Source organism: Tenacibaculum piscium, assembly GCF_021390715.1.
GTDB lineage: Bacteria > Bacteroidota > Bacteroidia > Flavobacteriales > Flavobacteriaceae > Polaribacter > Polaribacter piscius.
On record NZ_JAJGWT010000003.1, the window covers coordinates 173,014 to 288,356 of the forward strand.

Consider the following 115,343-nt stretch of genomic DNA (forward strand, 5'->3'; position numbering starts at 1 on the left):
ATTAACTTGTGCCGAACTAATATTTCGTTGTAATTTGTGTAAATTTTCCAGCACCCAAATACACGAACTACAATGTATGTGTGGTATGTACAGATTCACAACGTGTATATTGCCGTCGTTAAATTCTAGTAGTTTATCTACAATAGGTTGATTGTCTAAAAAGTCGTATTTTCCTTGAATTTCTGTTGGAATTGCTCCAGGATTGTTTTGAAAATCGTAGTAACACGTTAAGTCGTTTTCTGAAAAAATCTCATAAACAGTTTTACAACCATTACAACAAAAAGATTTATCTTCTATTTTAATGGTTTCGGTATCGCATTGGTTACCACAATGAAAACATTTTTCGTTTTCCATATTTACTCTTTTGCCTAGTGCAAAGGTCTTATAAGAATCGCAATTAAAATATGATATATATCAGCTTTTGATTATATTTGAACTAGCCTAACCAAAGACTATTATGAGCAAATGTGAACAATGCATTATTCGTCAATTTAACTCTTTAAAATCACTCACAAAAAATGAATTGATAAGAATTGCTAGTTGTAAAACTTCCAAAGTAATAAAAAAAGGAAGTGTGTTATTTGAAGAAGGAGAACATATAAACGGCGTTTTTTGTATTAAAAGTGGTATTAGTAAGGTTTCTAAAATGAGTGATAACGGAAGAGATCAAATAGTAAATATTGTTCAAAAAGGAGATTTACTTGGTGAACGTAGTTTGATAACTGATGAAGCATCTAACTTAAAAGCCATCGCTATTAACGATATGGAGGTTTGCTTTATCCCTAAGGAAGAGATACTTAACAATTTAGAAACGAATCCTAAATTTACGATGGATGTTCTTAAAAACATGGCATCTTCACTTAAACTTGCCGATAATTTTATTGTTGATATGGCTCAAAAAACCGTAAAACAACGTTTAGCAACGACCTTGTTAAATCTTGAAAATAAGTTTGAAAAAAACAAAAATGGAGCGTTAGATATTCTTTTATCTCGTGAAGATATTGCCAATATTATTGGTACAGCAACAGAATCTGCTATTCGATTATTATCTGAATTTAAAAAGAAAAAATTAATCGATTTAAAAGGAAAAGAAGTTTTTATTTTAAATATTAGCGAATTAGAAAAAATATCAAAAGGATTATAAAAACTATTTTTATTGATTATTTTTAGCAATCATAATTATCTTTCATAAAAAAAACTCAAAAGTATTAACTTTTGAGTTTTTCATTTTTTGATTATCTTTTTAACCAAAAAATATTTTTTTCACCTTGTGTATATAAAATATCGTACAGCGTATTTTCTTCTAACATTACTTTTAAACGTTCTCTAATTTCGATAAATTTTGTATGTAAAGGACACGGTGAAGTATGGTCACATTGCTTTAATCCTAAAGCACATCCTGTATAAATACTATCTCCATCTAACACCGATACGATGTTACTTAACTTTATTTTCTTCAGATTTACTTCTTCTATAAAAAAACCTCCGTGTGGTCCTTTTAAGGAATTTGCAATATTATTTTTTGTTAAAATTTGTAATATTTTACCTGTAAATGGTTCTGGAGAATTGATTGCATTTGCAATTTCTTTAAGCCCTACTTTTTTCTTTAAACTAGACTGTTCTGCTATATAAATAGCGGCTCTTAAACCATATTCACAAGATTTTGAAAACATATATAATTTTTACAATTTTTTTTTTAAAAAAAATATTCTGATATATTTGAAAGTAAAGATAATTATTTATTTAATAAAAGATAATATTATCTTTTATTAAAATTTAAAAAACAAAGATATTTCTAAAGTATAGAAATATTTTTGTTTTTTTTTTAAGCTTCACCTGTTGTTCCTCCAAAGTTCATTGGAATTGGTACTTGTTCATAATCTTTAATTTCACCATTTGCTTGTTCAAATTTTTGAACATTTTCAGCTAATGCTTTTGCAAGTCTTTTAGCATGTTGTGGTGTTAAAATAATTCTTGATTTTACCTTTGCCTTTGGTACACCAGGCATAATATTGATAAAATCAACAATAAATTCTGATACTGAATGATTAATAATTGCTAAGTTACTGTAGGTACCTTCAGCAATATCTTGATCTAATTCAATATTTAATTGTGGTTCTTTCTTGTCTTCCATAATATTAATATAAAAAAAGGCCTCTAAAATTTAGAGGCCTTTGGTATTAAAAATTATAAATTTTTCTCCATTTCTTCCATTGGACCTACAATTTGTCGGTCATACGATCTCATTCCTGTACCTGCTGGTATACGTTTACCTACAATTACATTTTCTTTTAATCCTTCTAAGGTATCAATTTTACCGTTTACTGCGGCTTCGTTTAATACTTTAGTTGTTTCCTGGAATGATGCTGCTGATATAAATGATTTCGTTTGTAACGAAGCTCTAGTAATTCCTTGTAAAACTTGTTCAGCTGTTGCTGGTTTCGCTTCACGAGCGGCTACTAAATTTTTATCAGCTCTACGTAAAATAGAATTTTCATCTCTTAATTGACGCGCAGAAACGATTTGTCCTGCGGTTAAATTTTCAGAATCTCCTGCATCTTCAACAACTTTCATTCCGTAGATAGCGTCGTTATCTTTGATAAAGTCATTCTTATGAATTAGTTGATTCTCTAGTAATAAAGTATCTCCAGAATCAATAATTCTAACTTTACGCATCATTTGACGTACTACTACTTCGAAATGCTTGTCATTAATTTTTACACCCTGTAAACGATATACTTCTTGAATTTCGTTTACTAAGTATTCTTGTACCGCTGAAGGTCCTTGAATATTTAAAATATCGATAGGCGTTGTAGCTCCATCAGATAAAGGCATACCTGCTTTAATAAAATCGTTTTCTTGAACTAAAATTTGGTTCGATAATTTTACTAAATACTTCGTAATATCACCAGTTTTAGATTCAATAATAATTTCACGATTACCTCGCTTAATTTTACCGAAAGATACAACTCCATCAATTTGAGCAATTACTGCTGGATTCGATGGGTTACGTGCTTCAAATAATTCTGTTACACGTGGTAAACCTCCTGTAATATCGCCTGCTTTACCAGACTTACGTGGAATTTTCACTAACGTATGACCTGTTGGAACTTTATCACCATCGCTAACCATTAAGTGAGCACCTACTGGTAAACTATACGAACGTAACGCATTACCATCGGCATCTTCAATAATTAATGAAGCAATGATTTTTTTGTTTTTAGAATCAATCATAACTTTCTCTTGGAAACCAGTTTGTTCATCAACTTCAACAGAGTAATTAATACCTTGCTCTAAGTTATCAAACTTCACTTTACCTCCAAATTCTGATACAATAACTCCGTTAAACGGATCCCATTGACATACAGCATCTCCTTTTTTGATGGTTTTAATATCTTTATTAAAGATAATAGAACCGTAAGGAATAATATTTGCACTTAATACGATATCGGTTTTCTTGTCAATAATTTTGATTTCTGCCGTACGAGAAATAACGATTTCAATTTCTTTACCTTCGCTATCTTTTCCTTTTACAGTACGTAAATCTTCAATTTTAACGTTACCGTCATATTTTGCAATTAACTTATTTTCTTCGGATATATTTCCTGCTACCCCTCCAACGTGGAAGGTACGTAATGTTAACTGTGTACCAGGTTCTCCAATAGATTGCGCTGCAATTACTCCAACTGCTTCTCCTCTTTGAACTTTATTTCCTGTTGATAACGATTGTCCATAACATTTCTCACAAATTCCTCTTTCAGATTCACAAGTTAAAGCGGAACGTACTTCTACTTTATCGATTCCTGATTCTTGAATTATATTGGCTATTTTTGAGGTAATTAATTCCCCAGAAGCAACTAATAAATCATCAGAATTAGGTGCATATACATCTTGTAAAGAAGTACGCCCTGTAATTCTATCAGATAAAGATTCCACGATTTCATCATTTTTCTTTAATGGCGCTACTTCTAACCCTCTTAAAGTTCCACAATCAACTTCGTTTACAATAACATCCTGAGATACATCTACTAAACGACGTGTTAAGTAACCAGCATCGGCTGTTTTAAGAGCCGTATCCGCTAAACCTTTACGAGCACCGTGTGTTGAGATAAAGTATTCTAAAATCGATAACCCTTCCTTAAAGTTAGAAAGAATTGGATTTTCAATAATTTCTCCACCACCAGCGGTCGATTTTTTAGGTTTTGCCATTAATCCACGCATACCTGTAAGCTGACGAATTTGTTCTTTCGAACCACGCGCTCCAGAGTCAAGCATCATAAATACCGAGTTAAATCCTTGCTGATCTTCACGCAAACGTTTCATCGATAACTCTGTTAATCTATTATTGGTAGATCCCCAAATATCAATTACCTGATTGTAACGTTCTTTGTTAGTTAACATTCCCATGTTATAGTTAGATACAATAATATCTACCTCTTTATTTGCTTCGGCAATCATTCCTGTTTTTTCTTCAGGAATAATAATATCTCCTAATGAGAATGATAAACCACCTTCAAAGGCGTATTTATATCCCATATTTTTAATTTCATCTAAGAAATCACCAACAGCAGGAATATTGGTTACTTTTAAAATATCACCAATAATTCCTCTTAATGATTTTTTAGTTAAAACATCATTAATATACCCAGCTTCTTTAGGCACTACCTGATTAAATAAAACTCTACCAACGGTTGTTGCTATAATTCTAGTTACATCTTGTCCGTCTACAACATCGTGTGTACGAACTTTGATACCTGCATTTAAGTCTACTTTTTCTTCATTTAAGGCGATAATTACCTCTTCTGGAGAATAAAAAATTAATCCTTCTCCTTGAATAGGTACTTCAGGAGTTGATTTTCTTTCTTTGGTCATATAATACAGACCCAATACCATATCCTGAGATGGTACCGTTACTGGTGCTCCATTTGCAGGGTTTAAAATATTGTGAGATCCTAACATTAAAATCTGCGCTTCTAAAATAGCTTCAGGTCCTAATGGTAAGTGAACTGCCATTTGATCCCCATCAAAATCCGCATTAAATGCCGAACATGCTAATGGATGTAAACGAATCGCTTTTCCTTCAATTAATTTTGGTTGGAAAGACTGAATACCTAAACGGTGTAATGTAGGTGCACGGTTTAATAAAACTGGATGTCCTTTAATTACATTCTCTAAGATATCCCAAACAACTGGTTCTTTTCTATCTATAATTTTCTTTGCAGATTTTACAGTTTTTACAATTCCTCTTTCAATTAACTTACGAATAACGAAAGGTTTGTATAATTCTGCTGCCATATCTTTTGGCAATCCACATTCAAATAATCTTAATTCTGGTCCAACAACAATTACCGAACGTGCAGAATAATCAACACGCTTACCTAGTAAGTTTTGACGGAAACGACCTTGTTTCCCTTTCAAACTATCAGATAACGATTTTAACGGTCTGTTAGATTCTGTTTTTACTGCTGATGATTTACGTGTGTTATCAAATAAAGAATCTACTGATTCTTGTAACATACGTTTTTCATTACGTAAAATAACCTCAGGTGCTTTAATTTCCATTAATCGTTTTAAACGATTGTTACGGATAATTACACGACGGTATAAATCGTTTAAATCTGAAGTAGCAAAACGACCTCCATCTAATGGCACTAAAGGACGTAATTCTGGCGGTATAACTGGTACAGCCTTCATAATCATCCACTCAGGATTGTTTTCTCTATTTTTTTGCGAATCTCTAAAAGCTTCCACAACATTTAAACGCTTTAATGCTTCGTTTTTACGCTGTTTAGAAGTTTCCGTATTTGCTTTATGACGTAATTCAAATGATAAAGCGTCTAAATCAATTCTTTCTAATAAATCGATTAAACATTCAGCTCCCATTTTAGCGATAAACTTAGTAGGATCTGTATCATCTAAATACATGTTTTCTTGTGGAAGTGTATCTAAAATATCTAAATACTCTTCTTCTGTTAAGAAGTCCATTTTATGTAATGGCTCTCCTTCAGCAGTTTTAGCATCACCTGCTTGAATTACTACATAACGTTCGTAGTAAATAATCATGTCTAACTTCTTAGATGGTAACCCTAAAAGGTACCCCATTTTGTTAGGCAATGATCTAAAATACCAAATATGTGCTACTGGTACTACTAAATTAATGTGACCTACTCTATCTCTACGTACCTTTTTCTCGGTAACTTCAACTCCACATCGATCACAAATGATTCCTTTATAACGGATTCTTTTGTATTTACCACAGGCACACTCATAATCCTTTATAGGACCGAATATACGCTCACAAAACAACCCATCTCTTTCTGGTTTATGTGTACGGTAATTTATAGTTTCTGGTTTTAAAACCTCACCTCTAGATGCCTCTAAAATAGACTCTGGAGATGCTAAACCAATTGAAATTTTGTTAAACTTTTTAACAGTGTATTTTTCGTTCTTTCTTGCCATAATAAGTAATGGATTCGAATTAAAAATTTGCCTCTAATGAGACGGATATTTAAAATGATTTATCATTAGGCAATCCATCAAAGTTGACGATTACCTAATGATATTTCACTGTTTGTTATTCCTCTAATTTAACATCTAATCCTAAACCTTTCAGTTCGTGCATTAATACATTAAATGATTCTGGTAAACCTGGTTCTGGCATCGTTTCACCTTTTACGATTGCTTCGTAAGTTTTGGCTCTACCTAATACATCATCAGATTTAACGGTTAAGATTTCTCTTAATATACTTGATGCACCATATGCTTCTAATGCCCAAACTTCCATCTCTCCAAAACGCTGCCCTCCAAATTGCGCTTTACCTCCAAGAGGTTGCTGCGTAATTAATGAGTACGGTCCAATAGAACGTGCATGCATTTTATCTTCAATCATGTGCCCTAGTTTAATCATATAAATGATTCCTACGGTTGCTGGTTGATCGAAACGTTTTCCAGTACCTCCATCATATAAGTAGGTATGTCCATAACGTGGAATTCCTGCTTGATCAGTTAAGGCATTTATCTGGTCGATGTTTGCTCCATCAAAAATTGGTGTTGCATATTTTTGATCTAATTTTTGACCTGCCCATCCAAGAACAGTTTCATAAATCTGACCAATGTTCATACGCGATGGTACCCCTAATGGATTTAATACGATATCAACAGGTGTTCCGTCCTCTAAGAAAGGCATGTCTTCTGCTCTAACAATACGAGCAACAATACCTTTATTTCCGTGACGTCCTGCCATTTTATCCCCTACTTTTAATTTACGTTTTTTAGCTACATAAATTTTAGCAAGTTTTAAAATTCCTGCTGGTAACTCATCACCTACAGAAATCGTAAATTTCTCACGACGCAACGCTCCTTGTAAATCGTTTACTTTAATTTTATAGTTGTGAACTAATTCCACCACTAATCTATTTAAAGTTTTATCAGTAGTCCAAGTTCCGTGTAAGTGTGTAAAATCACCTACAGAGTTTAACATTTTTTGAGTGAATTTTTTACCTTTTGGTAATACTTCCTCTCCTAAATCATTAAATACTCCTTGAGAAGTTTTTCCAGTAATTAAATTGAATAATTTTTCAATTAAAATATCTTTTAAACCTTCAAACTTATGAACATACGATGCTTCTAAAGTTGCAATTGCTTCTTTATCACGAGCACGTTTTGTTTTATCTTTTACAGCACGTTGGAATAATTTTTTATTAATTACTACTCCTCTTAATGATGGCGAAGCTTTTAATGATGCATCTTTTACATCACCTGCTTTATCACCAAAGATAGCTCTTAATAATTTTTCTTCAGGTGTTGGGTCAGATTCTCCTTTTGGTGTAATTTTACCAATTAAGATATCACCAGGATTTACCTCTGCTCCAACACGAATCATTCCGTTTTCATCTAAGTCTTTCGTAGCCTCTTCTGAAACGTTTGGAATATCGTTTGTTAATTCTTCAGCTCCTAATTTTGTATCACGAACATCTAATGAATATTCGTCAATATGTATAGAAGTAAAGATATCTTCACGAACCACTTTTTCTGAAATTACAATCGCATCCTCAAAGTTATACCCTTTCCAAGGCATAAAGGCTACTTTCATATTTCTTCCTAAAGCTAATTCTCCTTTTTGTGTTGCATATCCTTCACAAAGTACTTGACCTTCTTGAACTCTATCTCCAACTTTAACAATTGGTTTTAGGTTGATATTTGTACCTTGGTTTGTTTTCCTAAACTTAATTAAGTTATATGAAATATCATCAGATTCAAAGCTTACTAAGCGTTCTTCATCAGATCTATCATACTTAATTTTAATTTTATTAGCATCAACATACTCAACAACTCCAGGACCTTCGGCATTGATTAAAATACGAGAATCTTTTGCAACTCTACGTTCTAATCCTGTACCTACAATTGGTGATTCTGGGCGTAATAATGGAACTGCTTGACGCATCATGTTCGATCCCATTAATGCACGGTTGGCGTCATCATGCTCTAAGAAGGGAATTAATGATGCTGAAATAGATGCAATCTGATTAGGAGCAACATCCATATAATCAATTTCAGTAGGTGTTACTACAGGAAAATCACCCCCTTCTCTTGAAATTAATTTATCTCCAACAAAATCTCCAGCTGCATTCACCTCTAAATTAGATTGTGCAAACTTCATTCCTTCTTCCTCTTCAGCACTTAAATATATATGCTCTTGATTAACATCTACATTTCCTTCGATAACCTTCTTATAAGGAGTTTCGATAAAACCTAAATTATTAACCTTTGCAAATACTGCTAAAGATGAAATTAATCCAATATTCGGTCCCTCAGGAGTTTCAATTGGACATAAACGTCCGTAGTGTGTATAGTGAACATCACGAACCTCGAATCCTGCTCTTTCTCTAGATAATCCTCCAGGTCCTAGTGCTGATAAACGACGTTTGTGTGTAATCTCAGCTAATGGATTGGTTTGATCCATAAATTGAGATAACTGGTTCGTTCCAAAAAACGAATTAATAACAGAAGACAACGTCTTTGCATTAATTAAATCAATAGGAGTAAATACCTCGTTATCACGTACATTCATTCTTTCACGAATCGTACGCGCCATACGCGCTAAACCTACACCAAACTGACCTGCTAATTGTTCACCAACAGTTCTTACACGACGGTTAGATAAATGGTCAATATCATCTACTTCTGCTTTTGAGTTAATTAACTCAATTAAGTATTTGATAATGGTAATAATGTCATTCTTAGTTAATACCTTCTGATCAATCGGCTCATTTAACTGTAACTTGGTGTTCATTCTAAAACGCCCAACTTCACCTAAACTATAACGTTGCTCAGAGAAGAATAATTTTTCAATAATTCCTCTTGCTGTCTCCTCATCTGGCGGCTCAGCATTACGTAATTGTCTGTAGACATGTTCTACTGCTTCTTTTTCAGAATTCGTAGGATCTTTTTGTAATGTATTGTGAATGATGGCATAATCAGCCATGTCATTATCTACCTTATGTAATAAGATAGTTTTAGCACCTGCTTCAATTATTTCATCAATATGTTCTTTCTCTATGATGGTATCACGATCGAAAACAATTTCGTTACGTTCAATAGATACTACTTCTCCAGTATCTTCATCTACGAAATCTTCATGCCAAGTTTTTAAAACTCTAGCTGCTAGTTTACGTCCTAATACTTTTTTTAATCCAGCTTTAGAAACTTTAATTTCTTCTGCTAAATCAAAGATTTCTAATATATCTTTATCTCTTTCAAAACCGATGGCTCTGAATAATGTGGTTACTGGTAATTTTTTCTTTCTATCAATATAAGCATACATTACTTGATTGATATCAGTTGCAAATTCTATCCAAGATCCTTTAAAAGGAATTACTCTTGCTGAATACAACTTAGTTCCATTTGCGTGGAATGATTGTCCAAAAAACACACCAGGCGAACGGTGTAATTGCGATACAACAACTCTTTCTGCTCCATTAATAATGAAAGTTCCAGAATTAGTCATGTAAGGAATTGTTCCTAAATATACGTCTTGAACAATTGTTTCAAAATCTTCATGTTCAGGATCTGTACAGTAAAGCTTTAATCTTGCTTTTAAAGGTACACTGTGTGTTAATCCTCTTTCAATACATTCTTGAATACTATATCTTGGTGGATCTACAAAGTAGTCTAAAAATTCTAATACAAATTGATTACGGGTATCTGTAATCGGAAAGTTATCCATAAAGGTTTTATACAAACCTTCTTCACCTCGCTCATCAGCTTTGGTTTGCAATTGGAAAAAATCTTGGAAAGATTTCACCTGAATATCCAAAAAATCTGGATAATCGGTACCTAATTGCGATGATGCGAAGTTAATTCTTTCAGTAGTTTTTATCGTTGCCAAAAGAGATGCTATTTTTAAATTAAAAATATTATTTTTTGAAACTATCTTGTTTCAATAATGCAATTTTAATTGCTTTGCTGATTTTAAAATCAGCTCTTTATAGTCGTGTTATTGCAATTATATAATTGTAATAAAATAAAGAACGAATATATACACAAAATGGTTTAGGACTAGAAACGAGTGTTTCTAGTGCCTAAACCTTAATTGTTTTATCCCGTATTATAAAATCGGGAGTATAGCTTACTTAAGCTCTACTTCAGCTCCTGCTTCTTCTAAAGATTTTTGAAGACCTTCTGCTTCATCTTTAGTTACTCCTTCTTTGATTGGTGCTGGTGCACTATCAACGATTGCTTTAGCATCTTTTAAACCTAAACCAGTTAATTCTTTAACTAATTTCACAACTGCTAATTTAGAAGCTCCTGCTGCTTTTAAGATAACGTCAAATTCAGTTTTCTCTTCTGCTGCATCACCTCCTGCTGCTGGACCTGCTACTGCTACTGCTGCTGCTGCTGGCTCAATACCGTACTCATCTTTTAAAATATCAGCTAATTCATTAACTTCTTTTACTGTTAAGTTAACTAATTGCTCTGCGAAATCTTTTAAATCTGCCATTTTAATTGTTTTTAAATTTTATTATTTAGTTTATTAGTGCGCGTAATTATTTCTCTGATAATGTCTTTAAGATACCAGATAATTTGTTACCTCCTGATTGTAATGCTGAAACAACATTCTTAGCAGGCGATTGTAATAATGAGATAATATCTCCAATAAGTTCTTCTTTAGACTTAATGTTAACAAGAGCATCTAATTGGTCATCTCCAACATAAACTGACTCTTCAACAAAAGCTCCTTTTAATAAAGGCTTGTCTGATTTCTTTCTGAACTCTTTGATAACTTTTGCAGGGGCGTTAGACACCTCTGAAATCATCATTGAAGTATTTCCTTTTAAAACATCTGGTAAGTCTCCGAAATCTTTATCAGAAGCTTCCATTGCTTTTGAAAGCAATGTGTTTTTAACAACAGCCAATTCTACATTTGCTTTAAAACAAGCTCTACGTAGGTTAGATGTAGTAGCAGCATCTAAACCAGAAATATCTGCTAAATAGATGGTACTTGTGTCTGCTAATCTCGCTGTTAAATCTTCTATTACTTGTAATTTGTCTTCTCTTGTCATAATTAAAAGTTTAAGTGCCTATAATGATATAGATTTTTCATCTACAGCAACACTAGGACTCATAGTTGATGACATAAAAATACTCTTTATATAATCTCCTTTAGCCGCTGTTGGCTTTAATTTAATTAACGTTTGTATTAACTCGTTTGCATTTTCTTGAATCTTCTGAGCATCAAATGATACTTTTCCGATAGCTGCATGTACAATACCAGTTTTATCAACTTTAAAGTCAATTTTACCAGCTTTAACTTCTTGTACTGCTTTTGCAACATTCATAGTTACTGTACCTGTTTTTGGGTTAGGCATCAAACCTCTTGGTCCTAAAACACGACCTAAAGGACCTAACTTACCCATAACACTAGGCATAGTTATAATCACATCAACATCAGTCCAACCACCTTTAATTTTCTGAAGGTATTCATCTAATCCAACATAATCAGCACCTGCTGCAACAGCTTCGGCTTCTTTATCTGGAGTAACTAACGCTAATACTTTTACGTCTTTTCCTGTTCCGTGAGGTAATGTTACAACACCACGTACCATTTGATTTGCTTTACGAGGATCTACTCCTAAGCGAACTGCTAAATCAACTGATGCGTCAAATTTTACAGTTGTAATTTCTTTAACCAAGGCTGATGCATCTTTTAAGCTGTAAACTTTAGAGCTATCTACCTTAGAACGAGCTTCTTTTTGCTTTCTAGTAATTGCCATTTCTAATGTATTTTAAAGTTTAAGCAGGTGCATTACCTGTTACGGTTAATCCCATAGAACGAGCAGTTCCAGCTATCATTTTCATTGCAGATTCAACTTCAAAGGCATTCATATCTACCATTTTGTCTTCTGCAATTCCTCGAATTTGATCCCAAGAAACACTTGCTACTTTTTTTCTATTTGGTTCTCCCGAACCTTTCTTAATTTTGGCCGCTTCTAACAATTGTACTGCAGCTGGTGGTGTTTTTACAACAAACTCGAAAGATTTGTCTTTATAAACAGTAATCACAACAGGTAAAACTTTACCTTGTTTGTCCTGTGTACGCGCATTAAATTGCTTACAGAACTCCATGATATTAACACCGGCAGCACCTAAAGCGGGTCCAACTGGTGGCGACGGATTCGCAGCACCTCCCCTAACTTGTAGTTTAACTAATTTACTTATTTCTTTTGCCATTGTTTAAGATTTAAACGACATGTTTAAAATGGAAGCTTTAAACACATCAAAATATAGGTGTAACGATTATATTTTTTCTACTTGCATATAGTTTAGTTCTAATGGAGTTTTTCTTCCGAAAATTTTAACCATTACTTCTAACTTGCGTTTTTCCTCATTAACTTTTTCAACAGTACCGTCGAATCCATTAAAAGGACCGTCAATTACTTTTACTGTTTCACCAGCATTAAAAGGAATTGCGATATTTTCATCTTTAACAGAAAGTTCATCAACTTTACCTAACATTCTATTTACTTCTGATTTACGCATTGGTACAGGTTCACCACCTTTTGTTTCACCTAAAAAACCAATAACACCTGTTACTGATTTTATTACGTGAGGTACTTCACCAGCTAAATTAGCTTCTACCATTACATAACCAGGAAAGTAAACTCTCTCTCGATTAACTTTTTTTCCGTTTCTTACTTGAATAACTTTTTCTGTAGGAACGATTACTTTACTTACGAAGTCAGATAATCCAAAACGAGCGATTTCCGTCTCAATATAAGCTTTAACCTTATTCTCTTGACCACCAACAGCTCTTACCACATACCACTTCATTACTGAGTCAGTCATCATTAAAACATTTTAAAGAAATTATCTAATCCTGTTTGAAAAACCTTATCTACTCCCGCTACTACTAAAGCAAAAACAATTGTAAATGCCGCAACAATTACAGTAGACTTTTGAGCTTCTTCACGAGATGCCCAAGTCATGTTTGTATTTAATTCCTCAAAAGAACCTTTGATGTACTCTATAAAGTTATTCATTTTATTATCCTTTTAGCGAGTTACAATTTATCATCGTAACTCGCTTTGGTTATGCACGGACGGAGAGATTCGAACTCCCGACAGCTGGTTTTGGAGACCAGTGCTCTACCGCTGAACTACGTCCGTATTTTTATTTTAAAAAGAAGTCTCTCATTTAAGAGACTTCTTTTTTTTATAGTATAAACTAATAAATTAGTCTAAAATTTCAGTAACCTGACCTGCACCTACTGTTCTACCACCTTCACGGATAGCAAACTGTAAACCTAAGTTTAATGCAATTGGTTGGATTAATTCAACTGTAATAGTTAAGTTATCACCAGGCATAACCATTTCTACACCTTCAGGTAAGAAAATGTTTCCTGTTACATCAGTAGTACGTACGTAAAACTGAGGGCGATAGTTATTATGGAATGGAGTGTGACGTCCACCTTCTTCTTTTTTCAATACATACACTTCAGCCTTAAACTTAGCGTGTGGAGTTACAGAACCTGGCTTACAGATTACCATTCCTCTTTTAATATCTTCTTTAGCAATACCTCTTAATAAGATACCTGCATTATCTCCAGCCTCACCTCTATCTAAGATTTGACGGAACATTTCAATACCAGTAACTGTAGAAGTTAACTTCTCAGTCCCCATACCAATAATATCTACAGATTCACCAGAATTGATGATCCCTGTTTCAATACGACCAGTTGCAACAGTACCACGACCAGTAATAGAGAATACATCTTCAATAGGCATTAAGAAAGGCTTTTCAGTTTCTCTTAAAGGCTCTTCAATCCAAGCATCAACAGCAGCCATTAATTCTAAAACAGTATTAACCCATTTCTCTTCACCATTTAAAGCTCCTAAAGCTGAACCTGAAACTACAGGACCATTATCTCCATCGTACTCATAGAAAGATAATAATTCTCTTACTTCCATTTCTACTAACTCAAGTAACTCCTCATCATCAACCATGTCAACTTTATTCAAGAAAACAACCATACGAGGAATACCTACTTGACGACCTAATAAAATGTGCTCACGTGTTTGTGGCATAGGACCATCAGTTGCAGCTACTACTAAAATAGCTCCATCCATTTGAGCAGCACCAGTTACCATGTTCTTTACGTAATCCGCGTGACCTGGACAGTCTACGTGAGCGTAATGACGGTTTTCTGTTGCATATTCAACGTGAGAAGAGTTAATTGTAATACCTCTTTCTTTTTCTTCTGGTGCGTTATCGATTTGATCAAAATCTCTAGCTTCAGAGAATCCTGCATCAGCTAATACTTTTGTGATAGCAGCAGTTAATGTAGTTTTACCGTGATCTACGTGACCAATAGTACCAACGTTTAAGTGGGGCTTCGAACGATCGTAAGTTTCTTTTGCCATGATTATTAATTTTAATTCTTAGTTAAATATATTTAGTGTTACTTTAATTTTAAAAAAACCCTAAAAAAGAGCCAATGATCGGATTTGAACCGATGACCTCATCCCTACCAAGGATGCGCTCTACCAACTGAGCTACACCGGCGTGGATAATTTTAGAGCGAAAGACCAGGTTCGAACTGGCGACATTCAGCTTGGAAGGCTGACGCTCTACCAACTGAGCTACTTTCGCATATTTTTAAAACCTTTCATCAACAATCAAAAGTTGAAGCTTAATGCATTGATTAATCAGTTTTAAAAAAGTGGGGAGAGCAGGATTCGAACCTGCGAAGTCGTAAGACAACGGAGTTACAGTCCGTCCCAGTTGGCCGCTTTGGTATCTCCCCTTGGTATTTGATAAATTAATGAACTTTTATTTTATTGAGCCGATGGAGGGACTCGAACCCACGACCTGCTGATTACAAATCAGCTGCTCTAGCCAGCTGAGCTACATCGGCTTTTTAATTGCCAATAAAACAATCCGCTATTTCTAACGGATTGCAAATGTATAAAGTAATTTTTGTATTTTAAAACTTTTTTGAATAAATTTTTAATTTTTTATTCAATTTTTATTCAACTAACGAACTTCTTTGCTTCTCTTTTGCTTTTTTCAAACTTCTTTTTAAAGAGTCTATCGCAATGTTTACGCCTTCTTCGAAGGTTTTATTTTGTTTTTTAACTACAATTTCGCTTCCAGGTATATTTATTTTTATTTCAGTAATTTTATTTTCTTTCTCGCTTGTATTTTGCACTTTTAAAAACACTTCTGCATCAACTATTTTATCATGAAACTTCTCTAAACCTGCTATTTTCTTTTCTACGTAATCGATCAAACTTTTATCTGCTGTAAAGTTTACTGACTGTGTGAATACTTTCATAATTTTCGAATGTTTATTTTAGGGCTCTAGGATGCGCCTTGTTATACACTTTTTTTATCTGCTCCAAGCTATTATGCGTATATACTTGGGTGGAGGCTAAACTTGAATGTCCTAGTAATTCTTTAACCGAATTTAACGACGCACCGTTATTTAATAAATCCGTAGCAAAAGCGTGCCTTAATATATGCGGGCTTTTTTTTGCTTTTGTTGAGACCCTACTAAAGTACATATTTATTATTCGATACACAAGAGTTTCGTAAACTTTACGTCCTTTTTTTGTTATCAAAAGAGCATCAACACCTTCTAATTGATATTCTTTTTTTACATCTAAATAAAGATATAATGTCTTAATTACTGATGGTAAAAGCATTACATAGCGTTCTTTATTTCTTTTCCCGAGTACTTTTATGGCTTTTTTACTAAAATCAATATCTTTTTCGTTGATATTAATTAATTCTATTCTTCTCATTCCTGTTGAATAGAGTAATTCCACGATTAATTTATTTCTAACTGCTTCAAAATCATCAGCATTATTTAAAAGAGCAATAACAGCTTCTATTTCATTAGTATCAAAAGGAGTTTGTATTTTTTTTTGAACTTTTAAAGCTTTGTGTTTTGCTAAAGGATTTGTTTCAATTTCTGCTATCTTTTGTAAGAAAGTATAAAAAGTTTTCAGGGAACTTATTTTTCTATTGATACTTCTATTTGAAATTTCTTGATTAACAAGTTGCACGATCCAGGTTCTTATTTGATTGTAATGAACTTCATTTAATTCCTCTTGATTAAATTCGGTAACACAAAAATCTCTAAACGCAATAATATCTACATGATACGCTTTGATGGTATTTTTCGAGTATTTTTTTTCGTATTCTAAGTAGTTAAAGAAAGCAGTTATCAGCATTAATTATGTTGTTTTTTTAAAAATAAAGATACAAAAAAAACCTGTATTGAAATGAATCAACACAGGTTTAGTATTTTTGAATAGTAAGTTATTTCTAGCTTACTTCTTCTTTCGTTCTTAATCCTTGAACGTAAGACGCTTTCTTCATTTGAGCACGTTTAACAACAGACGGTTTATTGAACTGTTTTTTATCACGTAGTTGTCTTAAGATTTTTACATCTCTAAACTTTCGCTTGTAACGTTTTAACGCTCTATCGATATTCTCTCCCTCTTTAATTGGAATAATTAACATATATTAGCACCTCCCTTCATTGTAGTCTCTAAATTTTTATTTTTAGGACTGCAAATGTACTGAGTCTTATTTTAATTAACAATTAATTTAAAGTTATTTTTGATTTAATTTAAAATACTATTATTAACTTACGGGTTTATATTCTTTTTTATCGATAATCATTTTAGCGATAATTTCTTTTAAAATCTCTGAAGTTCCGCCACCAATAGGTCCTAAACGACTATCACGCAACAAACGTGCTAATGGATATTCCTCCATATATCCGTAACCACCTAATAATTGTAAGGCATCATAAATAACTTCATCTGCTATTTTTGTTGATAGCATTTTACTCATACTTGCTTCTTTCACAACATACGCACCATCATCGAGTCTTTTAGTGATTGAATAATTATATTCTCTACACATATCAACTTTTGATGCCATTTCAGCTACTTTATGACGCAATGCTTGAAACTGGTCTAATGTTTTACCAAACGCTTCTCTTTCGCTCATATATTTCAATACATAATCGACTGCATATTCGGCTCTTGCATGCGCATTAATTGCCATAATTAAACGTTCTAAAGCAAAATGTTGCATGATATACGGGAATCCTTTTCCTTCTTCTCCCATTAAATTTTCAGCAGGAATTACGACATTATCGAATGCAATTTCTGCGGTATCAGAAGCTCTCCAACCTAATTTATCTAATTTTGTAGATGAAATTCCTGGTGTATTTCTATCAACTATAAAAATACTCATTCCTTTGTGTTTTTCTTCAAGATTTGTTTTGGCGGCAACTACCAAATAATCAGAATAGACACCGTTTGTAATAAATGTTTTAGAACCATTAATTACATAAGTATCGTCTTTTTTTACAGCATTGGTTCGCATTCCTGCTACGTCACTTCCTCCAAAAGGTTCAGAAATACAAAGGCAACCTATTTTTTCTCCGTTGATACTTGGCGTTAAATATGCTTTTTTGATACGGGCATCTCCTTCTTTATTTAAGTGCGTCATTGCTAAATACGCGTGTGCCCACATTGCGGCAGCGAATCCACCTGAATTTATTTTTTGTAATTCTTCTAAAAATATTACGGTATAAAAAAGGTCTAATCCTAAACCGCCATCTTCTTCTGGTTGATTTATTCCAAAATAGCCCATTTCGCCAAATTTCGTCCAAATAAATCGTTCAATTGTGCCTTCTTTTTCCCATTTATTTATGTGCGGAACTACTTCTTTTTGTAAAAATTCTTTAAAGCTTTCACGAAAAGAAATATGTTCTTCTGTAAAGTACATACTATTCATAATTATATATTCTTTTATACTATTTACTTCTTTGTTTTCTTTGCTTTCTTATTCTGCCTTCAAATATAAAGCTATTCTATCATATTTATCGGCAGGAAAACCAGCTATGTTTTTTATTTCTGATATATTTTGAAGTTCAGCAACTTCTTCTCTGTATTCAAGAATTTTTTTACAAAGTTCGTAGTTGATATGCGGAATTTTCAATATTTCTTTAAATGAAGCGGTATTTATATTGATTTTTATTATTTTTTTTTGAATGTTTGATGTTTCTTTTCCTGATATATTTTCTGATGAAGAATTATTTTCAGAAAAATTAGAAGAAGAAGAAAGAGAATTTATATTTTTTTTCGCTTGTGATTTATGTCGTTTTACGACCCAATCAGGGAATTTAAAATAGGGGGAAATTTTATGTAATAAGCTATCGGAAATATTGGTTATTTGTTGAAATTCTTTAGATGAGTTTACAAATTTTCGTTGTTTTCTATACTGATGTAATTTATCAATTTCTTCGGGTGTCATTCCGAGTTGATATCCTTTATAATCGGTAATAAAGTTTGGATTAAACGGATATATTTTTGGTTTTTTAGTTGCTAAAGCGATTCTTTTTAAGCTATCGATTTGTTGTTGAAAACTACGTATTTCTGTTGATTTTGTAGCTGTTATATCCGAAGAGAAAGCCGAGGAAAAATCAACAAAAAAATAGATACTTTGTAGAAGTATCAGAAGAATTATCAAAAAGAAAACCCCATTTCTTTGGCGTTTATCATACCAGAAATGAGATTTAAATAGTTTCATTTTTATTATTTTTAATATAAAAATTCTTTATAAATTATTTGTAAGTTATTTGCAAACTTTCTATAAATTTTTAGCTTTAATAGCACTTAAATATTTTGTTAATTCTTCTTTTACCTTCGGATATAAGAAAAATAAACCAATAACATTTGGCACTGCCATTGCAAAAATCATGGCATCAGAAAAATCGGTAACTGCTCCTAAACTTGCTGCTGAACCAATAATTACGAATAAGCAAAATAATATTTTATAGGCATAATCGGCTGCTTTTGAGCGTCCAAATAAAAACATCCAACCTTGTAAACCGTAGTAAGACCAAGATAACATCGTTGAAAAAGCGAATAACACGACTGCCATTGTTAAGATATAAGGAAACCAAGGCAATACCGAAGCAAATGCTTTTGAGGTTGCCAAAACACCATCTGGAGATTTTGTTCCATAGGTCATAATATCGCCATTACTATTGGTTATAATAATAACCAAAGCGGTCATAGTACAAACCACTACGGTATCGATAAAAGGCTCTAATAACGCTACCAAACCTTCCGATGCTGGATATTTTGTTCGTACTGCTGAATGTGCAATTGCTGCCGAACCAACTCCTGCTTCATTTGAAAATGCGGCTCTTTGAAATCCTATAATTAAGACTCCTAAAATACCTCCTGAAATACCTTTTGTATTAAAAGCTCCGTCCCAAATTTGAACAAATGCTCCACCGATTTGAGAAAAATTAGCTACTAAAATAACAACAGCAGCTAAAACGTAAATTCCTACCATAAAAGGCACTATTTTCTCTGTAATATTTCCAATTCTTTTTATTCCTCCGATAATTACGATACCAACTAATATTGACATTACAATACCAAAAGTTAAGGCTGTTGATAAATCATTCGAACCGATCATGCTACCAAATTGTTGTGCTGCCTGATTTGCCTGAAACATATTTCCACCTCCTAAAGAACCACCAACAACCATAATTGCAAAAAGAGCTGCTAATACTTTACCTAATGTTGTTTTACCAACATCGGCTAGACCTTTTCTTAAATAGTACATTGGTCCACCGTAAATAGTTCCATCTTCACCTACATCTCTATATTTTACTCCTAACGTACATTCTACAAATTTTGAAGACATTCCAATTAATCCTGCAACAATCATCCATAAGGTCGCTCCAGGACCTCCTAGAGATAACGCAACGGCAACTCCTGCAATATTTCCTAAACCAACCGTTCCTGAAAGTGCGGCTGTTAATGCCTGAAAATGAGAAACTTCTCCATCAGCACCTTCTACTCTAATGGTTTCAATAGCGTCACCACCTGGCGTTGGATCACCTTCCATAACATCCATGGTTACGTGATCAATTTCATCATATTTTCCACGAACAATATTAATAGAAGTTGGAAACAATCGAATATTTACGAATTTAAATAAAACTGTAAATATTAATCCAGAAGCCAAAAGCATAATAATAACTAACGGAACTTCTACATCTCCACCTATTTTAATCGGATAAAAAACGAAACTACCCCAAGCATCTGCAACTGGCTTAAACCCTTCATTTATCTTTTCAGCTAAACCTTTTTCTTGTGCAAATGAGAACATTGGTGCTATCAACATTAATAGCGTTAGAAGTTTTTTATCCATAATTAATTCGTTATTTTAATATTTGTATTGGCTAATATCTTAAAAAAATGAATTTTTGGCAAGTTTTAAGGGATAAATGTGTTTTTTATATTAGTTTTTCCTTAAATATTTGTAAATTTTCTTCAAATGATTTTGGAATAAATTTTAAAACTGATTTCGTATTCGTTAGATCAAACCCTGTTTTCGGCGGTCGCATTGCTTTCTGTCCCAATTCTTTAGTTGAAATTGGTGCAATTAACTGTTTATCTAAATTAAAAACTGTAGCGATTTGTTGAGCGATTTCATAAATACTCAACAAAGTATTTGATGAAATATTAAAAATTCCTGTAATGTCATTATCCATCGCTAATTTGCAGGCTAGTGCTAAGTCTTCAACATAGGTTGGCATGCGATATTGGTCATTTACAATAGTAATTTTCTTATTTTCTTCTAATGATTTTTTAACCCAAAGAACGATATTACTTCGTGACATATCGAACACTTTTCCATAGACCAAAATCGTTCTAAGAATGGTATACTTTATGGTTGATTTTGTTAAGATTTCTTCTGCTTTTAGTTTTGATTTTCCATAATAATTTAACGGATTTGGCACATCAGTTTCTTTGTAAAAACCTTTTTTTCCATCAAAAATAAAATCCGTAGATAGATGAATTAAATGTGTTTTATTTTCTTCTGAAAATGCTATTAAATTTTTAACAGCATCAATATTTAAGGCATCGCAGGCGGTTTTATTATTTTCACAAGCATCGACATTTGTCATTGCGGCGGTGTTAATAATAACGTCTGGTTGGTGTTTTTTTAATTCTTGAAGAAGATTTTTTTTATCAGTAATGTCAATAGAAATATATGTAAAATCGGTACGTCCGCTTCTATTTTCACCTCGAGAGAACCCGATTACATTGTATTTATTATTTATTTTATTCTGATGCTTATTCTGATGATTTTCTGTTACTAATAAATTGACTAAAGTTTGTCCTAGCAACCCGTTACTTCCTGTAATAAGTACATTTTTCATTTATATTTCAACAATTATTTTGATTTTTTATGTTATTTTTTTTTATCAATTCTTTGTCAATTATTTGTCAATTATTTGTCAATTCAAGTGATTTTAATCACTAAAAATAAATTAAAATTATATCGAGAATTTGATGTATTTTCTTAAAATAACTCTCGTAATTTAAGCACTTGTTCAGGACGTCCTAAAACGATTAAATTTCCACCTGCTTTTAATTCCAAAGTTGCATCAGGATTTATTATATATTCCTTATTTTCAGTACGATACCCAACTACACTACAGCCTGTTTTTTTTCGTAAATCCAAGTCTAAAATAGTTCTATTTAAATACTCTTTCGGCAAACTATCAATAGCGATTTCTTTCAAATTTGTAGTCGTATCGGCTTCAATGGTTAATCTATCGACAAATTCAATAACATCGGGCGTAACCACTAAAGAAGCCATGTGCGCACCACCTAATTTATCGGGCATTATTACGTTGTCCGCCCCTGCGATTTTAAGTTTACTATACGACGTTTCTTTGGAAGCTCTACTAATTATTTTGCAATTTTTATTTAATTGACGCGCTGTTAATACGACAAATAAATTATCGGCATCTGAAGATAAAACGGTTATTAAATTGGAAGCTTGTAAGATTCCTGCTTTGAGTAAAGTTTCATCGATTGTGGCATCTCCTTCGATGTTTAACAAACCATTTTTATCTAATTTTTTAACAACTTCTTCTATTTTTTCGATAACGACCACTTCTTGATTGTAGCTTTTTAATTTAGAAATTGCTTGTTTTCCGTTTCTTCCGTATCCACAAACGATGGTATGTCCTTTTAGCTTTTTAATTTTTTTTTGCACTTTTTTTATTTTTAGTTGATCAAAGAAATGACCGCTCAATAAATGTTCTGAAAATAATGACACCGCATATCCAAAGGTAAATAAACTGGATAATATTAAGCCAATTGTAAATATTTTCTCTGCAGTTCCAAATGGATGAACCTCCCCAAAACCAATAGTAGTAATGGTAATAATGGTCATATATAAGGCATCAATAAGAGTGTAATTAAACAGGAATATATATCCTAGAACGCCTATGGATAAAATTAATATTGAAAATAAAATTGCTTTATATAATCTTGATTGAAGTAACATTTTTTATAGATTGATGTTTTTTTATTGAAGAATTTTTGAAGAATTTCTAAATTTCACAAATCAAAAACAGAGGTTCTTTTAGTATAAATCATGTCTTTTAATCGTAATAAAAAAGCGAGTGTTAAATATATTCCAAACGATAAACCAACCGTTACAAAGGAAATATAAATAAAAAACAAACGCACATTAGTTGCCCGCATTCCTAATTTATCGGCTAATCGGGAAGATACTGCAAAACCATGACGTTCAAAAAAATGACGCACCGTATGAATAAATTTCATGTTAATTATTTTTATTTTTTCTATTTTGATGTAATTCTATTGTTATTTAATGGCAAGATACCAATTTACACGCATTTATGTAATACATCATCTTTAAAATAAAGATGGTTTCTGTAACTTTGCTTTTGGTAAAAAAACTCAATTTGAAAGCAAAAAATTACATAGAAGTTTACGGTGCAAGAGTTCATAATTTAAAAAACATTGATGTTAAAATTCCTCGTGAAAAATTAGTCGTAATTACAGGATTAAGCGGTAGTGGGAAATCTTCGTTAGCTTTTGACACTATTTACGCCGAAGGGCAACGCCGATATATTGAAACTTTTTCGGCGTATGCTCGACAGTTTTTAGGCGGATTAGAACGCCCTGATGTCGATAAAATTGATGGTTTATCGCCCGTTATTGCTATCGAACAGAAGACGACAAATAAAAGTCCACGTTCAACAGTAGGAACGATTACCGAAATTTATGATTTTTTGCGATTATTATTCGCTAGAGCTTCAGATGCGTATTCATATAATACGAACCAAAAAATGGTTAGCTATACTGATCAGCAAATAAAAGAATTGATTTTAAAAGATTTCAAGGAAAAACGTATCGCCGTTCTTGCGCCTTTAGTAAACGCTAGAAAAGGGCATTATCGGGAGCTTTTCGAACAAATTTCGAAGCAAGGTTTTGTAAGAGTTCGAGTTGATGGCGACATCAAAGAAATTGAAAAAGGTATGAAACTTGATCGCTATAAAACCCACGATATTGAAGTGGTTATCGATCGTTTAATTGTCAATGAAAAATCAGAAAAACGCTTAGAAGAAACTATTAAAACAGCCTTATATACAGGAAATAATATTTTAATGGTTATTGATGTTGATGCAAATTCTAATGGAATTTCTGATGAAAAACCTCGTTATTTCAGTCGTGAATTAATGTGTCCGACCACAGGAATTTCATATCCAAACCCTGAACCAAATACATTTTCTTTTAATTCACCACGAGGAGCTTGTGCTTGTTGTAACGGACTTGGAATTACTGATGAAATCAATATAAAAAAATTAATTCCTGATGATAGTATTTCTATCAAAAATGGTGGAATTATCCCGTTAGGAACTCAAAAAAATAGTTGGATTTTTAAACAACTTCAAACAATTGCCGACAGACATCATTTTAAATTAACCGATCCAATAGCTAAAATTCCAGCAACGGCAATGGAAATTATCTTGCACGGAGGCAATGAATCTTTTGAAATAAATTCGAAAGAACTTGGCGTAACTAGAAATTATGAAATTGATTTTGAAGGAATTATTGCTTTTATCGAAAATCAATATAAAAATGCCGAAAGTACGACCATAAAACGCTGGGCAAAAGATTTTATGGATGAAGTTACTTGCTCGGTTTGTCATGGAAAAAGACTCAAAAAAGAAGCCTTACATTTTAAAATCATCGATAAAAATATCAGTGATTTAACACAAATGGACATCACTGAATTAGCCAATTGGTTTGAAAATATTGAAAATGATTTATCAGAAAAACAACTATTAATTGCTTCTGAAATACTCAAAGAAATTCGTACAAGAATACAGTTTCTATTAGATGTTGGCTTGGATTATTTAACTTTAGATAGAACCTCAAAATCATTATCAGGCGGAGAAGCACAACGAATTCGATTGGCAACTCAAATTGGTTCGCAACTCGTGGGTGTTTTGTATATTTTAGATGAACCTAGCATCGGTTTACATCAACGAGACAACGAAAAATTAATAAAATCATTGATAAAACTTCGAGATATTGGAAATTCTGTTTTAGTCGTTGAACACGATAAAGATATGATTGAACAAGCCGATTTTGTGCTAGATATCGGTGCAGGAGCAGGAATCCACGGAGGTGAAATTGTAAGCCAAGGAACTTTTGAAGAATTAAAAAAACAACCCACCTTAACGGCTGATTATCTAACTGGAAAAAAAGAAATTTCCGTACCAAAAGAACGCAGAAAAGGAAATGGAAATTTCATCAAACTTTCGGGAGCATCAGGAAATAACCTAAAAAATGTTACCGTAAAATTTCCATTAGGACAAATGATTTGTGTTACAGGCGTTTCTGGAAGTGGAAAATCAACCTTAATTAATGAAACTTTATATCCGATTTTAAATGCACATATTTATCGAGGCGTTAAAAAACCAATGCCTTATCAAAAAATTGAAGGATTAGATTATATTGATAAAGTAATTGCTATTGACCAATCGCCAATTGGTAGAACACCACGTTCTAATCCAGCAACTTACACAGGAACTTTTGGCGAAATCAGAAGTTTATTTGCCAAAACTCCAGAAGCATTAATCAGAGGTTACAAAGCTGGACGTTTTAGTTTTAACGTAAAAGGAGGCCGTTGTGAAACCTGTAAAGGAGGCGGTGTTCGAGTTATTGAAATGAATTTCCTACCCGATGTTCAAGTCGAATGTGAAACCTGTCAAGGAAAACGCTTCAACAGAGAAACTCTAGAGATTCGCTATAAAGGAAAATCAATTTCAGATATTTTAAATATGACTATCGACCAAGCAACCGATTTTTTTGAAGCAATTCCTAAAATACATCGAAAATTACAAACCATTAAAGATGTCGGATTAGGATATATCACTCTAGGACAGCAATCTACCACGCTTTCTGGAGGAGAAGCACAACGCATTAAATTAGCTTCCGAATTATCAAAAAGAGCTACAGGAAATACTTTTTATATTTTAGATGAACCCACTACTGGCTTACATTTTGAAGATATTCGAGTGTTAATGACCGTACTAAATAAACTTGCCGATAAAGGAAATACCGTGTTAATTATCGAACATAATATGGATGTTATCAAACTTGCTGATACGATTATTGATATCGGTATGGAAGGTGGAAAAAATGGTGGCGAAGTCCTAGTAACAGGAACTCCTGAAAAAGTTGCCAAACATAAAATAAGTTATACAGCGAAGTTTTTGAAGAAAGAACTATCTTAGTAAGCTTGCTAAAAAAGTAATTTTAACCACAAAAATTCTACGTAAGCAAGTATCAAATTAATTCTCTAAAAGAAGAAATAATCTATAAAAAAATAAGAATATGAACCCGAATGATGATAGAAAAATAAAAGAAAAATTACAACCAAAAACTTGGAATGAAATAAAAACAAACGACTCTTGGGCAATTTTTAAAATCATGGCTGAATTTGTAGATGGTTATGAAAAATTAAGTAAAATAGGTCCTTCCGTATCTATTTTTGGTTCAGCACGAACAAAACCCGACAACAAATATTACCAATTAGCCGAAGAAATTGGTTATCAATTGACATTAAACGGCTTTGGAGTAATTACTGGCGGAGGTCCTGGAATTATGGAAGCAGGAAATAAAGGAGCACATCGAGGAAAAGGAGTTTCCGTAGGATTAAACATCGAATTGCCTTTCGAACAACACGATAATCCTTGGATTGACCAAGGGAAAAGCTTGGATTTTGATTACTTTTTTGTCCGTAAAGTAATGTTCGTCAAATACTCACAAGGTTTTGTTGTAATGCCTGGAGGTTTTGGAACTATGGACGAATTATTTGAAGCAATTACCTTAATTCAAACTCATAAAATTGGACGTTTTCCAATTATTTTAGTTGGTACAAAGTTTTGGGGAGGATTGCTAGATTGGATTAAAAACACCCTCTTAGAAGAAGGAAATATCAACGAAAAAGACTTGAATTTATTTAGAATCGTAGATACTGCTGAACAAGCCGTAGATCATTTAAATAAATTCTATGCCAAACATCAACTAAAACCAAATTTCTAAAAAAAAAATAAATTTAGAACAAACTTAAAAATATAAAAACATAAAATGACAAGGAGATAAAAAACCTTGTCATTTTATGTTTACTGTAATTACTACTCTTATTTTTTTATTTTTCATCTGATAATTTTTTTATAACCTATCAGAAAAAAAACGATGCTATAAAATAAAATTTATTAAGCAATATTTATTGCGAATACTGCAATAAAAAATACTTTTAATGATATTTATTTAATATTACTCAATAAAAGTAGTAATTTTTAAATATCAACTAAAAAAACTATCTTTGTAAGCATACCAAAATTAAATAATTATGACCCCAAATACCAAAGTAGCTGATACGCAACAACTTTCTTTTGAAGATTTTAAAAAAGAAGTTTTACGGGATTATAAAATAGCACGCATCAGTAGAGAATGTAGCTTGTTAGGACGTAGAGAAGTACTCACAGGAAAAGCAAAATTTGGGATTTTTGGAGATGGTAAAGAAGTACCACAATTGGCAATGGCAAAGGCGTTTAAAAATGGTGATTTTAGATCGGGATATTACCGAGATCAAACCTTTATGATGGCAATTGATGCATTAACACCACTACAATTTTTTGCAGGATTATACGGACATACCGATATTCAACTCGAACCTATGTCGGCAGGTAGGCAAATGGGCGGACACTTTACAACACATTCCTTAGATGAAAACGGAAACTGGAAAAATTTAACTGCTCAAAAAAATTCGTCTGCTGATATTTCACCAACAGCAGGACAAATGCCCCGATTATTAGGACTCGCACAAGCATCTAAAATTTATCGAAATGTAAAAGGATTGGAAAATTTTACTGATTTTTCAAACCAAGGAAACGAAGTTGCTTGGGGAACTATCGGAAATGCAAGTACTTCCGAAGGATTATTTTTTGAAACAATCAATGCTGGAGGCGTTCTACAAGTGCCAATGGTGATGAGTGTTTGGGATGATGAATACGGAATTTCGGTACACGCAAAACATCAAACAACTAAAGAAAGTATTTCTGAAATTTTAAAAGGATTTCAAAAAGAAAAAAATACCAACGGATATGAAATTTTTGTAGTAAACGGATGGGATTATACCCAATTAATAGAAGTTTATAAAAAGGCATCAAAAATTGCGAGAGAACAACATATTCCTGTATTAATACACGTAAAAGAATTAACACAACCACAAGGACATTCCACCTCTGGCTCACATGAACGCTACAAATCAACAGAAAGATTACAGTGGGAACAAGAGTTTGACTGTATTTCACAAATGAGAAAATGGATTTTAAATTTTGAATCCAAAGATGAAAATGACCAAAATAACACTGTTTTAAAACTTGTAGCATCCGAAGAAGAATTAATAACGATTGAAAAAGAAGCTAAAAAAGAAGTTAGCCTCGCCAAAAGAAATGCTTGGAGCGCATACACAAATGAAATAAAATCGGAAGTTGCTACGGCAATTCATTTATTAGAAAAAGTAGCCGAAAAAAGTAATAATAGCTCGTTTATCACCAAATATAAAAACGATTTAGCAAAAATTATTGAACCGCTTAGAAAAGACGTGCTAATAGCGACTCGTAAAAGTTTGCGATATCTGAAAGATGAAAATTTTGAAGAAAAAAAAGCACTTCAAGATTTTATTATCACTTCAATTAAAGCAGGTGCTGATAAATTTTCTTCGCACTTACTAAGCGAAACAACAAGTGCTATCGAAAATAACAAAGCCATTGCACCAACCTATGCTCCTGAAAAAAATTTAGTAGATGCACGTATTATTATGCGTGATAATTTTGATGCAATTCTTAAGAAATATCCTGAAACTTTAATTTTTGGTGAAGATGCTGGTTTTATTGGTGATGTAAATCAAGGTTTAGAAGGTTTACAAGAAAAATATGGCGAATTAAGAGTTTCAGATACAGGGATTCGAGAAGCGACCATCATCGGACAAGGTATTGGAATGGCAATGCGTGGTTTACGTCCAATTGCAGAAATTCAATATTTAGACTATTTATTATATGCTTTACAAATTATGAGTGACGATTTAGCAACACTTCGTTATCGTACTTTTGGAAAGCAAAAAGCACCGTTAATTATCCGAACTAGAGGACATCGTTTAGAAGGAATTTGGCATTCTGGTTCACCAATGGGCGGAATTATTAATAATATTCGTGGAATTCACGTGTTAGTTCCTAGAAATATGACCCAAGCTTCAGGATTTTACAATACCTTGTTAGAAGGAGATGATCCTGCTTTAGTTATCGAATGTTTAAACGGATACCGATTAAAAGAAGAACTACCCGTCAATTTAGGAGAATTTAAAACACCAATAGGTGTGGTGGAAACCATCAAAAAAGGAACCGATATTACGGTTATTTCTTACGGTTCTACCTTGCGAATTGTCGAGGAAGCATCCAAAGAATTAGCGCAAGTTGGTATTGATATCGAAATTATTGATGCACAAAGTTTACTTCCTTTTGATATCAATCACGACACCGTAAAATCAATCATAAAAACAAATCGTTTATTAGTAGTTGATGAAGACCTTCCTGGTGGAGCATCAGCGTATTTATTACAAGAAATTATTGAAAATCAAGACGGATATAAATATTTAGATAGTAAACCACAAACTTTAACTGCAAAAGCTCACAGACCTGCTTACGGTACCGATGGCGATTATTTTTCAAAACCATCAGCTGAAGATATTTTTGAAAAAATATATGCTATTATGAATGAAGCTAATCCTACAAAATTTAAAGATTTATACTAAATTTTCAATTTTTGTAAACGCTTTTTTAGCTTTTATTGGATAAAACCTAAACCTCATTAATTTAAAATTAATGAGGTTTTTTATAATGTATAAATTATTTAAACCACTTTAAACTGCGTTACAAAATCATCAGAAATATCTTTATAACTATTGGTACAATAAATATGATTGATATTTTCTTTTAACTCATCAAAACCATAATTAAACTGTCCGTGTGTTACGTATAAAAATACTTTGGTTGCTCCTTGATTTTTCAATTCTTTGGCCAAAAAATTAAAAGTTCTTCCGCCATCGGCTAAATCATCCACAATTAAACATTCTTTATTTTTAACATCTCCTTGAATTGTTATTTTTGGTACTCCTGCTATTCGTACTTTATTTGACGGAATTAAATCTGCTTTTAATTTTTTTGCTATTTCGTGAGTAGTTTTATAGGCTCCTGCATCTGGACTTATCAATATTGGATTTCCAATAGCATCATATACTTTCTTTACAAACTCATAGCTTTTTATTTCTATTGAATTATCAATTAATGCTAAACTTATTGAACTGTGCGGATGCAAAATCTCCACTTTATCAAAACCCATTGAATTTATAAAATTAGCAATTACTTTTAAATCAAAAGATTCTTTTTCATTAAATCGTCTATCAGATCGTTGCCCTATCAAACAATAAATAGTTAAAATAGCAGTAGCAGTTTTATGTAAGATATTCTCAGCATCCCAAGCTTCTTTTATCGATGCAATACGAAATAAATCCTCATAACTATTTCCCCTTATTTTAACATGTAAATTTCCTTTTTCAATAATTTTAGAAGTTACTTGTCCGTCATTAAATTTCTTTATTTCGTATTTCATAACTTATTTTTTAAACTAAAACAGTACTATTTATATTTTGATTGATGCGTTCTCTAACCTCATTTAAGGTTACAGTATTGTAAAATTGACCATCTTTATAAATTTCTTTTAACTCACCTTCATTTTCTTGAGCTACTGAAACTTGATCAATTAAACGATATTCTCCATTCTCTATAACAACTTTAACCAAACCTTTTGCTGATTTTTTAATTCCATCATCCGTAATTGGGTCTTTAAATATTTCTCTTCTTTCGCCATTAACAACAACCGAAGTTGCTTTCATAGCAAAACCAAAAGTATCTCTCGTATTATATTGATACGTAAATGAACCGATTCCTAAAACAACATTTGTACTTGCAAAACCTTTATCGTGTAATTGTTTACAAATCTGTTCGGCTCTTTCAGTGGTGATGCTATCGCCATAAATAGCACCAATATGACTATCTAACACTTTAAAACCTTGTGCATTTACAGTTCCTCCAAAAATATCCCATAATAATTCTACTACGCCTTTTTCTTGTGGTGTACTTCCGTTTAATGTGGTATTTTCACCACAAATAATAGCAACAGGATCTCCACTATCTGGTCGAATTACTAATTTTCCTTTTCTACTTAAAACTTCCGATTTTAAAATTGGTAAATACGTTGTTAATACTTTCCATAAATCCCAAGTATCACTTACTACGGATAAAATTCCTGTAGGATATATTTTCATTAATTCTCTAAAAGTTCCTATTTCATCATCCTTTGTTCCTGCACACATTACAGAATGTTCCGTTGCATTTACCGAGCCGATAACAAAACCAGTTGCTTTATAATATTTTCTCAAACTACTAATTACAGGCAAAGTATCCGAACCTAAAAAAACACTTGCATGCCCCATTCCCGATAATACTGCACTTTGTAAACCTCCCATTCCTCTCATTGAAAAATCGTGTCCTTGAAAATCGATAAATCCAGTATTTGCTTCATCAGTTAAAGTTGCCCATTTTTTAAAAATCCTTTTATATCGTAACGCAATTGAGGCAGAAGTCATCGGTTGCCATAACATCGTTGAAAGAATGGTTTCTAAAAAATTAGTTACCCAATAAAATTCTTTTACCGTATTTACAACCGTTAACATTGGTACTCTTACGGGTATTTCTACACCTTCTTTTATTGATTTTACTTTGATAGGTAAATATTGTAAATCATGCAATTTTTCATAATGAGAAACATCATAATCTGTTCCTAAATATAAAGAAAGCTCTTCTTTTATTTCTTGACAAATTGCATCTTTTGGTTTGCTAAAAAAGTTTGCTTCAAAATAATCATGTAACCAAGTAATTACATATTGTTGTCCAAACGAAACTATTTTTTCACATCCTTTTGGCGCATATTTATTACTTCTTGGTGTCCAATTAGAATATACTTCTTCTGTTCCTTTCGGGTATTGTTGGTGATGTCCTGTTTTATAACCGTCTGTTAATAATAATCCGTTCATAGTCTTGGTTATTTATTGTTAATTTGCGTAATTATGACACAAATATATTTCATATTATTGAATCCTGCAATTAATTTGCGTAAAAAGAACACTAAATGTATTTTTAAGTGTTTAAATATCGAAAATAATTCCTTCTTTTTTTAGTTGAAAAAATCGTTTTTCATTAAATTGAAACAGTTTAGCAGGTCGTCCTGAGCCTTTTGATGTCTTTTCATCTAATTCATCTAAAATATTTAAATGTATTATTTTTTTTCGAAAATTACGTCTATCAACAGCTCTTCCTAAAAGTGTTGAATAAAGTTTTTCTAAATCTGAAAAAGGAAATTTACTTTCTAATAATTCAAAACCAATCGGTTCATAGGTTATTTTTGCACGCAAACGATTTATTGCTTTATCTAAAATTTCTTTATGATCAAAAGATAATTCTGGTAATTTATCAATAGAAAACCATTGCGCTTCCTCTGCATCAGTACTGGCTTTCAGTTTAAAATAATTTGGTTTTACAAGTCCGAAATAAGCAACCGTTACAACTCTTTTTCTAGGATCTCTTTCTGGTTGACCAAAAGTATATAATTGCTCTAAATAATTTATTTTAACACCTGTTTCTTCTGATAGTTCTCTTTCAACAGCGGTTTCTAATGATTCATCTTTTAATACAAAACCACCTGGAATTGCCCATTTCCCTTTAAAAGGTTCGTATTTTCTTTTTATCAATAATATGGAAATATTTCCTGCTTCATAACCAAAAACTACGGCATCTACCGAAAGCATTATTTCTTGTTGTGTCATTATGTGTTATTTGTACGCAAAAATACATTATTTACCCAATACATAGGCTAGCCACTCCTATTCAAATACAAAGAACAATAAAGATTAAATCAACTCAAGCAGTTATTTTTATAAAAGCAGTTGTATTTTTGCTTGATAAAAAAATCAAAAAAGATGAATACTATAGAAAATTTAAAATGGCGTTATGCTGTTAAAAAATTCGATGAAAATAAATCACTTTCAGAAACACAAATAACTACTTTAAAAGAAGCCTTTAATTTAACTGCTACTTCTTACGGATTACAGCCTGTTAAAATGGTTGTTATTCAAAATAAAGAAATTCAGCAACAATTAGTTGCACATTCTTGGAATCAGCAACAAATACTTCAAGCTTCTCACGTGTTGGTTTTGTGTATTCCTAAAGAATATTCTTTAACAGATATTGATGCGTATTTTTCGTATGTAAAAAAAGTTAGAAACACGCCCGATGCCATTTTAAGCCCTTTTAAGAAAATACTTCGAGAAACTATCGGTACGAAAACACAAGAAGAATTACGTAATTGGAATAAAAATCAAGCCTATATTGCCTTAGGAAATTTAATGACCGTTGCGGCAAACCAGCAAATAGATTCTTGCCCAATGGAAGGTTTTATCCCTGAAAAATATGATGAAGTTTTAGGTTTAGACAAACATAATTTAACATCAGTATTAGTATTGCCTGTTGGTTTTAGAGCCGAAGATGATTATATGAAAGACCTAAAAAAGGTTCGTAAAAACATAGAAGACATCATTATTGAAATGTAATTTTATAGGTACAAGTTATGAATTACGATAAACTAAATTAGTACTTTCGTAATTCATAACTCGTAATTAAATTATATGCAACCACTACATATTATACTCCTTATTCTTGCCTACTTTGGAGTATTAATTTTGATATCTTACCTTACAAGTAAATCGGCAAATAACAACACTTTTTTTAAAGCAGATAATTCTTCGCCATGGTATTTAGTCGCCTTCGGAATGATTGGCGCTTCACTTTCTGGCGTTACTTTTATTTCCGTTCCTGGCTGGGTTGAAGGTCAGCAAATGAGTTATATGCAAATGGTTTTTGGCTATGTAGTTGGTTACGCCGTTATCGGTTTAGTTTTACTTCCGCTTTATTATCGCTTAAATTTAACATCAATATATACTTATTTAGAAACTCGTTTTGGGCGCTATTCTTATAAAACTGGTGCTTCTTTTTTCTTATTATCAAGAACTATTGGTGCGGCTTTCAGGTTGTTTTTGGTTGCCAATGTTTTACAATTAATTTTGTTTGATGCTTACGGAATTCCGTTTTGGGTAACCGTAACGATTACCATTTTATTAATTTGGTTATACACTTTTAAAGGTGGTATAAAAACCATCGTTTGGACAGATACTTTACAAACTTTATTCATGTTAATTGCCGTTGGTGTTTGTATTATTATGATAAAAGACAGCCTAGAAATTGATAGTTTATTTACCTATATATCTGAAAGTAAATCGGCTAAAATGTTCTTTTTTGAGGATATAAAAGCAGGAAATTATTTTTGGAATCGGTTTTTATCTGGCGCATTTATTGCCATTGTTATGACAGGATTAGATCAAGATATGATGCAAAAAAACTTAACCTGTCGTAATTTAAAAGATGCTCAAAAAAATATGTTTTGGTTTACGATTGTTTTAGTAATCGTTAATTTTTTCTTTTTAGCTTTGGGTGTTTTACTTACAGATTATGCCAATATTAACGGATTAGATGCACATAAAGACCAATTATTTCCGATGATTGCCATGAGTGGCGATTTAGGTTTGGTAACTTCTTTATTCTTTTTATTAGGATTAATTGCCGCTGCGTATTCAAGTGCCGACAGTGCGTTAACCTCCTTAACCACCTCTTTTAGTATTGATATTTTAGAAATTGATAAAAAAGAAGATAATCAGGAAAAAGAAAAAATCCGTAAGAGAATACACATTTTATTTTCATTTATATTAATCGCAACTATTTTAGTTTTTAAATATTTTATTGCAGATGCCAGTGTAATTGCTAAAATATTTCAATTTGCGGGTTATACTTATGGTCCGTTATTAGGTTTATATGCCTTCGGATTATTTACAAAACTGAATATAAAAGATAAATTAGTTCCTATCATTTGTATTGTATCTCCTGTTCTTACTTTTTTGATAAGTTATTTTAGTAAGACATTATTCAATTTCGACTTCGGATTTTTCGTATTAGTTTTAAACGGATTGCTTACTTTCTTCGGATTATTAATGATAAAAACATCAAAATAAATTAAAATATTTCTTAAAAAAAACAGATAAAAATCTAAAATGCCGAAAAAAGGAAAAGCCAAAAACACCGTTAATAAAGCGAAACATACTCGCTTGATGAAGCAAAAAGAGAACAAAGTAAAACTTGCGAAACAACAAAATAAAGAACGTTTAAAAGCATTGGTTAAAAAAATGAACGAACAGAACCAACAAAAAGAGCAAAACAAATCAGAATAAATAGCGCTTTTATTTCATTAAGAAAACAATAACAAATTATCCTATTTCTATACTGTATCTTAGCAAGGTGAAAAAAAAATTAAACATAAAAACAATACAAAATATAATTCCTCTTTTAGGACTTGTACTATTATTGTTAATTTCACCTTGCAAGATTCGTAATTTTGTAGAAGCAAAACTTGGTTTTCCGACAACACAGGTTATCAACAAAAGCAAAACAACGATTACTATTTCTTGCAATAATGCTGTACTTCCCCAAAGTAAATTAATCAAATTTAACACTTGTTTTAAATATCTACCACTTGTTTTCGTAGGTTTTAAAAAAGTACCTAAAATTACTGATGCTTCTAACCTATCTACTCAATTTCGAGAAGCTAGAAATTATTCAGCGACTACGATTCCACTTTATATTTTATATCAAAAATTTACCAATTACCTATAATTAATAAGTCTTTTTTGAAATAAGATATCAGTAAAAACTGATATTATCATAATTTATAAACTTGAAATTAGCTACAAATCATGTAGTGATATTTCAAGCATTACCTCGTTTACTTTTTTTAGTAGCAATCAAAATTTAAAATTTTCAAAACATGAAAAATTCAATTCTATATATAACAACAATTTTCCTTTTTTTAATTACGATAACACAAATACAAGCACAAAAAACTAGCACAAAAAACAACTATGTTGTACTTACTAAAAACAGTAAGCAACTCGAACCAATACTACTAACTGCTAATGAATTAGCCAAAGAAGATGGTTTTAAATATGGCGATTTTCATGTCATTATTTGCGGAAAAACGGTAAGTGATATTCCTAATAATTATGCTTTTAATAAGTTACTAATAACCGCTAAAAAACAACATGTAAAAGTCTTTGTTTGTGGTATTTCTTTAGATAAATTAAAAATAAAGAAAAGTGAATTACCTGAAAATATAACAATCACTAAAAATGGTATTTTATATGGATTTCAGTTGATAAAAAAAGGATTTATTTCATTAACAATATAAAAAGGATATAATGAAAAATATCAATATAAAAAATGATGCAGGACTTTTAGTACTCGCAATAAGATTGGTAATTGGTTGGACATATTTTTCAGCTTTTTGGAGAAGAACCATTTTAGCAAACAAACTAGATCCTGAAGTTGCGGGGTATATTGGTGAAAAATTTAATCACTTTTTACCTAATGCACTAGGCATAAAACCTATTATTCAGTATCTCGTTGAAAATCCAGATATGCTATGGTTAAACATGGTTATTTTTACTATTATTGAAGGAATTGTTGGCCTGTTTATTATCTTCGGATTATTTACCCGAATAATGAGTATTGGCGTATTTTTCTTAGCAATGGGAATTCTTCTTGGTTCAGGATGGATTGGCACTACTTGTCTGGATGAATGGCAAATTGGAGTACTCGGTATTGCAACTGGTTTTGTCTTATTTTTAACAGGAAGTGGTACGTATTCATTAGATAATTATCTGATTAAAAATAATTTTTCTATAACCAAAAAGAACTGGTTTGCTTGGTTAGCATCAGGAATTTTACCAATTAAAGACACTATATTTCCAAAAGTTGTACTCATTGGTTCACTGTTTATTTTAGGAATGACATTGATGACAAATCAAGTATTTCACGGCGGATTATGGGGTACACTTCACAACAAATCGGTAAAACCAACACTTGAAATTACACAAGGTAAAATAAAAAATAATATTCTTTCTTTTGATGTTTTTAGAACTGAAGGCGTTGATGTTTACGGCTCTTGGACCATCGCTATTGAATTATTTGATGCACAAAAAAATACTATTTTTAAGTATAATCAAAAAGATTTAGCTTCCTTTAAAAAAGAAAATATTTCCAATTATTATATTGCCAAAATAAAACCAGCAAAGCATAGTTTGATTATTCCTTTAGGAGCAAAAGCAACACTACGCTTTAAAAAAGATATATTAAACACACTATCAAAAGGAATATACACTGTAAAAATTACAGATATTAGTGGTGCATACTGGGAACATAAAATTTCTAAAAACTAAAATAGTTAATACTTTCCTTTATTCTTTAATCAAGTTAGCTCAAAATACTATTAAAATAGTATTTTGAGTTTTTCTATAATTTAATTTGCTGATAAAAGCATTAAAAACGATTTCTAGTTATGAATTTCGAAATTAAACGACTTAAAAACATTACAGATACTTATTTTTCAGAAGCTTGGAAACTTTATCAAGAAGCTTTTCCTGAAGAAGAACGACGCTTATTAGACACACAAATTATCATCTTAAAAAATTCAAAATATCATTTTGAAGTGATACTTCATGAAAATAAATTTATTGGTTTTTTACTCTGGTGGAATTTTGAATCATTACATTTTATAGACCATTTTGCCACGGATTCAATCCATAGAAATAAAGGATATGGTAAAAAAATACTTGAAAATTTTATAAAAAATAGTCGTAAAACTGTTTTATTAGAAGTAGAATTACCAAATAGTGAAATCAATAAACGTAGAATACAATTTTATGAACGAATTGGTTTTCAACTAAATTCACATTATTATGAAACCCCCGCTTTATCAGTAGGAAAAGAAGCTTTTCAATTACTTTTAATGTCATATCCTAGCCTTATTTGCTCAAAAGATTTTGAGAAATTTACCACAATATATCAACCTATTATTTTTAAAAATAGGTAAAAAAAACGGTTTTAAATTTTAATCGATTAGATAACTTGTTTAACAACTTGTTTTTATATAATTTTGTAGCTTGATTTTAATCTTATTTTTTAAGATAAAATAATAAGATTAAAAATTCAGCCTAAAATAAATAGGCAAAAAACAATTAAAGATTGTTAAATATCAAAATGAAATTTTTGAAAAGCATATTACGTCTTCCTTTTTTCAGTACTTATTATTACCATATAATGAGTACTCGGATAGGCTATGCATATATTTTAAATTAAAAATACTATATACTACCAAAACCTAAAGCCCGAGCATTTTGCTCGGGCTTTTTTTTATGCAAAAAAAATGGATACAATCAACAAATTAAAAGAAAATGTAGCAATTATTCTTCCTGAAAAAGGTCTCGAAGAAAAACTACAAGAAGTTAGCAAAGAAAATCGAAAATTAATTATTAAACTTGGGTTTGATCCTACTGCGCCAGATCTTCACTTAGGACATGCTGTGGTCTTAAAAAAATTAAGAGAATTTCAAGATTTAGGACATCATATAATAATATTAGTTGGAAGTTTTACCGCAAAAATTGGTGATCCTACTGGAAAAAATAAAAGTAGAAAACCGTTATCAACCAAAGAAGTACAGTATAATGCCGAAACTTATTTACAACAATTAGCTAAAATTATTGAGCTATCAAAAGCTGAAATTGTTTATAATTCTGAATGGCTAGAAACACTTTCTTTTTCTGATGTTATTCAACTTTTATCGAAAGTTACGGTTGCTCAATTAATGCATCGAAATGATTTTAACAAACGGTTTACAGAAAACACCCCAATTGCTATGCATGAATTGGTATATCCTATTTTACAAGGATATGATTCTGTAAAAATAAAAGCAGATATTGAAATGGGCGGAACCGATCAACTTTTTAACTGTACCATGGGAAGACAAATTCAGCAAAGCTTTAATATGAGTCCGCAAATAATAATGTGTATGCCGTTATTAAGAGGTTTAGATGGTAAAGAAAAAATGAGTAAATCACTCAACAATACCATTGGATTAACTGATGAACCAACTGATATTTTTGGTAAAACAATGTCTATTTCTGATGATTTAATTCCCGAATTTTTAAAGCTTACAACTGATTTTTCAGTATTAGAAAAACAAGCAATTTTAAAACGGTTAAGTACGGGAGAAAATCCTATGGAAATTAAAAAAATAATCGCTAAAAATATTATTAAACAATATTATAATGAACAAGCAGCAAAAGATGCTGAACTTTTTTTTATCAATCAATTTCAAAGTAAAAAAGCCGAAAATAAAGCATATCATCCTGTAAATTTAAAATCGATTCAAGCAAAAGAAAATATCATTACGTTAACTAATTTATGTAGTTTCTTAAAGAATGATTTAACAAAATCTGCCATTAAAAGACTTATTATAAGTGGAGCGATTCAAGTCAATAGTCAAAAAATAACCGATCCGCAAACCAATATTTCACTAACCAAAGAAATGAAAATTAAGATAGGAAAAAGAAGTTTTTATGAATTGAAATAACAAAAAATCCCAAGCCATAAAGCTTGGGATTTTATCAAATAATTTAAAAATTATTATTCGTTATTTTTTTATGATTATATGATTATTTATCAATCGATCCTAAAACACGTTTCATAAAAGTATTCAATGCTTCTTTTTTAGGAGTACCATCTTTTATCATTTTATCAACTTCAATAGCTCCGTACATATTGGAAATTAACTCACCAATAACGTCTAATTCTTCATCTTTTAAAGAGGGAACTTCTGTTAAAGCCTCTAAAGTTTCAATAGTTTCTAAGATATAATCTTGGTCATTTTCTTCAATAAAAGAAGTTAAATGTTTTATTACAGGTAATTTCATACGGCTATTTTTAAGGTACTTTAATTATACAACTTCGTTGATTAATTCTTTTAAAGAATCAAATTTATTGGTTTGTACTTGATTTACAAATTTACCATCAACAAAAGTTGCAAAGGTTGGTAAATTACTAACGTCTGCTAATTTTCTACTTTCAGGAAATTTCTCGGCATCAACAATTAGAAATGTAATTTCTTCATTTTCAGAAGCTAATTTTTTAAATTTCGGCTTCATAATACGACAATTTCCACACCAAGTTGCCGAGAATTGCACTGCTACTTTTTTGTTACTTGCTACTAAATCCGCTAAGTTATCTTGACTTAATTCTTGTATCATAATTTGTTGTTGTTAGAAAGGAGTTCGTGTATTTTAATCCCCCAATTTAGTACACGAACTTATTTCCTTTCAATAAAATAATAATTATTTTTTTAGTGAGAAGCTAAATATTCAGCTGTTCCTTTTGCATTTGGTTTCATGGCATCTTTACCTTCTTCCCAGTTTGCAGGACATACTTCTCCATTTCTTTGAACGTGTGCATACGCATCGATTAAACGTAAAAATTCGTTTACGTTACGACCTACTGGCATATGATTAATTCCTTCATGAAAGACAGTTCCTTCTTCGTCGATTAAATACGTAGCTCTATATGTTACGTTATCACCAACTACTTGTACGGTTTGTGTTGCTTCATCAAAAACCTCATCAGTAATATCTAAAATACCTAAAATTGATGATAAGTTACGGTTGCTATCCGCTAATAAAGGATATGTTACGCCTTCGATTCCTCCATTATCTTTTGATTGATTTAACCAAGCAAAGTGAACTTCAGGAGTATCACAAGAAGCACCGATAACCATCGTGTTTCTTTTTTCAAATTTACCTAAAGCTTCTTGAAAAGCGTGTAATTCGGTTGGGCAAACAAATGTAAAATCTTTTGGATACCAGAATAACAATACTTTTTTATTGTTTTTCACAGCTTCTTCGAATACATTTATTTTGAACGTATCTCCCATTTCGTTCATTGCATCTACACTTAAATTTGGAAATTTTTTACCTACTGCTGTTGCCATTTTTTTATATTTTATTGGTTATAATTTATTTTTACTACTACAAATATACCAAGCAAAACGGCTAAAAAATAAAAATATTGATGGTAATTTTTTATATTAGTATCAAGTTTACTTATACTTAAACTAATAAACTATCAGTTTTTACTATTAACCTGATTTACCTCATTTAACTCAAAAAAAGAGTTTATAGATACTCCTGTAAATATAACGAAACAAGTATCTTTATCAAAATAAATACGCTTCAATAAAAAATATTTTTAATAAAATAACATTAAATTTACCATAAACTATTGATATTCTTTTTACAATACTATTTTATAAGTCTAAACTATCTTTAGAGCTAACATTTATTTCTATTGAGTTAATAAATACCTTGATATATGAATATCTTTGTAGTGTAAATAATTAATAACCTTTAAAACAATATAATTATGAGTAATGAAAACAATAACAATATTCTTGGGGTATTAACAGGTATAGCTATTGGTGCTGGACTTGGGATTTTATTTGCTCCAGATAAAGGAAGTAAAACGAGAACAAAAATTGCAGAAGGTGCAATTGCGGCAAAAGATACTGTTGAAACCGAAGCTGCACATTTAAAAGATACTGTTGTCGAAAAAGCGGAAACACTTAAAGATTCTGTTGCAGACACATTACATTCTAAAGCGAGTACTTTAGAAGAAAAACTAGATGTTATCGTTTCCGATGCTAGTTATAAAGCAGATGATTTGATTTCAAATCTAGAGGAAAAGTTAAAAATATTAAAAGATAGAAATAAAAAACTACAAACAAAATAATGTCTGTTTTAAAATCACTGCATGCGACTTCTGAAAAAGCGATAGAAAAAGGAGAAGAGTTTTTAAAAAATTCTGAAGAATATTACAAGCTTAAAATTTTTCAGGTGTTAACTTCTTCTCTTAGCATGATTTTCAATTTTGCGATAATAGGAATATTCATTCTTATTGCTTTTATATTTTTAGCGGTAGCATTATCAATGGCTATAAATAGTTATTTTGATCATAAAATTTCAGGACATATCGTGGTTGCTTTATTATTTTTATGCTTCGCTCTTGTTTCCTACTTTTCCAGAAATCGTATGGAAAATTTAGTTATTAAAAGTTTATCTAAGAAATATTTTGACGATGAAGAAAGTTTATAATAATAACAGAGAAGTAGCACGTGATTTAAAGAAATTAAAGCTAAAACGAGATATTTCTTTCGAAGAAATAAAACTTGTAAAGAAACAATTTAAAGATGATGTTTCTTTAAGTAAATGGGTACAGAGTTTCGTTCAAATACTAAGTAAATTAAGTGCTTATAATATTGCGAAAAAAATCATAAAGTAAGAGGCTGTTTAAAATCTCACCTAAAACTGTTTTACAGCATAAAATAACTAGTTACGGATTCAGTTGCTTTCCCAAATAAAGCACCCTTCATCCAAAAAGCAGCGTTTATAATCTTATAAACGTTGCTTTTAAATTTTACTATTTTATTTACTGGCAAATAATTTTACATCATTTTCTGATATTTCTTTTTCACCTAAGATGATTAAGCGTTCTACGACGTTTCGTAATTCTCGAATATTTCCAGTCCAGTCATATTCTTGGAGTAATTTAATGGCTTGTTTTGAAAATTCTTTTTTAGGTGTTCCTTGTTCTTCTGATATTTTTTCAGTGAAGAAATCGATTAATAATGGAATATCAATTCTTCTATCATTTAATGCAGGGACTTTTATTAAAATAACGGCTAAACGATGGTATAAATCTTCTCGAAAACGTCCTTCGGCGATTTCATTTTTCAAATTTTTATTGGTTGCGGCAACAATTCGCACATTTACTTTGATATCTTTATCAGAACCGACACGTTGTATTTTATTTTCTTGCAAAGCTCGCAGTACTTTTGCTTGTGCCGATAAGCTCATATCGCCAATTTCGTCTAAAAAAATAGTTCCTCCATTTGCGGCTTCAAATTTCCCTGCACGATCTTTATTTGCACCTGTAAAAGATCCTTTTACGTGTCCAAAAAGTTCACTTTCTATGAGTTCTGATGGAATTGCGGCACAATTTACTTCAATCATGGGTGCTTTTACCCTATCTGATTTTTCATGTAGCCAATGTGCGACTAATTCTTTTCCTGTTCCATTTGGTCCAGTAATTAAAACGCGTGCATCGGTAGTGGCTACTTTTTCGATAATTTCTTTGATGTGCGTAATTTCAGGACTCTCGCCAATCATTTCATAATTTTTGCTGACTTTCTTTTTGAGTCGTTTATTTTCAACAACCAATTCTTTTTTATCCAACGCATTGCGAACGGTGTTTAATAAACGATTTAAATCTGGTGGTTTCGAGATATAATCAAATGCTCCTAAACGCATAGTATTTACGGCGGTATCTAAATCTCCATGTCCAGAAATCATGACCATTGCGGTTTCAGGTTTTATTTTTTTAGCTTTTTCTAACACCTCAACGCCGTCCATTTTTGGCATTTTAATATCACATAAAACCAAGTCATAATCATTGTTTTTAATCATTTCGAGTCCGATTAAGCCATCTTGGGCTTCTTCTACCTGATACGTTTCATTTTCTTCTGAAATAATTTTTTTTAAAACCCTACGGATTGCCGATTCGTCTTCTATGATTAATATTTTACTCATCTATTTTATGGATGTTATGTTTGCTGATATTATTTTTACTACTATTTATTAAAGTATCAAAATACAATAATTACGCCATAAAGCTATTGGTAATTTCTGTTAATTTCACAGATAATTTTACCCATAATTTCACCGATAACTTAGAGCCTGTTTAAAAATTAAATAAACTGTCAGTTCGAGTGATTTTTTTCCTTCAAAAAAAATTGTATCGAGAACTTTTTTAGTATAATATTCATTAATATAAAAGAATTGAAATTCTCGATACAATTTTAATTCCTTTTAGTCATTAAAATCACTCGAATTGACAAGAATCATCAAAAAAAAGGGAAGAACTACGGCAAATCAGGATGCGAAACTGAACTAAATTCAGTTTGACGGATTCGATTTTCTGTTTTCCTGCTATAAAACTTTTTTTGATGAAATTTAAACAGGCTCTTATTGTTTAATAATATGAATATCTCGTTGTGGAAATGGAATTGAAATTTGATGTTCTCTAAATAATTCATCGATTTTAAAACGCAAATCACTTTTAGGTATTTGTGCTTGAAAACTATCATCTAAAGTAAATATCAATTTAAAATCTAAGGAACTATCGCCAAAATTTTCAAAAATCACTAAAGGTGCTGGATACTGATATACCTTCGGATGTTCGTTTGCGGCTTTCAATAATAATTCTTTAACCAACTGAACATCACTTCCATAAGCGACTCCTATACTTACAATTTCACGAGTTGTAGCTCCATTTTGCGTCCAATTATACAAACTATTGGTTAAGTATTTATGATTCGGGATAATTAAGACTCTATTATCAATAGTTACGGCGCGAGTTGTTCTTAATTTTATTTCCTCTACCCGACCTACTTTTCCATCTAGTTCAATAATATCGCCCACATGCACACTTTGATCTAAAATAATAAAAATTCCTGATATAATATCCTGAAAAAAAGTTTGCAACGCCAAACCAACTCCAATTAATAAAGCTGCAGAAGCGGCAAATATGGCAGTTACATTAACGCCCAATGAATTTAATGTGGTTAAAAAAATGATAATATATAATAACCAACTTGCAAAAGAGAAGACGGTATTAAACTTATTTTCATCTTCATTTTGGAGTCTTTTTTTTACAAATTTCTCAAAATATTTTAATAAAAAAGAGGCTAGAATAAGTACGATTAAAAGCATTAAAAGAGCTTTAATGCTGATGCCAATTTCTTTATTAAATTGAAACGTATAGTTCAATATTTTATTAAGTTCTTTCATGAAAATAAAATTAAAATAAATTGTTGATTTTAAACATAAAAAAAGCAGTTATTTTAAGATAACTGCTTTTTTGTATTTAAGTAGCATATTTTAATTACTATATCGAATCCATTTCCATAAATCTTTATAGGTTGGTTTTTTCCCGTACATTAAAATCCCGACTCTATAAATTTTTGCAGCAAACCACACAACGCCAATAAAAGTAGCGATTAACAATAGCATCGATAGCGCGATTTCCCACCAAGCAACGCCGAAAGGCACACGCATCAGCATCACTATTGGCGATGTAAACGGAATGTATGAGAAAATAACAGATACAGGACCGTGCGGATCGTTAATTACGGTAAATGCGCCTACATAAACCGCCAACATTAGTGGCATCATGATTGGCATTACAAATTGTTGGGTATCCGTTTCGTTATCAACAGCAGCACCGACAGCGGCAAATAATGAACTATATAACATATATCCCGCTAAAAAATAAAAGATAAATAAGAAAAATAAGGTAAACCAAGGTAATTTTCTAATCTCTAAGAATAACTCGGCTTTATCTCCCATGAATGCTTGCATTTTTGCGACTTGATTGGCATCAATATTTTTTGAAAAAACCTGTGAAGCATCAATTCCGATAAACAAAGAAACGCCTATCGCTCCTATCAAAAGTAAAATTCCCCAGATAAAAAATTGTAATAATCCAGCCGAAGCATTTCCGATAATTTTACCAAGCATCAATTGAAACGGTTTTACTGATGATACAATTACTTCGATAATTCTACTGGTTTTTTCTTCAATCACGCTACGCATTACCGATGTTCCGTAAATGATAACAAACATCATTAATAAGTATCCCGCTAGCGTTCCTACGCCGATTTTCATACTATTAATCATTTTTGATGATTTTTCACCAGAGAAATTATACATTTTGATATCCGAAGAAATTTTAGAGGCTTTTATTTTTTCCAGATTGATGCCTAATTGCTTCATTTTCAAATTTCGTAAATGGGTATTTACGTTGTATTCAATATTTTCGATAGTCGTTAAACCAGGACTTTCTTTAGAATAAAACTCGACTGATTTGGCTAATAATTCTAGGCTATCTTGTTTTGGAATCACTAAAACGCCAAAATGCTCGCCTGCTTCTACTTTCTTTTTAGTTTGCTCGACACCAAAGGCGGTAAAATCTTGATATTTTATGGTTTCGGTATCTTTAAAATCTTCTTTAGAAAAAACACCTGAATTATCGATATATACGATTTCTTTAATTTTCTGGTCATTTTGTTTCATCAAAAAAATAACCAATATAATCATGGCAATCATTATTACAGGACTTAAAAAAGTCATCATAATAAACGATTTATTTTTAACTTTCGCTTTAAATTCACGCGCGATAATTAATTGTAATTTACTCATTTTTCTAGCTGTTTTTTTGTACTGCTTGAATAAAAATATCGTTGGCAGTTGGTATTAATTCTACAAAATGTTGCACTTGTCCTTGGGTGGTTAAAAATGCTAACAAATCGTTTGCAGAATTATTTTTTGTTAGTTGTACTTTTAATTTTAAGCCGTCATTTAACAGTTTAAAATCGGCAGGAAAAACCTTAAAATTTTGTTTTAGTTTTGCTTCGACTTCCGATGGATTTTGAGTTTCTAATCCAATTTGAAAAGTATTGGTTCTAAATTGACGTTTGATATCGTGTAATTTTCCATCTAATATTTTATTTGATTGATGAATTAAGGCAATTTCATCGCACATTTCTTCGACAGATTCCATTCTGTGGGTTGAAAAAATAATCGTTGCCCCTTCGTCTCTCAATTGTAAAATTTCTTTGGCGATTAATTGGGCATTTATCGGATCGAAACCAGAGAAAGGTTCATCAAAAATTAACAATTTAGGCTGATGCAATACTGTAACAATAAATTGTACTTTTTGCGCCATTCCTTTTGATAATTCTTCTAATTTTTTATTCCACCAACTGCTAATTTCAAATTTATCGAACCAATATTTAAGGCGTTTTTTAGCTTCGGATTTACTCATTCCTTTGAGTTGTGCCAAGTACAAAGCTTGTTCGCCTACTTTCATTGATTTATATAAACCACGTTCTTCGGGTAAATATCCGATATTTTCTATATGATGCGGGGCTAATTTTTCGCCATCTAAAATTACTTCACCGCTATCGGGCATCGTTATTTGATTGATGATTCTAATTAAGGATGTTTTTCCTGCTCCATTAGGACCGAGTAAACCGAACACACTTCCTTTCTCGATACTAAGTGATACATTATTTAACGCAGTATAATCGCCATAACGTTTGACTACATTTTTAATTTCTAATAAATTACTCATTCTTTTTATAGTTGATTTTTTTGATGATTTTTTTAATAGTTTTTGATGATTTTACAATATATAAAAGTTGTATTTTAAAAGCTAGTAACACAAACTTACATCTTTTTATACGGATTAGTCATAACTTTATAGTAAACGTTACAGTAAAGTTTCGACTAAAGTTTACAGTTTAAATAAATGTTAAATTTACTATGCGTGCATAACTTTTAGTGTAAAATACTATGCACGCATAATAAATTTCTGTATCTTTGGACGAACATGGATAAAAATAAATCAATCGATCATCAACTAAGAGCCACTTGGCAAGCGGTTGCAAAAATGTACAATGAACAAGCTGCAAAGCATGACAGTACTATGGCAACAGCTTTTGTTTTGTTAAATATCGATTTTGAAACAGGAACTCCTTCTACCGCATTAGGTCCTTTAATGGGTATGGAACCCACTAGCCTTTCTCGTTTACTAAAAACAATGGAAGATAAAGGTATTATCTGCAGAGAAAAAAACCCAAATGACGGAAGAAGTGTTATTATTAAATTGACAGCTTACGGTAAAGAAATGCGCGAAATATCAAAAGGACACGTATATCAATTTAATAATCAAGTTAAAAAACATCTTACGGAAGAAGAATTAAACCTTTTTTTTAAAGTAACAACAACCATAAATAAACTTATTACAGAAAAGAAAGTGTATATTGATAGCATCAAAAAAACTGTATAAAAACCTAAAAACAAATGACAAGAAGAATTAAAAAAGTAGCAATTATCGGTTCGGGGATTATGGGAAGCGGTATTGCATGTCATTTTGCCAACATTGGCGTTGAAGTCTTATTATTAGACATCGTTCCTAGAGAACTTAACGACAAAGAAAAAGCAAAAGGACTTACGTTAGAAGACAAAGCTGTTCGTAATCGTTTGGTTAATGACGCTTTAACGGCTTCTTTAAAATCGAAACCATCGCCAATTTATGCTCAAAAATTTGCTAGTAGAATTACCACTGGTAATTTAGAAGACGATATTGCAAAAGTTGCTGATGTTGATTGGATTATGGAAGTTGTTGTAGAACGATTAGATATTAAAAAAATCGTTTTTGAAAAATTAGAAAAATACCGTACTCCTGGTACCATTATTTCATCTAATACTTCAGGAATTCCTATCAAATTTATGAACGAAGGAAGAAGTGAAGATTTTCAAAAGCATTTTGCGGTAACTCACTTTTTTAATCCTCCACGTTATTTAAAATTATTTGAAGTTGTTCCTGGTCCTGATTGTAAACAAGAAGTTACTGATTTCTTAATGGATTATGGTTCTAAATTTTTAGGAAAAACGTCTGTTTTAGCGAAAGATACGCCTGCTTTTATTGGAAATAGAATTGGAATCTTCGGAATTCAATCTTTATTTCATCAAGTAAAAGAATTAGGTTTAACCGTTGAAGAAGTTGATAAATTAACAGGTCCTGTAATTGGTCGTCCAAAATCGGCAACTTTTAGAACTGTTGATGTTGTTGGTTTAGATACTTTAGTGCATGTTGCAAACGGTATTTACGAAAACTGCCCGAACGACGAAGCACACGATTTATTCAAATTGCCAAGTTTCATCAATACCATGATGGAAAATAAATGGTTAGGAAGTAAAACAAAACAAGGTTTTTATAAAAAAGTAGTAAACGCCGAAGGGAAAAAAGAAATTTTAACCTTAGATTTAGATACGATGGAATATCGTGCTTCAAAACGTGCGAAATTTGCTACTTTAGAATTAACAAAAACAATAGACAAACCAATTGACAGATTTAAAGTGTTAGTTGGCGGAAAAGATAAAGCGGGAGAATTTTACCGTAAAAACTTCGCAGCAATGTTTGCGTATGTTCAAAATAGAATTCCAGAAATTTCTGATGAATTATATAAAATTGACGATGCCATGAAAGCTGGTTTCGGTTGGGAAAATGGTCCTTTCGAAATTTGGGATGCCGTTGGTATCGAAAAAGGTATCGAATTAATGAAAGCCGAAGGAAACCAACCTGCTGCTTGGATTAGCGAAATGGTTGCAAATGGGCAAAAATCTTTTTACACGATTAAAGAAGGCGCAACGTATTTTTATGATGTTCCTAGTAAAACTCAAACTAAAAAACCAGGACAAGATGCATTTATCATTTTAGATAATATCAGAAAAACTACCGAAGTATTTAAAAACTCAGGTGTTGTTATTGAAGATTTAGGTGACGGTATTTTAAACTGTGAATTTCAATCTAAAATGAACACTATTGGTGGTGATGTTTTAACAGGATTAAACAAAGCGATTGATTTAGCAGAAAAAGATTTTCAAGGATTAGTTGTTGGAAATCAAGGAGCAAATTTCTCCGTTGGAGCAAATATCGGAATGATATTTATGATGGCTGTTGAGCAAGAATATGACGAATTAAACATGGCTATCAAGTATTTTCAGGATACGATGATGCGTATGCGTTATTCTTCAATTCCTACAATTGCAGCACCTCACGGAATGTCTTTAGGTGGTGGATGTGAATTATCATTACATGCTGATAAAGTTGTTGCTGCTGCTGAAACCTATATGGGGCTAGTAGAATTTGGTGTTGGAGTTATCCCTGGTGGTGGTGGTTCAAAAGAAATGGCATTGCGTGCTTCCGATACTTTCCATGCAGGAGATGTACAATTAAACGTATTACAAGAGTATTTCTTAACTATTGGTATGGCTAAAGTAAGTACTTCGGCACACGAAGCTTTCGATTTAGGCTTATTACAAAAAGGAAAAGATGTTGTTGTTGTAAATAGAGAGCGTCAAATTGCACAAGCTAAAAAACACGCCGTATTAATGGCGGAAGCTGGTTATACACAACCGGCACTTCGTAAAGATGTATTAGTTTTAGGAAAACAAGCCTTAGGTGCATTTATGGTAGCTACGGATTCTATGCATGCTAGTAGATTTATATCTGAACACGATCAAAAAATTGCCAACAAATTAGCATATGTAATGGCTGGTGGAGATTTATCAGAACCTACAAGAGTTTCTGAACAGTATTTATTAAACCTAGAGCGTGAAGCATTTTTAAGTTTAACAACCGAGCGTAAATCGTTAGAACGTATTCAGCAAATGTTGAAAACAGGAAAACCATTACGTAACTAGACTTCACCCTAAAACATCAGAAGAAAAATGAAAACAGCATATATAGTACAAGGATATAGAACCGCTATTGGAAAATCAAAAAAAGGGGTATTTCGCTTTAAAAGAGCCGATGAATTAGCGGCAGAAACCATCCAATATTTGATGGAAAATTTACCCGATTTCGACAAAACTCGTATTGACGATGTTATTGTTGGTAACGCAATGCCTGAAGGTTCGCAAGGATTAAATATGGCACGTTTAATCTCTTTAATGGGATTAAAAATTGATGACGTTCCTGGAGTAACCGTAAATCGTTTTTGTTCATCAGGATTAGAAACTATTGGTATGGCAGTAGCTAAAATACAGTCAGGAATGGCAGAATGTATTATCGCTGGTGGTGCTGAAAGCATGAGTTCTGTACCAATGACAGGTTTTAAACCAGAATTAAACTACGATTTAGTTGCCGATGGGCATGCAGATTATTATTGGGGAATGGGAAATACTGCGGAAGCGGTTGCTGAAAAGTATAATATTTCTCGTGAAGACCAAGATGAATTTGCCTTAAACTCACATTTAAAAGCATTAAGAGCGCAAGCTGAAAATCGTTTTCAAGATCAAATAGTGCCGATTGAAGTTGAAGAAACTTATGTTGATTCGAACGGAAAAAAAGCCACTAGAAAATATACGGTAACAAAAGATGAAGGACCTCGTAAAGGTTCAAATATTGCTGGTTTAGAGCGTTTACGCCCTGTATTTGCTACCAACGGAAGTGTTACTGCAGGTAACTCATCGCAAACAAGTGATGGAGCAGCATTTGTAATGGTAATGAGTGAAGATATGGTGAAAGAATTAAACATCAAACCAATTGCTCGTATGGTAAGTTATGCCGCCGCTGGTGTACCGCCTAGAATTATGGGAATTGGTCCTGTTGCAGCTATTCCAAAAGCATTAAAACAAGCAGGATTAAAACAAGAAGACATCAGTTTAATTGAATTGAACGAAGCTTTTGCTTCTCAATCATTAGCCGTAATTCGTGAATTAGGATTGGATGCAGACATCATCAATGTAAATGGTGGTGCAATTGCTTTAGGACATCCTTTAGGTTGTACAGGTGCTAAATTATCTGTTCAATTATTTGATGAAATGCGCAAGCGTAACATGCAAGGAAAATACGGAATGGTAACCATGTGCGTAGGTACAGGGCAAGGTGCTGCTGGTATTTTCGAATTCTTAAACTAAACTAACAATTAAAACAAAACAAAATGGCAGATTTATTAAGAGGAGGTCAATTCCTTGTTAGAGAAACAAAGTGTGAAGACGTTTTTACTCCTGAAGATTTTACCGAAGAGCAAAAAATGATGAAAGAAGCGGTTATGGAATTTAATGACCGTGAAATTATGCCTCATAAAGCTCGTTTTGAAGCAAAAGACTATGCATTAACACAAGAAGTAATGGGAAAAGCTGGAGAATTAGGTTTCTTAGGCGTTTCTGTTCCTGAAGCTTATGGCGGATTAGGAATGGGATTCGTTTCAACCATGCTAACGTGTGATTATATTTCAAGCGGAACAGGTTCTTTTAGTACTGCTTTCGGAGCGCACACAGGTATTGGAACAATGCCAATTACTTTATATGGAACAGAAGCTCAAAAACAAAAATATGTTCCAAAATTAGCAACAGGTGAATGGTTTGGTTCGTACTGTTTAACAGAACCAGGTGCTGGTTCTGATGCTAATTCAGGAAAAACAACTGCGACATTATCGGAAGATGGAACGCATTATAAATTAAACGGGCAAAAAATGTGGATTTCAAACGCAGGTTTTTGTAATTTAATGATTGTATTTGCTCGTATTGAAGATGATAAAAACATTACTGGTTTTATTGTTGAATATGACAAAGACAATAACAATGGTATTATTTTAGGTGAAGAAGAACACAAATTAGGAATCCGTGCTTCTTCAACTCGTCAGGTATTTTACAATGACACGATTGTGCCGATTGAAAATATGCTATCAGCAAGAGGAAATGGTTTTAAAATCGCCATGAATGCCTTAAATATTGGTCGTATTAAATTAGCCGCTGCTTGTTTAGATTCTCAAAGAAGAATTACAAGTATCGCAATTAATTACGCCAACGAACGTAAGCAATTTAAAACTTCAATTTCAGAATTTGGAGCTATCAAAATGAAATTAGCAGAAATGGCTACCAATGCGTATGTGGGAGAATCTGCATCGTATAGAGCCGCTAAAAATATTGAAGATAGAATTGCGTTACGTGAAGCGGAAGGAAATACGCATCAAGAAGCGGAATTAAAAGGTGTGGAAGAATATGCTATTGAATGTTCTATTTTAAAAGTGGCTGTTTCTGAAGATGTACAAGCGTGTGCTGACGAAGGAATTCAAATTTTTGGTGGAATGGGATTCTCTGAAGAAACTCCTATGGAATCGGCTTGGAGAGATGCGCGTATTGCTCGTATTTACGAAGGGACAAACGAAATTAACAGATTACTTTCTGTTGGAATGTTGGTTAAAAAAGCCATGAAAGGTCATGTAGATTTATTAAATCCTGCAATGGCTGTTGGCGAAGAATTATTAGGTATTCCTTCTTTTGATACGCCTGATTATTCTGAATTATTTGCGGAAGAAAAAGAAATGGTTGCTAAATTAAAGAAAGTTTTCTTGATGGTTGCCGGATCTGCAATTCAAAAATTTGGTCCAGAATTAGAGCAGCACCAACAATTATTAACGGCTGCTTCTAATATTTTAATTGAAACTTATATGGCAGAATCTGCTATTTTGAGAACTGAAAAGAATGCTAAACGTTTTGGTAAAGATTCTCAAAAAGAACAGATTGCAATGACGCAATTATATTTATATAATGCGGTAGATATTATTATCAAAAATGCTAAAGAAGGAATTGTTTCTTTTGCTGAAGGTGATGAACAACGCATGATGTTAATGGGCTTAAAACGTTTTACAAAATACGCAAATCAGCCAAACGTAATCGGATTACGTAATATGATTGCAGAAAAATTAAAAGCAGAAAATAAATACTGTTTCTAGGAAAATATTAAAAAAATCTTCTTTAACTTTTCATAATGGGTTTTAGAATTTAGTTGTTTGTTTAGAAGGTTGTCAAATTAATTTTTGACAACCTTTTTTTATTCATCATTAATTTAATAAATTAACAAACAATAATTTTTTACAAAAACAATCCATGCAAATTACAACAAACTTTGATGCTGGTAATATTACCGTAGTATCGCAACAAGAAAACACGACACAATTAAAAATACGTAAAGACACCAACTCTCATTTTTTTCAATGGTTTAATTTCAAAATTACCGATGTTATTGTAGGAGAAACCTATAATTTCTGTATTGAAAATGCCAGCGAAAGTGCTTTTGCCGATGGTTGGGAAGATTATAAAACAACGGCTTCTTACGATGCTAAAAATTGGTTTCGTTTACAAAACACCGAATATAAAAACGGCAAACTTTACTTTAGCATTACGCCAACTCAAACCGAGGTTGATTTTGCCTATTTTACGCCTTTTACTTACCAGCAACATCTTAATTTAGTAGCAATCGCAACTAAAAGCCCTTTATGTACAACCACTATTTTAGGCGAAACCATCAATAAAAAACCTATTGAATTATTACAATTCGGAACTTCTAGTGCCGATAAAAAGAATATCTGGATTATTGCACGTCAGCATCCTGGGGAAAGTATGGCGGAGTGGTTTATCAAAGGAATTGTGGATCGTTTTGTTGCTGAAAATATTTCTGAGGATACAACGATTGAAAAATTAGTAGAAACTTGCTGTTTTTATATCATTCCGAACATGAATATTGATGGAAGTATTGCAGGAAACTTGCGTGTAAACACCTTAGGAATTAATTATAATAGGGTTTGGGAAAACCCGAATAAAGCTACTGAGCCAGAGGTTTATTATTGCAAACAAAAAATGCAAGAAACAGGTTTAGATTTTTTATTAGATGTTCATGGCGATGAAGCAATTCCTTATAATTTTGTAACCAGTTTACAAGGAATACCAAGCATTACTGATAAAATTTTATCCGAAGAAATTCGTTTTAAAAAGGAATGGATGTCGGTAAATCCTGAATTTCAAGATGTGTATAAATACGAAAACAGCGCACCAAATAAAGCAAATTTAGCAGTTTGTTCGAATCAAATTGGTGAACTTTTTAAAACACTTTCTTTTACCTTAGAAATGCCTTTTAAAGACAACAACGATCTTCCTGATGCCGAAAAAGAATGGTCGGGTGAACGTTCGGAAGTTTTAGGTGCTTCTTTTTTAACAGCTTTAGAAGGATTTTTATCAGAAACAAAATAACAGAGTATCAAAATATAAATTAAAAATATAATGAAATCGATTTTTAAAATAAATTTTGAAATTAATGATATTGCTAAATTAAAAGATGAATTTTTTTTTGATAAAAAATCAAATACGGCAGCAATCAGTGAAGATGATATCGCAACTATTTTATCTGAATTAACGGCATTAATTATTGATTTAAAAAAGAAACATAAAATATATCAATTTAATTATACCATTGGTTTAATCGATGAAAATAATAAAATTGATGCGCCAAAACTATTATTTACTGATGAAAGAACACTTTTTAATGAAGTGTCAAAATACAGCGCTTTAACATCGGCAACAATTAAATATCTTGAAGCAACTGACCATGGAGAATATGATTCGAGAATTTGGGAAGATTGCGAAAACCCGTTAGGAACACAAGCTATTTTATCATTAGTTACTAAAGATAAAAAATGGATGCCTGAATATATCGATTTTTTAAGAACCTGTGATTTAGACCACGAAGTAAATCAGGGTGGTGATATAGAAGAACTAATTGAACAATACGGATGGTGCAAAGAAACAGCTACCCTTGCGATTGCTCGATTAATAACCTGTTGCGGGCAACATGGAAGTGACCAATTTGAAGATTTATTAGAGGCTGGTCTTTCTGATTATATTCAAGAAAATAAACAATTATTTCTTAAAAAATTGATGGAAGAATTTAAATATGCTTTAGATAGTGATAGTTGTTATTCACCAAGTTTAAATGCTTCAAAAGAAGATTATTTAAATGAATATTTTGAATATGTTGAGGTTCTTACTAGCGTGCTTGATAAAAATGATTTTGATAAAATCAGCAAAGATTTATTAGCTATTTGGACTGATTTTAATGAATTTTGATAAGTTTTTGATAAAAAAAGAGCGTTTACAAAATATGTAAACGCTCTTTTAAATTTTTATTTTTTTTTTAAAAAAAATATTGCTATTTATTTTAAAGCACCTAAATAACGCTCTGCGTCTAAGGCTGCCATACATCCTGAACCCGCTGCTGTTACTGCTTGTCGGTATTCTTTATCTTGAATATCGCCCGCTGCAAAAACTCCTGGTAAATTTGTTTTAGTCGATTTTCCTTTGGTAATTAAATACCCAACTTCATCCATATCTAAAACACCTTTAAATAAATCTGAATTTGGTTTATGTCCAATAGCGATAAAAACACCTGTTACCGAAATTTCTTTTTTCTCGTTCGTTTGATTATTAACAGCACGAACGCCTTCAACAACCTTATCTCCTAAAATTTCGTCTATTTCGGTATTGTATAATACTTCGATATTAGTTGTTTTATTCACACGATGTTGCATTGCTTTTGATGCTTTCATGTAATCTTTTCGAACTAATAAGGTAACTTTATTACAGATATTCGCTAAATAAGTTGCTTCTTCGGCAGCGGTATCTCCTGCTCCAACGACCACGACATCTTGTCCTTTGTAGAAAAAACCATCACAAGTAGCACATGCCGAAACTCCACCACCAATTAGGCGTTGTTCACTTTCTAAACCTAAATATTTAGCCGTTGCTCCTGTTGAGATTATAATTGTTTCTGCTTCTATTTCAATAGATTCATCAACAATTACTTTGTGGATTCCTCCTATTTCGGTACTTAAATCAACTTTTGTAACCATTCCAAAACGAACGTCAGTTCCAAAACGTTCTGCTTGTTTTTGCAAATCATTCATCATTGCAGTTCCATCTGTTCCATTTGGATATCCAGGAAAATTATCAACTTCTGTGGTGGTGGTTAACTGCCCTCCCATTTGCATTCCTGTGTACATTACAGGTTTCATATCTGCTCTTGCAGCGTATATTGCAGCAGTATATCCTGCTGGTCCTGAACCAATAATCAAACATTTTATTTTTTCTGCCATCATCTATTTTTTTTGTATTACAAATGTAATTTTTTTTGACATTTAATGTCTTTTTTTAACATCTATTTTGATAATACATTCATAATTGAAAATGATAATAGTCTCAAAATAAAATATTTTTTTATTTTTTATTAATTTTTTTGATATTTTCTTTGATATGTAGTTATTTATTGTATATTTGCAATCCGATAACCGTACGGGGTGTAGCGTAGCCCGGTCATCGCGCCTCGTTTGGGACGAGGAGGTCGCAGGTTCGAATCCTGCCACCCCGACTTAAAACCTTAATAATCTTACTAGATTGTTAAGGTTTTTTTTGTGCGCTTTATTTTGATTAAAAGTTAACGGATTCGATTTCTTATTTTTCTCTGATATTTTTTTTCAGATGAAATTTATACAGGCTCTTAGCAATCATTTTTATTGTATAATAAATCATCAAACAAAATAGCTTCTAATTTTTCTGATGAAGTTTCATCTAATATTGTTTTTTCTAATATGACTTTAAATTGTTTTTTAGTGTTTGGACTTATCCAAGTTCCATAAAATGAATTATTTTGTTTTTGTAAAAATAATGCTCCCGAAAAATTATCTTCAACCATTGCGTATTTCTTGTTTTGTTTATCGGTGGTAATATTTAAAAGAATCCATTTTTTTTGATTATCATATTTATACATCGCATTTAAAATTGTTGAATTTCCGCCACACGGATGTTCTTGTTCGTTTATATACAGCGTTATTTTAATACTTCCATTTAAAGTTCCTTTGTATAATTCTTTTTGATTTTTCTCTTGATATCTTTCTTGATATATTTCTTGAAATTTGTCTTCATTTTTGTCTTTACAGGGTAAAAATAATACTGCTAGGAATAGAATGATAGTTTTCATTTTATTAGTTTTTTATATTTTATTTTAAATAACATCAATAATTTTTTCTAAAATATGATGTATTACGCCAACTATAATCACGATTATACTGAAAAACAGAAAACGAATACGAGTTAATTTCGCTTTATTTTTTGCTTTATTTTTAAATTTTTTCTTCAGATAAAAAACATCAAGAATAACATATAGCAAAGCAATAATACTTCCAATACTTAAACCTACATGAAATAATACAACATCATAAATCCAATCAAAAACGTTAAGAATTCCTATTGATGATGATTTTGGTTTTGCTCCTAAAACAATTCGCATATATCCAATTCCTGATAAAAGTGATAAAATAACCCAAAAAAAATAATCCCGAATTTGATATACTAATTTCATAAAAACTACACATTTCTTAAAACGAAAAAGTACTATTTTATTTTTTCTTATTGACTTAAATTAAGCTTTAAGTTTACGTAAATTTGTTTTTTATGGATTTTTAGCTATAAACAGCACTTTATTTACTATCAATTATGGAAAAAACAACACTTAGAAAAATATATAAACAAAAAAGAGCTGAATTAACTTCACTAGAAATAGCAGTATTTCAAGAAAGTATTTATCAGCAAATTTTCAACTCAGAAATAATTGATTTCAATGCGATAAACAATGTTCATTTATTTTTATCGATGCGAAAATTTAAGGAAATAGATACGCAACCTATTATTGATTTTTTCAGAAGTAAAGGAAAAAAAATAATTGTTAGTCAATGTAATTTTGCTGATGATTCGCTCACACATTTTTATTTAGAAGAAAAGACTGAATTAATTTTAAATAAATTCGGCGTTCCCGAGCCTGTAAATGCTACAGAAGTTGCTGTTACAGAAATTGATTTGGTTTTTGTGCCGATGTTAATTTCTGATAAAGAAAATTATAGAGTTGGTTACGGAAAAGGATTTTACGATCGTTTTTTAGCCAATTGTAGAGAAGATACTAAAACAATCGGGCTTAATTTCTTTCCGCCAATCGCCAAAATTTCCGATTGTAATCAATATGATATTCCGCTTGACAATATTATATTTCCGATATAAAACATAAAAAATCCCGTAAAATTTTACGGGATTTTTTATGTTTTATCTATTTTTTAAAATGTTTTTCAGAAAAAATCAGGAATAAATTATCCGTTCATCGAAATTAAAAATTCTTCATTATTTTTAGAAAGTCGAATTCTATCATTAATAAACGTCATTGCTTCTACAGGGTTCATATCTGCTAAATATTTTCGTAATACCCACATACGTTTTACGGTTTTTGGGTCTAACAATAAATCATCACGACGCGTACTCGATTTAATTAAATCAATCGCTGGATAAATTCTACGGTTTGAAATATTACGATCTAATTGTAGTTCCATATTTCCAGTTCCTTTAAATTCTTCAAAGATAACCTCATCCATTTTCGAACCAGTTTCGGTAAGTGCCGTTGCGATAATAGTTAACGAACCACCATTTTCAATATTACGCGCCGCTCCAAAGAAACGTTTTGGCTTATGCAAGGCATTGGCATCAATACCTCCTGATAAAATTTTACCTGAAGCAGGTGCAACGGTATTGTAAGCTCTTGCTAAACGTGTAATTGAATCTAATAAAATAACCACATCATGTCCACATTCTACCAAACGTTTTGCTTTTTCTAAAACGATATTGGCAACACGAACGTGTTTATCGGCAGGTTCATCAAAGGTTGAAGCAACTACTTCTCCACGAACATTACGTTTCATATCGGTAACTTCTTCGGGTCTTTCATCAATTAACAAAACAATTTGATACACTTCAGGATGATTTGCTGCAATAGCATTTGCGACATCCTTTAATAACATTGTTTTACCTGTTTTTGGTTGCGATACAATCATACCACGTTGTCCTTTTCCGATAGGAGAAAATATATCAATAATTCTAGTAGATAAAGAGCTTCCTTTTTCGGCTAGATTGAATTTTTCATCTGAAAATAAGGGCGTTAAATGTTCAAACGAAACTCTATCACGAACAATATTTGGATTTAAACCGTTAATTTTTGATACTCTAATTAGTGGGAAGTATTTTTCGCCTTCTTTCGGCGGACGGACATTTCCAAGAACGGTATCTCCTGTTTTTAGTCCGAATAATTTTATTTGAGATTGGGAAACGTAAATATCATCGGGTGATGATAGGTAATTATAATCTGATGAGCGTAAAAATCCATAACCGTCAGGCATCATTTCTAGCACGCCTTCACTTTCGATAATTCCATCAAATTCAAAATCGGGATCTCGATATTTGTTACCGCTTTTATGAGTTGTTTTTTGTTGATTTTTATGTTGCGGTTTTTTCCCTGCTTCGACTACTGCTCTTGGTCTTGGCGTTGGTTTTGGTATTGGTTTTTTGGAATCTGTTTGTGTTCTCGGATTTGGAGCTTGTTTTTTTGTAGCTTCCACGACTGCTCTTGGTCTTGGTCTTGAAATTATTTTTTTAACGGCTGCTTTTGAATCTTTTTCTTCAGCAACATTTTTTTCAATTTCAGTTGATTTGTTAAGCTCTTTTGTTGGGCTATTTTTAGTTTTTAAAACAGGAGTTACTTTATTGGCTACTGTTTTTTGAACATTTTCGATGTTTTCAACTTTTTCTGCGTTTTCAACATTTTGAACGTTCTCAAGATTATTTTCAACAGCTACATTTTTATTTTCTTGTTGCTTTTCTTGTTCTTGTTGTGTTTGTTCCAAAATTTTTTCTTTGGATGATTTTTCTATTCTTTTCCGCTTCGGTTTTTCCGCTATTGCTTCAGGTTGATTGACACTAACTTGGGGTTGTGCTTCTAAAATTTTAGAAACTAAATCTAATTTTTTTAATTGACTTACTCTAGTTAACCCTATCGTTTTTGCAATTGCTTGTAAATCTATTAATTTTTTAGTTTTTAATTCGGAAATATCGAGCATTCGTGAAATTATTAAGTTGTATAATCCTTAGTTTAAGAAAAAGGATTTAATTGTATTTAAATTTTTATGATTTCAAATTATATAGGAACTATATAATTATGTTATTGTGCAGGTACTTATCTGACAAATATATACAAATATTTTAACTTGTAATATTTCTTTTTAAAAAAATAAATATTATATTTGCTATCCAATCTTAAATATGATACAGAGAAAACAATCTTTATACTTATTCATTGCAGGAATTTTGTCAGGAATTTTACCTTTTGTGTTTAGTCTTTGGACGACACAGTCAGCTATTTCTGTGTATATAATTGATTTATTCTCTAGTGTTTCGCTGTTAGAAAAAGCGACGCCTATCTTATTTTTGATGTCTGCTTTACTATCAATTGTAACCTTATTTTTATTTAAGAAAAGGGAATTACAATTTGTTTTAGGGCGTTTAAATATTTTGATTAATCTTTTTTTAGTAGGTATTTTGATTTATCTATCACAAACATTATCTGGAGAGGCTTCGGTTTCCGAGAAAGGTATTGGGATGTTCCTTCCTATTCTTGTTATTTTGTTAGTAGTTTTAGCAAATAAAGCCATCAAGAAGGATGAAGATCTTGTAAAATCTGTAGATAGAATTCGATAATCCTAATATATATTTTAGTGCGACAAAAACCGAGGTGAAGACCTCGGTTTTTACATTTTCACTCTTTATTATTATTATTTATTATTCTTTAGAGCCTGTTTAAATTTCATCTGAAAAAAAAATATAACAGAAAAATAAGGAATCGAATCCGTCAAAGGGATTTTATTTCAGTTCACATCCTGATTTGCCGTAGTTCTCCTGTTGATGCGATGCTGAAATAAATTCAGCATGACGAAAATTTAGTTTTAATTTATTTTTTTCCTAATTCGATAACTTCCATATTGATAATTTCGCCTTTATCCAATTCAAAACGAAGCATTGTTCTTATTTTATGAAACCCGTATTTTCCTGATGCTCCTGGATTTAAGTGTAGTAAATTAAATTTTTGGTCGTACTGAACTTTTAAAATATGAGAATGTCCACTAATAAATATTTTAGGTGATTTCTGCTGTAATTCTTCCCGAACTCTGGGTTTGTAGGCGTTTGGATAGCCGCCAATATGTGTTATCCAAACCGAAACATCTTCCACTATAAATCGATTATCTAACGGAAATTCTGCTCTTGCATTATTATCATCAATATTTCCATAAACGGCTCTTAGTGGCTTGAGTTTTTTTATGGTATCGGTTACTTTTAAATCGCCAATATCGCCTGCATGCCAAACCTCATCGGCTTGTTTTACAAACTTCAAGATTTGATTATCAATAAAACTATGCGTATCGGAAAGTAATAGTATTTTTTTCATCAATACAAAATTACTCAAATCAACAAGAAATCAGGTGAATATTTCATAATTTAGCCATTTAAATTTCGTGTTTTTTGAGATATTTTATTGAATTAGCGTATAAAGGAAAAAAGTATCATGGTTGGCAAATACAACCTGATGCCGTATCAGTACAAGAAAAAATAAACAAGGCAATTAGCACTGTTTTAAGAGAAAATATTATGATTACAGGCGCAGGAAGAACCGATACTGGCGTACACGCTTCGCAAATGTTTGCTCATTTTGATACCGATGCTATCTTAACTAATCAATTTGCGTTTCGATTAAATGCACTTTTACCTGATGATATTGTAATTTTTAACTGTAAATTGGTGCATGATACTGCACACGCTCGTTTCGATGCCACGAGTCGAAGTTATGAATATAAAATTTGGCTCGGTAGAAATCCTTTTTCGTTAGATACTTCTTGGCAATTATACAATCAGCAATTAAATATTGATTTGATGAACCAAGCAGGAGCGATTTTATACAAGCATCAAGATTTTGAATGTTTTTCAAAAGTAAAAACAGACGTACATACTTTTAATTGTGATATTACCAATGCTGTTTGGAAATTAAACGGCAATGAATTAACGTTTCATATTAGTGCCAATCGATTTTTAAGAAATATGGTTCGAGCGATTGTCGGTACTTTAATTGACGTTGGAACAGGCAAAATAAGTCTGGAAGATTTTAAGAAAATTATCGAACGTAAAAACAGAAGTAACGCAGGAACATCAGCACCTGCAAAGGGATTATTTTTAACAAAAGTTGCCTACGATTATATCTAATTAACAGATACTATTTGGCAAAAAAATAAATAACAAATAAATAACGTGAGCAAAACAACAGGAAAAGCATTTGATATTAAAATTTTTGTAAGACTGATGAGTTTTGCAAAAAAATACCGTGTACGATTTATTCTAGCTTCCATCTCTACGATACTTTTGGCACTATTTGCGGTACTAAGTCCCGTTATTTTAATGCGTGCTATTGATGATTTTGTCGCTCATAAAGACCCTACACGATTATTATATTACACCATCGCAATGCTTGTTACCTTATTAATACAGGTATTTTTTCAATTTAGTTTTATTTACAATGCGAATTGGGTTGGTCAGCATATTATTAAAGACATCAGAACGAAAACATTTCGAAAAATAATGTCTTTTAATATGCGTTATTTTGATAATTCATCGGTTGGAAAACTGGTAACTCGTGTGGTTTCTGATGTTGAAACAATTGCGAATTTCTTTACGCAAGGTGTTTTTATGATTATTAGCGATTTATTAAAAATGATCGTCGTTATCATCGTGATGTTATACACCAACTGGAAACTTGCGCTTATCGCCTTGGCAACCTTACCGATTTTAATTTATGCCACCAAATTATTTCAGATAGCCATAAAAGCTACTTTTCAAGATGTTCGTAATCAGGTAGCCAACCTCAACGGATTTGTGCAAGAAAGAGTTACGGGAATGAAAATTGTACAGCTTTTTAATCGTGAAAAAATTGAGTATAAAAATTTTATTGAAATTAACGAAAAACATAAAAAAGCACATATTAAAACGGTTTGGTACTACTCTATTTTTTTTCCAATTGCTGAAATATTATCATCGATTGCGATTGGTTTAATCGTTTGGTACGGCGGATTACAAGTAATTGAAGATAACGCAGTGTCAGTTGGAGCTATTATTGGTTTTATCAAAATGGCACAAATGTTATTCAGACCGCTTCGTCAAATTGCGGATAAATTTAATCAACTTCAAATGGGAATTGTGGCTGGAGAACGTGTATTTTCTATTATTGATACCCAAAGTAGTATTGCTAAAAATGGTGAAATCACCACTGCGAGTTTACAAGGAAACATCCGTTTTAAGGACGTACATTTTAGTTATATTAAAGGAGAAGAAATTTTAAAAGGTATTTCTTTTGATGTTAAAAAAGGAGAAACCGTTGCAATTGTTGGAGCTACGGGTGCAGGAAAATCAACAATTATTAATTTGATAAATCGTTTTTATGAAATAGATAGCGGTGCTATTTATTTAGATGATATACTAGTTGAAGAATACGAAATTAATGCATTGCGAGAAAAAATAGCCGTTGTTTTACAAGATGTATTTTTATTTTCTGATACTATTTTCAATAATATTTCCTTAAAAAATGAAACTATTTCTTTGGAGGAAGTAAAACAGGCTGCCAAGCAAATTGGAATTCATAAATTTATTATGAGTTTGCCCAATAATTATGACTATAATGTAAAAGAACGTGGCGGTATGTTATCTTCAGGACAGCGTCAATTGATTGCTTTTTTGCGTGCGTATGTAAGCAAACCAAGTATTTTAATTTTAGATGAAGCGACATCTTCGGTGGATTCTAATTCGGAAAAAATGATTCAATTTGCTACGGATAAAATCACCAAAAACCGTACTTCGATTATCATTGCTCACCGATTAGCGACTATTAAAAAAGCTGATACAATTATTGTTATGGATAACGGTCGGATTGTTGAAGTAGGAAATCAAGCATCACTTTTACGTAAAAAAGATGGTTATTATAAGAATTTATATAAAAAGCAATTTAAAACTAAAATTATCTAAAATTATTTTGTAAATAGTTTGTTTACAATGCGCAATACAATACATTTGTGCATATCAATCTATAAACTAAAAAATCATAAAACGATGAAAAAAGTAATTTTAACTATGTGTGTTGCTGGAGCATTATTAGCAACTTCTTGTGATAAGGCTAAAGAAAAAGCAAAAGACGCTACTGATGCTACTGTTGAAGCTGCAAAAGATGCTGCTGATGCTACTTCTGATGCTGCTACAAAAGCTGTAGATGCTACTGCTGATGCTGCAAACAAAGCTGTTGACGCTACTTCTGATGCTGCTGCTAAAGTTGCTGAAGGTGCCGAAGACGCTGTTGATGCTGTAAAATCTGCAATTGAAGGAGTTTCTATTCCTGAATTTAAAGATCCTAAAGTTGGTGAGTATTTAAGCTCATATGCTAACTATGCTAATGATTATATCGCTGCTAAAGGAGATGTAGTAAAAAATGCAAGCTTAGCTAAAAAAGGTGCTGAATTAGCTGCTGAAGGAAAGAAAATAGTTTCTTCTTTAGATGCTGAAGGAAAAAAGAAATTTAACTCAGTAATGAGCGCTATCCAATCTAAAATGGCTCCTGCTAAATAATTTTAGATTTTTATACAAATTAAAAGCTCGCAATTTGCGAGCTTTTTTTATGTTCTTAAATCATTTTGTAATCTTGTTAATAATTCTTCTTGGGTTTTATACAACACAAATTCACCATTATTTATATACGATATTTCACCTGTTTCTTCGGATACTAACAAACAAATAGCATCTGTTTTTTCGGTAACGCCAATAGCGGCTCTGTGCCGTAATCCGAAACGAGCAGGTATTTTTGTACTGTTAGAAACAGGTAAAATAACACGAGTCGCTACAATAAAATTATCTCGAATTACCGTTGCTCCATCATGCAATGGACTATTTTTATAAAAGATACTTTCTAAAATTGCTTCATTTACTTGTGCATTCATTGTATCACCTGTATTGATTAAAAAATCAAGATTATTTGTTTTTTCAATAACAATTAAAGCGCCTGTTTTTGTTTTTGACATGCTAATACATGCCTGTAAAATTGTTTGAATATCAATATCTACTTCGGGAGTAAGTTCGCTTTGCATAAATTTTAACTGATGTAAAAAACTTTTTTTTGCTGAAAAATTAGTCGTTCCTATCATCAATAAAAACTTTCTGATTTCTTGCTGAAAAACAATAATTAACGCAATAACACCACCCGATAATAAATATCCTAAAATCCCGCTCAACATTTCCATATGAAGTGCTTGTGTTATCTTCCAAATTAAGAAAATAAACGTAATTCCGATAACAATATTAATCGCCACCGTACCTTTTAATAGCTTATAAATGTAGTATAACAAGACGGCAACTAAAATAATATCAAGCACATCGAGAAACGAAAAATCAATAAAACGTAAATTCATTACTTGTAATTATTTTGATGAAAATTTAAGCTCATTCGTTTTTAAAATCATGAAATTTCTTGAAGTTTTTCGACAATTTTCACTGCTTCAACAGCTTGTTTTACATCGTGAACTCTTAAAATTTTTGTACCATGTAATAAAGCGATAGTATTTGCCACGGTTGTAGCGTTTAAAGCTTCTTTTGGTGAAATTTCTAAAACTTTATATAACATTGATTTTCGTGAAATGCCTGTTAAAATTGGTACTTCTAAACTTTTAAATAAGGATAACTTTTTTAACAATTCGTAATTATGTTCGTTTGTTTTTCCAAATCCAAAACCGACATCAATAATAACATCGTTTACTTTTAAAGCTCGAAGTGTCGCTAATTTTTCGGCAAAAAATGAAATTATTTCTTTTACAATATCCTGATAAACAGGATTTAATTGCATATCCTGTGGTGTTCCTTGCATGTGCATCATAATATATGGCACTTGTAATTCTGCTATAATTTCAAACATTTTGGCATCTAAAATACCCGCAGAAATATCATTAATTATGGAAGCTCCTGCTTGAATCGCTTCTTTTGCGACCTTACTTCTAAAAGTATCAACGGAGATTATAATTTGAGGAAAATGCTTTTTTAATAATTTTATGACAGGAATAATTCGGGCTAATTCTTCCGATTCCGAGACTTTTTTTGCATTGGGTTTTGACGAATATGCACCGACATCAATAAAAGTTGCACCTTCATCTAACATTTTTTTTGTTTGATTCAAAATTTCTTTTTCATCGTTATAGTTTCCACCATCAAAAAAAGAATCGGGCGTAATATTTAAAATTCCCATCACCTTAGGCGTTGTTAAATCGATTAGATTTCCGTTGCAATTAATTGTCATGCTTATTGATTTTTATATCTTTTTAACTATTTTCAACTATTTTCAGAAGTTCAAAAAGGTTTTAAGCAGTTTTAAGAACTCTTTAAAACGATTTTAAGAGTAAAAATACGCGAAATCGCTGTAATATTTACTACTTTTGAAGGATTACTTATTAAAAAATAAAATGCAAAAAACGTCCAAACAATACGATGCCGTAACAGAAGAATGTAAGAATTTGTTTATCAAAAAGATGAGCGATTATGGCTGTGCTTGGCGAATTTTAAGACTTCCGTCATTAACTGACCAGATTTTTATCAAAGCACAACGTATTCGCCAATTACAGGAAAATACTGAGCGAAAAGTAGATGAAGGCGAAAAATCAGAATTTATTGGGATTATCAATTATGCAATTATGGCACTGATTCAACTCGAATTAGGCGTTGTTGAAAAACCCGATTTAACCACAAAAAAAGCCGTTGATTTATATGATAAACATATCAAAATAAGTAAAGAATTGATGGAAAATAAAAACCATGATTATGGCGAAGCATGGCGAGAAATGAGAATTTCATCTTTAACCGATTTAATTCTTCAAAAATTACTTCGCGTAAAACAAATTGAAGATAATCAAGGAAAAACCTTAGTTTCTGAAGGAATTGATGCCAATTATCAAGATATGATTAATTATGCTATTTTTGCATTAATTCTTCATTCAGAATTAGCTACAAATTAGCTATGAATTAACATTTTAACTTAAAACATACATACTATTATGATTTTAAAAATAATCACCCATATTTCAAGAATATTAGTCGGATTTTTATTTATTTATTCAGGATTTGTAAAATTAGTCGATCCTATTGGTTCTCAATATAAATTTGAAGAATATTTCAGTGAAGATGTTTTAAATTTAGAATTTCTAATTCCATTTGCCTTACCATTTTCCATTCTTTTAATTGTTATTGAATTGATTTTAGGCGTAATGCTTTTAGTGGGTTACAAACCTAAATTAACGGTTTGGAGTTTATTTGGAATTAATTTGGTTTTCTTATTTCTAACTTGGTATTCCTACACATACAACAAAGTTACCGATTGCGGTTGTTTTGGTGATGCTTTAAAATTAACACCAAAAGAAACCTTCTATAAAAATATTGTATTTATGGTTTTTATCGGTATTTTAATCCTCGGATTACGATATATTAAACCATTATTTTCCAATAAAATAGGATTAATAACGACTTATACAGCGTTGTTAGTATCCTTTGGAATTGTGTATCAGGTTTTAGAACATTTGCCAATTATTGATTTTAGAGCCTACGCCGTAGGAACTGATATTGCACAAGGCATGAAATATCAAGAAGGTGGTGATAATATTCCGCCAATCCATGATTTTATGATTGAAACGGATGAAGGAGATTTATTAGAAACGATGTTATCTAAAGAGAAAGCGATGTTAATTATCATGTCTAATTTTGATAAATCTGAAAAAGAAGGGATTGTAGCGGTATCGGAAATTGCAAGTACTGCCAAGGCAAAAGGCTATGAAATTTATGTATTAACGGCTTCTTATATTGAAGATTTAGCCCTTACTCAAAAGGAATTTAACATGCCATATATCTTTGGTTTCTGTGATGAAACGGCGTTAAAAACAGTGATTCGAGCAAACCCAGGAATTGTTACGGTTGAAAAAGGAATTATTGTAGGCAAATGGAATTGGACAGATGCCGAAGATGTTACTTTAAAATAACAACTTTATATTTTTTTAGATAACAAAACCTCATCCTTTCGGTGAGGTTTTGTTATTTTAGCAAAGAGCTGATTTATCAAAAATATTTAACAACAAAATGAAACAATTATTACTCGTTTTTATTGGCGGTGGCTTTGGAAGTGTTTTACGATTTTTAATCGGAAAACTTTTAAATAATCAACAAACAGGGATTCCGTATGGTACTTTTACCGCAAATATTTTAGGAAGTTTACTGATTGGTTTTATTTTAGGATTTGCTGCTAAAAATGATACAGTAACCCAAAATCATACGTTGTTATTAGCCACTGGTTTTTGCGGTGGATTTACTACTTTTTCAAGTTTTGCGTATGAAAATCATGTATTTCTAAAAGCAGGCGATTTTACAACATTTGCCTTTTATACCATTGCGAGTTTTATCGTAGGATTTTTAGCTGTTTTTGCAGGAATATTCTTGGTTAAATTCAGTTGAATTTATTTAAAAATTAAAAAAATAACAGATTATGAACGAATTAATAGACTATTCATCTACTGAAAAGTACGCAATTATTACGCTTAAAAACGGAAAAGTAAACGCCATTTCTCACGAAGTAATTGATTCTTTAAATAAATTTTTAGACCAAGCAGAATCTCAAAAAAAAGTAGTTATTTTAACAGGACAATCGGGTATTTTTTCTGCTGGATATGATTTAAAAAGTATGACAACTTCACCAGAATCTGCCTTAGAATTGGTAACAAAAGGCTCAACTTTATCGCACAGAATGTTATCATTTCCATTTCCGATACTTGTAGCTTGTACAGGTCATGCCATTGCAAAAGGCGCATTTTTGTTACTTTCTTCGGATTACAGAATTGGTGCAAAAGGTGCTTTTAAAATAGGATTCAATGAAGTATTAATCGGAATGACCATGCACAATGCAGGAATTGCAATTGCCAAAGGTCGTTTAACGCCTACGTATTTGAATCGAAGTGTCAATAATTCGGAAATGTACTCGCCAGAAGATGCGGTAACTGCTGGTTTTTTAGATACAATTGTTCATGAAAATCAGGTATTACCAACGGCGATTAAAATTGCAGAAATGTTTGCAACATTAAACCCAAAAGCACATCATCAAACCAAATTAAAAGTTCGAAAAACAGTTTTAAAATCTTTGGAAAAAGCCATCAAAAAAGATAGTAAAGAAGGCTTAAATCCGCCATCAAAATAAAAAAAATTATTTCGTATGGGTGAACAATCTATGTGTTCGCCCATTATAATCTCTTTTTTGCTGATTACATTCTATATTTTTCTACTATTTTTTTTCGAGTTTGAAAATCTTCACCATAAAAAAGAATATATTTCGTTTTAATATTTTTTCCAAAAGCCGTATCTTCAAATTGAAGAAACAACTTATCAACATACATTTTTCGATTATTTACCATCGTATAAACATGCCCATTTTGAGCCTTATCAATAGTTAAATAAAAAAATAGCGCATCAGTAGCAACAAGCCTAAATTTATATAAATTAACGGCTAATCTTTCTATAATAACACCGTATGCTAATTTTTTCTGCAAGGTTGTTAACTCTTTTTTACTTCCATCTTTCGCATACAAAATACGATATTCTTTTATTGGAAACTCTTTATTTACAAAGGCTTCACTTCTATTGATATCATATAAATAGGTATTATAATTATTGCTATGTTGAATGTAAAAAAGAAGGTTTTTTGTTTTTTCTGGCACAGGATAATTTTCTTGAGCAAGAATTGTATCACTATAAAACACTAGAAAAACAGCCAAAAAATAATTTAGGAATAACAAAAAAGAAGGGTTTATTTTTTTCATTATATTTTCATTATATTTTGATTATTTCTTGACTGTTTATTGACTGTTTTAGATTATTTATGAAGATAAAAAATTACTCAAAAGCTTTGATAATTGTTTCCATTTTAACTTTTAATGTTTGGTCGTGAGGCGTTATTGGTGGAATTTCATCATGTATATTTAAAAGCTGATACACTGCCATTTGTGCTGCTCGAATCGAATATTCGACTGTAAAAACGACATCATCAGGAATTTCAACAAATTGACTTACAAAAGCTAAATTTTTAGAATTTTTAGGCACAGGCAAAGGTCTATCTCCTTTTTTTCGAGGCATAAACATACTGGTAATATACGGCATACGGCACGGAATACAAATCGCATTGGCAAAAACGGTATCGTAATCAAATTTTAAATGTCCGCAAAGTTCTTGAAGAATTTCTTCCCCTGAACATTCTGTCATTGGTTTTGCCACAAAATTTCCGACACGGTCGGGATGCAATCCATACGCCCAAAAAACCTGTACTTCCGTAGGTTGATTTCTATAATGTGGTTGACTATTTAAAGCAAAACTTAAAAACCAATTCGAATCTTTAAGCGTAACTTGGCTTCCTGTTCCTGCTTTATTTCCTGAAAAAGCTTCCATTTTATCAAAAAAAGCGGTGTCTTTTAAGGTAACCGTAAAGGATTCCCACGAAGTTTCTGGAATACTTGAATTAAAGTTTGCTGGATTTCCAAATTCTGGATGTTTTTGAGCTAATTTTTCCCAAAGCTCCCAACCTTTACTTATTTTTTTGGTCAATGATTTTGGAGATTTTTTCATAGAACCAAGGCTATACGCATCGGTCATCGAACCATTTTGAAAAAATACAACATCATTTTCTTCGACACTAATTTGATGTTTTTTTTCGGCTTCTAGATACTCAAAACCAGTAGCAACAATTTCTTTATTTTTATTAATTTCGGTTTGTAAATCGGTTACGGTACAGCCTTTTTTAAAATTCACGCCTTGTAATTCGAGCCAAATTTCCAAAGGACGAATCATCGAATCGTATTGATTATAAACCGTACGTCTTACGCCCGACATGGTTTCTACTTCGGAAAACTCTTGCATAAATCGATGCAAATAGCGTTTAAATTCTACGGCACTATGCCAAGGAGAAAAAGCAAAAGTAGTACGCCACATAAACCAGAAATTAGTTTCAAAAAAAGAAGGCGAAAGCCAATCTGAAATGCACGTATTTTCTAATTTTTCTTCGGATGCTTCACTTAATTTGAGTAATTCTATTCTATCGGATATTGAAAAACCTAATTTTGAAGCATCAATAATTGCTCTATTTTTATCAATAAGCCGTGCTTTTGCGTCGGATTTTATACGCTCATTAAACGCACGTGTTTCTTCATATACCGATTTATTAGGATCCGTTAATGAAGGAATTGTTTTAAACAACGCCCATGTACATTCATAAATATTCATTGTTAACATACGAGCTCCACGCATAATGTAACCATTTTCAGGATTTCCAAAAGCGTCCATACTCCCGCCTAAATTCGGTAAACTTTCAAAAATTGTAATATTATTTGCTAACAATTTTCCATCTCTGATTAAAAAAACAGCTCCTGCTAATGAACCGATTCCACCACCAATGAAATATGCTTTTTGATTTTCTGGATTTGTATTCATTGAAAATTGTGTTTTAATTTTATTTTGATATTAACTTAAAAAATCATCTTCTTTATACGCTGGATTCGGATATGTATAAAAACCTTCACCAGTTGAAACGCCTAATTTATTGGTATCGATAAAATTTTCTTTTAAAAATTCGGTTGTTTTAATTTTCAAAGGGTTTTTTGATTTTTCAGAAGCCATTTTATTGATATTATACACGGTATTAATTCCGACAATATCTAAAATTGCAAAAGGTCCGATGGGTGCTCCTGTAGCTTTCATCCAAGTTTTATCGATAGTTTGAGGCTCGGCAACTTCCTTTACTAAAAGATCGGTAGCCGCACCTAAAAAAGGCACTAATAACGAGTTCAAAATATAACCTGGTTGCTCTTTCTGCAAAGGTAATGCTAACATTCCGATTGCTTTTGCAAAAGCTACCACATCGTTAAATATTTCAGGATTTGTTGCTGAATGTCCCATAATTTCTGCCGTATTATTTCTCCAAATATCATTAGCAAAATGAAGCGCTAAAAATTGAGAAGGACGCCCTGTAACCTCAGCAAACTGACTCGGCAAAAGTGTAGAGGAATTAGTTGCAAATACCGTTTTTTCAACGGCAACTTTTGCTAGTTTTGTATAAAAATCTATTTTAATAGCTGGATTTTCTGGAACAGCTTCAATTAATAAATCGGCATCTTTTACGGCATCTACTAAATTTGAACTGTATTTTAAATTATCAAAAGCAACAGCCAAATCAGCATCCGAAGCGTTTAAATCTCTTTGAAAAGCTTCACACATTTTTGGAAATTTAGCTTTTGCCTTTGCTAACATTTCATCGTTAATATCGTAAACGGTTACGTTAAATTTATGAAAAGCTGCTTGAAATGCTATTTGATAGCCTAAAACGCCACTTCCTGCTACAGTAATATTTTTGTAATTCATCTTGTGTATTTTTTAAAAATTCTACGCTATATTTTTTTAAAAAAGGGATTTTATAAATAACAAATCCCCTTTTTTAAGTATCAATTATATTAAAGATTTTTTGCCCAATCTTGTAATTTTTCAAATTGTTCTGCAATAAAAGATTCATGATGTTCTTCTGGTGCTTCTTCAACATCAATTGGTAAAATATGTTCAAAATAAGTGTTTTTTAACACGCGTTTTAAAATACTTTCTCCAGGAAAAGGTTTGTTATCATTTAAAGCTTTCGTCGCTTTTAATATTTGACGAATATCATATTGAGTTGAAGCAATATCTGGTACTTGTTTGTTTGAATTTATCAATTTATAAACCGCTGTTTTTGCCGTTCTTACTGATGATTCTACCGTGAAAACAACATCGTTGTTCGTTTCTACAAATTGTCCGACAAGTCCTAAATTCTTACATCCGTTAGGCACAATTTGAGGTCTATCGCCAGTAGCTCTAGGCAAAAACATTGATGTAATATACGGCATAAAAGCAGTGCGAACAATCGTGTTTTCTATCACATTTTCAAGTTGATTTTCTAAACCTAAATGAAAACATAATTCTGATAAAATTTCATTTCCTGTACATTGAGGCATCCTTTTTTGTACATGATTTCCTTCTTTATCAATATATAAAGCATACACCCAAACCACTAAAATATCGTCGGGTTGCGTTGGATAATGCGGTTGGCGATTAATGGTAAAACTCATCAACCAATTAGAATCGGTAATGGTTACAATTCCTCCTGTGGCTGCCTTTCCTGAATACGGATCGTTTACACAATATTCTTTAAATTTTTCGGTCAAATCGGAAGGGCGACACGTTAAGGTTGCCGATTGCCAAGCCGATTTTTCTATATTTCCACAAAACTTTTCAGGTTTTCCAAAATCAGACGATTTCGCAGCTAAATTTTTCCATAATTTCCAACCGTCACTTTTTCCGCTTTGGCTGTTATCAATAGTTTCAATCGCTGGTTTTGTGTTCGTTCCATACGACGTATCTTCGGTCATAGAACCTGTGGTAACAATTACGTAATCGTTTTTTGTTACAGGAATAACCACATCTTTACCGTTTTGTTCGGTGATAATTCCTTGTACAACTTTGCCTTCGGTATTAATTCTGATGTCTAAATCTTTTACAAGCGTATCAAACTGAATGGTTACACCTTTCGATTTTAAATGCTCGGTTAAAGGTTTTACAAACGTATCATATTGATTGTATTTCGGGAAAACTAAGCATGATAAATCTTTCATTCCGTCAAGAGTATGTAAAAAACGGTGCATGTATAATTTACATTCTAATAAACTATGCCAGTTTTCAAAAGCAAACATGGTACGCCATAAAAACCAAAAATTACTTTGTAAAAATGATTCACTAAAATAATCTTCAATCGATAAATCGTTTAATTCTTCTTTCTTTTTCAACAATAATTTTACAATAGCAAGTTGGTCTTTTTTATCCAAACCGAATTTGCTAAAATCTTGAATTTCTCCTTTATTATGAATTAATCGCGCTTTTGAATAATTCGGGTCGTTGTCATTTAACAAACGATATTCGTCTAAAACACTATAAGGAGCGGGCATTTCAAGGGCTGGAATGTCTTGAAAAATATCCCATAAATTTTCATAGGTCATTTCCATTTCTCGTCCACCTCGGATAATATAACCCTCTTCAGCATTTCCTGCACCGTCAAGCGAACCGCCTTCTACTGATAATTTATCTAAAAAAACAATGTTTTCTCCTGAAAAATGTCCGTCTCTAATAAAATAATAAGCCGCCGATAATCCTGCAATTCCACTTCCTACAATATAAACTTTGCTATCTTTAAATGATTTTGAAGGAATCCCTTTATTTCGCTGATAATTTCCTGTTAAATCAGCAAAAGGCATCGGAATATCTTTTGAATTATGAACTACATCTTTACTCGCATCTGGAGTGTGATTTACCTTTCCTAGAAAAGGAGAAACATTTAATACTTTGTCAAATTTTGAAGTGTCTTTTTTCATTTCAGATAGTATTTAATTGAGTGTTTAATTCTTTGTTATCCAAAGTTACCACTATCCTTAAATTAACTTGTATCCCAAAATTCAGCAATAGTATCCTTAAATTATAGTTTCTTACTTTTTAGTATTTCTGTATGAAGATGGCGAACTTGTTGTTTGTCGTTTAAAAAATCGCCCAAAAGCCGAAATAGAATTAAATTGAAGTTGATACGCAATTTCAGAAATTGATAAAGCAGGATTTCCTAATAAAACTAACGCTTCTTTTAACAAAGCTTCTTCAATAATTTGATGTGGTGTTTTTCCAACATTTTTCTTAGTAATTTCGATTAAATATTTATTAGAAATACACAATTCACTAGCATAAAAACCAACTGATTTCTCTTCTAAAATACATTCTTGTACCAATTTATTAAAACGCAGATAAATAGTTGTTTTTACATCTTTACAAGCTATTATATTTGGTGTTTTCTGTTGAATAATTTCGGCAATTTCTAAAAGCAGATTAAAAATTAAAACACGAATCATTTGTTTGGTAAATATACTTTTACACTGTTCTTTTTCTTTTATCGTATTGATAATTTTCAATAAATTTTGCGTATTTTCTTCCGATGTATGCAACACCGAATACGAACTTTGTTGAAACAACGCCATTTTTTCAATAATAAACGGATCGGAAATATTGGTCAGTAAAAAATTCTTTTCAAAAAATACGGTTTGAATTTTAAAATTAGGACTTGCATTTAAAAAATGGACAATCGTAGAAGGCGCAGAACAAAAAACACTCCCCTTTCTTATTTTATAATTAATGGCATTAATTTCTAAATCAATTTCGCCATCTGTGCAAATGCAAAAGGCGTAATAATCCATGCGAAATGGATTTTCTGGAAATTTAAAAATTGATTTTCCCGAAGATATATAATAAGAGTTATGACAATCAATATTAAAAAAAGAAAGGGTGTCTTGTAAATTTTCGTAATTTTTCTGATTTTTCATTAATTCGTTTTATTGATTTTTTTCAATTTAAAAAATAGCCTCTAAAAACAATTTTAAAAATAAACTATTTGAGAGCGATATTCTTACTTAAATTTATAAAAAATAAAGCTGATTTCAAAAACATTAATAAAGAAAATGAATAATCATTCTTTTTTGTATCTTGCGGAATAAAAAAGTATAAAACTCAAATTATGATGACAAAAAAACAACGATTTTGGAATGTATTAAAAATACTTCTAGCAGTATTTATGATATTTGGCGGTGTACAACATTTTATAAAACCAACTTTTTACCTGCCTTTTGTGCCTTCATTTTTACCGTTTCCGATAACGATTATTTATCTATCAGGAATTTTAGAAATTGGTTTAGGAATATTATTATTTTTGAATAAGAAATATGCAAAAATGGGCGCTTTAGGAATATTTTATTTGATGCTTTTATTTTTACCTATTCATATTTGGGATGTATTTTCAGCAACTCCTGCGATTGGTTCACATACGGCAGCGTTAATTAGAGTTCCTTTTCAATTTTTATTTATCGCTTGGTCTTGGAAAATATATAAAGAAATTTCTAACACTATTGTTATCAACAATAATTAAAAAATTACAAGAAGTAAAAAATCATAAAAACGCTAAATTCCAGTGATTTTTTTCTTTCAAAGAAATTGTATCGAGAGCTTTTTTAACTTTAAAATTCATCAACATAAAAAAGTTCAATTTCTCGATACAATTCTCGATGTATTTTTACTTTTTATATGCCTTTACGCCTGCATTTATTTCGATATCTAAATAATTATCTCTTGGTGTGATTGGGCAAGAATACCGATTACTATACGCACAATACGGATTGTAAGCTTCATTAAAATCAATCAAAATAGTGCCGTTTTGAGTTTCATCGGTCGTTAAAACATCGATAAAACGACCGCCTTCATAACTTGTTTTTCCATTTGTTTTATCAAAAAAAGGCAAAAATAAATGATTTTGATATTTTTCACTCGGTTTTATATCCTTATAAATAGCGAGTTCAAAATTTTTATCAGCAATTTTAAACGAAACAATTCCATATTTTTTGTAAACCACAACCGTTCCTTTTGTCGTTGGAAAATGAAAATTCGGAGCATCGGGCGTTTTAACGATTTTTGCCGTAACTTTATACATATCATCAATTTTGAAAAAATCCAATCCTTTAAATTTTCGCAAACCTCTTTTGGTTAAAGGTGATTTTGACGCGTCTTTAAACTCAGAATTTAGTTCTTTTTGAAAATCAGAATTTCCTAAAACTTTTCTTTTCTGCTGACTATTACAAGATTGTAACACGATTACAAAAATAATTACTAAAATTTTTCTTATACCACTATTCATACCTAATAACTGATTGTTTATTTTATTAAAATATCTTAAATTATCAGTAAATATAACCAAGAATAACTAGCTTTCAAAGCTACTTTACCTCTTAATTACCTACTTAATTAACCGTATTATTAATATGAAATTACCCTAATGTGTTAAAGTTCTGCTAATAAATCTTATATTTAAATATAAAATACTTATATTTAGCTTAACAAAATCGATAGTTGCGTAATAAAAAGAGCCGTTCTTACTATAATGAACTATATAAAGAAAATTTATATATAAATAAAACAATTGTATTGTTTTGTTACAAGTTAATAAAAGATTAATATATATTTGCCCCCCATTTTATTTTAGTTTTTAATCTTTTTTTGACCAAAATTAATTACGAAACTAGAATTTTAAAGGATAATTTAATTAAATAAGTAAGTATTTTATGAATTCAGAATTAATTAGTAAAGCAGACGAATTTGAACACCGAAAATTCAAATTTATTACTACTAGTGATAGAATATTAGCTTCAAGAGAAGTAAAATCTCTAATACTAGAGATAAACGAAGTATATAAAGAAACCAAAGATGTTGCGTTAATGGATGCAATGAAACGATTAACTGTTGTAAAACAACGAATTGAAAAACGATTAAAAGGGAAACCTTTAACTGCATAAATTTAAAGACAATAAATGTAACGTAATCTACGTTTATTGTTATATTGAATAGTTTACTCATCATTTATTATTCTTGATACTATTTATTCTTGAAAAAAAGTTCTAGCCTAATGCTAGAACTTTTTTAGCTTTTAGTTATTTTTAGTTTTCGTATTCCTTTTTTTAGAAGTTTTTTTATTTTTTTTCAAAAAAAATAAAACACGTATTCACATATAAAACAATGAGTTAACAAATCAGAAGAAAAAATAACATAAAAATCATCTAAAAAAATAAAAAAAAGTTTGTCAGTTTCTAAAAAGATACTATATTTGCATCGCTTTTAAGGGCAAACAAGCCGATGTAGCTCAGCTGGCTAGAGCAGCTGATTTGTAATCAGCAGGTCGTGGGTTCGAGTCCCTCCATCGGCTCAAAATAAAATAAAAAGTGCTAACTTAACGGTTAGCACTTTTTTTATGCCCTTATTTTCCTAATTTTTTTCCCTAAATTTGCTTTCATTATTTAGCTTAATAAAACACGCCTCCATGAAAAATATATTTGTAATCGGTATCGCTGGCGGAACCGGTAGTGGTAAAACTACTGTTGTAAACAAAATAATTAATGAACTTCCACAAGATGAAGTATGTATTATTTCTCAAGATTCTTACTATAGTGAAACCGAAAACTTAAGCTATGAAGAACGAACCAATATTAATTTCGACCATCCTAGAGCCATCGATTTTGAACTGCTCGTTACACATCTAAATAAGCTGAAAAATAATCAAATTATTGAACAACCTATTTATTCATTCGTTACGCACAATAGAACTAAAGATACCGTAAAAACACATCCAAGAAAAGTTGTTATTGTAGAAGGAATCTTAATTTTTAATAGCGAAAAACTAAGAAATCTTTGTGATATAAAAGTTTTTGTACATGCTGATGCCGATGAACGACTCATAAGACGAGTTCGTAGAGATATTAAAGAAAGAGGTCGTGATGTTGACGAAGTTTTAAGCAGATATCAAAATACGCTTAAACCAATGCATCAACAATTTATTGAACCTACAAAAAATTATGCCGATATTATTATCCCCAACGATAAACATAATAATGTGGCTATTGATATTGTTAGAACCGTAATCAGCGAACGTTTATAATGATGAATCTAAAATCAATAAAAAATAAAATACCCTTTAAAATAGCAACAAATACCTATGTTATTATTTTAACCATATTTATTACATGGATGCTTTTTTTTGATGAAAATTCCTACCTAACTCACCGAGAATTTAATAAAGAAATTGAAAAATTAGAAGTTTGGATTGACTATCATCAAAAGAAAATTAGTGCCGATAAAAAAACAATACAAAATCTTCAAAATTCTATCGAATTGCAACGCTACGCACGTGAAAAATATTTGATGAAAAAAGAAAATGAAGATATTTATATTATAGAATTTGATACAATTCCAAAATAATGAGCGATTATTTATTTAACGAATTCAACAAAAGTAGCCCCGCACAATGGAAACAACAAATTCAGGTGGCACTCAAAGGAGCTGATTACAATACCCTGCTTTGGAAAACCGACCAAGGAATTACGGTTAAACCTTTTTATACTAAAGAAGATCAGACAAATACAGCAATAAACATGCCCCAAAAAGGCTTTACTGTTTGTCAATCAATTTACATTACAGCCATCGAAGAAGCTCGTATTTTTGCTATCGATTCGTTAAAGAAAGGGGCAAAAGCCATTGAATTTAAAGCCAAAAAACCCTTCGACTATAAAACTCTTTTAAAAGATATTGACTTAAAAAATACCACACTTTATTTTAATTTTAAATTCTTAGATGCCAATTTTGTTCTCGAATTAGCAACATTTATCAACAGTGAAAAATGTTATTTTAATATCGATATTATTGGTAATTTAGTTGCCACTGGAAATTGGTTCAATAACACAAATAACGATTTTAAAGAATTTGAAAAAATCATATCAAAAATAAAGAATAGCGTTTGTATTCATACTTCAATATATCAAAATTCAGGAGCAAATTACACCCAACAACTCGCCTATGCACTTGCACACGCCAATGAATATTTGAATTATTTTGGAAGTGAAATCGCTCATAAAATACATTTTAATTTTTCGGTAGGAAGTGATTATTTTTTTGAAATCGCAAAACTTAGCGCCTTTCGAATTTTATGGAACGCCCTTTTAAAAGAATATAATGTTGAAAATCAACAAGCACATCTATTTGTACAACCAAGTTTACGCAATAAAACATTGTACGATTATCATATCAATATGGTCCGTACAACTTCGGAATGTATGAGTGCGATTTTAGGCGGTGCCGATACAATTAGCAATGTTTCTTATGATGATTTTTTTAATCATTCTAACGAATTTACACAACGAATTGCTAGGAATCAATTGCTTATTTTACAGCAAGAAAGTGGTTTTGCAGAAGCTCAAAATTTTGCAGATGGCACGTATTATATCGAATCGATTACCCAACAATTAGTACAAAATGCCCTGACCGTTTTTAAAACAATCGAAAAAGGAGGCGGTTTTTTAAAACAATTAAAACAAGGGATTATTCAACGAAAAATTAGAGAATCAGCAACAAAAGAACAAGAAAATTTTGATGCTGGAAAACTTGTTTTGATAGGTTCTAATACAATACAAAATCCGAAAAATAGAATGAAAAATAAAATACCGCTTTTCCCTTTTGTACAAATCAGACACGAAAAAACACGTATTCAACCTATTATTCAAAAAAGAATCACTGAAAAATTAGAACAAAAACGCTTAGAAAACGAATAAAAAATCAGCAAAAAAATATAAAGAAAAGTAAAAAATAGTAAATAACGAGCTATAAATAGTAAGTAGAAAATAAAAATGAGTAGAAAAGACGTATCAAATATACAAGTACAACAACCTAAAAAATCCGACGTTACACACAAACAACATGAGGATTTTATTGCAGGAATACCTCCTTATTTACGAGGTACTTCTCCAACAATGTATCTTGAAAAACCTTGGATAATTCATCAAGAAAGCTTGAAAAAATCAGCGAATTCAAACCAAAAAGAAGCCCTAAAAACTCCTGAAATTGAAATCGCTTACGCTTTATCCGAAGGGTTAGAACAGCTACAAAAAAACGTGAAAAAAGGCATCAATATTGATGCTATTGCTCCAAAAATAACCTTCTCTTTTGAAGTTGGCATGAATCATTTTGAAGAAATTGCAAAAATAAGAACCGCTAGAATGTTATGGGCGAAAATTGTACAACAATTCAACCCGAAAGATGCAAAATCATCGATTTTAAACCTACATTGTGAAACAAAAAATACTTCAAATTTTTCTTTGATTGATGACCAGCCTTTTAATAACATCACTCGAACCACTATTCAAGCAATGGCTACTGCTTTTGGAGGTACGCAAAGTTTACACACACATTCATTCGATCAAACAACGGCTTTACCAAATGATTTTTCAGCACGAATTGCTCGAAACACACAACTTTTTTTACAAGAAGAAACCCATATCACCAAAACAATTGACCCTTGGGCTGGAAGTTATCATTTAGAAAAATTAACAGAAGATATCGCCCATAAAGCATGGAAATTAATTACCGAAATTCAAGAACTCGGAGGCATTAATAAAGTCAAAAAATAAGCCCAAAAATAAGCCGAAACTATGAAAATACAATTTATCGATAGAAAATCTGGAAACTTAATCACCGAAACACCACCTGGTGAAGGTTTTTTGAAATTATTATATCATAATCCGTTTGGTAAAATGGCACTTTTACCGATCGTGAAACGTAAATTTTTATCCGCTTATTATGGCAAATTAATGGACAAACCAAATTCTGTTACTAAAATTGATGATTTTGTAAAAGAATTAGACATCAATATGAATGAAGCCGAAAAATCAATAGAAAAATATACCTCTTTTAATGATTTTTTCTACAGAAAATTAAAACGTGGCGCACGCCCTATTGAAAACGGATTCGTTTCCCCTGGTGATGGAAAAATGTTAGCTTTTGAAAATATTGCCGATATCAATAATTTCTTTGTAAAAGGACGAAAATTTACCCTAAAAGAATTTTTAGCCGATGATATATTAGCCGAAAAACATGAAAATTCTTCCTTAATTATTTTACGATTAGCTCCGAATGATTATCATCGCTATCATTTTCCGTTTAAAGGAATACCGTCGAAAATGACCAAAATTAAAGGTAGTTATTTCTCCGTTTCTCCCTACGCATTGGCATCGAATTTTACCAAAGTTTTTTGTGAAAATAAACGAGAATATTGCATTTTATCATCCCAAGAAAAAGGAGATATTATTGTAGCTCCTGTTGGCGCTACCATGGTCGGAACGATTATTAGCACCTATCAAAAAGAACAACCCGTAAAAAAAGGCGACGAAATGGGCTATTTTGCCTTCGGTGGCTCAACAATTGTTTTAATTATTGATAAAAATAAACTCAAAATAGATGCCGATATCCTTAAAAATACCAAAAATCATATAGAAACTTTTGTGAAAATGGGCGAAAAAATAGGCGTTTAAAACTTGCTACTTTAACATTTCATTACATTTAAAAATGATGAAAACAGTAACCTTTTAAAACTTTAATCCGTAAATTCGCAGAGTTTTATACTTAGCCAATCATTAGCCAATTTACAGATGAAAAAAGTCTTAGATATTCTTTACTCTACCCGCTTAACAGCCGTATTATTCTTCGTTTTCGCAATAGCAATGGGAGTTGCAACATTCATAGAAAATGATTTTGGAACACAAACTTCAAAAGCCTTAGTATACAATGCTTGGTGGTTTGAATTAATTCAAGTATTTTTTGTGATTAATTTCTTTGGAAATATCTTCAGATATCGCTTGTACAAAAAAGAAAAATGGTCGGTATTACTATTTCACATTTCTTTTTTACTGATTTTAATCGGTGCAGGAATTACACGCTATATCAGTTATGAAGGTTTAATGATTATCGATGAAGGGGAAACAACCAATACTTTTTTATCCGATATTAATTATTTAAACGTAATTATTGATAATAACGAATTTCAAAAAGAAACAAATAATACATTATTATTATCAGCTTTAGGAAATAATACTGCCAATTTTACCGAGTATTTTCAACCAAAAAAAGATGGCGAAAATCATGAAATAAACTTTAAATTAGTTGAGTATATTCCGTGGGCAGAAGAAAAATTAATCGAAAATGAAAATGGTGTTGAACATCTTAAATTAATAGAAAGTTCAAGCGGAAGCAGACACGAACATTATCTTAAAAGCGGTACGATTCAAAATATTCATAATATTTTAGTCGGATTTAATGCCCCAAATAATGATAAAAATAATGGCGCGAATATTAATATCTTCAGCCAAAATGATACCCTGAAAATACAAACTAAAACAGCAGGGAATTATCAAATAATGGCAACTCAAGAAAAAGGATTGGTCAAAAAAGACACCATTCAAAACTTTAATCTTCGTTCATTATATCAAGTTGCAGGACTTCCATTTGTAGTTCCAGTGCCTCCCGTTAAAGGAGAAATGAAAATCCTTAGAGGTGAAAAAAATGACCAAAAATTTGATATGGTCGTTTTTGATGTTACTTTTAATGATAAAACAGAACGTGTAAAATTAACTGGAGGTAATTTCAATGTTGCTGGAAAAGAACAATTTAGTATCGATAATTTGAATTTTAGAGCTTGGTACGGAGCAAAACAACGCACAACGCCTTTTAGTGTGAAATTAAATGACTTTCAATTACAAAAATATCCAGGTTCAGAAAATGCAGCTTCTTTCGCAAGTGAAGTAACCGTTATCGACAAAGAAGAAACATTTGATTATCGAATTTTTATGAATAATATTTTAGATTATAAAGGCTATAAATTATTTCAATCTAGTTATAAAATTGAAGGAGATAAAGAACAAACACACCTTTCTGTAAATCATGATTATATCGGAACGTTAGTTACCTATATCGGTTATTTCTTATTGTTTTTTGGATTAATCGCATCCTTATTTGTTAAAAATACCCGTTTTGATCACCTGAAAAAATCATTAGTGAAAATTAGAACCAAAAAAGCAACGCTTACTATCTTATTGTTAGCAACTACTTTTTTAAGCTTCTCTCAACATCAAAAACAACAACATCAACAACCTCAAAAATTATCAGAAAAAGAAATTGAAAGCGTTTTAAAAAAATCAGTCGTAAACCAACAACATGCCGATTTATTTAGCGAATTAGTAATACAAGATACAGGCGGACGTATGAAACCCGCACATACTTTTGCCTCAGAATTAGTTCGAAAAGTAGCGCATACCGATAGTTTTAAAGACTTAACACCAAGTCAAATTTTAGTGTCAATCACGGAATCTCCAATGTTTTGGTTGAATGTTCCATTTGTATATCTGGAGAAAGGAAATACCAAAATTCGTGAAATTTTAGGCGTTGAAAAAGAAGCAGAATATGCCCGTTTTATCGATTTTTATGATAAAAATGGAAGCTCTAAAATTAGTAATCTCGTTATTGAAGCTCAAAAAAAACAAATTCAAAATAAATTTGAAAAAGATATTATAAAAATAGAACACCGTGTTTGGCTACTCTCACAAGCATTAGGTGGCGGAATTTTACGAATTTTCCCAATACCTAATGATGAACAACATAAATGGGTATCGCAACCTGAAACTTCACAAGCAAACTTTAAAGGAACCGATTCTGTTTTTGTAAGACAATCATTACCTGTATATTTTCAACTATTACAAGAAGCTAAAAAAACAGGAAATTATACCGAAAGCAATAAAATTTTAGACGGAATTAAAAAATTTCAACGAAAATTTGGTGCAGAAGTTATTCCTTCTGAAAATAAAATAAAACTAGAAATCGCTTACAACAAAACCAATATTTTTGTTAAACTATCTAAATACTACGGTTTTATAAGTCTTTTAATGATTGTTTTTGTGTTTTTTCAAATATTTAATAACAAACCTTGGATCAATTATGTAGTAAAAACATTAATCGGTGTGGTTATCCTATTGTTTATTGCTCATATTTTAGGACTAGTCGCACGATGGCAAATAAGTGGAAATGCTCCTTGGAGTAACGCTTACGAATCTATTATATTCGTTGGTTTAGCCACGATGTTATTTGGCTTACTATTAGGAAAAAAATCATCCTTAACCATTGCTGCAACCACATTTTTAACCGCTATTATTTTATTTTTTGCACATCAAAATTGGTTAGATCCGCAAATTGCAAACTTAGTTCCTGTATTAAACTCTTGGTGGCTATATGTACACGTATCAATTATTGTTGCGAGTTACGGTCCTTTTGCTTTGGGAATGATATTAGGAATTTTCTCATTATTTTTAATCATTTTCACCAACGAAAAGAATAAAAAGAAAATGGATATTCACCTAAAAGAACTCACCGTAATTAACGAAATGGCAATAACTGTTGGGTTAATTATGTTGGTAATCGGAAACTTTTTAGGTGGAATGTGGGCCAATGAAAGTTGGGGACGTTATTGGGGTTGGGATCCGAAAGAAACCTGGGCATTAATATCAATTATGATTTATTCTTTTGTATTACACATGCGTTTAATTCCTGGATTAAGAGGAAGATATACTTTCAACTTGTGGTCAATAATCGCTTTTGCATCTATTATGATGACCTATTTTGGCGTGAATTTTTACTTATCAGGACTACATTCTTACGCAAGTGGTGATAAAGTAATTACACCTACTTCTATCTATTATTCAGTCGCTTTTGTTATAATAATAGGAACGCTAGCTTGGTTTAAATATAAAAAATTTTATCAGAAATAAAGCAACAATTATTTTAATAGAAAAATGTATTTTCGCAAATAAAAATAAATTTAAGAATCAATAAAAACTAAAAATGTTTAATAAAAATATAAAATTAATTATCGCAGGTGTAATAAGTTTATGGGCGATTTATGAATTTGCTCAAGTTCATATAATGAATGGAATTTCGATTCTTTTATTAGCAGGAATTTTCGTGTTTTTCTATTTCAAAAATGAATTTATTTTACTTGCATTTATGCAATTACGTAAGCAAAATTTTGAAGGAACTAAAAAATGGTTAGCTTATATTAAAAATCCATCAACAGCATTAATTCAAAAACAAGAAGGATATTTTAATTATCTGCAAGGAATTATGTTAAGTCAAACAAACATAACACAGGCTGAAAAATTCTTAAAAAAAGCTGTTAAATTAGGCTTAGCAATGGATCATGATTTAGCGATGGCAAAATTACAATTAGCAGGAATTGCCATGACTAAACGTAGAAAAAGAGAGGCAACAATTCTAATGAATGAAGCTAAAAAACTAGACAAACATGGCATGTTAAAAGAACAAATACAAATGATGAAGAAACAAATGGCTAAAATTTAAGTTTTATTTTGTATTTTTAACATTTAATAAACATATAATGCCAAAAAAAATTGCTTTAAAGTTTTTTGAACGATACGCCTCTAGGTGGATTGTTTTAAGTATTGACATCATTTTAGTCTGTATTTCCTTCATACTAGCGTACTCCGTACGTTTTAATGCTAGTTTGAATTTTGATCTTAATCATTTATATTATCAAATTCCTTTTATCGCATGTATAGCACTTATAAGTTTTCTTATCGTGGGCTCCTACCGAGGTATTGTCAGGCATACAGGAACAAGAGATGCTTTTAATGTTTTTTTAGGCGTTAGTTTACTTTTTTTAACCGCAATTTCTATTGTTTTAATTAATAATTTATTTGCTATCGTTCCTAGTTTTACGATTCCTATATCAATTTTGATTATTCATTATTTGATTTCAATTTTAGCATTAATCATTAGTAGATATATTTTTAAAGCTTTTTTTGAAATGATATCTACTGAACTAAGTAATACTTCAAATGTCCTTATTTACGGCGCAGGAGATTCAGGGTTAGCCACTTATGATGCTCTAAATAGAGAAACAAAATACAGTTATAAAATTATTGGCTTTATTGATGATAATGAAAAAAAGGCAGGAAAAAAGATTAATCAGGTTAATATTTACAATCGTAAAGTTATCAACAAAGAATTTATAGAAAATAAACAGATTGATGAAGTTATTATTTCTATTCAAAATATAAAATCTGAAAAACTACTTTATCTTACAGATACTTTATTTGATTTAGGCGTAAAAGTTAAAATTGTCCCACCTATTTCAAAATGGATTGATGGCGATTTAGAAGCAAATCAAATTAAAACGGTAAAAATAGAAGATTTACTAAACAGAAAACCTATTTCTATTGAAAATCCGATTGTTAAAAAAGACGTAAATAATAAGGTCATTTTAGTAACAGGAGCGGCTGGTTCAATAGGATCCGAAATTTCAAGACAATTAAGTGCTTACCAGCATAAACATTTAGTACTAATTGATCAAGCCGAATCTGCTCTATACGATCTTCAACAAGAACTTATTCAAAAAGGCAGACAAAACATCACTTCTATCGTTGCAGACGTTAGAGATGAAACAAGAATGTCTAAAATTTTTGAACAATATAAACCACAGAAAGTGTTTCATGCAGCAGCTTATAAACACGTTCCTTTAATGGAAATGACTCCTTATGAAGCTGTTAAAATAAACATTGCAGGAACTAAAAATATTGCCGATTTATCCATAAAACACCAAGTAGAACGTTTTGTTATGGTTTCTACGGATAAGGCAGTAAATCCTACAAATGTAATGGGAGCAACCAAAAGAGTTGCCGAAATGTACATCAGTTGTTTAAGTAATGATACAAGTCATCATACTAAATTTACCATTACACGATTTGGAAATGTTTTAGGTTCTAACGGCTCTGTAATTCCTCTTTTTAAACGTCAAATTGAAAATGGCGGTCCTTTAACAGTTACTCACAAAGATATTACACGTTATTTTATGACCATACCAGAGGCTTGTTGCTTGGTTTTAGAAGCAGGAACTATGGGGAATGGTGGTGAAATTTATATTTTCGACATGGGGAAATCTGTAAAAATATATGAAATAGCCAAAAGAATGATTCATTTATCGGGATTAAAATTTCCAGAAGATATTGATATCAAAATAACAGGATTACGCCCTGGCGAAAAACTGTACGAAGAGCTTTTAGCTGATGGTGAAAATACAGCGCCTACCTATCATGAAAAAATAATGATTGCTAAAAACCAAAAAATAAATACTATTTTTATTAGTGATCGGATTTCTAATTTATGTATAACGAATAAGAATCATGATAATCAGAAAACAGTACAATTGATAAAAGAAATTGTTCCTGAATATAAATCTAAAAATTCTATTTATGAAGAGTTAGATACTAAAGTTATTTAATTTCAAAAATTATTATTTTTACTGATTATAATAAAAAAAAACATTCCGATATTTTAGTTAAAAAGCTAAATTATCGGAATGTTTTTTTCTGTTTTTAAGGATTAAAATTAACAATATTTAACAATTCTTTCCAATGCCATTCCTCTTGATCCTTTTATCAAAATAGTACTTTCTTTTATAGGATTTTTTTGTAAATATTCTTTTAATACTTCAAAACTTATAATTTTTTGATACTTTTTTTCATTTTTTATTTGACACCTTATTTCGGTCTGATTAAAGTTTTCACCTACAAAGAACGCCTTATCAAAATTAAAACTAAGCGTTAAATCAACAATAGCTTGATGAGCTGTTTTACTATAATTTCCTAACTCAAACATATCGCCTAAAATAACTATTTTTTGTTTTTCTTTCAAGTTATTAAAGCTTTCTAGCGCAACTTTCATGCTCGTTGGGTTAGCATTATATGCATCTAAAATAATACTGTTATTTTGAGTTTCAATAACTTGTGAACGATTATTTGACGAAGTATATTTTTCAATAGCTTCTTTAATTTTTTCTTTAGATATCTTAAAATAATCCCCTATCGTAATAGCGGCTGATATGTTTGAAAAATTATACGCTCCTATCAAATTACTTTGTATTTCTAATGATGCAAAAGATAATTTCACAAAAGGATTTGCCGTTATAAAACCAATAGATTTTTCAAACAAAACAGTATTTGCATTTTTAGTTTTTTCTATCTGAATAGCATCTTTTGGATTTACAAAAACATTTTTATTGTTTTTGATAAGAAAATCATATAGTTCTGATTTTGCTTTTACAACACCTTCTAAAGATCCAAAACCTTCTAAATGTGCGCTTCCAAAATTAGTGATATATCCAAAATCTGGCGTTGTTATTTCAGTTAAAAAAGCGATTTCTTTAGGATGATTTGCTCCCATTTCAACAATTCCTATTTCGGTTTGGTTTGTCATGGAAAGTAAGGTTAAAGGAACTCCAATATGATTATTTAAATTCCCTCGAGTGGCAATCGTGTTATATTTTGATGATAATACAGTATTAATTAACTCTTTGGTTGTTGTTTTTCCATTGCTACCTGTTATCGCTATAATAGGTATTCCTAACTTTTTTCGATGATAGCTTGCCAAATCTTGTAGTGTTTTTAATACATCTTCCACTAAAATAGTTTTATCAGAGGTTTTAAATGCTATCTCATCAATAATAGCAAATTTAGCTCCTTTTTTTAATGCCTGTTCAGCAAACTTATTTCCATTGAAATTAGCTCCTTTTAAGGCAAAAAACAAGGTATTTTCTCTAATATTTCGAGTATCTGTATCAACGAAACCATGTTGAATATATAAGGTATATAAATCGGCTATCTTCATAATGTAAAAATAAAAAACCTCATTGAAAGTTCAATGAGGTTTTTTGTATAAAAATTTAATTTTCTATATTTATTTATCTTGATTTAGTTGAAAATTTTGGCGTTGGTCTCTTACGCTTGTTCAACATCATTGGTCCCATTTTATCAGTAGCACATCTAAATCCGATAAAATTAGTAGCCATATATTCGGGGAAATATCTTCTTTGTGCAGGATCTAACCAGTATTCTCTATCTGCCCAAGCACCTCCTTTATAAACTCTAGATTTATCACTAACTAAAGTTGATCTAGTTTTTGAATCGTATTTATAGTTATTAATTACATTTCCTAAAGAATCTCTATCTGCTTCTGGTTTTTCAGGTGAATTATACATTCTAGACATTTCACCTAATTGTTCCTTATCTAGTTCATAATCTTTTGAAGATGCTTGATCTCCATCTCCTAAACTTGAATTATTTGCTAAATTATAGTTTCTTCTCATGTAGGTATCTTCCTTTGTAATAGGAATAAACTTAACACTACCTGGTAATTCTTTCGGTACGATTCTTCCATTTTCAAGGGTATCGTATTCTATTTCGCCTATTTCATCACCAACAATAACAACTTTACCATTTTGGTCGATTAATTTTTTTGTAAAAATATTTCCTCTAAAATAGTTGAAATCATTTGCTTCAGAATCAATAATAGGACGGTATACATCTTGTACCCATTCAGCTACGTTACCTGACATATCAAATAACCCAAAAGCATTTGGAGGATAACTTGCTACAGCATTTGGAATATCTGATCCATCACTACTCCAACCTGCAATACCACTATAATCTCCTTTTCCTTGTTTAAAGTTTCCTAACTGATCTCCTCTTCTTCTTTTATCTCTATCACGGGTATATTTACCGTTCCAGGCATATTTTTTTCTTCCACGGATATTGTTATACTCACGATTTTCAAAAATTGCTTTTGCAGCATATTCCCACTCTACTTCTGTTGGAAGTCTAAATTTTTGTGCTAAAATACCATCTGAAGAAGTAACTTGTCTTCCTGAAAATTTATCTTTATCAGGTTTAGGAGCTCCTTTTTTTCTTGGTACAGGAAGTCCTTTTTTATAAATTGTAGAATCTCCATCAAACAACGCATACGGATTGGTTAAATACGTATCAGTATCAAAGTTATTTTTACCTCTAAAACTTAATGAATCTTCTTTAAAAATATTTTTGATAACACCTTTATCCATTAATATTTTTAAGTTTACCGCATTGGTACGCCATTTACAGTATTTATTAGCCTGTAACCAACTCACACCAACAACAGGATATTCTGCATACGAAGGGTGTCTTAAATAACTTTCAGATAATAAATTCGTGTTTCCTAATCCTTTTCTCCAAACTAACGTATCTGGTAAAACGGATTGATAAATATTTTTAAATTGAGGTTCTTCTGGAGGGAAAACATCTTTCGTATATTGCATGAATAAACCATATTCTGCATTTGTAACTTCTGTTTCATCCATATAAAAAGAACGAACGTGCATTTTTTTAGGCGTTGTATTCCAGTCGAACATAACATCATCTTGCACTAATCCCATTGTGAAACTTCCTCCTTCAATGTGAGTCATTCCTGGGGGTACATCTTTACCTTCTTTATCTTCTCCTTTTATATAACTCCCGTAATCAGGGTCATTAAAGTTCCAACCTGTTAGTGAAGATTTACTTGAACCACCACCGTTGCTTTTACAAGAAGTAATAAACAAAGTAGCGATAACCAATAAACTAAATAATTTTAACGTACTTTTCATGTATTTTTAACTATTTTAAGGCTGGTGCAATTTACAATATTTCTAATTCCTTACAACTAATTTATTTATAAATTGATGTATAATGGGTTTACACTAGCGTAATTATAAAACGACTTTGTTTTATATTTAGTACTACGAAATTAAGAAAAAGATTAAATATTTCACATTAATATGTATTATTTTATAATTAAGGCTTCGTAAATAAACGTAATCTAGCTAAAAATACATAATTTTTATGTAAAAATAGTTAAAAAACAATAACATTATATAATAATTCATTTTTATAGCCGTTTGATTGTGGAGAATAAATCAAAAATTTTTAACTTTTTTTTAAGAATACCATATATTTGCTAAACTAAACAACCAAACTTCACATGAAAAAATTATCATTTTTTTTGTTTTTCACTTTTTTTGCCCTTCAAGTAAAAGCACAAAATTCACAGATTACAACGGCGACTCCCTTTTTATTAATTTCATCTGATGCTCGTGCTGGTGGTATGGGAGATGTAGGAGTTGCAACCTCTGCGGATGCTTTTTCTATTTTTCATAACCCTGCGAAAACAGCTTTTAATAAAAATAAAATAAGCATCGGTTTAAATTATACGCCTTGGTTACGAGAATTAACGAACGATGTTTTTGTTGGAAATTTTTCGTACGTAAATCGATTTAAAGAAACTGCTGCTTGGGGAGTTGATGTTAAGTATTTTTCTCTTGGTGAAATACCACTAAACGAAATAAATAACGGAAAAATAGTAGATTTAGGTTATAAAAACCCAAGTGAATTTGCTATTTCAGGGATTTATTCGATGAAATTAAGTGAAAAATTTTCGATGGGTATTGGCTTAAAATATATTAATTCAAATTTAGATTCTAGTAATAGTGATATTGATGCTGTAAATTCATTTGGCGTAGATGTATCAGGATATTATCAATCAACAGAAAGAAATTACGGAAATTTTAATGGTCGTTACCGTTTAGGTTTTAACATCGCAAACATCGGTCCTAAAGTTGAATACACACCTGGACAAGAACATTTTATACCTACGAATGCTAAATTAGGAGGTGGTTTCGATTTTATTTTGAATAGCAATAATATTGTAGGATTAAACTTAGAATTTACCAAATTATTAGTTCCTTCAAGTAGTGGCGTATCTACTAGAGGTTGGTTTGAAGGAATGTTCACTTCTTTAGGTGATAGAGATTTTAGCGAAGAACTACAAGAAACAACATGGGCATTAGGAGCAGAATATTTATACAAAAATTCATTTGCACTTAGAGGAGGTTATTTTCACGAAAATAAAGAAAAAGGACAACGTCAATTTTTAAGTTTAGGAACAGGTTTTACCGCCAAAGCTTTTACGTTAGATTTATCGTATTTAATTAATACATCAGAAATTAATAATCCTTTAGAAAGTACTTTACGTTTTTCATTGTCGTTTGATTTAGGTGAAATTTATGATGATTATTAAACGTACTTTTTAATCAAATTAACTAATTTTAGTTCAAATATTATTTTATATTACATAAAAAAAGCAGTCTATATTATATAGGTTGCTTTTTTAGTCTGATAATTAAAAATATTGTTTCAATTATTTATGTTTATGTATTTATGGAAAAAATAGAAATCAAAACTTCAGTTACCGTTTATAATAGCCTACCTGAATTATCCGAAGAAGATAAAAACTTAATGAATACTGCAATTTTGGCAAGAGCAAATGCCTATGCTCCGTATTCTAAATTTAAAGTTGGAGCTTCTTTTTTACTAGAAAACGGACAAATAGTATCAGGAAATAATCAAGAAAATGCGGCGTATCCTTCTGGAATGTGTGCCGAAAGAGTCGCTGTTTGGAAAGTTGGTTCGGAATTTCCTGGGATAAAAATTAAAAAACTTGCCATTACTGCCGCTTCTGAAAATGCAATTGTAAATAAACCAATCGGGCCTTGTGGCGCTTGCAGACAAACGCTATCAGAATATGAAATTAATCAAAAAGAACCGATAGAAGTGTTATTTATGGGCGAAATTGGTAAAATTGTAAAAACAACATCGCTACTTTCGTTGCTTCCATTTTCTTTTGATAGCGAATATTTGTAATTTTACCGACCTACAATATTTGAATATCAAGAAAAAATTTAAGAATAACAACACGCTTAAAAAAGAACCTTTTTTTTTGAAAATTAACAATTAAAAGCCTCTTTTTTAAGAAATCTATAATTATAAAAAATAGGAAACTAATTAAAGTGTTTTTCTAATTTAAAATGCTTTACTTGTATCTCTTTATAAAAAGAGTACGAAAAAAACAACCAAAATAATCAAAATGACATCAGCAGTAATTACAGGAACAGGATCATTTATTCCTTCGATAAAAAAGGAAAACAGTCAGTTTTCAGAAAATTTATTTTTGAATGCTGATGGTTCTTCTTTTGATAATACCAATGACATTATTATTGAAAAATTCAAATCAATAACAGGAATTGAACAACGCCGTTATGCTAAAAATGAGTATTCTTCCTCTGATTTAGGCTATTTTGCCGCTAAAAAAGCCATTGAAGATGCCAATATAAATCCAGAAGAATTAGATTATATTATCGTTGCTCATAATTTTGGCGATATAAAAAAAGATACCATTCAAAGTGATATGCTACCGAGTTTGGCAAGTCGTGTAAAACACTTGCTAAAAATAGAAAACCCAAATTGTGTTGCGTACGATATTTTATTCGGATGTCCTGGATGGGTACAAGGTGTTATCCAAGCACAAGCCTTTATTAAAGCGGGAATTGCCAAAAAATGTTTGGTTATCGGAAGTGAAACATTATCAAGAGTTATTGACGCGCACGACAGAGATTCCATGATTTATAGCGATGGTGCAGGTGCCTGTATTTTAGAGGAAAAAGAAAATACTACTAGCGGAATTTTAAGCCACGCTACCCAAAGTTTTACCAAAGAAGAAGCCTATTTTTTATTCTTTGGAAAATCTTTTAATAAAAATTTAAACACTTCTGAAAAAGATATCCACTACATAAAAATGCACGGACGTAAAATTTATGAATTCGCTCTTACCAATGTGCCAATAGCCATGAAAACAGCTTTAGATAAAAGTGGTATTGAAATTGACGAGGTTAAAAAAATATTTATCCATCAAGCAAATGAAAAAATGGATGAAGCAATTATCAAGCGTTTTTATCGATTGTATAAAAAACCAGTGCCCGAAAAAATAATGCCAATGAGTATCCGTACCTTAGGAAATAGCTCTGTAGCAACCGTACCAACACTCTTAGATTTAGTTTTAAAAGGAAATATCGAACATCAAGAAGTAAAAAAAGGTGATGTTATTATGTTAGCATCGGTAGGTTCGGGAATGAATATAAACGCTATTGTGTATCGTTATTAAATGAGAAAACTTAAAATTTAAAAAACTTGAAAAAAATCTAAAATCAAATACTTAAAATCTAAAATCTAAGTACTATTTTTGCGTATGCAACAACACAACGTACTTATTTTAGATTTCGGATCGCAATACACACAACTTATTGCACGCCGTGTTAGAGAATTAAACATATACTGTGAAATTCATCCGTATAACAAAATTCCTACAAACTTAAACGATTTTAAAGCCGTAATACTTTCTGGTAGCCCGAATTCTGTTCGTGCAGAAGGAGTCTTACATCCTGATTTATCAGAAATTAGAGGCAAAAAACCTGTATTAGCTGTTTGTTATGGAGCGCAATATTTAGCCCACTTTTCTGGTGGATTAGTAGCACCTTCAAACACCAGAGAATATGGTAGAGCTAATTTATCTTTTGTAAAAAATGGTGAAACGTTCTTTAAAGGAATTTCAACAGGAAGCCAAGTTTGGATGAGCCATTCAGACACTATTAAAAATTTGCCAACTAACGGAGTTTTATTAGCCAGCACTACTGATGTAGAAAATGCAGCCTATAAAATTGAAGGAGAATCAACGTATGCGATTCAATTTCACCCAGAAGTATATCATTCTACAGATGGAAAACAATTGTTACAAAACTTTTTAGTTGACATCGCTGATGTAGCCCAAACTTGGACTCCTGATTCATTTGTTGATGAAACAGTAGCCGATATTAAAGCAAAAGTAGGTAACGACAAAGTAGTTTTAGGATTGTCTGGAGGAGTAGATTCTACCGTAGCCGCTGTATTATTACACAAAGCAATTGGCGATAATTTACACTGTATTTTTGTAAATAATGGACTATTACGTAAAAATGAATATACCGATGTATTAAAACAATACGAAGGTATGGGCTTAAACGTAAAAGGCGTAGATGCTTCGGAACGTTTTTTAAGCGAACTGGCTGGATTAAGTGATCCTGAAGAAAAACGTAAGGCTATCGGTAAAGCTTTTATTGATGTTTTTGATGCTGAAGCAAATCAGATTGAAAACGCAAAATGGTTAGCACAAGGAACTATTTATCCTGATGTTATTGAATCTGTTTCTGTAAATGGAGGACCATCGGCAACTATTAAAAGTCATCATAATGTAGGTGGTTTGCCTGATTTTATGAAACTAAAAATCGTAGAGCCATTACGAATGATTTTTAAAGATGAAGTTCGCCGTGTAGGTGCTTCTATGGGAATTGATAAAGATTTATTAGGACGTCATCCTTTTCCAGGTCCTGGATTAGCAATTCGTATCTTAGGTGATATCACTAAAGAAAAAGTACGTATCTTACAAGAAGTTGATGCTGTTTTTATCAACGGATTAAAAGAAGATGGATTATATGACAAAGTATGGCAAGCTGGCGCAATTTTATTACCTGTAAACTCTGTTGGAGTTATGGGAGATGAAAGAACATATGAAAAAGTGGTTGCCTTACGTGCCGTAGAAAGTACCGATGGTATGACCGCAGATTGGGTAAATTTACCATACGAGTTTTTACAAAAAACATCAAACAAGATAATAAATAATGTAAAAGGTGTTAACAGAGTTGTGTACGATATCAGCTCGAAACCACCTGCAACAATTGAATGGGAATAAAATTCTTATAACAAAAAACTAGATGAAGAAATTACAATTTTTACTTTTAATTTGTATTTTAACCTTTACCATTTCCTGTGGTCAGCAGAAAAGATACGTGTCTTATAAAGTTCAAAAGGGAGAAACAATGCGAGACATTGCCAAACGATTGAACATGAAAACCAGAGATTTATTACGTTTAAATCCTGATGTTGATAGAAAACCAACTGCCAATACAGTAATCGTAATTCCGAATACGGAAACTAAAAAAGTAATTTCTTCTTCTACTAAAAATAGTAAGAATACCGATGCGCAAAAAGTTAGTACAGATACGAATGAAAAACAGGTAAATCCGTTAAAAGAAAAAGTAACAGAAACACCCGATACAAGTAAATTAGTTTATCAACAAACAGTATATGAATACCAAACACATACCGTAAAGGCTAGTGAAACTGTTTATAGAATCACCAAAAAATATAATATATCTAAGGATGATTTAATTAAATGGAATCCTGATTTTCCTGAAATCAGCAACAATACAATAAGTATTGGTCAGATTTTAAAGGTAAAACCAATTGCAAAAACAATCGCTGTTGATAAAGAAACAATTCTTAAAAACTTTTTAACACATACCGTTAAAACTAAAGAAACGGTATACAGTTTAACACGTTTTTATAATATTTCTAAGGATGCTTTAATTCAATTAAATCCTGAATATCCAGCCTTAAAAAACAATGAATTATCAACTGGTCAATTATTAAAAATAAAACCAATTGAAGCGGTAAACTCAAGCGATAATTACGCTTTTTATAAAGATAATATTAAAGAAGATATCGCCATTAATCTAGCTATTTTACTTCCTTTTAGAGCAAAAGAGTATAGTAATATGACGGCTGTTGATATCTTTAGTCAAGAAAAAAATAGTTCGGCAAAATTAGCCAATATGGTTACTGATTTTTATTTAGGAGCTGAAATGGCTGTCGATTCTATAAAAAAACAACATATTACTGTAAATCTAAACCTTTTTGATACTGGAAATAGAGGCAAGAATATTGCATCAATTTTAGCTAAAAATAGCTTAGAAAATACCGATGTTGTTATCGGTCCTTTTTATTCTGATAAAGCAGAAATTGTTGCTAGTAAAGTAAAGTCTCCAGTAATTTTCCCTCATTTTTCTAGTAATCAGGATAAATTTTCAGGTTCAAAACTTGTTAAAACAGCTCCCGATAAAAATAGTTATACGGATTATTTAATCTCTTATTTGAAAGAAACGTATAATGGAGAACAAATTTTTGTGGTAGGTGATGGAAAAACAGCCTCAAATAGCAAAATCAATAAAATAGTTTCACAATTAAAAACACATGATTCTATTACAAATATTCATGTTTTAAAACCGACAAAAGGTTATATAAAGAGAGCATTATTTACACGTAAAATGACCTCAAAAAAACGTAATTGGGTACTTATCACTTCTGATGATAATGTTGCTATTGCCGATGTTTTAAATAGCATGATTGGAGTTCCTGATAATATAAAGTTACAAGTTTTTGCCATAGAAAAACATAATGCTTACGAAAAATTAGAAAACAATAAATTAGCGAGTGTTAATTTCACCTATGTATCTGATTCTTATGCTGATGATTCTTCAAAAGATGTAACTATTTTCAATAAGAAGTATTACAAAAAAAACAATACAATTCCTTCGGATTACGCCATTAAAGGTTTTGATATTACTTATGATGTTTTAATGAGATTAGCTTCAGGAAAAGCCTTAACAAATACTTTTAAAGAAGGTGTTTCACTTCGTTTGGAAAACAAATTTGATTATCATAAAAAAATGTTTGGAAGCACTAGTAATAAAGGATTGTTTATGGTAAAATATAACAAAGATTTAAGTTTAACCAGACTTAAATAAAGAGTTCAAAAAAAGCGTATATCTAAAAAGCGTATATTTTTAGATATACGCTTTTTTATATTATTGTTTTTCTTGCCATTTCCATGCGGATAACAACCCTTCTTCTAATGTTTTTTCACTCTTCCAATCTAAAATTTCATTTGCATTTTTTGTATTAGCATAAGCTGCAGTAATATCTCCCAAACGTCTTTCAACAATTTTGTAATTTAATGGTTTTCCTGATACTTTTTCAAAAGTTTTAATAATTTTCATCACCGAACTTCCTTTACCTGTACCGATATTAAAAGTTTCAAAATTCTGATTATTTTTTTTATCTAATAATCTTTCTACTGCTTTTACATGCGCTTTAGCTAAATCAACAACATGAATATAATCACGAACGGCAGTTCCATCAACCGTATCATAATCATCTCCAAACACTAATAATTGCTCTCTAATTCCTATGGCTGTTTGTGTTATATAAGGTATTAAATTCTGAGGAACTCCTATAGGTAACTCCCCTATTTTTATACTTTGATGAGCTCCAATTGGATTAAAATAACGAAGAGCAATTGCATTTATATCATACGCTTTACAACTTTCTTCTATTATTTCTTCCCCTACTTGTTTTGTATTTCCGTAAGTAGATGCTGCTTTTTTTATAGGTGCTTTTTCTGTTATAGGTAATTTATCTGCTTGACCATATACGGTACACGATGAACTAAATATAAAATTATCTATATTTCTATCACGCATTTCTTGTAATAAATATATTAAACTATTTATATTATTTTCATAATAATCTAATGGTTTTTCAATACTTTCACCTACAGCTTTGAATGCTGCAAAATGTATAATTCCATTAATTGTATTTTCATCAAACAAGAACTTAACATCATTTTTAACACGTAAATCTAACTGATAATACTTAGGTTTTATATTTGTTATTTCCTTTATATTATCTAAAACTTCTATTTTACTGTTAGATAAATTGTCTATAATTATCACTTCATAACCCGAATTTTGAAGCTCTACCACAACGTGAGATCCAATGAATCCTAATCCACCTGTAACTAATATTTTTTTCATTTTTATTTTATTTTATTGAGATGATAAGATATAACTTTCATTTATATCTATACATTATTTGTAGCTTTAATCATCCAATTTTTATTTTCTAAATACCAAAGAATTGTTTTTTGAATGCCTTGCTCAAATTGTAAAGATGGCTTCCAACCCAACTCATTTTTAAGTTTTGAAGCATCAATTGCATAGCGATAATCATGCCCTGCCCTATCGGTTATATGCGTTATTAAATTATTTGAAGTTGCTGGTTTTCTCCCTAATAAAGCATCTACTTCTTTGATTAAAAGCTTTATTAAATCAATGTTTTTCCACTGATTATCGCCACCAATATTATACGTTTCGCCTGTTTTTCCTTGATGAAAAATTACATCAATTGCACTTGCGTGGTCTTCTACATAAAGCCAATCTCTAATATTTTCGCCTTTTCCATAGACTGGCAATGGTTTATTATTACAGATATTATCAATAAATAATGGAATTAATTTTTCTGGAAATTGATTCGCCCCATAATTATTCGAGCAATTTGAAATTACAATCGGTAAATTATAAGTATCATGAAAAGCTCTCACAAAATGATCAGATGAAGCTTTTGATGCCGAATATGGCGAGTGCGGATCATAAGCAGTTTCTTCAGTAAAAAGACCTGTTTCAGCTAAACTTCCGTACACTTCATCGGTAGAAATATGATAGAATAATTTATCATCAAAATTATCTTTCCAGCTATTTTTGGCATTTTCTAACAGATTTAATGTTCCAAAAACATTGGTTTTCACAAATGAAAAAGGGTCAGAAATAGAGCGATCAACATGCGATTCTGCCGCCAAATGAATAACCGAATCTATTTTATAATTTTCAAAAATATTTTTGACTAAAGTTTCGTCACAAATATCTCCTTTGATAAAAGTGTAGTTTGATTTCTTTTCAATATCTGTTAAATTATCCAGATTTCCTGCATAAGTTAAAGCATCTAAATTAATAATTTGATATGTTGAATATTTATTAACAAACAATCGAACAACGTGTGAACCTATAAATCCTGCCCCACCTGTGATTAAAATATTTTTCATTAAAAGAATTATTTATAAAATATATTTCAAATTTACGATTCTTAAAGTATTAAATTAAAAAGGAGAATCAAAGTTTTCAAACGTTCCTAAAATTTCATCTTTTGCCGATAAAATTATTTTTTCTTGCTGAATATTCCAATCGATATTAAGGCTTTTATCATTCCATAAAATACCATCTTCATACGAAGGAGCGTATTTATTATCTACTTTATACGAAAAAATAGCTTCTTCGGATAAAACTACAAAACCATGGGCAAAACCTCTTGGCACAAATAATTGTTTTTTATTTTCTTCGGATAACAAAACCGTAATATGCTTGCCAAAAGTTGGCGATTTTTTACGTAAATCGACTACAACATCTAATACTTTTCCTTTATTACATCGCACTAATTTTGCTTGTGAAAAGGGTGGTTTTTGAAAATGTAAACCTCTTAAAACTCCAAAAGTAGATTTTGATTCATTATCTTGAATAAAATTAATTTCTTCTATATTTTCGCTAATATTTGCATTAAATTTTTCTTGATTAAACGATTCGTAAAAATATCCTCTTTCATCTTTAAAAATGGTTGGTTCGATAATAACCACATCAGAAAGTGCTGTTTTGATAAATTTCATTTAAACTTTATTAGCCTTTATTAGTTCTCTTTTACTAAATTTAATAAATACTGTCCGTAGCCGTTCTTTTTTAAGGGTTCGGCAAGTTCACGCACTTTTTCTTTTGAAATATATCCCATATATAAAGCTATTTCTTCTAAACAAGCTACTTTTAAACCTTGTCGTTTTTCGATGGTTTCAATAAATTGACTTGCCTCTAATAATGAATCGTGAGTACCAGTATCTAGCCAAGCAAAACCACGTCCCATAAGTTGAACTTTTAGTTGTTTATCTTCTAAATATTGTTGATTTACAGACGTAATTTCTAACTCTCCTCTTTCTGAAGGAACTACTTTTTTTGCTATTTCAATAACATTATTCGGATAAAAATACAGCCCAACAACTGCATAATTTGACTTTGGATTTTCTGGTTTTTCAATAATTGATATTGCGTTACCATTATCATCAAAATCAACAACTCCGTAACGTTTTGCATCTTTTACATAATAACCGAAAATAGTTGCTTTTTTATCACTTTGAACATTATTAATTGCCGAAGCTAACATTTCTGGCAATCCGTGACCATAAAAAATATTATCTCCTAAAATCAAGCAAACATCATCATTTCCTATAAACTTTTCTCCAATGATAAACGCCTGTGCTAATCCATCTGGAGATGGTTGTTCTGCATATTTTAAAGTTATTCCTAAATCAGTTCCATCGCCTAATAATTTTTCAAAATTAGGTAAATCATTGGGTGTTGAAATAATAAGAATTTCTTTGATTCCCGCAAGCATTAATACCGATAACGGATAATAAATCATCGGTTTATCGTACACAGGAAGTAATTGTTTTGATACGCCTTTTGTTATCGGATATAAGCGTGTTCCTGATCCGCCTGCTAAAATTATGCCTTTCATAAAAATATTTTAAGAGACTACTCTATCTCCCTGTCCTTTTCCACCAAGAGTTGCAAAAATATAATTAAAATAGTCTTTTGTTTTGAAAGATTTAATCATTTCAGCATCTTTTAAAGCCAATTTTTTAGGAGTTGACATATCTATTTTATTAATTTGAGCCAATCCTGTTATTCCTGGAACAACGTTATAAACACCTAATTTATCTCTTTGTTCAATCAGTTCTGTTTGATTAAATAAATTAGGACGAGGACCTACTAAACTCATATCACCTTTTAATACATTAATTAATTGTAACAATTCATCTAGTTTTGTTTTTCTTAAAAATGAACCAAATTTTGTTATTGATGATTTACTAGCTAAATGAGAAGCTACCGATTTCGTATCTTTACTCATGGTTCTAAATTTTAACAAGTTAAATGGCTTTTTGTTTTTCCCTACTCTTTCTTGAACAAAAATAGGAGAACCTGTATCAAATAATCCTATAATATATAATACTAAACCTATAGGTAATAAAAAAATTATTCCGAAGAATGAAAATAAAAAATCAAATAAACGTGTCATTATTTTTTAAAAGTTTTAGTTGTTTTAATTAAACCTTCTTCAATAGTTAAAGGTAGTTGATTAATCTGTAATGCTTGTTTTATTTTTTGATTAGAAACAACATAGTCTTGTGTTAATTTCTGTAATCTTTCTGTATTTAATGGTAATTTTAGTTTGTCTCCCATTTTTGCTGCTGTTGATATTAATGAGGCTGGTATTTTTAATAACCTAGCTTTTTTATCAGAAACAGTTGCTAAAATTTCTATTAACCTGTTAGTAGATATATCATTATCATCTGTAAAATTATAAATACCAGAAGCTACTGTCTTATTCTCTAACATTTCACCCATTAAAAAATTAAGATTATTAATTGATAAAAATGATTTTTTATTATTAAATGAAGCCAAAGGCCAAGGAACCCCCTTATCTACAACTTTAAATAATAAATTAAGATTTCCTTTATTACCCGCTCCATGAATCATTGTAGGACGAATTATAAAAAGTCTCTTTCCTTTAGGTAATTCTTTTGATAACAAATATTCCTCTGCCTTTAACTTAGATTTACCATAAGGTGTTTTAGGTTCAGGTATATGATTTTCATATAATACACCATCAACGGCATCAGCAACAGCCTTAACACTACTGAAAAAGAAAAAATCTTTTACCTCTGAATTTAAAAACGAATTAAATAAATTTATAGTCAAATCTGTATTAACTTTAAAATATTCTTTTTCATCTAAAGTATTCGAAGTATCATCTGCTTTTCCTGCTAAGTGAATTATTGCATCTGCTTTAGCATCAAAAGTATAGTTTTCATTTCTTAATGAAACTTTTTCTATACTACTACCCTTATTTTCTAAATATTCTGTAATATTACTTCCAACAAAACCTGAAGCTCCTGTTACTACTATTTTCATGTATTAATTTTTAAAATTACTTTTTCTTTAATAATGTTTTTAACACATAAGACACTGTACAATAAGCCGATTTTAAAAATCCTAACTTTTCATTCTTAGAATAAATAAACCAATGATATTTTATTAATTTCACTTTATTACTTGATACAGAATTTTTTCGTATTCTATAGTCTGCTAATACTTCAGGAAAACAATATACATAATCTGTTTTTTTTAGCAATTTTAACCACAATGCATAATCTTGTCTTTTAGCTATATTATCCATATAGATTTTACCAAAATAATTAGCATCATAAATTGCTGTTAAACAGCCTACTTTATTTAATGTTAATGATGAATTATATGATGATTTTTCAGGAACATTATCTATTGTTACTAAATACTTACCATCTTCATCTATTTGATTATAATAAGTACACGTAAATGGATAGTTATTGGTTTGCATAAAATGCAATTGTTTTTCAAGTTTTTTCGGTGTCCATAAATCATCGCTATCTAAAAAAGCGATATACCTTCCTTTTGCATTTTTTATTGCTTCATTTCTTGTTAAAGCAGGACCTGAATTTGTTTTGTTTTGGATTAATCTTATTTTATCTTTAGGACTTTTTTCGATATAACTTTCAATAATTTCAACAGAATTATCCGTAGACATATCATCAACAATAATCATTTCCCAATTCTCATAGGTTTGATTCAGTACTGATTCAATTGTTTGTTTGATAAAATCACTCGAATTATACGATGGCGTTATTATAGATACTTTGTTCTTCATTGAATATTTTATATCTTAAAAAAATGTATTAAATTTAAAGTTATTTTATATCAAAAAAACCTTTAAAAAAACAAACGAAAAAATAGATTGAATGTTTAACTGATTTTATTTTACTACGATGTCTAATTAAAAAATAAAAGAAAAATATAAATCCTACGAATCCAAAAAGTCTTCTAGAATATCCACCTAAAAAAGTCATTAATTTTTGATCAAACTCATTAATTTTTCCAGAACTCTCATAAGGGTGATTCACTAAATAAAAAGGAAAATAAACTATTTTCAATTTTTTAAATATAGCGTCTCGTATAAAAATACTTTCTTCTCCTCCTGTTGAGTATTTAGGCGAGCCTAATCCGAAATTCTGATCAAAAGTTAAATTATTATCTATGATACTTTTTCTTCTAAATGCTATTTCAACACTACTAATGTTTTTGAAATTTAAAAAGGTTATTTTTTGCGATTCTTTTTTATACTCTTTATATTCTTGTTCACCAGGATTTGTTTTAATTTTCCCTGATAAAATATCTAATGTAGCATCTTTTATAAACTTATCTTTTAACTCATCAATATAAGAGTCTTTATACCGTACATCATCATCTGCAATTACACAAATATCTGATTTTGCATTTTTAAGACAATTATTACGATTTAATGACAATCCTCCTTTTTCACAAAAAACTAATGTAACATCTTCTCTTTCTTTTAAAATAGATGGTACTTCAAATAAAGTATCATCTATTTTTTGAACTGAAATAACATAAAAAATATCATCTCTTTGATTTAATAAAATCAATGGAACATTTTTTACATTTGAACTGATTGTAGATATTAATATATCAACTGTCATATTATATTAATTTTATGCGTGTTAATTACTAAAAAAAATTATTTATAAATTTTAAAGCTACAATATAATAGAAAATATACTACTAATCAGAATAAATAACTATTCTATTAATAGTGTATTTTACTTTAAAAAATCATCTTAAAAAAAACAATTCATAATTATTTAAATAATCTCCTCTATAAGAAGATTGTGCAAAATACAATGTACTGAAATAATAAAAAGTACAAACTGTAAATAAAAATACTAATAGAATCATCTTTATATTTACACCTCTTAATTCATTATATAACTGATAAAACCATACAAAGTAAAAAGGTATAAAAAAATAACTAATTCTAACAACTTTTTCTCCAAATTGAAAAAAAGTTCCATAAATAAACAAACCAACAAAAGCCATATTTTGAGCATAAGTTAATATGTTGTTTTTGTTGTTTTTCACAAAAGCACGTTGTATTAAAGAAACAAAAAAGAAAACTAAAATAAGACTATAAAATATTTTTTTACCCGAAACTTGATCTTCGGCTAATGTTCTTTCAAAATAATAAGCAAATAAACCTAACTTACTAACTAAAAACATGAATATTTTAGTAGAAAAAAAAGATAAAATCATCAAAACAGTAAAAACATAAATACTATATTTTTTTTTAAATAATTTATTAAAAAATAAAAACAGTATAAATATTACACCTGATAAATGAAACATTCCTGCTAAAGTAACAAAAAATAAAAATAGCTTCTTTTTATTCTCATATAAATAACTAAACCCTAAAAAAATCAGTCCAATAGCTACATATTGTCTTACAAAACCAAAAGAAGTTAAATAAGAAGTTGTAAAAGTTGTAAATAAAAAAACAAACAACATACTATAGGACTTAAACCTAAAAGCGCCTATAAATATACTACAGACATACACAATTGATGTTAAAAGGAAAAAAATAAATGGTGCTTCATAGCTCCTTGCAACTAATAGAAATACCCTACTCAAAGGCTCTATATAATCTAAAGAATAGAAACCATTTATCATGTTTTCATAGCTAAAATAATCTATTCCTGCATCATAACGAAAACCTGAAAATAAAATTAAAATAACAACAAATACATATATAGCATTCTTACTTTTAAAAATGTCTGTAAAAATAACAGTTAACAAAAGCATAAAATACAATGCTAGGTAATATAAATTAAATATCATGCTTTTCTATTCATTTAATATATTGTATGTTTAAAGTTAAATTATTCAACTAATTTAGTTAGTTTTTTAGTTAATAAATAAATAACTGTTTTAAAAAAATTTACTACACCTATTTTAACAAAATCAAGAGATATTATTAAATGTAAAAGTGTACTGATGTAATTTTTAGTTACAGACCTATAAAGATAATATTTAAAAGTAATAAGTGCTTTTCTTTGGGCTAAATTCCAGCCTGATAATTGCATTACTTCTTTTTCATATCTTTTAATTTCATTCAAATCTAAAACAGTAGCAATACGATATGTAATATTATTGTTTTCACAAAAAGCATTCAACATTTTACGTCTTGTTTGCCCTGCGTAAAATTGTTGTTCAGATAATTTACCTTTACTTATTTGCTGACTACTAACTCTATATTTGAATAAAACTTCTTGTATATTATGAAATTTCCCATAGTTATGAAATCTACTCCATAATTCGTAATCTTGTGCATATTTAAAAGATTCATTATAAGTGATTTTATCATTATTTTCATCTAAAATAAAATTTCTAAACATCACTACAGGATGTGCAAAAGGCGATTTTAAGAAAAGAAACATATTATTTTCTTTTGGATAAAAAACCTCTTTTTGAACATCCCCAAAATATTCAATATTCGTACCACAAACTACATACTCTTTATTTTCATCTAAAAAATGAACCTGTTTTTCAAATCTTGTTGGATACGAAAAATCATCGGCATCCATTCTGGCAATATATGTTCCTTTTGCCAACAACAACCCTTTGTTTAACGATTTTGTTAAACCAATATTTTCATTATTTTCAACAATTTGTATTCTTTTATCTTTTTGTTGATACGCTTTTAATAATTCAATATTTTCTTTTCTTGAAGGTTTATCGTTTACAATAATAAACTCAAAATCAGTAAATGTTTGATTTAAAATAGAATTTATAGCCTCTTTCATCCACTCAATAGGCTCTGAATAAATTGACATTATAACCGAAACTTTTACCATTATTTTTTTATTTTTTACATTCATCAAAAACAGATAAATTATTATCTTATTTTTTTAAAAAAATTATTCTGTAGTGTTTTTTTCATCAAAATAAAACTTGCTAAAATTGAAGAAACCACTAAAACGAGTGCTACATAAAACACTTCTAAATCGTAAATTTTCACTATTAAATATCCTAATAAAATTACACAAAAATTAATACTTAAAATGTTAAACACTTCACTTTGTCTTTCTTCAATAATAAGTATTCTTGTTGTAACTAAATTTAAAACAGCAGGTATTATCATTAAACAAATAAAGTTATAAAGATTAATTTCTTCCCCTTCAAAAACTCGTTTTAAAAGATACATTTGTATATAAGATGCTCCAAAATACATCAAAAAATAAGCACCTAAACTAGCTAAAGAAAAAGCTAAAATAAATTTTTTAATTAATTTTGAAAAACTAGCATGTTTGTCTTTTTGTTCGGATAAATAAGGGTAAACAGCATTCATTGCTGGTGCAATACCGCTATAAAAAATAGTATATGTTTTTTGAGATAATGCAAAAATACCTGTTATCGTATTTCCGTAACTAGAAGAAATAAAATACGTAGTAATAGGATTTAGTAAATTATTTAAAAAACTATACGAATATATTTCAAAAGAGCTTTTAAGCCTTTTTTTATTGTACGAAAATGTTAGTAATTGATACTTAAAATCAAATTTTCTCGCAAAGAAAAAAATAAGAATACTATTAAGAATATATGCACCAACTGTTAAAGTAACATATAGTAATAAATCATTTTCATTTTTTACTAAAAGTACAATTAAAATACCAAAAATAAGTTTAGTTGAAATTTGCACAAAAGAAACAACTCTTAACTTTTGAATTGCCAAGAAAAAGAATGATAATGAAAAAACCTCAAATAAAATACCAAGAGAAAAAACTAAGGATATTATAAAATAACTGTCATATTTAATATTGATAATCAATAAAAAAATCAGGATAGATATAAAAGAAAAAATTATTTTAAACGAAAAAACTTCGGATAAAACAGTATGTAGTTTAACTTTATTTTCTTTGAAGAGTGCAATATCTTTAATTGCTTCTATATTGAAACCGAAATTTCCAAAAGAAATAAAAAAACTAAAAAAAGATAATAAAACCGAAAACTCACCAAAAAGATCTAATCCTATTCTTAAAATTACAATTGGTAATACAACTAACGGAATTAAAAAATCTAATACTTTTACGATAGTCAAAAGACCAATATTCTCTAATAATTTACGCATGTATTTTTTTTACTGGTATTCCAACATAAATACCTGGTTCTAAAATACTTTTAGATACGACTGCTCCTGCACCAATAATTACATTATCACAGATGGAAACATTCGGTAATATTGTTGCATTTGCCCCTATTTGAACATTATTTCCTATTGTTATCTCAGAACCAATATGCACTAATTTAGTACTATTATTACTGTCTTTTGTGAAATTTAATTTAAGCGATATTATTTTTGCTCCAGCAGAAATTGCTACATTATTTCCTACACGAATTCCATTTGTTGCATTCAAATAACAATAATCATTTAATGAAAATCTTTCTCCAAAATGTAATTTATTCGGATGTATTATTGAAAAAGGACCATGAACACTACCTTTTTTGTATGTTTTAGGATATAAAAACTGAAACCTTAACCTATGAAATTTTAAAATAACTCTCTCTAAAATAGCCATATTTATTTTAATTTTTTAATCCAATCTTTACCAAAAACAACTCCTACTCCTGTTACAATTCCTAAGAAAAGCCAAATTATAAAAATCATTCCTCTTCGAGGTTTTGATTTTATAGCAGGTACACTTACAGGATTTATAACTGTAAATACGGGTGTATTTTCTTTTAGTTTAATTTTTTTTGTTTCTAATTCTTTTGCTAATTGCGTATAAACATTATAGGCTAAATTATAGTCTGATTGCAAACTTTCTAAACGAGATTTTGAACGAGAAGTAATTAATCCTTGATTTCTGTCTCTAAAACTAGCTAAGGTTGCTTGTTTATTTTTGAAATCTTTTTTCACTTCGTTATAACGTTCTTGAATAAAAGTAAACTCTTCTTTGGTTTTTTGAGTTTTAAAATTAGTGATTTCTTTTTCTAATAACTCTTTTGCTTTTTTGGTCATTTGTGCCGCTGGTAAGGCTTCTGGCATCGAAAAATCTATTTTCACAAAACCTTCCTTAGGATTAATCTCTAATGCTAATTGGTTTTCTATAAATTTAAATAATTTTATTTCTTGTAAGGATACTCTATATATACTATCTTTTCCAACTTGCAACACACTTACTTCATTACTTTTAAATAAGCCTATTAACTTACCAGGAAGTCCGATAGTATATTCTTTAATAAAAGAGAGTACGTTTATTTTTTGATGATTTAAATAATATTCTTGATAGGTAACTTCTTTTTCAAGATGAGAAAATTTTAAAGGCACGTTTAGTAGTTCTTTTTTAAAAAGAATACTTTCTACTATTTTAGGATACAATTGAGGGTGAATATCCTTAGAAGCGCTACTACTTCCTAAATTAATTCCTGCCAAAGCGGCTAATCCACCTAAATCACCACCTTTATTGTTTGATAATTGAGGTACTAAAGTAGTTGATGCCGTATATTCTTTGGCTGAAAAAACAGCAATAAATGCGCCTAAGAAAGCAAAGATAATCATAAAACGGATTACGGTTTTTTTACCTTTCCAAACAGTTTTAAATAAATCTAATAAATCTATCTCATCAGAAGTATTGTATGTACTTTTATGTTCCATTTTTTTTACTCTTATTTTTACTATTTATCTGTTAGTGTCTTGACTAAAACTCCTAAGGTCGCTAATCCTGTTGTTATGGCAATAATTTCTTGTGTTGATACCTTTCTAACATTTTGCGGTTTATTAGGTACTAGTATGACAGAGCCTGGCTTTACTTTTGGATATGATTTAAAGAATAAAAAACTTTTTGTTGTTTTAATATCACCATTTGCATGGATTATATAGGCTCTATTTTTTTTAGCATTTGCTGAAAAACCACCAGAGCTTTCAATATATTGTTTAAAGCTCCTTGCTTTTTCATATCGAACCAATGACGGCGATAATACTTCACCTTCTACTTTTACGGTTTGTCTTTCAGATGGAATAAAGAGTTCATCACCTTCTTCTAATATTAAATTATATTTTGATGATTCGCCACCTTTAGCTAATATTTTTTCTAGGTCAATTCCTATTTTAAAGGATTTTTTTCCATTAATTTCTTGTGTAGCAACCCCTAGTGTATCTTTTTTAGCAAATTCTGCAAGCATTTCTGATTGCTTTTCATCTTCTTTTTTATTATTTTTTCTCGTTAAAAAAGCTCCTTGAACGTATGCAAATTTTGTTAATCCACCTGCTTTTTTAATTAAGTCTGATATTTTTTCATTTTTTAAACCGATAGAATATTCTCCTTCAAAATTAGCTTCTCCTTTAATAAAAACATTTTTTTGTTTGGTATATCCTTTTAAGTATCGAACTGAAATAATATCAAAAGGTTGTAAAATAAAATGATTACTTGCTGTTCCTTCTAAGGTACTATTTGCACTAAGATTAAAGTTTTTACTAATAGTTTCGAAACTTCCATCTTTCAACCTTCTTGAAACATCAATTGTATTGGCATCAGCACCATCTTTTAGCCCACCGGCAAGTACAATTAAGTCTTCAATTTGCATTCCTTGCATAAAATCAAATTTTCTACCTTTATTTACTGCGCCATTAATGGTGATAAATTCTTTTTCTTGTAGTTCTTTTTTACTAAAGATATAAACTTCATCATTTTGCTTTAAAAACAGTTTGTCATTGTTTTCTTTTAATGAAAAAGAAATAGTCTCTTTGTTTGTTTCATCATAAATTCTTGTAATGATTCCTCTATCTAAGAAAGCTTCTTTGGTAATTCCTTCTGCTTTATTTAATAAATCGGTTATCGATAAATTTTCGGTGTATTCATAATTTCCAGGTTGAAAAACAGCTCCTTTTATGGTTATTTTATTTGAAAATTCATCTGTAATTTGATTAATTTTTATAAAATCGCCATCTTTTAATTTTTCTACGGATAATTTTGCTTGAGGTATTTCTAAAATTTCTTTTTGAATCCCATTAACTCTTTCAACAACAATATTTTGTTTGTATGCGTTTGAAACAAAACCACTACAATATTTTAATAAATCTGAAACGGTTTCAGAATTTTTCATTTCATACAACCCAGGTCTTTTAACAGCTCCTTCGATTGTTACTAATTTCTCGTAGGGTTTTACAATGATAACATCCTGATCTTGTACGGTTATATTTCCTTTTTCTAATCCGTTTACTAAAAACTCATAAAAGTCAAAATCAGCTATTTTTTGTCCTGCTCTAAAGAGTCGAATATTTCTAAGGGTTCCATTTTTTGTTGGTCCACCTGCAGCATATAAAGAGTTTAAAACTGTTGAAAAAGCGCTTAAAGAATATGAACCAGGTACTTTTACCTCTCCAACAATACTTACTTGAACATTTCGTACTTCTTTTATAGAAACGGCGATATTCACTTTATTATAACTATCGGAAGAAGCTGTTATTCCAGCATAAATTTTCTTTAAATAGTTTTTAATTTTTGATTTTGCCGCTTTAATAGGCAATCCTACAACATGAACATAACCAACACCTTGAATATTAATAGCTCCTTGTCTATTTACTTTTTTATCGTAATTAGCTTCAGCTGCTCCCCATAAATCAACAGAAATAACGTCTCCTGCTCCGATAACATAATTTTCAGGAGTTGTTACATTTAAATTTGGAGTAAATGAAATATTTGGATTATTAAAAAAATCATATCCAAATAATTTTTCTTTTTGTTGTGTTTCACTTTCTTTACCTGTTAATCCAAAATATACCTCATCTTGAGTTTTTAATATTTTAACACCATCAACTTTAGTTACACTTGAATTATCTAGATTAAGGATTCTAGTTTTTAATTTTTGAGCTTGAACTTCGGACATTCCTTTGGTTTTTGCCATTACTAGGGCTTGTTCTAAGGTATATCCTTGTTTTTTAATTTTATCTCGATAACTAGCAACTTGTTTATCAGAAAGATTATCAACCTCAACAGTATTTAATTGCGATTGTGTAGCCTGAGCGTATGTTACGGTACTAAAAAGTGAGATAAAAAGTATAAAAACAACTTTCATCATTTTTTTTTTCAATGTTCTTTTATTTTTCAATTTCAAAAATTTTAAACCAATTTATAAATTCTTTAATTCCTTTATCTAATGAGGTTGTAGGCTTATAATTATAATCTTTAATTAATTCATCTACATTTGCCCATGTTTTTTGTACATCACCAGGTTGCATTGGTAACATTTCTTTTTGGGCAATTTTACCTATATTTTTTTCTATTTCTGATATAAAGTCTAACAATTTCACCGAATTATTATTTCCGATATTGTATATTTTATATAAATTTCTCTCTTTAACTTCTTCGATTGGTTTTGAAATTATTTTTTCAATTCCTGTAACGATATCATCAATATAGGTAAAATCACGTTCCATATCGCCATGATTAAACACTTTTATAGCACGATTATTCATCATCGCATCCGCAAATAAAATAGGTGCCATATCGGGTCTTCCCCAAGGTCCATATACGGTAAAAAAGCGTAAACCTGTTGTTGGTATTTTATATAGATGACTGTATGTATGTGCCATTAATTCGTTGCTTTTTTTAGTAGCGGCGTACAAACTTACAGGATGATCTACATTATCCGAAGTTTCAAAAGGCACTTTTTTATTCGCTCCATATACGCTTGAACTACTGGCGTACACCAAATGTTTAATCTCATTATCGCGACAACATTCCAAAATATTTAAAAAACCAACGATATTACTTTGTATATAAGCATCAGGATTTTCAATACTATAACGAACTCCTGCTTGTGCTGCTAAATTACAAACTACGTCAAACTGTTCTGATTCAAACAGCATTGATAATACTTTTTTATCTTCTAAATTAAGTCGGATAAATTTAAAATTAGTGTTAGCACTACTGTATGTCTCTTGATAAAAAACTGAAGCATCTTCTCTTTTAATACCTAGTTCTTTTAATCGGGCATATTTAAGATTTACATCATAATAATCATTGATATTATCGATACCAACAACATTAAAACCTTTTTCTAAAAGCCTTTTACTTAAATGATACCCTATAAAACCTGCTGCGCCTGTAACTAAAACTTTCATTAATTTTTTCCGATTTGATAATATTCAAAACCTTGCTCTTCTAATCTAAATGCGTTGTATTGATTTCTTCCATCAAAAATAATTGGTGTATTTAATTGTTGTTTTATTTCTGTAAAATCTGGTGAACGGAATTCTTTCCATTCTGTCAGCATAATTAAAGCGGTTGCTTCTTTTAAAACATCGTATTTTGATTCAAAATATGAAACACCTTGAACATCTTTTAAATAAAAATGCTGTGCTTCTTCCATCGCTTTCGGATCGTATGCTTTAATTTTAGCGCCTCTTTTCACAAGTTCTTTTACCACATAAATAGCGGGTGATTCTCGCATATCATCGGTTCCAGGTTTAAAAGCTAATCCCCAAAGGGCAAATGTTAATCCTGATAAATCTTCACCAAATCGTTTAATTATTTTCTCAGCGATTACAAATTTCTGACGATTATTTACTTCTTCTACGGATGTAATTAATTGTGCGTCATAGCCATTTTCTTCGGCTATTTTCTTTAATGCTTTTACATCTTTTGGAAAACAAGATCCTCCATAACCAGCTCCTGGATAAATAAAACTGTATCCAATTCTACTATCAGAACCAATTCCGACACGTACATTATTTACATCTGCGCCTACTCTTTCACAAATATTAGCGATTTCATTCATAAATGAAATTTTGGTCGCTAACATCGCATTTGCAGCATATTTGGTCATTTCTGCCGAACGAATATCCATGGTTATAAAACGCTCATGCGACATGGTAAACGGTGTATATAGTTGTCTCATTTTATCAAAAGCATATGCTGTTTCTGCACCAATAACAACTCTATCGGGTTTCATAAAATCACTGATAGCATCTCCTTCTTTTAAAAATTCAGGATTTGAAACAACATCAAAAGTAATATCTAAACCTCTTGCGTCTAACTCTTTTTGAATTGTTGCTCTCACTTTATCGGCAGTTCCTATTGGCACCGTTGATTTATCAACAACGACAAGTCTTTTAGTCATTTTAGCGCCTATTTCTTTGGCTACGGATAAAACATATTGTAAATCGGCAGAACCATCATCACCCATAGGCGTTCCTACGGCGATAAAAACAATCTCAACATCGTTGATAACTTCTTCTAATTTTGTTGTAAAAAGAAGATTATTTTTTTCAACATTTTTAAGAACCATTTTTTCTAATCCTGGTTCATAAATAGGAATAATTCCTTGGTGAAGTTTATCTATTTTATTTTGATCGATATCAACACAAGTAACTTTATTTCCCATTTCTGAAAAACATGCTCCTGATACTAAACCTACATAACCTGAACCTATAACTGCTATATTCATCTAACTATTATCTTTTAACTTTTCTTAAAATACTTTAACTTATTTATAATAAAAAAACTATTATCTATTTAAGATATACGTTTCAATTATATTTTTATTGCAAATATACTTTTATCTATTTAAAAACAAATGTTTCTCTCCATTATTGACTACTTCCACATTTCGAATATCGTGTACAATTTCTATGGATGCTTTTGCATCTGCGAGTCCGTATCCCTTTCCTTTTAAGATTCCTTTATAGCTTTGAGTATGTAATTCTGTAAAACCGCCACTAAATTCGATTTCTTGTCCATCAACAGTTATCGAGCGATAGGTTCTTTGATTTTTCTGCTTAACTTCTAAGGGCAATGAATTTTCATTTATTGATAAAAACCAGCGTACTCTTGCATTTTCAAAC

Annotated in this window: 107 protein-coding genes, 7 tRNA genes and 1 pseudogene (2 of these 115 only partly in view); 47 read left to right on the plus strand and 68 right to left on the minus strand. The window is 30.7% G+C overall.

Annotation, left to right across the window (positions count from 1 at the left end):
• Positions 1-354 carry the beginning of a heavy metal translocating P-type ATPase gene (locus L0U77_RS04475; protein ID WP_233900797.1) on the minus strand. 2,019 nt of this gene lie to the left of the window's left edge, so only the first 354 of its 2,373 coding nucleotides appear in the window; the start codon lies at positions 352-354; the stop codon falls past the left edge of the window.
• Between the two features lie 103 nt (positions 355-457).
• Between L0U77_RS04475 and L0U77_RS04480 the strand changes: the two genes are divergently transcribed.
• Positions 458-1,144, plus strand: a complete 687-nt coding sequence (locus L0U77_RS04480) for a Crp/Fnr family transcriptional regulator (RefSeq protein WP_233883602.1) — start codon at positions 458-460, stop codon at positions 1,142-1,144.
• Between the two features lie 91 nt (positions 1,145-1,235).
• Here L0U77_RS04480 and L0U77_RS04485 read toward each other — a convergent pair whose 3' ends face one another.
• From L0U77_RS04485 to L0U77_RS04605, 25 genes are all read right to left on the minus strand, one after another.
• The gene (locus L0U77_RS04485; RefSeq protein WP_233900798.1) at positions 1,236-1,673 is read right to left on the minus strand and encodes an RrF2 family transcriptional regulator; all 438 of its coding nucleotides are present in this window, start codon (positions 1,671-1,673) and stop codon (positions 1,236-1,238) included.
• Between the two features lie 152 nt (positions 1,674-1,825).
• On the minus strand, positions 1,826-2,134 hold the full coding sequence (locus L0U77_RS04490) for a DUF3467 domain-containing protein (protein ID WP_101916702.1): 309 nt from the start codon (positions 2,132-2,134) through the stop codon (positions 1,826-1,828).
• Positions 2,135-2,187: 53 nt separating this feature from the next.
• Positions 2,188-6,459: a DNA-directed RNA polymerase subunit beta' gene (rpoC, locus tag L0U77_RS04495; protein WP_233897374.1), complete on the minus strand. Its 4,272-nt coding sequence runs from the start codon at positions 6,457-6,459 to the stop codon at positions 2,188-2,190.
• Positions 6,460-6,574: 115 nt separating this feature from the next.
• Positions 6,575-10,387 carry a DNA-directed RNA polymerase subunit beta gene (gene rpoB, locus L0U77_RS04500; RefSeq protein WP_193699729.1) on the minus strand — a complete coding sequence of 1,271 codons (3,813 nt, stop codon included), beginning with the start codon at positions 10,385-10,387 and terminating at the stop codon, positions 6,575-6,577.
• Between the two features lie 240 nt (positions 10,388-10,627).
• Positions 10,628-10,999 (minus strand): 50S ribosomal protein L7/L12, encoded by a 372-nt coding sequence (gene rplL, locus L0U77_RS04505; RefSeq protein ID WP_233883611.1) that lies wholly within the window; start codon positions 10,997-10,999, stop codon positions 10,628-10,630.
• Between the two features lie 46 nt (positions 11,000-11,045).
• Positions 11,046-11,561, minus strand: a complete 516-nt coding sequence (rplJ, locus tag L0U77_RS04510; RefSeq protein WP_233883613.1) for a 50S ribosomal protein L10 — start codon at positions 11,559-11,561, stop codon at positions 11,046-11,048.
• 18 nt (positions 11,562-11,579) lie between these two features.
• Positions 11,580-12,272, minus strand: a complete 693-nt coding sequence (gene rplA / locus L0U77_RS04515; RefSeq protein WP_233883615.1) for a 50S ribosomal protein L1 — start codon at positions 12,270-12,272, stop codon at positions 11,580-11,582.
• Positions 12,273-12,291: 19 nt separating this feature from the next.
• On the minus strand, positions 12,292-12,729 hold the full coding sequence (rplK, locus tag L0U77_RS04520; protein ID WP_233897373.1) for a 50S ribosomal protein L11: 438 nt from the start codon (positions 12,727-12,729) through the stop codon (positions 12,292-12,294).
• A 66-nt stretch (positions 12,730-12,795) separates the two neighbouring features.
• Positions 12,796-13,347, minus strand: a complete 552-nt coding sequence (nusG, locus tag L0U77_RS04525; RefSeq protein ID WP_101916709.1) for a transcription termination/antitermination protein NusG — start codon at positions 13,345-13,347, stop codon at positions 12,796-12,798.
• A complete protein-coding gene (gene secE, locus L0U77_RS04530; RefSeq protein ID WP_101916710.1) occupies positions 13,347-13,538 on the minus strand; it encodes a preprotein translocase subunit SecE in 192 nt (63 codons plus the stop codon). The genes nusG and secE overlap by 1 nt, the downstream gene beginning before the upstream one ends.
• Positions 13,539-13,592: 54 nt before the next feature.
• Positions 13,593-13,664 (minus strand) — tRNA-Trp (locus L0U77_RS04535).
• 66 nt (positions 13,665-13,730) lie between these two features.
• Positions 13,731-14,918 (minus strand): elongation factor Tu, encoded by a 1,188-nt coding sequence (gene tuf, locus L0U77_RS04540; protein ID WP_101915966.1) that lies wholly within the window; start codon positions 14,916-14,918, stop codon positions 13,731-13,733.
• Between the two features lie 69 nt (positions 14,919-14,987).
• Positions 14,988-15,060: transfer RNA gene (locus tag L0U77_RS04545), tRNA-Thr, on the minus strand.
• A gap of 14 nt (positions 15,061-15,074) precedes the next feature.
• Positions 15,075-15,147, minus strand: a tRNA-Gly gene (locus L0U77_RS04550).
• 71 nt (positions 15,148-15,218) lie between these two features.
• Positions 15,219-15,301 (minus strand) — tRNA-Tyr (locus L0U77_RS04555).
• Positions 15,302-15,338: 37 nt separating this feature from the next.
• Positions 15,339-15,412, minus strand: a tRNA-Thr gene (locus L0U77_RS04560).
• 111 nt (positions 15,413-15,523) lie between these two features.
• On the minus strand, positions 15,524-15,832 hold the full coding sequence (hpf, locus tag L0U77_RS04565; RefSeq protein ID WP_101916712.1) for a ribosome hibernation-promoting factor, HPF/YfiA family: 309 nt from the start codon (positions 15,830-15,832) through the stop codon (positions 15,524-15,526).
• 13 nt (positions 15,833-15,845) lie between these two features.
• Positions 15,846-16,733 (minus strand): tyrosine-type recombinase/integrase, encoded by an 888-nt coding sequence (locus L0U77_RS04570; protein WP_101916713.1) that lies wholly within the window; start codon positions 16,731-16,733, stop codon positions 15,846-15,848.
• 94 nt (positions 16,734-16,827) lie between these two features.
• Positions 16,828-17,025 carry a 30S ribosomal protein S21 gene (gene rpsU / locus L0U77_RS04575; RefSeq protein ID WP_028888499.1) on the minus strand — a complete coding sequence of 66 codons (198 nt, stop codon included), beginning with the start codon at positions 17,023-17,025 and terminating at the stop codon, positions 16,828-16,830.
• Between the two features lie 123 nt (positions 17,026-17,148).
• Positions 17,149-18,315 carry an acyl-CoA dehydrogenase family protein gene (locus L0U77_RS04580; protein WP_233897372.1) on the minus strand — a complete coding sequence of 389 codons (1,167 nt, stop codon included), beginning with the start codon at positions 18,313-18,315 and terminating at the stop codon, positions 17,149-17,151.
• A gap of 48 nt (positions 18,316-18,363) precedes the next feature.
• Positions 18,364-19,110 (minus strand): helix-hairpin-helix domain-containing protein, encoded by a 747-nt coding sequence (locus L0U77_RS04585; RefSeq protein WP_233897371.1) that lies wholly within the window; start codon positions 19,108-19,110, stop codon positions 18,364-18,366.
• A 60-nt stretch (positions 19,111-19,170) separates the two neighbouring features.
• Positions 19,171-20,751, minus strand: a complete 1,581-nt coding sequence (locus L0U77_RS04590; RefSeq protein ID WP_233897370.1) for an alanine/glycine:cation symporter family protein — start codon at positions 20,749-20,751, stop codon at positions 19,171-19,173.
• A gap of 85 nt (positions 20,752-20,836) precedes the next feature.
• Positions 20,837-21,766, minus strand: a complete 930-nt coding sequence (locus L0U77_RS04595; protein ID WP_233900799.1) for an SDR family oxidoreductase — start codon at positions 21,764-21,766, stop codon at positions 20,837-20,839.
• Positions 21,767-21,909: 143 nt separating this feature from the next.
• On the minus strand, positions 21,910-22,905 hold the full coding sequence (locus L0U77_RS04600) for a potassium channel family protein (protein ID WP_101916718.1): 996 nt from the start codon (positions 22,903-22,905) through the stop codon (positions 21,910-21,912).
• A 53-nt stretch (positions 22,906-22,958) separates the two neighbouring features.
• On the minus strand, positions 22,959-23,186 hold the full coding sequence (locus L0U77_RS04605; RefSeq protein WP_101916719.1) for a PspC family transcriptional regulator: 228 nt from the start codon (positions 23,184-23,186) through the stop codon (positions 22,959-22,961).
• A 104-nt stretch (positions 23,187-23,290) separates the two neighbouring features.
• Here L0U77_RS04605 and uvrA point away from each other — a divergent pair, with 104 nt between their 5' ends.
• From uvrA to L0U77_RS04620, 3 genes are all read left to right on the plus strand, one after another.
• Entirely contained in the window at positions 23,291-26,173 is a 2,883-nt protein-coding gene (uvrA, locus tag L0U77_RS04610; protein ID WP_420895223.1) for an excinuclease ABC subunit UvrA, read from the plus strand.
• A 100-nt stretch (positions 26,174-26,273) separates the two neighbouring features.
• The gene (locus tag L0U77_RS04615; RefSeq protein ID WP_233897367.1) at positions 26,274-26,984 is read left to right on the plus strand and encodes an LOG family protein; all 711 of its coding nucleotides are present in this window, start codon (positions 26,274-26,276) and stop codon (positions 26,982-26,984) included.
• Positions 26,985-27,294: 310 nt separating this feature from the next.
• Complete coding sequence (locus tag L0U77_RS04620) at positions 27,295-29,757, plus strand: alpha-ketoacid dehydrogenase subunit alpha/beta (RefSeq protein WP_233900801.1); 2,463 nt, start codon at positions 27,295-27,297, stop codon at positions 29,755-29,757.
• Between the two features lie 98 nt (positions 29,758-29,855).
• On the opposite strand, the gene L0U77_RS04625 is transcribed toward L0U77_RS04620, so the two are convergent.
• The 3 genes from L0U77_RS04625 to L0U77_RS04635 form a co-directional block, all read right to left on the minus strand.
• Positions 29,856-30,614: a phosphoribosyltransferase family protein gene (locus L0U77_RS04625; RefSeq protein WP_233900802.1), complete on the minus strand. Its 759-nt coding sequence runs from the start codon at positions 30,612-30,614 to the stop codon at positions 29,856-29,858.
• A 10-nt stretch (positions 30,615-30,624) separates the two neighbouring features.
• A complete protein-coding gene (locus L0U77_RS04630) occupies positions 30,625-32,097 on the minus strand; it encodes a nicotinate phosphoribosyltransferase (RefSeq protein ID WP_233900803.1) in 1,473 nt (490 codons plus the stop codon).
• Between the two features lie 111 nt (positions 32,098-32,208).
• Entirely contained in the window at positions 32,209-32,886 is a 678-nt protein-coding gene (locus L0U77_RS04635) for an NUDIX hydrolase (protein WP_233900804.1), read from the minus strand.
• Positions 32,887-33,039: 153 nt separating this feature from the next.
• On the opposite strand from L0U77_RS04635, the gene L0U77_RS04640 reads away from it, so the two are divergent.
• From L0U77_RS04640 to tyrS, 8 genes are all read left to right on the plus strand, one after another.
• Positions 33,040-33,669, plus strand: a complete 630-nt coding sequence (locus tag L0U77_RS04640; protein WP_233897362.1) for an NAD(P)H-dependent oxidoreductase — start codon at positions 33,040-33,042, stop codon at positions 33,667-33,669.
• Between the two features lie 75 nt (positions 33,670-33,744).
• On the plus strand, positions 33,745-35,181 hold the full coding sequence (locus tag L0U77_RS04645) for a sodium:solute symporter (RefSeq protein WP_233897361.1): 1,437 nt from the start codon (positions 33,745-33,747) through the stop codon (positions 35,179-35,181).
• A gap of 39 nt (positions 35,182-35,220) precedes the next feature.
• Positions 35,221-35,397 carry a hypothetical protein gene (locus L0U77_RS04650; protein ID WP_193706350.1) on the plus strand — a complete coding sequence of 59 codons (177 nt, stop codon included), beginning with the start codon at positions 35,221-35,223 and terminating at the stop codon, positions 35,395-35,397.
• Positions 35,398-35,464: 67 nt separating this feature from the next.
• Positions 35,465-35,839 (plus strand): hypothetical protein, encoded by a 375-nt coding sequence (locus tag L0U77_RS04655; RefSeq protein WP_233883636.1) that lies wholly within the window; start codon positions 35,465-35,467, stop codon positions 35,837-35,839.
• A gap of 151 nt (positions 35,840-35,990) precedes the next feature.
• On the plus strand, positions 35,991-36,410 hold the full coding sequence (locus tag L0U77_RS04660) for a DsrE family protein (RefSeq protein WP_233897360.1): 420 nt from the start codon (positions 35,991-35,993) through the stop codon (positions 36,408-36,410).
• Positions 36,411-36,420: 10 nt separating this feature from the next.
• Positions 36,421-37,440 carry a TQO small subunit DoxD gene (locus tag L0U77_RS04665; RefSeq protein ID WP_233900805.1) on the plus strand — a complete coding sequence of 340 codons (1,020 nt, stop codon included), beginning with the start codon at positions 36,421-36,423 and terminating at the stop codon, positions 37,438-37,440.
• A 119-nt stretch (positions 37,441-37,559) separates the two neighbouring features.
• Positions 37,560-38,093, plus strand: a complete 534-nt coding sequence (locus L0U77_RS04670; protein WP_101916730.1) for a GNAT family N-acetyltransferase — start codon at positions 37,560-37,562, stop codon at positions 38,091-38,093.
• Between the two features lie 333 nt (positions 38,094-38,426).
• Positions 38,427-39,632, plus strand: coding sequence for a tyrosine--tRNA ligase (tyrS, locus tag L0U77_RS04675; RefSeq protein ID WP_233900806.1), 1,206 nt, complete (start codon positions 38,427-38,429; stop codon positions 39,630-39,632).
• A gap of 82 nt (positions 39,633-39,714) precedes the next feature.
• Here tyrS and L0U77_RS04680 read toward each other — a convergent pair whose 3' ends face one another.
• The 3 genes from L0U77_RS04680 to L0U77_RS04690 all read right to left on the minus strand — a co-directional run bounded on the left by L0U77_RS04680 (position 39,715) and on the right by L0U77_RS04690 (position 41,039).
• A complete protein-coding gene (locus L0U77_RS04680) occupies positions 39,715-39,972 on the minus strand; it encodes a DUF6952 family protein (protein ID WP_101916732.1) in 258 nt (85 codons plus the stop codon).
• A gap of 24 nt (positions 39,973-39,996) precedes the next feature.
• Positions 39,997-40,305 (minus strand): thioredoxin family protein, encoded by a 309-nt coding sequence (locus L0U77_RS04685; protein ID WP_101916733.1) that lies wholly within the window; start codon positions 40,303-40,305, stop codon positions 39,997-39,999.
• Positions 40,306-40,397: 92 nt separating this feature from the next.
• Positions 40,398-41,039: a peroxiredoxin gene (locus L0U77_RS04690; RefSeq protein ID WP_233883644.1), complete on the minus strand. Its 642-nt coding sequence runs from the start codon at positions 41,037-41,039 to the stop codon at positions 40,398-40,400.
• Between the two features lie 431 nt (positions 41,040-41,470).
• Here L0U77_RS04690 and L0U77_RS04695 point away from each other — a divergent pair, with 431 nt between their 5' ends.
• The 3 genes from L0U77_RS04695 to L0U77_RS04705 are packed head-to-tail and all read left to right on the plus strand — an operon-like array spanning position 41,471 to position 42,385.
• Complete coding sequence (locus L0U77_RS04695; protein WP_233883646.1) at positions 41,471-41,836, plus strand: YtxH domain-containing protein; 366 nt, start codon at positions 41,471-41,473, stop codon at positions 41,834-41,836.
• Positions 41,836-42,198: a hypothetical protein gene (locus L0U77_RS04700; RefSeq protein ID WP_101916736.1), complete on the plus strand. Its 363-nt coding sequence runs from the start codon at positions 41,836-41,838 to the stop codon at positions 42,196-42,198. Before L0U77_RS04695 ends, L0U77_RS04700 begins: the two co-directional genes overlap by 1 nt.
• Positions 42,182-42,385: a hypothetical protein gene (locus L0U77_RS04705; RefSeq protein WP_101916737.1), complete on the plus strand. Its 204-nt coding sequence runs from the start codon at positions 42,182-42,184 to the stop codon at positions 42,383-42,385. Before L0U77_RS04700 ends, L0U77_RS04705 begins: the two co-directional genes overlap by 17 nt.
• 143 nt (positions 42,386-42,528) lie before the next feature.
• Here L0U77_RS04705 and L0U77_RS04710 read toward each other — a convergent pair whose 3' ends face one another.
• The 4 genes from L0U77_RS04710 to L0U77_RS04725 form a co-directional block, all read right to left on the minus strand.
• On the minus strand, positions 42,529-43,692 hold the full coding sequence (locus L0U77_RS04710) for a sigma-54-dependent transcriptional regulator (protein WP_233900807.1): 1,164 nt from the start codon (positions 43,690-43,692) through the stop codon (positions 42,529-42,531).
• Between the two features lie 435 nt (positions 43,693-44,127).
• Entirely contained in the window at positions 44,128-44,952 is an 825-nt protein-coding gene (locus L0U77_RS04715) for a mechanosensitive ion channel family protein (RefSeq protein WP_233883650.1), read from the minus strand.
• A 90-nt stretch (positions 44,953-45,042) separates the two neighbouring features.
• Positions 45,043-46,362, minus strand: a complete 1,320-nt coding sequence (locus tag L0U77_RS04720; RefSeq protein ID WP_233897355.1) for an ABC transporter permease — start codon at positions 46,360-46,362, stop codon at positions 45,043-45,045.
• Between the two features lie 4 nt (positions 46,363-46,366).
• Positions 46,367-47,296, minus strand: a complete 930-nt coding sequence (locus tag L0U77_RS04725; RefSeq protein WP_101916741.1) for an ABC transporter ATP-binding protein — start codon at positions 47,294-47,296, stop codon at positions 46,367-46,369.
• Between the two features lie 258 nt (positions 47,297-47,554).
• Between L0U77_RS04725 and L0U77_RS04730 the strand changes: the two genes are divergently transcribed.
• The 6 genes from L0U77_RS04730 to L0U77_RS04755 all read left to right on the plus strand — a co-directional run bounded on the left by L0U77_RS04730 (position 47,555) and on the right by L0U77_RS04755 (position 55,638).
• Positions 47,555-48,013 carry a MarR family winged helix-turn-helix transcriptional regulator gene (locus L0U77_RS04730; protein WP_101916742.1) on the plus strand — a complete coding sequence of 153 codons (459 nt, stop codon included), beginning with the start codon at positions 47,555-47,557 and terminating at the stop codon, positions 48,011-48,013.
• A gap of 14 nt (positions 48,014-48,027) precedes the next feature.
• Positions 48,028-50,433, plus strand: coding sequence for a 3-hydroxyacyl-CoA dehydrogenase/enoyl-CoA hydratase family protein (locus tag L0U77_RS04735; protein ID WP_233897354.1), 2,406 nt, complete (start codon positions 48,028-48,030; stop codon positions 50,431-50,433).
• A 27-nt stretch (positions 50,434-50,460) separates the two neighbouring features.
• Positions 50,461-51,651 (plus strand): acetyl-CoA C-acyltransferase, encoded by a 1,191-nt coding sequence (locus L0U77_RS04740; protein WP_233897353.1) that lies wholly within the window; start codon positions 50,461-50,463, stop codon positions 51,649-51,651.
• Positions 51,652-51,674: 23 nt separating this feature from the next.
• Positions 51,675-53,471, plus strand: coding sequence for an acyl-CoA dehydrogenase family protein (locus tag L0U77_RS04745; protein WP_233900808.1), 1,797 nt, complete (start codon positions 51,675-51,677; stop codon positions 53,469-53,471).
• 154 nt (positions 53,472-53,625) lie between these two features.
• Entirely contained in the window at positions 53,626-54,765 is a 1,140-nt protein-coding gene (locus L0U77_RS04750) for a M14 family metallopeptidase (RefSeq protein ID WP_233900809.1), read from the plus strand.
• Positions 54,766-54,795: 30 nt separating this feature from the next.
• Positions 54,796-55,638 (plus strand): hypothetical protein, encoded by an 843-nt coding sequence (locus L0U77_RS04755; protein WP_233900810.1) that lies wholly within the window; start codon positions 54,796-54,798, stop codon positions 55,636-55,638.
• An 86-nt stretch (positions 55,639-55,724) separates the two neighbouring features.
• Here the strand turns inward: L0U77_RS04755 and trxB are convergent, their stop codons facing one another.
• Positions 55,725-56,663: a thioredoxin-disulfide reductase gene (trxB, locus tag L0U77_RS04760; protein ID WP_233897351.1), complete on the minus strand. Its 939-nt coding sequence runs from the start codon at positions 56,661-56,663 to the stop codon at positions 55,725-55,727.
• A gap of 197 nt (positions 56,664-56,860) precedes the next feature.
• On the opposite strand from trxB, the gene L0U77_RS04765 reads away from it, so the two are divergent.
• A tRNA-Pro gene (locus L0U77_RS04765) sits at positions 56,861-56,935 on the plus strand.
• A 129-nt stretch (positions 56,936-57,064) separates the two neighbouring features.
• On the opposite strand, the gene L0U77_RS04770 is transcribed toward L0U77_RS04765, so the two are convergent.
• Positions 57,065-57,544, minus strand: coding sequence for a hypothetical protein (locus tag L0U77_RS04770; RefSeq protein ID WP_233897350.1), 480 nt, complete (start codon positions 57,542-57,544; stop codon positions 57,065-57,067).
• Positions 57,545-57,568: 24 nt separating this feature from the next.
• Positions 57,569-57,925 (minus strand): hypothetical protein, encoded by a 357-nt coding sequence (locus L0U77_RS04775; RefSeq protein WP_233900811.1) that lies wholly within the window; start codon positions 57,923-57,925, stop codon positions 57,569-57,571.
• Between the two features lie 134 nt (positions 57,926-58,059).
• Here L0U77_RS04775 and L0U77_RS04780 point away from each other — a divergent pair, with 134 nt between their 5' ends.
• Positions 58,060-58,617 carry a 5-formyltetrahydrofolate cyclo-ligase gene (locus tag L0U77_RS04780; protein ID WP_233883663.1) on the plus strand — a complete coding sequence of 186 codons (558 nt, stop codon included), beginning with the start codon at positions 58,060-58,062 and terminating at the stop codon, positions 58,615-58,617.
• 86 nt (positions 58,618-58,703) lie between these two features.
• Here L0U77_RS04780 and rho read toward each other — a convergent pair whose 3' ends face one another.
• On the minus strand, positions 58,704-60,497 hold the full coding sequence (rho, locus tag L0U77_RS04785; RefSeq protein WP_233900812.1) for a transcription termination factor Rho: 1,794 nt from the start codon (positions 60,495-60,497) through the stop codon (positions 58,704-58,706).
• Positions 60,498-60,699: 202 nt separating this feature from the next.
• On the opposite strand from rho, the gene L0U77_RS04790 reads away from it, so the two are divergent.
• Positions 60,700-61,134, plus strand: coding sequence for a DUF4293 domain-containing protein (locus L0U77_RS04790; RefSeq protein ID WP_101916753.1), 435 nt, complete (start codon positions 60,700-60,702; stop codon positions 61,132-61,134).
• A 250-nt stretch (positions 61,135-61,384) separates the two neighbouring features.
• Here the strand turns inward: L0U77_RS04790 and L0U77_RS04795 are convergent, their stop codons facing one another.
• Positions 61,385-61,879, minus strand: a complete 495-nt coding sequence (locus L0U77_RS04795) for a metallophosphoesterase family protein (protein WP_233900116.1) — start codon at positions 61,877-61,879, stop codon at positions 61,385-61,387.
• 74 nt (positions 61,880-61,953) lie between these two features.
• On the opposite strand from L0U77_RS04795, the gene truA reads away from it, so the two are divergent.
• The 3 genes from truA to L0U77_RS04810 all read left to right on the plus strand — a co-directional run bounded on the left by truA (position 61,954) and on the right by L0U77_RS04810 (position 65,091).
• Positions 61,954-62,688, plus strand: coding sequence for a tRNA pseudouridine(38-40) synthase TruA (truA, locus tag L0U77_RS04800; protein ID WP_101916755.1), 735 nt, complete (start codon positions 61,954-61,956; stop codon positions 62,686-62,688).
• Positions 62,689-62,784: 96 nt separating this feature from the next.
• The gene (locus tag L0U77_RS04805; protein ID WP_233900813.1) at positions 62,785-64,497 is read left to right on the plus strand and encodes an ABC transporter ATP-binding protein; all 1,713 of its coding nucleotides are present in this window, start codon (positions 62,785-62,787) and stop codon (positions 64,495-64,497) included.
• Positions 64,498-64,581: 84 nt separating this feature from the next.
• Entirely contained in the window at positions 64,582-65,091 is a 510-nt protein-coding gene (locus L0U77_RS04810) for a hypothetical protein (RefSeq protein WP_233897347.1), read from the plus strand.
• A gap of 47 nt (positions 65,092-65,138) precedes the next feature.
• Here L0U77_RS04810 and cdaA read toward each other — a convergent pair whose 3' ends face one another.
• Both cdaA and folP read right to left on the minus strand, forming a co-directional pair.
• The gene (gene cdaA / locus L0U77_RS04815; protein WP_101916757.1) at positions 65,139-65,927 is read right to left on the minus strand and encodes a diadenylate cyclase CdaA; all 789 of its coding nucleotides are present in this window, start codon (positions 65,925-65,927) and stop codon (positions 65,139-65,141) included.
• 47 nt (positions 65,928-65,974) lie between these two features.
• The gene (gene folP / locus L0U77_RS04820; protein ID WP_101916758.1) at positions 65,975-66,805 is read right to left on the minus strand and encodes a dihydropteroate synthase; all 831 of its coding nucleotides are present in this window, start codon (positions 66,803-66,805) and stop codon (positions 65,975-65,977) included.
• A 163-nt stretch (positions 66,806-66,968) separates the two neighbouring features.
• On the opposite strand from folP, the gene L0U77_RS04825 reads away from it, so the two are divergent.
• The 4 genes from L0U77_RS04825 (at position 66,969) to L0U77_RS04840 (ending at position 69,736) form a co-directional block, all read left to right on the plus strand.
• On the plus strand, positions 66,969-67,517 hold the full coding sequence (locus L0U77_RS04825; protein WP_233883671.1) for a DUF1599 domain-containing protein: 549 nt from the start codon (positions 66,969-66,971) through the stop codon (positions 67,515-67,517).
• A 39-nt stretch (positions 67,518-67,556) separates the two neighbouring features.
• Positions 67,557-68,531 carry a MauE/DoxX family redox-associated membrane protein gene (locus tag L0U77_RS04830; RefSeq protein WP_233900814.1) on the plus strand — a complete coding sequence of 325 codons (975 nt, stop codon included), beginning with the start codon at positions 67,557-67,559 and terminating at the stop codon, positions 68,529-68,531.
• 97 nt (positions 68,532-68,628) lie between these two features.
• Positions 68,629-69,000 (plus strand): fluoride efflux transporter CrcB, encoded by a 372-nt coding sequence (gene crcB / locus L0U77_RS04835; protein ID WP_233897345.1) that lies wholly within the window; start codon positions 68,629-68,631, stop codon positions 68,998-69,000.
• A 31-nt stretch (positions 69,001-69,031) separates the two neighbouring features.
• Positions 69,032-69,736 carry a crotonase/enoyl-CoA hydratase family protein gene (locus tag L0U77_RS04840; protein ID WP_233897344.1) on the plus strand — a complete coding sequence of 235 codons (705 nt, stop codon included), beginning with the start codon at positions 69,032-69,034 and terminating at the stop codon, positions 69,734-69,736.
• A 64-nt stretch (positions 69,737-69,800) separates the two neighbouring features.
• Here the strand turns inward: L0U77_RS04840 and L0U77_RS04845 are convergent, their stop codons facing one another.
• The 5 genes from L0U77_RS04845 to L0U77_RS04865 form a co-directional block, all read right to left on the minus strand.
• A complete protein-coding gene (locus L0U77_RS04845; RefSeq protein ID WP_233897343.1) occupies positions 69,801-70,355 on the minus strand; it encodes a DUF4833 domain-containing protein in 555 nt (184 codons plus the stop codon).
• Between the two features lie 73 nt (positions 70,356-70,428).
• Positions 70,429-72,015, minus strand: a complete 1,587-nt coding sequence (locus L0U77_RS04850) for an oleate hydratase (RefSeq protein ID WP_233897342.1) — start codon at positions 72,013-72,015, stop codon at positions 70,429-70,431.
• Between the two features lie 30 nt (positions 72,016-72,045).
• The gene (locus L0U77_RS04855; RefSeq protein WP_233900815.1) at positions 72,046-72,942 is read right to left on the minus strand and encodes a 3-hydroxyacyl-CoA dehydrogenase; all 897 of its coding nucleotides are present in this window, start codon (positions 72,940-72,942) and stop codon (positions 72,046-72,048) included.
• 89 nt (positions 72,943-73,031) lie between these two features.
• Positions 73,032-74,972, minus strand: coding sequence for an oleate hydratase (locus tag L0U77_RS04860; RefSeq protein ID WP_233900816.1), 1,941 nt, complete (start codon positions 74,970-74,972; stop codon positions 73,032-73,034).
• 111 nt (positions 74,973-75,083) lie between these two features.
• Positions 75,084-75,962 carry a helix-turn-helix domain-containing protein gene (locus L0U77_RS04865; protein ID WP_101916766.1) on the minus strand — a complete coding sequence of 293 codons (879 nt, stop codon included), beginning with the start codon at positions 75,960-75,962 and terminating at the stop codon, positions 75,084-75,086.
• Between the two features lie 191 nt (positions 75,963-76,153).
• Between L0U77_RS04865 and L0U77_RS04870 the strand changes: the two genes are divergently transcribed.
• Positions 76,154-76,561: a DoxX family protein gene (locus L0U77_RS04870; RefSeq protein ID WP_233900817.1), complete on the plus strand. Its 408-nt coding sequence runs from the start codon at positions 76,154-76,156 to the stop codon at positions 76,559-76,561.
• A 144-nt stretch (positions 76,562-76,705) separates the two neighbouring features.
• On the opposite strand, the gene L0U77_RS04875 is transcribed toward L0U77_RS04870, so the two are convergent.
• Positions 76,706-77,323: a DUF1684 domain-containing protein gene (locus tag L0U77_RS04875; protein WP_233900123.1), complete on the minus strand. Its 618-nt coding sequence runs from the start codon at positions 77,321-77,323 to the stop codon at positions 76,706-76,708.
• A 424-nt stretch (positions 77,324-77,747) separates the two neighbouring features.
• On the opposite strand from L0U77_RS04875, the gene L0U77_RS04880 reads away from it, so the two are divergent.
• The 10 genes and pseudogenes from L0U77_RS04880 (at position 77,748) to L0U77_RS04925 (ending at position 88,345) form a co-directional block, all read left to right on the plus strand.
• Entirely contained in the window at positions 77,748-77,978 is a 231-nt protein-coding gene (locus L0U77_RS04880; protein ID WP_101902682.1) for a hypothetical protein, read from the plus strand.
• 333 nt (positions 77,979-78,311) lie between these two features.
• A tRNA-Thr gene (locus L0U77_RS04885) sits at positions 78,312-78,385 on the plus strand.
• A 78-nt stretch (positions 78,386-78,463) separates the two neighbouring features.
• A complete protein-coding gene (gene udk, locus L0U77_RS04890; RefSeq protein ID WP_256444160.1) occupies positions 78,464-79,114 on the plus strand; it encodes a uridine kinase in 651 nt (216 codons plus the stop codon).
• Complete coding sequence (locus tag L0U77_RS04895) at positions 79,114-79,434, plus strand: FtsB family cell division protein (RefSeq protein WP_101916767.1); 321 nt, start codon at positions 79,114-79,116, stop codon at positions 79,432-79,434. The genes udk and L0U77_RS04895 overlap by 1 nt, the downstream gene beginning before the upstream one ends.
• Positions 79,434-80,780, plus strand: a complete 1,347-nt coding sequence (locus L0U77_RS04900; RefSeq protein WP_233897338.1) for a methylmalonyl-CoA mutase subunit beta — start codon at positions 79,434-79,436, stop codon at positions 80,778-80,780. The genes L0U77_RS04895 and L0U77_RS04900 overlap by 1 nt, the downstream gene beginning before the upstream one ends.
• Positions 80,781-80,855: 75 nt before the next feature.
• Positions 80,856-81,623 (plus strand): annotated as a pseudogene (locus L0U77_RS04905) (methylmalonyl-CoA mutase family protein); the annotation flags it as partial.
• Between the two features lie 33 nt (positions 81,624-81,656).
• Positions 81,657-82,535 (plus strand): archaetidylserine decarboxylase, encoded by an 879-nt coding sequence (asd, locus tag L0U77_RS04910; protein WP_101916770.1) that lies wholly within the window; start codon positions 81,657-81,659, stop codon positions 82,533-82,535.
• A gap of 117 nt (positions 82,536-82,652) precedes the next feature.
• Positions 82,653-85,817, plus strand: coding sequence for a cytochrome c biogenesis protein CcsA (locus L0U77_RS04915; RefSeq protein ID WP_233897337.1), 3,165 nt, complete (start codon positions 82,653-82,655; stop codon positions 85,815-85,817).
• A 73-nt stretch (positions 85,818-85,890) separates the two neighbouring features.
• Positions 85,891-86,406 (plus strand): DUF2892 domain-containing protein, encoded by a 516-nt coding sequence (locus L0U77_RS04920; RefSeq protein ID WP_233897336.1) that lies wholly within the window; start codon positions 85,891-85,893, stop codon positions 86,404-86,406.
• 37 nt (positions 86,407-86,443) lie between these two features.
• The gene (locus tag L0U77_RS04925) at positions 86,444-88,345 is read left to right on the plus strand and encodes a polysaccharide biosynthesis protein (protein ID WP_233897335.1); all 1,902 of its coding nucleotides are present in this window, start codon (positions 86,444-86,446) and stop codon (positions 88,343-88,345) included.
• Between the two features lie 107 nt (positions 88,346-88,452).
• Here the strand turns inward: L0U77_RS04925 and L0U77_RS04930 are convergent, their stop codons facing one another.
• Complete coding sequence (locus tag L0U77_RS04930; protein WP_233897334.1) at positions 88,453-89,730, minus strand: UDP-N-acetylmuramoyl-tripeptide--D-alanyl-D-alanine ligase; 1,278 nt, start codon at positions 89,728-89,730, stop codon at positions 88,453-88,455.
• Positions 89,731-89,803: 73 nt separating this feature from the next.
• Positions 89,804-91,519, minus strand: coding sequence for a gliding motility lipoprotein GldJ (gene gldJ / locus L0U77_RS04935; protein ID WP_233883691.1), 1,716 nt, complete (start codon positions 91,517-91,519; stop codon positions 89,804-89,806).
• Positions 91,520-91,893: 374 nt separating this feature from the next.
• Between gldJ and porV the strand changes: the two genes are divergently transcribed.
• The 5 genes from porV to L0U77_RS04960 all read left to right on the plus strand — a co-directional run bounded on the left by porV (position 91,894) and on the right by L0U77_RS04960 (position 98,422).
• Positions 91,894-92,988: a type IX secretion system outer membrane channel protein PorV gene (gene porV / locus L0U77_RS04940; protein WP_101916776.1), complete on the plus strand. Its 1,095-nt coding sequence runs from the start codon at positions 91,894-91,896 to the stop codon at positions 92,986-92,988.
• A 140-nt stretch (positions 92,989-93,128) separates the two neighbouring features.
• A complete protein-coding gene (gene cdd / locus L0U77_RS04945; RefSeq protein ID WP_233883692.1) occupies positions 93,129-93,611 on the plus strand; it encodes a cytidine deaminase in 483 nt (160 codons plus the stop codon).
• A 223-nt stretch (positions 93,612-93,834) separates the two neighbouring features.
• On the plus strand, positions 93,835-94,908 hold the full coding sequence (locus L0U77_RS04950; protein WP_233883693.1) for a 3-oxoacyl-ACP synthase III family protein: 1,074 nt from the start codon (positions 93,835-93,837) through the stop codon (positions 94,906-94,908).
• 84 nt (positions 94,909-94,992) lie between these two features.
• Entirely contained in the window at positions 94,993-96,528 is a 1,536-nt protein-coding gene (gene guaA, locus L0U77_RS04955) for a glutamine-hydrolyzing GMP synthase (protein ID WP_233861333.1), read from the plus strand.
• Between the two features lie 22 nt (positions 96,529-96,550).
• On the plus strand, positions 96,551-98,422 hold the full coding sequence (locus tag L0U77_RS04960; protein ID WP_233883694.1) for a LysM peptidoglycan-binding domain-containing protein: 1,872 nt from the start codon (positions 96,551-96,553) through the stop codon (positions 98,420-98,422).
• A gap of 60 nt (positions 98,423-98,482) precedes the next feature.
• Here the strand turns inward: L0U77_RS04960 and galE are convergent, their stop codons facing one another.
• From galE to L0U77_RS05045, 17 genes are all read right to left on the minus strand, one after another.
• Entirely contained in the window at positions 98,483-99,490 is a 1,008-nt protein-coding gene (gene galE / locus L0U77_RS04965; protein WP_233883696.1) for a UDP-glucose 4-epimerase GalE, read from the minus strand.
• A 47-nt stretch (positions 99,491-99,537) separates the two neighbouring features.
• Positions 99,538-100,554 carry a dTDP-glucose 4,6-dehydratase gene (rfbB, locus tag L0U77_RS04970; RefSeq protein WP_233883700.1) on the minus strand — a complete coding sequence of 339 codons (1,017 nt, stop codon included), beginning with the start codon at positions 100,552-100,554 and terminating at the stop codon, positions 99,538-99,540.
• 54 nt (positions 100,555-100,608) lie between these two features.
• Entirely contained in the window at positions 100,609-101,169 is a 561-nt protein-coding gene (rfbC, locus tag L0U77_RS04975) for a dTDP-4-dehydrorhamnose 3,5-epimerase (protein ID WP_233883702.1), read from the minus strand.
• 20 nt (positions 101,170-101,189) lie between these two features.
• Positions 101,190-102,068: a glucose-1-phosphate thymidylyltransferase RfbA gene (gene rfbA, locus L0U77_RS04980; protein ID WP_233883704.1), complete on the minus strand. Its 879-nt coding sequence runs from the start codon at positions 102,066-102,068 to the stop codon at positions 101,190-101,192.
• A gap of 9 nt (positions 102,069-102,077) precedes the next feature.
• Entirely contained in the window at positions 102,078-102,629 is a 552-nt protein-coding gene (locus L0U77_RS04985) for a sugar transferase (RefSeq protein WP_233883706.1), read from the minus strand.
• A complete protein-coding gene (locus tag L0U77_RS04990) occupies positions 102,629-103,525 on the minus strand; it encodes an NAD-dependent epimerase/dehydratase family protein (RefSeq protein WP_233883707.1) in 897 nt (298 codons plus the stop codon). The genes L0U77_RS04985 and L0U77_RS04990 overlap by 1 nt, the downstream gene beginning before the upstream one ends.
• A gap of 16 nt (positions 103,526-103,541) precedes the next feature.
• Complete coding sequence (locus tag L0U77_RS04995) at positions 103,542-104,297, minus strand: glycosyltransferase family 2 protein (protein WP_233883708.1); 756 nt, start codon at positions 104,295-104,297, stop codon at positions 103,542-103,544.
• Positions 104,298-104,337: 40 nt separating this feature from the next.
• Complete coding sequence (locus tag L0U77_RS05000; protein ID WP_233883709.1) at positions 104,338-105,144, minus strand: glycosyltransferase family A protein; 807 nt, start codon at positions 105,142-105,144, stop codon at positions 104,338-104,340.
• A 133-nt stretch (positions 105,145-105,277) separates the two neighbouring features.
• Positions 105,278-106,336: an EpsG family protein gene (locus tag L0U77_RS05005; RefSeq protein WP_317206161.1), complete on the minus strand. Its 1,059-nt coding sequence runs from the start codon at positions 106,334-106,336 to the stop codon at positions 105,278-105,280.
• Between the two features lie 41 nt (positions 106,337-106,377).
• Complete coding sequence (locus L0U77_RS05010) at positions 106,378-107,331, minus strand: glycosyltransferase (RefSeq protein ID WP_233883714.1); 954 nt, start codon at positions 107,329-107,331, stop codon at positions 106,378-106,380.
• 62 nt (positions 107,332-107,393) lie between these two features.
• Positions 107,394-108,626, minus strand: coding sequence for an oligosaccharide flippase family protein (locus L0U77_RS05015; protein WP_233883718.1), 1,233 nt, complete (start codon positions 108,624-108,626; stop codon positions 107,394-107,396).
• Complete coding sequence (locus L0U77_RS05020) at positions 108,619-109,074, minus strand: acyltransferase (protein WP_233883719.1); 456 nt, start codon at positions 109,072-109,074, stop codon at positions 108,619-108,621. The genes L0U77_RS05015 and L0U77_RS05020 overlap by 8 nt, the downstream gene beginning before the upstream one ends.
• Positions 109,075-109,076: 2 nt before the next feature.
• Positions 109,077-110,153: a Wzz/FepE/Etk N-terminal domain-containing protein gene (locus tag L0U77_RS05025; RefSeq protein WP_233883721.1), complete on the minus strand. Its 1,077-nt coding sequence runs from the start codon at positions 110,151-110,153 to the stop codon at positions 109,077-109,079.
• Positions 110,154-110,173: 20 nt separating this feature from the next.
• Positions 110,174-112,576, minus strand: a complete 2,403-nt coding sequence (locus L0U77_RS05030; protein WP_233900132.1) for an SLBB domain-containing protein — start codon at positions 112,574-112,576, stop codon at positions 110,174-110,176.
• A gap of 19 nt (positions 112,577-112,595) precedes the next feature.
• Positions 112,596-113,621 carry an NAD-dependent epimerase gene (locus tag L0U77_RS05035; RefSeq protein ID WP_233883723.1) on the minus strand — a complete coding sequence of 342 codons (1,026 nt, stop codon included), beginning with the start codon at positions 113,619-113,621 and terminating at the stop codon, positions 112,596-112,598.
• On the minus strand, positions 113,621-114,946 hold the full coding sequence (locus tag L0U77_RS05040; protein ID WP_233883724.1) for a UDP-glucose dehydrogenase family protein: 1,326 nt from the start codon (positions 114,944-114,946) through the stop codon (positions 113,621-113,623). The genes L0U77_RS05035 and L0U77_RS05040 overlap by 1 nt, the downstream gene beginning before the upstream one ends.
• A gap of 111 nt (positions 114,947-115,057) precedes the next feature.
• Positions 115,058-115,343 carry the 3' end of a Gfo/Idh/MocA family protein gene (locus tag L0U77_RS05045; RefSeq protein ID WP_233900818.1) on the minus strand. It continues 662 nt past the right edge of the window, so 286 of the gene's 948 nt are visible here — the last part of the coding sequence; the start codon falls outside the window, past its right edge — the gene reads right to left on this strand; it ends in the stop codon at positions 115,058-115,060.

Coding starts and splice junctions, on each gene's coding strand:
- hpf (WP_101916712.1), bottom strand. CDS start 15,832: ATGAAAGTATTCACACAGTCAGTAAACTTTACAGCAGATAAAAGTTTG.
- L0U77_RS04635 (WP_233900804.1), bottom strand. CDS start 32,886: ATGACACAACAAGAAATAATGCTTTCGGTAGATGCCGTAGTTTTTGGT.
- asd (WP_101916770.1), top strand. CDS start 81,657: ATGAAAATACAATTTATCGATAGAAAATCTGGAAACTTAATCACCGAA.
- rplJ (WP_233883613.1), bottom strand. CDS start 11,561: ATGACAAGAGAAGACAAATTACAAGTAATAGAAGATTTAACAGCGAGA.
- L0U77_RS04780 (WP_233883663.1), top strand. CDS start 58,060: ATGGAAAAAACAACACTTAGAAAAATATATAAACAAAAAAGAGCTGAA.
- L0U77_RS04620 (WP_233900801.1), top strand. CDS start 27,295: ATGACCCCAAATACCAAAGTAGCTGATACGCAACAACTTTCTTTTGAA.
- L0U77_RS04650 (WP_193706350.1), top strand. CDS start 35,221: ATGCCGAAAAAAGGAAAAGCCAAAAACACCGTTAATAAAGCGAAACAT.
- L0U77_RS04730 (WP_101916742.1), top strand. CDS start 47,555: ATGGATAAAAATAAATCAATCGATCATCAACTAAGAGCCACTTGGCAA.
- L0U77_RS04600 (WP_101916718.1), bottom strand. CDS start 22,905: ATGTTACTTCAATCAAGATTATATAAAGCAATTTTATTTTCAATATTA.
- guaA (WP_233861333.1), top strand. CDS start 94,993: ATGCAACAACACAACGTACTTATTTTAGATTTCGGATCGCAATACACA.
- L0U77_RS04725 (WP_101916741.1), bottom strand. CDS start 47,296: ATGAGTAATTTATTAGAAATTAAAAATGTAGTCAAACGTTATGGCGAT.
- uvrA (WP_420895223.1), top strand. CDS start 23,291: ATGGTTTCTGTAACTTTGCTTTTGGTAAAAAAACTCAATTTGAAAGCA.
- L0U77_RS04625 (WP_233900802.1), bottom strand. CDS start 30,614: ATGAAATACGAAATAAAGAAATTTAATGACGGACAAGTAACTTCTAAA.
- rpsU (WP_028888499.1), bottom strand. CDS start 17,025: ATGTTAATTATTCCAATTAAAGAGGGAGAGAATATCGATAGAGCGTTA.
- L0U77_RS04960 (WP_233883694.1), top strand. CDS start 96,551: ATGAAGAAATTACAATTTTTACTTTTAATTTGTATTTTAACCTTTACC.
- L0U77_RS04705 (WP_101916737.1), top strand. CDS start 42,182: ATGAAGAAAGTTTATAATAATAACAGAGAAGTAGCACGTGATTTAAAG.
- L0U77_RS04615 (WP_233897367.1), top strand. CDS start 26,274: ATGAACCCGAATGATGATAGAAAAATAAAAGAAAAATTACAACCAAAA.
- crcB (WP_233897345.1), top strand. CDS start 68,629: ATGAAACAATTATTACTCGTTTTTATTGGCGGTGGCTTTGGAAGTGTT.
- L0U77_RS04685 (WP_101916733.1), bottom strand. CDS start 40,305: ATGATACAAGAATTAAGTCAAGATAACTTAGCGGATTTAGTAGCAAGT.
- galE (WP_233883696.1), bottom strand. CDS start 99,490: ATGAAAAAAATATTAGTTACAGGTGGATTAGGATTCATTGGATCTCAC.
- L0U77_RS04775 (WP_233900811.1), bottom strand. CDS start 57,925: ATGAAATTAGTATATCAAATTCGGGATTATTTTTTTTGGGTTATTTTA.
- L0U77_RS04670 (WP_101916730.1), top strand. CDS start 37,560: ATGAATTTCGAAATTAAACGACTTAAAAACATTACAGATACTTATTTT.
- L0U77_RS04810 (WP_233897347.1), top strand. CDS start 64,582: ATGAAAAAAGTAATTTTAACTATGTGTGTTGCTGGAGCATTATTAGCA.
- L0U77_RS04640 (WP_233897362.1), top strand. CDS start 33,040: ATGAATACTATAGAAAATTTAAAATGGCGTTATGCTGTTAAAAAATTC.
- tyrS (WP_233900806.1), top strand. CDS start 38,427: ATGGATACAATCAACAAATTAAAAGAAAATGTAGCAATTATTCTTCCT.
- L0U77_RS04830 (WP_233900814.1), top strand. CDS start 67,557: ATGATTTTAAAAATAATCACCCATATTTCAAGAATATTAGTCGGATTT.
- L0U77_RS04930 (WP_233897334.1), bottom strand. CDS start 89,730: ATGAAGATAGCCGATTTATATACCTTATATATTCAACATGGTTTCGTT.
- L0U77_RS04950 (WP_233883693.1), top strand. CDS start 93,835: ATGACATCAGCAGTAATTACAGGAACAGGATCATTTATTCCTTCGATA.
- L0U77_RS05015 (WP_233883718.1), bottom strand. CDS start 108,626: ATGCGTAAATTATTAGAGAATATTGGTCTTTTGACTATCGTAAAAGTA.
- L0U77_RS05005 (WP_317206161.1), bottom strand. CDS start 106,336: ATGATATTTAATTTATATTACCTAGCATTGTATTTTATGCTTTTGTTA.
- L0U77_RS04790 (WP_101916753.1), top strand. CDS start 60,700: ATGATACAGAGAAAACAATCTTTATACTTATTCATTGCAGGAATTTTG.
- rpoC (WP_233897374.1), bottom strand. CDS start 6,459: ATGGCAAGAAAGAACGAAAAATACACTGTTAAAAAGTTTAACAAAATT.
- L0U77_RS04585 (WP_233897371.1), bottom strand. CDS start 19,110: ATGAAACTATTTAAATCTCATTTCTGGTATGATAAACGCCAAAGAAAT.
- L0U77_RS04855 (WP_233900815.1), bottom strand. CDS start 72,942: ATGAATTACAAAAATATTACTGTAGCAGGAAGTGGCGTTTTAGGCTAT.
- L0U77_RS04660 (WP_233897360.1), top strand. CDS start 35,991: ATGAAAAATTCAATTCTATATATAACAACAATTTTCCTTTTTTTAATT.
- L0U77_RS04630 (WP_233900803.1), bottom strand. CDS start 32,097: ATGAACGGATTATTATTAACAGACGGTTATAAAACAGGACATCACCAA.
- rfbC (WP_233883702.1), bottom strand. CDS start 101,169: ATGAAATTTATCAAAACAGCACTTTCTGATGTGGTTATTATCGAACCA.
- L0U77_RS04895 (WP_101916767.1), top strand. CDS start 79,114: ATGATGAATCTAAAATCAATAAAAAATAAAATACCCTTTAAAATAGCA.
- L0U77_RS04695 (WP_233883646.1), top strand. CDS start 41,471: ATGAGTAATGAAAACAATAACAATATTCTTGGGGTATTAACAGGTATA.
- L0U77_RS04680 (WP_101916732.1), bottom strand. CDS start 39,972: ATGAAATTACCTGTAATAAAACATTTAACTTCTTTTATTGAAGAAAAT.
- L0U77_RS04485 (WP_233900798.1), bottom strand. CDS start 1,673: ATGTTTTCAAAATCTTGTGAATATGGTTTAAGAGCCGCTATTTATATA.
- rfbB (WP_233883700.1), bottom strand. CDS start 100,554: ATGAAAAATATTTTAATCACAGGTGGGGCAGGATTTATAGGTTCACAC.
- L0U77_RS05010 (WP_233883714.1), bottom strand. CDS start 107,331: ATGTCAATTTATTCAGAGCCTATTGAGTGGATGAAAGAGGCTATAAAT.
- nusG (WP_101916709.1), bottom strand. CDS start 13,347: ATGATGACTGACTCAGTAATGAAGTGGTATGTGGTAAGAGCTGTTGGT.
- L0U77_RS04925 (WP_233897335.1), top strand. CDS start 86,444: ATGCCAAAAAAAATTGCTTTAAAGTTTTTTGAACGATACGCCTCTAGG.
- rplL (WP_233883611.1), bottom strand. CDS start 10,999: ATGGCAGATTTAAAAGATTTCGCAGAGCAATTAGTTAACTTAACAGTA.
- L0U77_RS05000 (WP_233883709.1), bottom strand. CDS start 105,144: ATGACAGTTGATATATTAATATCTACAATCAGTTCAAATGTAAAAAAT.
- L0U77_RS04710 (WP_233900807.1), bottom strand. CDS start 43,692: ATGAGTAAAATATTAATCATAGAAGACGAATCGGCAATCCGTAGGGTT.
- L0U77_RS04850 (WP_233897342.1), bottom strand. CDS start 72,015: ATGAATACAAATCCAGAAAATCAAAAAGCATATTTCATTGGTGGTGGA.
- L0U77_RS04860 (WP_233900816.1), bottom strand. CDS start 74,972: ATGAAAAAAGACACTTCAAAATTTGACAAAGTATTAAATGTTTCTCCT.
- L0U77_RS05040 (WP_233883724.1), bottom strand. CDS start 114,946: ATGAATATAGCAGTTATAGGTTCAGGTTATGTAGGTTTAGTATCAGGA.
- L0U77_RS04700 (WP_101916736.1), top strand. CDS start 41,836: ATGTCTGTTTTAAAATCACTGCATGCGACTTCTGAAAAAGCGATAGAA.
- L0U77_RS04920 (WP_233897336.1), top strand. CDS start 85,891: ATGTTTAATAAAAATATAAAATTAATTATCGCAGGTGTAATAAGTTTA.
- L0U77_RS04605 (WP_101916719.1), bottom strand. CDS start 23,186: ATGAAATTTATTCATACGGTGCGTCATTTTTTTGAACGTCATGGTTTT.
- L0U77_RS04735 (WP_233897354.1), top strand. CDS start 48,028: ATGACAAGAAGAATTAAAAAAGTAGCAATTATCGGTTCGGGGATTATG.
- L0U77_RS04865 (WP_101916766.1), bottom strand. CDS start 75,962: ATGAAAAATCAGAAAAATTACGAAAATTTACAAGACACCCTTTCTTTT.
- L0U77_RS04595 (WP_233900799.1), bottom strand. CDS start 21,766: ATGAAAAATGTACTTATTACAGGAAGTAACGGGTTGCTAGGACAAACT.
- folP (WP_101916758.1), bottom strand. CDS start 66,805: ATGACAATTAATTGCAACGGAAATCTAATCGATTTAACAACGCCTAAG.
- L0U77_RS04825 (WP_233883671.1), top strand. CDS start 66,969: ATGCAAAAAACGTCCAAACAATACGATGCCGTAACAGAAGAATGTAAG.
- secE (WP_101916710.1), bottom strand. CDS start 13,538: ATGAATAACTTTATAGAGTACATCAAAGGTTCTTTTGAGGAATTAAAT.
- L0U77_RS04490 (WP_101916702.1), bottom strand. CDS start 2,134: ATGGAAGACAAGAAAGAACCACAATTAAATATTGAATTAGATCAAGAT.
- L0U77_RS04805 (WP_233900813.1), top strand. CDS start 62,785: ATGAGTTTTGCAAAAAAATACCGTGTACGATTTATTCTAGCTTCCATC.
- tuf (WP_101915966.1), bottom strand. CDS start 14,918: ATGGCAAAAGAAACTTACGATCGTTCGAAGCCCCACTTAAACGTTGGT.
- L0U77_RS04665 (WP_233900805.1), top strand. CDS start 36,421: ATGAAAAATATCAATATAAAAAATGATGCAGGACTTTTAGTACTCGCA.
- L0U77_RS04995 (WP_233883708.1), bottom strand. CDS start 104,297: ATGAAGAACAAAGTATCTATAATAACGCCATCGTATAATTCGAGTGAT.
- L0U77_RS04880 (WP_101902682.1), top strand. CDS start 77,748: ATGAATTCAGAATTAATTAGTAAAGCAGACGAATTTGAACACCGAAAA.
- L0U77_RS04570 (WP_101916713.1), bottom strand. CDS start 16,733: ATGCTGATAACTGCTTTCTTTAACTACTTAGAATACGAAAAAAAATAC.
- rplK (WP_233897373.1), bottom strand. CDS start 12,729: ATGGCAAAAGAAATAAGTAAATTAGTTAAACTACAAGTTAGGGGAGGT.
- porV (WP_101916776.1), top strand. CDS start 91,894: ATGAAAAAATTATCATTTTTTTTGTTTTTCACTTTTTTTGCCCTTCAA.
- L0U77_RS04745 (WP_233900808.1), top strand. CDS start 51,675: ATGGCAGATTTATTAAGAGGAGGTCAATTCCTTGTTAGAGAAACAAAG.
- L0U77_RS04985 (WP_233883706.1), bottom strand. CDS start 102,629: ATGACACGTTTATTTGATTTTTTATTTTCATTCTTCGGAATAATTTTT.
- rfbA (WP_233883704.1), bottom strand. CDS start 102,068: ATGAAAGGCATAATTTTAGCAGGCGGATCAGGAACACGCTTATATCCG.
- rho (WP_233900812.1), bottom strand. CDS start 60,497: ATGCTCGATATTTCCGAATTAAAAACTAAAAAATTAATAGATTTACAA.
- L0U77_RS05025 (WP_233883721.1), bottom strand. CDS start 110,153: ATGGAACATAAAAGTACATACAATACTTCTGATGAGATAGATTTATTA.
- L0U77_RS04795 (WP_233900116.1), bottom strand. CDS start 61,879: ATGAAAAAAATACTATTACTTTCCGATACGCATAGTTTTATTGATAAT.
- L0U77_RS04580 (WP_233897372.1), bottom strand. CDS start 18,315: ATGAATAGTATGTACTTTACAGAAGAACATATTTCTTTTCGTGAAAGC.
- cdaA (WP_101916757.1), bottom strand. CDS start 65,927: ATGAATTTACGTTTTATTGATTTTTCGTTTCTCGATGTGCTTGATATT.
- L0U77_RS04480 (WP_233883602.1), top strand. CDS start 458: ATGAGCAAATGTGAACAATGCATTATTCGTCAATTTAACTCTTTAAAA.
- L0U77_RS04840 (WP_233897344.1), top strand. CDS start 69,032: ATGAACGAATTAATAGACTATTCATCTACTGAAAAGTACGCAATTATT.
- L0U77_RS04900 (WP_233897338.1), top strand. CDS start 79,434: ATGAGCGATTATTTATTTAACGAATTCAACAAAAGTAGCCCCGCACAA.
- L0U77_RS05030 (WP_233900132.1), bottom strand. CDS start 112,576: ATGATGAAAGTTGTTTTTATACTTTTTATCTCACTTTTTAGTACCGTA.
- L0U77_RS04690 (WP_233883644.1), bottom strand. CDS start 41,039: ATGGCAACAGCAGTAGGTAAAAAATTTCCAAATTTAAGTGTAGATGCA.
- L0U77_RS04755 (WP_233900810.1), top strand. CDS start 54,796: ATGAAATCGATTTTTAAAATAAATTTTGAAATTAATGATATTGCTAAA.
- L0U77_RS04990 (WP_233883707.1), bottom strand. CDS start 103,525: ATGAAAATAGTAGTAACAGGAGCTTCAGGTTTTGTTGGAAGTAATATT.
- L0U77_RS05035 (WP_233883723.1), bottom strand. CDS start 113,621: ATGAAAGTTTTAGTTACAGGCGCAGCAGGTTTTATAGGGTATCATTTA.
- L0U77_RS04875 (WP_233900123.1), bottom strand. CDS start 77,323: ATGAATAGTGGTATAAGAAAAATTTTAGTAATTATTTTTGTAATCGTG.
- L0U77_RS04645 (WP_233897361.1), top strand. CDS start 33,745: ATGCAACCACTACATATTATACTCCTTATTCTTGCCTACTTTGGAGTA.
- L0U77_RS04750 (WP_233900809.1), top strand. CDS start 53,626: ATGCAAATTACAACAAACTTTGATGCTGGTAATATTACCGTAGTATCG.
- L0U77_RS04845 (WP_233897343.1), bottom strand. CDS start 70,355: ATGAAAAAAATAAACCCTTCTTTTTTGTTATTCCTAAATTATTTTTTG.
- rplA (WP_233883615.1), bottom strand. CDS start 12,272: ATGGCAATTACTAGAAAGCAAAAAGAAGCTCGTTCTAAGGTAGATAGC.
- cdd (WP_233883692.1), top strand. CDS start 93,129: ATGGAAAAAATAGAAATCAAAACTTCAGTTACCGTTTATAATAGCCTA.
- L0U77_RS04915 (WP_233897337.1), top strand. CDS start 82,653: ATGAAAAAAGTCTTAGATATTCTTTACTCTACCCGCTTAACAGCCGTA.
- gldJ (WP_233883691.1), bottom strand. CDS start 91,519: ATGAAAAGTACGTTAAAATTATTTAGTTTATTGGTTATCGCTACTTTG.
- trxB (WP_233897351.1), bottom strand. CDS start 56,663: ATGGCAGAAAAAATAAAATGTTTGATTATTGGTTCAGGACCAGCAGGA.
- L0U77_RS04770 (WP_233897350.1), bottom strand. CDS start 57,544: ATGAAAACTATCATTCTATTCCTAGCAGTATTATTTTTACCCTGTAAA.
- L0U77_RS05020 (WP_233883719.1), bottom strand. CDS start 109,074: ATGGCTATTTTAGAGAGAGTTATTTTAAAATTTCATAGGTTAAGGTTT.
- L0U77_RS04720 (WP_233897355.1), bottom strand. CDS start 46,362: ATGAGTAAATTACAATTAATTATCGCGCGTGAATTTAAAGCGAAAGTT.
- L0U77_RS04740 (WP_233897353.1), top strand. CDS start 50,461: ATGAAAACAGCATATATAGTACAAGGATATAGAACCGCTATTGGAAAA.
- L0U77_RS04590 (WP_233897370.1), bottom strand. CDS start 20,751: ATGGATAAAAAACTTCTAACGCTATTAATGTTGATAGCACCAATGTTC.
- L0U77_RS04870 (WP_233900817.1), top strand. CDS start 76,154: ATGATGACAAAAAAACAACGATTTTGGAATGTATTAAAAATACTTCTA.
- L0U77_RS04715 (WP_233883650.1), bottom strand. CDS start 44,952: ATGAAAGAACTTAATAAAATATTGAACTATACGTTTCAATTTAATAAA.